Source organism: uncultured Friedmanniella sp. (assembly GCF_964244005.1).
Classification (GTDB): domain Bacteria; phylum Actinomycetota; class Actinomycetes; order Propionibacteriales; family Propionibacteriaceae; genus Microlunatus.
The window spans coordinates 1-114152 of the sequence record NZ_CAXTHG010000012.1 but is presented as its reverse complement, the minus strand read 5'-3'; the positions used below and the strand labels follow the sequence as shown (position 1 = coordinate 114152).

The 114152-nt window shown below is 71.0% G+C and carries 104 protein-coding genes and 1 pseudogene; 53 read left to right on the top strand and 52 right to left on the bottom strand.

Going from position 1 to position 114152, the window contains the following annotated elements; translation table 11 throughout:
• Positions 1–370: 370 nt before the first annotated feature.
• The 3 genes from ACFE76_RS09990 (at position 371) to ACFE76_RS09980 (ending at position 3753) form a co-directional block, all read left to right on the top strand.
• The gene (locus ACFE76_RS09990) at positions 371–583 is read left to right on the top strand and encodes a hypothetical protein (protein WP_375431600.1); all 213 of its coding nucleotides are present in this window, start codon (positions 371–373) and stop codon (positions 581–583) included.
• Positions 570–1841 carry a type II toxin-antitoxin system HipA family toxin gene (locus ACFE76_RS09985; RefSeq protein WP_375431599.1) on the top strand — a complete coding sequence of 424 codons (1272 nt, stop codon included), beginning with the start codon at positions 570–572 and terminating at the stop codon, positions 1839–1841. The genes ACFE76_RS09990 and ACFE76_RS09985 overlap by 14 nt, the downstream gene beginning before the upstream one ends.
• Before the next feature lie 340 nt (positions 1842–2181).
• The gene (locus tag ACFE76_RS09980) at positions 2182–3753 is read left to right on the top strand and encodes an FAD-dependent oxidoreductase (RefSeq protein WP_375431598.1); all 1572 of its coding nucleotides are present in this window, start codon (positions 2182–2184) and stop codon (positions 3751–3753) included.
• Positions 3754–3775: 22 nt separating this feature from the next.
• Here the strand turns inward: ACFE76_RS09980 and ACFE76_RS09975 are convergent, their stop codons facing one another.
• A complete protein-coding gene (locus ACFE76_RS09975; RefSeq protein ID WP_375431597.1) occupies positions 3776–5269 on the bottom strand; it encodes a phytoene desaturase family protein in 1494 nt (497 codons plus the stop codon).
• Positions 5266–5961, bottom strand: coding sequence for a carotenoid biosynthesis protein (locus tag ACFE76_RS09970; protein ID WP_375431596.1), 696 nt, complete (start codon positions 5959–5961; stop codon positions 5266–5268). Before ACFE76_RS09970 ends, ACFE76_RS09975 begins: the two co-directional genes overlap by 4 nt.
• A gap of 17 nt (positions 5962–5978) precedes the next feature.
• Between ACFE76_RS09970 and ACFE76_RS09965 the strand changes: the two are divergent.
• Positions 5979–6815, top strand: a pseudogene (locus ACFE76_RS09965) (prenyltransferase); the annotation flags it as partial.
• 176 nt (positions 6816–6991) lie between these two features.
• Here ACFE76_RS09965 and ACFE76_RS09960 read toward each other — a convergent pair.
• A complete protein-coding gene (locus ACFE76_RS09960) occupies positions 6992–7279 on the bottom strand; it encodes a DUF1330 domain-containing protein (protein ID WP_375431595.1) in 288 nt (95 codons plus the stop codon).
• Positions 7280–7723: 444 nt separating this feature from the next.
• Between ACFE76_RS09960 and ACFE76_RS09955 the strand changes: the two genes are divergently transcribed.
• Together ACFE76_RS09955 and ACFE76_RS09950 are read left to right on the top strand one after the other, a co-directional pair.
• Positions 7724–9127, top strand: coding sequence for a 3' terminal RNA ribose 2'-O-methyltransferase Hen1 (locus tag ACFE76_RS09955; RefSeq protein WP_375431594.1), 1404 nt, complete (start codon positions 7724–7726; stop codon positions 9125–9127).
• Positions 9124–11676: a polynucleotide kinase-phosphatase gene (locus tag ACFE76_RS09950; RefSeq protein WP_375431593.1), complete on the top strand. Its 2553-nt coding sequence runs from the start codon at positions 9124–9126 to the stop codon at positions 11674–11676. The genes ACFE76_RS09955 and ACFE76_RS09950 overlap by 4 nt, the downstream gene beginning before the upstream one ends.
• A 722-nt stretch (positions 11677–12398) precedes the next feature.
• On the opposite strand, the gene ACFE76_RS09945 is transcribed toward ACFE76_RS09950, so the two are convergent.
• Complete coding sequence (locus tag ACFE76_RS09945) at positions 12399–13910, bottom strand: hypothetical protein (protein ID WP_375431592.1); 1512 nt, start codon at positions 13908–13910, stop codon at positions 12399–12401.
• Positions 13911–14870: 960 nt separating this feature from the next.
• On the opposite strand from ACFE76_RS09945, the gene ACFE76_RS09940 reads away from it, so the two are divergent.
• The 8 genes from ACFE76_RS09940 (at position 14871) to ACFE76_RS09905 (ending at position 21165) form a co-directional block, all read left to right on the top strand.
• A complete protein-coding gene (locus ACFE76_RS09940; RefSeq protein ID WP_375431591.1) occupies positions 14871–15434 on the top strand; it encodes an RNA polymerase sigma factor in 564 nt (187 codons plus the stop codon).
• Positions 15431–16051 (top strand): hypothetical protein, encoded by a 621-nt coding sequence (locus ACFE76_RS09935; protein WP_375431590.1) that lies wholly within the window; start codon positions 15431–15433, stop codon positions 16049–16051. The genes ACFE76_RS09940 and ACFE76_RS09935 overlap by 4 nt, the downstream gene beginning before the upstream one ends.
• Positions 16045–16575 (top strand): hypothetical protein, encoded by a 531-nt coding sequence (locus tag ACFE76_RS09930; protein ID WP_375431589.1) that lies wholly within the window; start codon positions 16045–16047, stop codon positions 16573–16575. Before ACFE76_RS09935 ends, ACFE76_RS09930 begins: the two co-directional genes overlap by 7 nt.
• Positions 16576–16641: 66 nt before the next feature.
• A complete protein-coding gene (locus ACFE76_RS09925; protein WP_375431588.1) occupies positions 16642–16872 on the top strand; it encodes a hypothetical protein in 231 nt (76 codons plus the stop codon).
• A gap of 359 nt (positions 16873–17231) precedes the next feature.
• On the top strand, positions 17232–17513 hold the full coding sequence (locus ACFE76_RS09920) for an aminoglycoside phosphotransferase family protein (protein ID WP_375431587.1): 282 nt from the start codon (positions 17232–17234) through the stop codon (positions 17511–17513).
• Between the two features lie 203 nt (positions 17514–17716).
• Positions 17717–18907: an FAD-dependent monooxygenase gene (locus ACFE76_RS09915; RefSeq protein WP_375431586.1), complete on the top strand. Its 1191-nt coding sequence runs from the start codon at positions 17717–17719 to the stop codon at positions 18905–18907.
• 322 nt (positions 18908–19229) lie between these two features.
• Entirely contained in the window at positions 19230–20471 is a 1242-nt protein-coding gene (locus ACFE76_RS09910) for an MFS transporter (RefSeq protein ID WP_375431585.1), read from the top strand.
• Between the two features lie 103 nt (positions 20472–20574).
• Entirely contained in the window at positions 20575–21165 is a 591-nt protein-coding gene (locus ACFE76_RS09905; protein WP_375431584.1) for a hypothetical protein, read from the top strand.
• A gap of 397 nt (positions 21166–21562) precedes the next feature.
• Here ACFE76_RS09905 and ACFE76_RS09900 read toward each other — a convergent pair whose 3' ends face one another.
• Positions 21563–22768, bottom strand: a complete 1206-nt coding sequence (locus ACFE76_RS09900; protein WP_375431583.1) for a hypothetical protein — start codon at positions 22766–22768, stop codon at positions 21563–21565.
• A gap of 175 nt (positions 22769–22943) precedes the next feature.
• Here ACFE76_RS09900 and ACFE76_RS09895 point away from each other — a divergent pair, with 175 nt between their 5' ends.
• The 4 genes from ACFE76_RS09895 to ACFE76_RS09880 all read left to right on the top strand — a co-directional run bounded on the left by ACFE76_RS09895 (position 22944) and on the right by ACFE76_RS09880 (position 25368).
• Positions 22944–23378, top strand: a complete 435-nt coding sequence (locus ACFE76_RS09895) for a helix-turn-helix domain-containing protein (protein ID WP_375431582.1) — start codon at positions 22944–22946, stop codon at positions 23376–23378.
• Between the two features lie 10 nt (positions 23379–23388).
• Positions 23389–23811, top strand: coding sequence for a VOC family protein (locus tag ACFE76_RS09890; RefSeq protein WP_375431581.1), 423 nt, complete (start codon positions 23389–23391; stop codon positions 23809–23811).
• Positions 23812–24141: 330 nt separating this feature from the next.
• A complete protein-coding gene (locus ACFE76_RS09885) occupies positions 24142–24723 on the top strand; it encodes a hypothetical protein (protein WP_375431580.1) in 582 nt (193 codons plus the stop codon).
• A gap of 72 nt (positions 24724–24795) precedes the next feature.
• Positions 24796–25368, top strand: coding sequence for an AAA family ATPase (locus ACFE76_RS09880; protein WP_375431579.1), 573 nt, complete (start codon positions 24796–24798; stop codon positions 25366–25368).
• A gap of 19 nt (positions 25369–25387) precedes the next feature.
• Here the strand turns inward: ACFE76_RS09880 and ACFE76_RS09875 are convergent, their stop codons facing one another.
• Both ACFE76_RS09875 and ACFE76_RS09870 read right to left on the bottom strand, forming a co-directional pair.
• Positions 25388–25615, bottom strand: coding sequence for a hypothetical protein (locus ACFE76_RS09875; protein WP_375431578.1), 228 nt, complete (start codon positions 25613–25615; stop codon positions 25388–25390).
• Between the two features lie 398 nt (positions 25616–26013).
• Positions 26014–26166, bottom strand: a complete 153-nt coding sequence (locus tag ACFE76_RS09870; protein WP_375431577.1) for a hypothetical protein — start codon at positions 26164–26166, stop codon at positions 26014–26016.
• Between ACFE76_RS09870 and ACFE76_RS09865 the strand changes: the two genes are divergently transcribed.
• Positions 26159–26533, top strand: a complete 375-nt coding sequence (locus ACFE76_RS09865) for a hypothetical protein (protein ID WP_375431576.1) — start codon at positions 26159–26161, stop codon at positions 26531–26533. The two genes, ACFE76_RS09870 and ACFE76_RS09865, sit on opposite strands and share 8 nt — an antisense overlap.
• A gap of 182 nt (positions 26534–26715) precedes the next feature.
• Positions 26716–29823 carry a response regulator gene (locus ACFE76_RS09860; protein ID WP_375431575.1) on the top strand — a complete coding sequence of 1036 codons (3108 nt, stop codon included), beginning with the start codon at positions 26716–26718 and terminating at the stop codon, positions 29821–29823.
• A 24-nt stretch (positions 29824–29847) separates the two neighbouring features.
• Here ACFE76_RS09860 and ACFE76_RS09855 read toward each other — a convergent pair whose 3' ends face one another.
• Together ACFE76_RS09855 and ACFE76_RS09850 are read right to left on the bottom strand one after the other, a co-directional pair.
• Positions 29848–30228, bottom strand: a complete 381-nt coding sequence (locus tag ACFE76_RS09855; protein ID WP_375431574.1) for a PIN domain-containing protein — start codon at positions 30226–30228, stop codon at positions 29848–29850.
• On the bottom strand, positions 30225–30479 hold the full coding sequence (locus tag ACFE76_RS09850) for a type II toxin-antitoxin system Phd/YefM family antitoxin (RefSeq protein WP_375431573.1): 255 nt from the start codon (positions 30477–30479) through the stop codon (positions 30225–30227). Before ACFE76_RS09850 ends, ACFE76_RS09855 begins: the two co-directional genes overlap by 4 nt.
• Positions 30480–30565: 86 nt before the next feature.
• On the opposite strand from ACFE76_RS09850, the gene ACFE76_RS09845 reads away from it, so the two are divergent.
• Positions 30566–31807, top strand: coding sequence for an MFS transporter (locus ACFE76_RS09845; RefSeq protein ID WP_375431572.1), 1242 nt, complete (start codon positions 30566–30568; stop codon positions 31805–31807).
• Here ACFE76_RS09845 and ACFE76_RS09840 read toward each other — a convergent pair.
• Together ACFE76_RS09840 and ACFE76_RS09835 are read right to left on the bottom strand one after the other, a co-directional pair.
• Positions 31792–32640, bottom strand: coding sequence for an aldo/keto reductase (locus ACFE76_RS09840; protein ID WP_375431571.1), 849 nt, complete (start codon positions 32638–32640; stop codon positions 31792–31794). The genes ACFE76_RS09845 and ACFE76_RS09840 overlap by 16 nt on opposite strands.
• 294 nt (positions 32641–32934) lie before the next feature.
• A complete protein-coding gene (locus ACFE76_RS09835; protein ID WP_375431570.1) occupies positions 32935–33711 on the bottom strand; it encodes an endonuclease/exonuclease/phosphatase family protein in 777 nt (258 codons plus the stop codon).
• A gap of 363 nt (positions 33712–34074) precedes the next feature.
• Between ACFE76_RS09835 and ACFE76_RS09830 the strand changes: the two genes are divergently transcribed.
• The 9 genes from ACFE76_RS09830 (at position 34075) to ACFE76_RS09790 (ending at position 43780) form a co-directional block, all read left to right on the top strand.
• Positions 34075–34599 (top strand): MSMEG_0572/Sll0783 family nitrogen starvation response protein, encoded by a 525-nt coding sequence (locus ACFE76_RS09830; RefSeq protein WP_375431569.1) that lies wholly within the window; start codon positions 34075–34077, stop codon positions 34597–34599.
• Between the two features lie 25 nt (positions 34600–34624).
• Positions 34625–35677, top strand: a complete 1053-nt coding sequence (locus ACFE76_RS09825) for an MSMEG_0568 family radical SAM protein (RefSeq protein ID WP_375431568.1) — start codon at positions 34625–34627, stop codon at positions 35675–35677.
• Position 35678: 1 nt separating this feature from the next.
• Positions 35679–37103 (top strand): MSMEG_0567/sll0787 family protein, encoded by a 1425-nt coding sequence (locus ACFE76_RS09820; RefSeq protein WP_375431567.1) that lies wholly within the window; start codon positions 35679–35681, stop codon positions 37101–37103.
• Positions 37100–38017, top strand: coding sequence for a carbon-nitrogen hydrolase family protein (locus ACFE76_RS09815; RefSeq protein WP_375431566.1), 918 nt, complete (start codon positions 37100–37102; stop codon positions 38015–38017). Before ACFE76_RS09820 ends, ACFE76_RS09815 begins: the two co-directional genes overlap by 4 nt.
• Entirely contained in the window at positions 38010–38303 is a 294-nt protein-coding gene (locus ACFE76_RS09810) for an MSMEG_0570 family nitrogen starvation response protein (RefSeq protein ID WP_375431565.1), read from the top strand. Before ACFE76_RS09815 ends, ACFE76_RS09810 begins: the two co-directional genes overlap by 8 nt.
• Complete coding sequence (locus ACFE76_RS09805) at positions 38300–39604, top strand: MSMEG_0569 family flavin-dependent oxidoreductase (RefSeq protein ID WP_375431564.1); 1305 nt, start codon at positions 38300–38302, stop codon at positions 39602–39604. The genes ACFE76_RS09810 and ACFE76_RS09805 overlap by 4 nt, the downstream gene beginning before the upstream one ends.
• 94 nt (positions 39605–39698) lie before the next feature.
• A complete protein-coding gene (locus ACFE76_RS09800; protein ID WP_375431563.1) occupies positions 39699–40547 on the top strand; it encodes a carbon-nitrogen hydrolase family protein in 849 nt (282 codons plus the stop codon).
• On the top strand, positions 40544–41623 hold the full coding sequence (locus ACFE76_RS09795; RefSeq protein ID WP_375431562.1) for an MSMEG_0565 family glycosyltransferase: 1080 nt from the start codon (positions 40544–40546) through the stop codon (positions 41621–41623). Before ACFE76_RS09800 ends, ACFE76_RS09795 begins: the two co-directional genes overlap by 4 nt.
• Positions 41624–41800: 177 nt before the next feature.
• Positions 41801–43780: an amino acid transporter gene (locus ACFE76_RS09790; RefSeq protein ID WP_375431561.1), complete on the top strand. Its 1980-nt coding sequence runs from the start codon at positions 41801–41803 to the stop codon at positions 43778–43780.
• A gap of 555 nt (positions 43781–44335) precedes the next feature.
• On the opposite strand, the gene glgX is transcribed toward ACFE76_RS09790, so the two are convergent.
• The 3 genes from glgX to ACFE76_RS09775 all read right to left on the bottom strand — a co-directional run bounded on the left by glgX (position 44336) and on the right by ACFE76_RS09775 (position 49341).
• Positions 44336–46549: a glycogen debranching protein GlgX gene (glgX, locus tag ACFE76_RS09785; protein ID WP_375431560.1), complete on the bottom strand. Its 2214-nt coding sequence runs from the start codon at positions 46547–46549 to the stop codon at positions 44336–44338.
• Between the two features lie 328 nt (positions 46550–46877).
• Positions 46878–48503: a serine/threonine-protein kinase gene (locus ACFE76_RS09780; protein ID WP_375431559.1), complete on the bottom strand. Its 1626-nt coding sequence runs from the start codon at positions 48501–48503 to the stop codon at positions 46878–46880.
• Positions 48504–48561: 58 nt separating this feature from the next.
• On the bottom strand, positions 48562–49341 hold the full coding sequence (locus ACFE76_RS09775; protein WP_375431558.1) for an SDR family NAD(P)-dependent oxidoreductase: 780 nt from the start codon (positions 49339–49341) through the stop codon (positions 48562–48564).
• Between the two features lie 61 nt (positions 49342–49402).
• Between ACFE76_RS09775 and ACFE76_RS09770 the strand changes: the two genes are divergently transcribed.
• Both ACFE76_RS09770 and ACFE76_RS09765 read left to right on the top strand, forming a co-directional pair.
• Positions 49403–50719 carry a DNA polymerase IV gene (locus tag ACFE76_RS09770; RefSeq protein ID WP_375431557.1) on the top strand — a complete coding sequence of 439 codons (1317 nt, stop codon included), beginning with the start codon at positions 49403–49405 and terminating at the stop codon, positions 50717–50719.
• Positions 50720–50864: 145 nt separating this feature from the next.
• Positions 50865–51602 (top strand): hypothetical protein, encoded by a 738-nt coding sequence (locus ACFE76_RS09765; protein ID WP_375431556.1) that lies wholly within the window; start codon positions 50865–50867, stop codon positions 51600–51602.
• 21 nt (positions 51603–51623) lie between these two features.
• On the opposite strand, the gene ACFE76_RS09760 is transcribed toward ACFE76_RS09765, so the two are convergent.
• The 6 genes from ACFE76_RS09760 to ACFE76_RS09735 are packed head-to-tail and all read right to left on the bottom strand — an operon-like array spanning position 51624 to position 58222.
• A complete protein-coding gene (locus ACFE76_RS09760) occupies positions 51624–52352 on the bottom strand; it encodes a gamma-glutamyl-gamma-aminobutyrate hydrolase family protein (RefSeq protein ID WP_375431555.1) in 729 nt (242 codons plus the stop codon).
• A 23-nt stretch (positions 52353–52375) separates the two neighbouring features.
• Positions 52376–53143, bottom strand: a complete 768-nt coding sequence (locus tag ACFE76_RS09755; protein WP_375431554.1) for a 3-oxoacyl-ACP reductase — start codon at positions 53141–53143, stop codon at positions 52376–52378.
• Positions 53144–53192: 49 nt separating this feature from the next.
• Positions 53193–54557, bottom strand: coding sequence for an aldehyde dehydrogenase family protein (locus ACFE76_RS09750; RefSeq protein WP_375431553.1), 1365 nt, complete (start codon positions 54555–54557; stop codon positions 53193–53195).
• 1 nt (position 54558) lies between these two features.
• On the bottom strand, positions 54559–55920 hold the full coding sequence (locus ACFE76_RS09745) for a glutamine synthetase family protein (RefSeq protein WP_375431552.1): 1362 nt from the start codon (positions 55918–55920) through the stop codon (positions 54559–54561).
• Positions 55921–55951: 31 nt separating this feature from the next.
• Entirely contained in the window at positions 55952–56680 is a 729-nt protein-coding gene (locus tag ACFE76_RS09740) for a FadR/GntR family transcriptional regulator (protein WP_375431551.1), read from the bottom strand.
• A gap of 3 nt (positions 56681–56683) precedes the next feature.
• Positions 56684–58222: an amino acid permease gene (locus tag ACFE76_RS09735; RefSeq protein WP_375431550.1), complete on the bottom strand. Its 1539-nt coding sequence runs from the start codon at positions 58220–58222 to the stop codon at positions 56684–56686.
• 211 nt (positions 58223–58433) lie between these two features.
• Between ACFE76_RS09735 and ACFE76_RS09730 the strand changes: the two genes are divergently transcribed.
• A complete protein-coding gene (locus ACFE76_RS09730) occupies positions 58434–58727 on the top strand; it encodes a DUF503 domain-containing protein (RefSeq protein ID WP_375431606.1) in 294 nt (97 codons plus the stop codon).
• Here ACFE76_RS09730 and ACFE76_RS09725 read toward each other — a convergent pair.
• From ACFE76_RS09725 to ACFE76_RS09665, 13 genes are all read right to left on the bottom strand, one after another.
• Complete coding sequence (locus ACFE76_RS09725) at positions 58724–59164, bottom strand: DUF1707 domain-containing protein (protein ID WP_375431549.1); 441 nt, start codon at positions 59162–59164, stop codon at positions 58724–58726. The two genes, ACFE76_RS09730 and ACFE76_RS09725, sit on opposite strands and share 4 nt — an antisense overlap.
• A gap of 56 nt (positions 59165–59220) precedes the next feature.
• Positions 59221–59904 (bottom strand): nucleotidyl transferase AbiEii/AbiGii toxin family protein, encoded by a 684-nt coding sequence (locus ACFE76_RS09720; protein ID WP_375431548.1) that lies wholly within the window; start codon positions 59902–59904, stop codon positions 59221–59223.
• Positions 59905–59913: 9 nt separating this feature from the next.
• Positions 59914–60264 carry a transcriptional regulator gene (locus tag ACFE76_RS09715; protein ID WP_375431547.1) on the bottom strand — a complete coding sequence of 117 codons (351 nt, stop codon included), beginning with the start codon at positions 60262–60264 and terminating at the stop codon, positions 59914–59916.
• A gap of 85 nt (positions 60265–60349) precedes the next feature.
• Positions 60350–60484, bottom strand: a complete 135-nt coding sequence (locus ACFE76_RS09710; protein WP_375431546.1) for a hypothetical protein — start codon at positions 60482–60484, stop codon at positions 60350–60352.
• A gap of 51 nt (positions 60485–60535) precedes the next feature.
• Positions 60536–61345 (bottom strand): nitroreductase family protein, encoded by an 810-nt coding sequence (locus tag ACFE76_RS09705; protein WP_375431545.1) that lies wholly within the window; start codon positions 61343–61345, stop codon positions 60536–60538.
• Positions 61345–61677, bottom strand: coding sequence for a hypothetical protein (locus tag ACFE76_RS09700; protein ID WP_375431544.1), 333 nt, complete (start codon positions 61675–61677; stop codon positions 61345–61347). Before ACFE76_RS09700 ends, ACFE76_RS09705 begins: the two co-directional genes overlap by 1 nt.
• The gene (locus ACFE76_RS09695; protein WP_375431543.1) at positions 61670–62395 is read right to left on the bottom strand and encodes a class I SAM-dependent methyltransferase; all 726 of its coding nucleotides are present in this window, start codon (positions 62393–62395) and stop codon (positions 61670–61672) included. Before ACFE76_RS09695 ends, ACFE76_RS09700 begins: the two co-directional genes overlap by 8 nt.
• Positions 62392–63546 carry a type III polyketide synthase gene (locus tag ACFE76_RS09690; protein ID WP_375431542.1) on the bottom strand — a complete coding sequence of 385 codons (1155 nt, stop codon included), beginning with the start codon at positions 63544–63546 and terminating at the stop codon, positions 62392–62394. The genes ACFE76_RS09695 and ACFE76_RS09690 overlap by 4 nt, the downstream gene beginning before the upstream one ends.
• A 22-nt stretch (positions 63547–63568) precedes the next feature.
• Complete coding sequence (locus tag ACFE76_RS09685) at positions 63569–64411, bottom strand: DUF4261 domain-containing protein (protein ID WP_375431541.1); 843 nt, start codon at positions 64409–64411, stop codon at positions 63569–63571.
• Positions 64408–65253, bottom strand: a complete 846-nt coding sequence (locus ACFE76_RS09680) for an alpha/beta fold hydrolase (RefSeq protein WP_375431540.1) — start codon at positions 65251–65253, stop codon at positions 64408–64410. Before ACFE76_RS09680 ends, ACFE76_RS09685 begins: the two co-directional genes overlap by 4 nt.
• The gene (locus ACFE76_RS09675; protein ID WP_375431539.1) at positions 65250–65966 is read right to left on the bottom strand and encodes a DUF998 domain-containing protein; all 717 of its coding nucleotides are present in this window, start codon (positions 65964–65966) and stop codon (positions 65250–65252) included. The genes ACFE76_RS09680 and ACFE76_RS09675 overlap by 4 nt, the downstream gene beginning before the upstream one ends.
• Positions 65963–69442, bottom strand: coding sequence for a bifunctional lysylphosphatidylglycerol synthetase/lysine--tRNA ligase LysX (lysX, locus tag ACFE76_RS09670; protein WP_375431538.1), 3480 nt, complete (start codon positions 69440–69442; stop codon positions 65963–65965). The genes ACFE76_RS09675 and lysX overlap by 4 nt, the downstream gene beginning before the upstream one ends.
• A gap of 197 nt (positions 69443–69639) precedes the next feature.
• Positions 69640–71202, bottom strand: coding sequence for a hypothetical protein (locus tag ACFE76_RS09665; protein ID WP_375431537.1), 1563 nt, complete (start codon positions 71200–71202; stop codon positions 69640–69642).
• A gap of 111 nt (positions 71203–71313) precedes the next feature.
• Here ACFE76_RS09665 and ACFE76_RS09660 point away from each other — a divergent pair, with 111 nt between their 5' ends.
• Positions 71314–71586 (top strand): hypothetical protein, encoded by a 273-nt coding sequence (locus ACFE76_RS09660; RefSeq protein ID WP_375431536.1) that lies wholly within the window; start codon positions 71314–71316, stop codon positions 71584–71586.
• On the opposite strand, the gene ACFE76_RS09655 is transcribed toward ACFE76_RS09660, so the two are convergent.
• A complete protein-coding gene (locus tag ACFE76_RS09655) occupies positions 71562–72017 on the bottom strand; it encodes a ribose-5-phosphate isomerase (protein WP_375431535.1) in 456 nt (151 codons plus the stop codon). The two genes, ACFE76_RS09660 and ACFE76_RS09655, sit on opposite strands and share 25 nt — an antisense overlap.
• Before the next feature lie 76 nt (positions 72018–72093).
• Between ACFE76_RS09655 and pepN the strand changes: the two genes are divergently transcribed.
• Together pepN and ACFE76_RS09645 are read left to right on the top strand one after the other, a co-directional pair.
• Positions 72094–74700 (top strand): aminopeptidase N, encoded by a 2607-nt coding sequence (gene pepN / locus ACFE76_RS09650; RefSeq protein WP_375431534.1) that lies wholly within the window; start codon positions 72094–72096, stop codon positions 74698–74700.
• The gene (locus tag ACFE76_RS09645) at positions 74693–75538 is read left to right on the top strand and encodes a DNA-3-methyladenine glycosylase family protein (RefSeq protein ID WP_375431605.1); all 846 of its coding nucleotides are present in this window, start codon (positions 74693–74695) and stop codon (positions 75536–75538) included. Before pepN ends, ACFE76_RS09645 begins: the two co-directional genes overlap by 8 nt.
• A 258-nt stretch (positions 75539–75796) precedes the next feature.
• Here ACFE76_RS09645 and ACFE76_RS09640 read toward each other — a convergent pair whose 3' ends face one another.
• Entirely contained in the window at positions 75797–77125 is a 1329-nt protein-coding gene (locus ACFE76_RS09640) for an SWIM zinc finger family protein (protein WP_375431533.1), read from the bottom strand.
• Positions 77126–77172: 47 nt separating this feature from the next.
• On the opposite strand from ACFE76_RS09640, the gene ACFE76_RS09635 reads away from it, so the two are divergent.
• Positions 77173–80829, top strand: coding sequence for a DUF6493 family protein (locus tag ACFE76_RS09635; protein WP_375431532.1), 3657 nt, complete (start codon positions 77173–77175; stop codon positions 80827–80829).
• Positions 80830–80882: 53 nt separating this feature from the next.
• Here the strand turns inward: ACFE76_RS09635 and ACFE76_RS09630 are convergent, their stop codons facing one another.
• A complete protein-coding gene (locus ACFE76_RS09630; RefSeq protein WP_375431531.1) occupies positions 80883–81278 on the bottom strand; it encodes a DUF5130 family protein in 396 nt (131 codons plus the stop codon).
• Positions 81259–81585 carry a hypothetical protein gene (locus tag ACFE76_RS09625; RefSeq protein ID WP_375431530.1) on the bottom strand — a complete coding sequence of 109 codons (327 nt, stop codon included), beginning with the start codon at positions 81583–81585 and terminating at the stop codon, positions 81259–81261. Before ACFE76_RS09625 ends, ACFE76_RS09630 begins: the two co-directional genes overlap by 20 nt.
• A gap of 124 nt (positions 81586–81709) precedes the next feature.
• Between ACFE76_RS09625 and pyrR the strand changes: the two genes are divergently transcribed.
• The 4 genes from pyrR to ACFE76_RS09605 are packed head-to-tail and all read left to right on the top strand — an operon-like array spanning position 81710 to position 85329.
• Positions 81710–82252 carry a bifunctional pyr operon transcriptional regulator/uracil phosphoribosyltransferase PyrR gene (pyrR, locus tag ACFE76_RS09620; protein ID WP_375431604.1) on the top strand — a complete coding sequence of 181 codons (543 nt, stop codon included), beginning with the start codon at positions 81710–81712 and terminating at the stop codon, positions 82250–82252.
• Complete coding sequence (locus tag ACFE76_RS09615; RefSeq protein WP_375431529.1) at positions 82252–83205, top strand: aspartate carbamoyltransferase catalytic subunit; 954 nt, start codon at positions 82252–82254, stop codon at positions 83203–83205. The genes pyrR and ACFE76_RS09615 overlap by 1 nt, the downstream gene beginning before the upstream one ends.
• Positions 83205–84476 (top strand): dihydroorotase, encoded by a 1272-nt coding sequence (locus ACFE76_RS09610; RefSeq protein WP_375431528.1) that lies wholly within the window; start codon positions 83205–83207, stop codon positions 84474–84476. Before ACFE76_RS09615 ends, ACFE76_RS09610 begins: the two co-directional genes overlap by 1 nt.
• Positions 84477–84519: 43 nt before the next feature.
• The gene (locus tag ACFE76_RS09605; protein ID WP_375431527.1) at positions 84520–85329 is read left to right on the top strand and encodes a DNA-formamidopyrimidine glycosylase family protein; all 810 of its coding nucleotides are present in this window, start codon (positions 84520–84522) and stop codon (positions 85327–85329) included.
• 4 nt (positions 85330–85333) lie between these two features.
• Here the strand turns inward: ACFE76_RS09605 and ACFE76_RS09600 are convergent, their stop codons facing one another.
• A complete protein-coding gene (locus tag ACFE76_RS09600) occupies positions 85334–85843 on the bottom strand; it encodes a DUF4333 domain-containing protein (protein ID WP_375431526.1) in 510 nt (169 codons plus the stop codon).
• 150 nt (positions 85844–85993) lie between these two features.
• Between ACFE76_RS09600 and ACFE76_RS09595 the strand changes: the two genes are divergently transcribed.
• Complete coding sequence (locus ACFE76_RS09595) at positions 85994–86317, top strand: VOC family protein (protein ID WP_375431525.1); 324 nt, start codon at positions 85994–85996, stop codon at positions 86315–86317.
• A 19-nt stretch (positions 86318–86336) separates the two neighbouring features.
• On the opposite strand, the gene ACFE76_RS09590 is transcribed toward ACFE76_RS09595, so the two are convergent.
• The gene (locus ACFE76_RS09590) at positions 86337–87242 is read right to left on the bottom strand and encodes a DMT family transporter (RefSeq protein WP_375431524.1); all 906 of its coding nucleotides are present in this window, start codon (positions 87240–87242) and stop codon (positions 86337–86339) included.
• 86 nt (positions 87243–87328) lie between these two features.
• On the opposite strand from ACFE76_RS09590, the gene ACFE76_RS09585 reads away from it, so the two are divergent.
• Positions 87329–87958: a mechanosensitive ion channel family protein gene (locus ACFE76_RS09585; protein WP_375431523.1), complete on the top strand. Its 630-nt coding sequence runs from the start codon at positions 87329–87331 to the stop codon at positions 87956–87958.
• 7 nt (positions 87959–87965) lie between these two features.
• Here the strand turns inward: ACFE76_RS09585 and ACFE76_RS09580 are convergent, their stop codons facing one another.
• On the bottom strand, positions 87966–88397 hold the full coding sequence (locus ACFE76_RS09580) for an OsmC family peroxiredoxin (RefSeq protein ID WP_375431522.1): 432 nt from the start codon (positions 88395–88397) through the stop codon (positions 87966–87968).
• 75 nt (positions 88398–88472) lie between these two features.
• Here ACFE76_RS09580 and ACFE76_RS09575 point away from each other — a divergent pair, with 75 nt between their 5' ends.
• The gene (locus ACFE76_RS09575; protein WP_375431521.1) at positions 88473–88880 is read left to right on the top strand and encodes a globin; all 408 of its coding nucleotides are present in this window, start codon (positions 88473–88475) and stop codon (positions 88878–88880) included.
• Positions 88881–88887: 7 nt separating this feature from the next.
• Here the strand turns inward: ACFE76_RS09575 and ACFE76_RS09570 are convergent, their stop codons facing one another.
• From ACFE76_RS09570 to ACFE76_RS09545, 6 genes are all read right to left on the bottom strand, one after another.
• Positions 88888–89937: an NAD(P)-dependent alcohol dehydrogenase gene (locus ACFE76_RS09570; protein ID WP_375431520.1), complete on the bottom strand. Its 1050-nt coding sequence runs from the start codon at positions 89935–89937 to the stop codon at positions 88888–88890.
• Positions 89938–89946: 9 nt separating this feature from the next.
• A complete protein-coding gene (locus tag ACFE76_RS09565; RefSeq protein ID WP_375431519.1) occupies positions 89947–90786 on the bottom strand; it encodes an acyl-CoA thioesterase in 840 nt (279 codons plus the stop codon).
• A gap of 10 nt (positions 90787–90796) precedes the next feature.
• Entirely contained in the window at positions 90797–91525 is a 729-nt protein-coding gene (locus tag ACFE76_RS09560; protein ID WP_375431518.1) for a Type 1 glutamine amidotransferase-like domain-containing protein, read from the bottom strand.
• A 270-nt stretch (positions 91526–91795) separates the two neighbouring features.
• On the bottom strand, positions 91796–93607 hold the full coding sequence (locus ACFE76_RS09555) for an AMP-dependent synthetase/ligase (protein ID WP_375431517.1): 1812 nt from the start codon (positions 93605–93607) through the stop codon (positions 91796–91798).
• A gap of 78 nt (positions 93608–93685) precedes the next feature.
• A complete protein-coding gene (locus ACFE76_RS09550) occupies positions 93686–94909 on the bottom strand; it encodes an acetyl-CoA C-acetyltransferase (protein WP_375431516.1) in 1224 nt (407 codons plus the stop codon).
• Entirely contained in the window at positions 94909–96084 is a 1176-nt protein-coding gene (locus tag ACFE76_RS09545; protein ID WP_375431515.1) for an acyl-CoA dehydrogenase family protein, read from the bottom strand. Before ACFE76_RS09545 ends, ACFE76_RS09550 begins: the two co-directional genes overlap by 1 nt.
• An 89-nt stretch (positions 96085–96173) precedes the next feature.
• Here ACFE76_RS09545 and ACFE76_RS09540 point away from each other — a divergent pair, with 89 nt between their 5' ends.
• Positions 96174–96950 carry a hypothetical protein gene (locus tag ACFE76_RS09540; protein WP_375431514.1) on the top strand — a complete coding sequence of 259 codons (777 nt, stop codon included), beginning with the start codon at positions 96174–96176 and terminating at the stop codon, positions 96948–96950.
• Positions 96951–96964: 14 nt separating this feature from the next.
• Here ACFE76_RS09540 and ACFE76_RS09535 read toward each other — a convergent pair whose 3' ends face one another.
• The 3 genes from ACFE76_RS09535 to ACFE76_RS09525 form a co-directional block, all read right to left on the bottom strand.
• Positions 96965–98386 carry a DUF222 domain-containing protein gene (locus ACFE76_RS09535; RefSeq protein ID WP_375431513.1) on the bottom strand — a complete coding sequence of 474 codons (1422 nt, stop codon included), beginning with the start codon at positions 98384–98386 and terminating at the stop codon, positions 96965–96967.
• A gap of 186 nt (positions 98387–98572) precedes the next feature.
• Positions 98573–99961: an ADP-ribosylglycohydrolase family protein gene (locus tag ACFE76_RS09530; protein WP_375431512.1), complete on the bottom strand. Its 1389-nt coding sequence runs from the start codon at positions 99959–99961 to the stop codon at positions 98573–98575.
• A 52-nt stretch (positions 99962–100013) separates the two neighbouring features.
• The gene (locus tag ACFE76_RS09525; protein ID WP_375431511.1) at positions 100014–101015 is read right to left on the bottom strand and encodes a LacI family DNA-binding transcriptional regulator; all 1002 of its coding nucleotides are present in this window, start codon (positions 101013–101015) and stop codon (positions 100014–100016) included.
• Between the two features lie 193 nt (positions 101016–101208).
• Here ACFE76_RS09525 and ACFE76_RS09520 point away from each other — a divergent pair, with 193 nt between their 5' ends.
• On the top strand, positions 101209–101418 hold the full coding sequence (locus ACFE76_RS09520) for a hypothetical protein (protein WP_375431510.1): 210 nt from the start codon (positions 101209–101211) through the stop codon (positions 101416–101418).
• Between the two features lie 73 nt (positions 101419–101491).
• Here ACFE76_RS09520 and rfaE2 read toward each other — a convergent pair whose 3' ends face one another.
• On the bottom strand, positions 101492–103012 hold the full coding sequence (gene rfaE2 / locus ACFE76_RS09515; protein ID WP_375431509.1) for a D-glycero-beta-D-manno-heptose 1-phosphate adenylyltransferase: 1521 nt from the start codon (positions 103010–103012) through the stop codon (positions 101492–101494).
• A gap of 55 nt (positions 103013–103067) precedes the next feature.
• Between rfaE2 and ACFE76_RS09510 the strand changes: the two genes are divergently transcribed.
• Together ACFE76_RS09510 and ACFE76_RS09505 are read left to right on the top strand one after the other, a co-directional pair.
• On the top strand, positions 103068–104210 hold the full coding sequence (locus tag ACFE76_RS09510; protein ID WP_375431508.1) for a glycosyltransferase family 9 protein: 1143 nt from the start codon (positions 103068–103070) through the stop codon (positions 104208–104210).
• On the top strand, positions 104194–105135 hold the full coding sequence (locus ACFE76_RS09505; protein WP_375431507.1) for a glycosyltransferase family 9 protein: 942 nt from the start codon (positions 104194–104196) through the stop codon (positions 105133–105135). Before ACFE76_RS09510 ends, ACFE76_RS09505 begins: the two co-directional genes overlap by 17 nt.
• 6 nt (positions 105136–105141) lie before the next feature.
• Here ACFE76_RS09505 and ACFE76_RS09500 read toward each other — a convergent pair whose 3' ends face one another.
• Complete coding sequence (locus ACFE76_RS09500) at positions 105142–105690, bottom strand: YceI family protein (RefSeq protein WP_375431506.1); 549 nt, start codon at positions 105688–105690, stop codon at positions 105142–105144.
• 109 nt (positions 105691–105799) lie between these two features.
• On the opposite strand from ACFE76_RS09500, the gene ACFE76_RS09495 reads away from it, so the two are divergent.
• The 3 genes from ACFE76_RS09495 to ACFE76_RS09485 are packed head-to-tail and all read left to right on the top strand — an operon-like array spanning position 105800 to position 111389.
• The gene (locus ACFE76_RS09495; protein WP_375431505.1) at positions 105800–106267 is read left to right on the top strand and encodes a MarR family winged helix-turn-helix transcriptional regulator; all 468 of its coding nucleotides are present in this window, start codon (positions 105800–105802) and stop codon (positions 106265–106267) included.
• A 57-nt stretch (positions 106268–106324) separates the two neighbouring features.
• Positions 106325–109180, top strand: a complete 2856-nt coding sequence (locus tag ACFE76_RS09490) for an FAD-binding and (Fe-S)-binding domain-containing protein (RefSeq protein WP_375431504.1) — start codon at positions 106325–106327, stop codon at positions 109178–109180.
• Positions 109181–109238: 58 nt separating this feature from the next.
• On the top strand, positions 109239–111389 hold the full coding sequence (locus ACFE76_RS09485; RefSeq protein ID WP_375431503.1) for a CAP domain-containing protein: 2151 nt from the start codon (positions 109239–109241) through the stop codon (positions 111387–111389).
• Between the two features lie 28 nt (positions 111390–111417).
• Here the strand turns inward: ACFE76_RS09485 and ACFE76_RS09480 are convergent, their stop codons facing one another.
• The gene (locus ACFE76_RS09480) at positions 111418–112113 is read right to left on the bottom strand and encodes a dienelactone hydrolase family protein (protein ID WP_375431502.1); all 696 of its coding nucleotides are present in this window, start codon (positions 112111–112113) and stop codon (positions 111418–111420) included.
• Positions 112114–112213: 100 nt separating this feature from the next.
• On the opposite strand from ACFE76_RS09480, the gene ACFE76_RS09475 reads away from it, so the two are divergent.
• Positions 112214–112840 (top strand): YitT family protein, encoded by a 627-nt coding sequence (locus tag ACFE76_RS09475; RefSeq protein ID WP_375431501.1) that lies wholly within the window; start codon positions 112214–112216, stop codon positions 112838–112840.
• A 275-nt stretch (positions 112841–113115) separates the two neighbouring features.
• Complete coding sequence (locus tag ACFE76_RS09470) at positions 113116–113952, top strand: hypothetical protein (protein WP_375431500.1); 837 nt, start codon at positions 113116–113118, stop codon at positions 113950–113952.
• Positions 113953–114152 lie beyond the last annotated feature (200 nt).

Sequence of the window (114152 nt, the reverse complement as noted above, 5' to 3'; positions counted from 1 at the left end):
CTGGGGCGCCGCCCTCATGTCCTCGCGAGTAGCCCGCCGGACTTATAGATCATCCATTCGACGCGACTGCCAGCGGCTGCCAGCGCGAGCTTGGTGCGACTCCGGACCGTTCCATCCCGGTGGTCGTTCCCTGTCCGACGCGCAGCTTGAGGGGTGTCCAGGATTAGGCCTCTACTTGCCTACCGGACGCCTGCAATAGAACGTAGACATAGATCTATTGGATCCATCTTATTGGGGGTGCCCAGTGTCGAAGCGAGCGGTAGCGGTGTCCCGTGCGTCACGCGATGCGTTGGTCGTCCTGGGTGGGCAGATCAAGCGGGCCCGGATCGAGCGGCGGTGGTCCCAGACTGATCTCGCTGCCCGGATCGGAGTGGACTTCAAGACGCTGGCGGCGGAGAAGGGGTCTCCGAACGTGGCCATCGGGACCGTGTTCAACGCCGCGTTCACCGTCGGCGTTGACCTGTTCGGGCTCGACGGCGACGACCTGGCATTGGCACGACGTCGCGGCGAGGAGACGCTGGCACTACTGCCTAAGTACTCCCGCACCGTCGGTCGCAAGGACGAGAACGATGACGATTTCTGACGCGGCGGCTCGGTCGCGCTACGCGCCTACCAGAGCGTTTGTCTGGATCTGGCTCCCGGGCGCCGCAGAGCCCGTCGTGGCTGGGCAGCTCCTCGTAGACGATGGGCAGCACCGCTTTATCTACGGCCGCAGCTACCTGGACAACTCGGCGGCGATCAGCCTGTACGGCCCTGAACTCCCGTTGGTACCTGGGTGGCAGGACCCTCCCGAGGGGCTCCTGATGGCGGGTTGTCTTTGGGACGCGAGCCCTGACTCCTACGGTCAGCGCGTCATCGACGTCCGCCTCGCCGGTATGAGGTTCGGTGACGCTGCTGACCTCGCCGAGCCGAGTAAGCTGACCTACCTGCTGGAGTCTGGGTCCGACCGGATCGGCGCACTGGACTTTCAGGGCAGCGCCACCGAGTACGTGCCCCGGGCCGAAGAAGCAACCCTCGATGAGCTTCACGCTGTCGCGCAGTCGCTGGAACGCGGCGACCTGTCCGCAGCGCTGACGAATGCCTTCGTTGACGCAACAGCCGTCGGCGGAGCCCGGCCGAAGGTCCTCGTCCAGGACAACGACTCGTCGTGGATCGCGAAGCTGTCGACGTCAGTGGACCCATACCCCGTCGTCAAGGCGAAGGTGTCGCCATGGCGTTTAGCCAGCCTCGTGGGCCTCGAGGTGCCCAGGACTCAGGTGACCCGTTCACTGGGTCGCGACGTCCTGCTCGTCGAGCGCTTCGATCGACCCGGCCGCGGACGCCGTCGCATGATGGTCTCCGCGCTCACGATGCTCGGGTTTGGCGACTTCCTCGGCGCCAGGTACTCCTCCTACGTCGAGCTACTCGACGTTCTGCGGCGGAACGGACGCTACGGCGAGAAGGCCGGCCGGGAGATGTTCGAGCGCATCGTGTTCAACATCGCCATTGGCAACACCGACGACCACGCCCGCAACCATGCGGCCTTCTGGGACGGCGAACGGCTCGAGCTCACGCCCGCATACGACCTCTGCCCGCAGCTCCGGTCAGGAACCGAGGCTCGTCAAGCTATGGACATCACTGCTGACGGGAAACGCGACAGTCAGTTCGCCGTCTGCGTCGCCGCGGCAGCGTCCTACGGGCTGTCCAAGCAGGACGCGCGAGAGATCGTCGATCGGCAGGTGTCGATCATCCGCGAGAGCTGGAAGGGTGTCGCGGACGAAGTCGCGTTGACCGAAGATGAGCGCAACCTGCTGTGGGGGCGTCAGTTCCTCAACGACTACGCGTTCTACGGCTACCGCTGACCCTCGACGTTCAGGCTTTGACGGCGCGGCCCACCCGTCAGCGCTAGGGAAGACCGAGAGAGAAGATGGGCGCTGCCCTGCTCACGCTTGCACCCACGGCGGCAGCGTTGTCGAGTTCTCGATCCAGGGCTGCTCGGCCCGTGTGCGGCTCGGTGGATGGTGGCTCCAACTCGCACCGGGTACCTGCGGAGCCGCTGGCTATAGTCGAGCCGCCGCTCGAAGCCTTCGTCGGCAGAAGGAGTCGGTGACGGATGTCGAACCCCGCACTCGCGCTTGTCACGCCCATCGTCGTCGGTCTCACCACGTCGATGTCCGCGCACGTGACCAGCAGATCTAGCCGATGAAGCAGGCCTGGCTCCCTGGGCGTGACCACAAGGCTGTCCGCCACCCCGGCGACCCCGGCGCCCTACGCCCTTCCCCCAACCAGCCAGAGCCCTCTGCCCTCGTCCTCGGCGGCGGTATCGCGGGCCTCGCGGCAGCCGTCGCCCTCGCCGAGCGCGGCGTGAAAGTCACTCTCGTCGAGCGCGAAGCGCAGCTGGGCGGCCGCGTCCGCTCCTGGCCCGTCGCCCACGACACCGCCGGCGACACGCAGGTCACGATGAGCCGCGGCTTCCACGCCTTCTTCCGGCAGTACTACAACCTCCGCGCTCTGCTGCGTCGCGTGGACCCAGCCCTGGAGGGCCTGACGGCCGTCGAGGACTACCCGCTGGTCCTCGCGGGCGGCCACCGCGACTCCTTCGCCAGCGTCCCCAGGACACCGCCGCTCAACATGGCGGCCTTCGTCGCCCAGAGCCCCAGCTTCCGCGCGGCCGACCTAGCGACCATCGACAAGGAGGCGGTCTGGGAGCTGCTCGACGTCGACTTTCCCGCCACCTTCTCCGCCCACGACGGCGAGAGCGCCGCGGAGTTCCTCGACCGGCTCGGCTTCCCCAGCGCCGCCCGGCACTTGGCGCTGGAGGTTTTTGCCCGCAGCTTCTTCGCCTCTCCTGAGGAGTTCTCGGCCGGCGAGCTCGTCGGCATGTTCCACAGCTACTTCCTCGGCTCGTCTGAGGGCCTGCTCTTCGACGTCCCGGTCGACGACTACGACACCGTCTTCTGGGCGCCGCTCGGCCGCTACCTGGAGCGGCTCGGCGTCGAGGTCCGGACGGGTGAGTCCGTCCAGAGCCTCGACCCGAGAAGTGGGCACGAGCAGCTCGAGGTCACGACCGACACCGGCACCCTCACCGCCGACACGGTGGTCCTCGCGACCGACCTCCGCACCACCCGCCGCCTGGTCGAGGCGACTCACGACGGTCTGGAGGATCCCGACTGGCGGGGCCGGATCGCCGAGACGCAGAACGCCCCGCGGTTTGCCGTCTGGCGCCTGTGGCTCGACCGCCGCGTGGACGCCGAGCGGCCGGCCTTCCTCGGGACCAGCGGTTACGGCCCCATGGACAACATCACGGTGCTCGAGCGCTTCGAGGCCGGCGCCCGACGCTGGTCGGACGCGCACAACGCCTCCGTCGTCGAGGTGCACGCCTACGCGCTGCAGCCCGAGGACGGCGACGACGAGCAGGTCCGGCGCACCCTGCGGGCCGAGCTGGCCCGGGTCTACCCCGAAACCGCCGACGCGCAGGTGGTCGTCGATGAGTGGCTGGTGGAGGACGACTGCCCGCTGGTCGGCACCAGTCCGTGGCTGCGCCGCCCGGAGGTGGCGACGCCTGACCCACGGCTCGTGCTGGCCGGCGACGGCATCCGGTGCGACTACCCCGTGGCCCTGATGGAACGCGCGGCAACCACCGGCTTCCTGGCCGCCAACCAGCTGCTCGCCCTCTGGGGGCTCGCGGGCCACGACCTGTGGACCGTCCCGACGAGCACCCGGCAACCAGCCCTCCTGCGCGCCAAGACTCTGCTCAACCGCGTCAGCGCCTGAGACGCCGAGGGGCGCGAAGTCCTCAGACCGGCAGTGGCCCGCTGCTCGTGTCGCCGATGATCCGCTTGTACGCCAGCTCGGCCGAGATCAGGCAGATCGGCATCCCGATCCCCGGATTGGTGCTGGCGCCCACGTAGTAGAGGTTCGACAGCTTCTTGCTGATGTTGTTCGGCCGGAACGCCGTCTGCTTCATCGTGTGGGCCAGCCCCAGCGCCGAGCCGCCGTAGGCGTTGTAGTCGGCCGTGAAGTCCCGCGAGGTGTAGGTGCGCTCGAAGACGATCCGGGACTCGAGGTCGGGGACGTCGAAGTCAGCCGCCAGCAGGTCCAGCGCCTTGCGGCGGTAGGTGACGATGTCGGCGTCGGTCATGGACAGCCCCGGCGCGACCGGCACCAGCACGAACAGGTTCTCGTGGCCCTCGGGCGCCGTCGTCGGGTCGGTCCGGCTGGGCGCGCAGACGTAGTAGGACGGGTCGTCGGGCCAGGCCGGGTCGTCGAAGATCTGCCCGAAGCTGCGCTTCCAGTCCTGCCCGAAGGCGAGGTTGTGGTGCGTCAGGCTCGGCACCCGCCCCTCCAGCCCCAGGTAGAGGATGAACGCGCTCGGCGCCAGCGTCTTCTTCGCCCAGTAGCGGGCCGAGTAGGTCCGCGCCTCCTCAGGCAGCAGTGCGGTCTCGGTGTGCGCCATGTCCGCGTTGGAGATGACCAGGTCGGCCCGGAGCTCCTCCCCCGACGCCAGCCGCACGCCGGACGCCCGCCCGTGGTCGGTGAGAATCTGCGCCGCCGCCGCCTCGGTGCGGTAGGTGACGCCGTGCTTGGCGCCGATCGCTGCCAGCGCCCGGATGATCGAGTAGATGCCGCCCTGGGGGTAGAAGACGCCCATGTTGAAGTCGATGTGGCTCATGATGTTGTAGAGCGCCGGGGTGTTGTACGGCGAGGAGCCGAGGAAGACCAGCTGGTACTCGAGGATCTTCTGCACGGCGTCGGTGGAGAACGTGCGGCCGATGTACTTGTGCATGTTCTCGAAGACGTGCAGCTGCCGGCCCTGCACCGCGGTCTTGCGGTCGATGAAGTCGAAGAAGCTGTCGTGGTTGCGGTACATGAACTGGTCGATGGCGATGGCGTACTGCTCCGCCGAGCTCTCCAGGTAGTTCCGCAGCGCTTGGCCGCTGCCCGGCTCCAGGCGCTCGAAGGTCTCGACGTCACGGTCGAGGTCGGAGTACATGTCGACCTCGAGGTCGGTGCCGCGGAAGGCGATCCGGTACGAGGGGTCGAGCCGGTGCAGCTCCAGGTGGTCCTCGACGCGCTCGCCGAGCAGGGCGAAGAAGTGCTCGAAGACGTCCGGCATCAGGTACCAGGACGGCCCCATGTCGAAGCGGAAGCCGTCGGCCTCGAAGTAGTTGGCCCGGCCCCCGAGCAGCGCGTTCTTCTCCAGCACGGTGACCTCGTAACCGTGCTTGCCCAGCAGGGCCGCACTCCCCAGGCCCCCGATGCCGCCGCCGATGACCAGTGCTGTGCTCACGGGGCGCGACGATAGCCGGGCGACAAAGCCACGACGGTGACGACGCCGACGAGCGCCGCGAGCCACTGCCCGCTCCAGGCGTTGACCGCCGTCCAGAAGACCAGCACCAGCCACAGGTTACGGACGAGCAGGCCGGGCAGCGGCCGCGGCAGCCGGCGCAGCGCCAGCACCGCGATGCCGCCGGACACCACCCAGCCGAGGAAGTTCACCAGCGGGACCCCGTAGTAGCGGCCCGGGTCGTCCCAGGCCCAGAAGCCGAGGCTCACCGCGGCCGGATCGAGCACGAGGTCGCAGACGACGACGAGCACGACCGCCTGCCACGCCCGCCGGGTGCAGGCGAGGCTGCCGAGCAGCAGCGGCGTCCAGGCCAGCAGCACCGTCGGCGGCGCCAGCCCGAACATCGGCGGGCCCAGCAGCCCGCTGTAGGAGAACCGTCCGTACGGCACCCCGGTGGCGACGGCGACCGACTCGAAGACCAGGGCGTAGAGCCCCAGCCCGAGCAGCAGCGCGGCGCCCCGCCGGGCGCCCAGCCAACGAAGAGCGCCGGCGATCACCGGCGCCGAGAACAGCAGGATGGCCAGCGCGGAGACCCACCACCAGCGCGGCTGGAGCGGCGCTCGGACCAGCCCTCCGGCCGCAGCCACCAGCAGGGCGGCCAGCAGCCAGCGATGACGCCGGAAGGCTTTGTCCACGCCGCCTAGCATGGCGGTCGATGCGCCACCTGCTCCGGGTGTCTCGGCCCCGATTCTGGATGTACCTGCTCGGGCCCTACCTGGTGGCCCTCGCGGCGACGTCGCTCCGCCCACCCGTCGAGGTCTGGCTGCTGGGGCTGTACCTGACGCTGCCGGCCAACCTGCTGATCTACGGCGTCAACGACCTGTTCGACGTCGAGACCGACCGGCTGAACCCGAAGAAGCGCGACTACGAGAACCTGCTGCGCACCGAACAGCGCCGCAGCCTCGTCATCGCGATCCTGGTCCTGAACGTACCGTTCATCGTCCTGGTACCTTTCCTGCCCAACGCCTGGCCCTGGCTGCTGCTCTTCCTCATCACCGGGATCGGATATTCGGTGCCGCCGCTGCGGGCCAAGGGCCGGCCCGTCGTCGACGCGGCGTTTAACATCCTGTATATCGCCCCCGGCCTCGCCGCCTACGCCACCGTCAGCGGCAGCCAGCCCCCGCTGCCCGTGCTGGTCGCGGCCCTGCTGTGGTGCATGGCCATGCACGCCTACTCCGCCGTCCCCGACATCGCCGCCGACCGCGCCGCTGACGTCGCCACGGTCGCCACCCACTTCGGCCGGGTCCGGACCCTGCTGCTCTGCGGGCTCGCCTACGCGCTCGCCGCCGTGCTGGCCTTCCCCTCGGTCGGCCCCTTCGCGGTGCTGGGAGGGCTGGCCTACCTCGTCATGATCACCCTCTCCCTGCGCAGCCGTGGACCCGAGCAGCTGTTCGCGCTCTACAGCCGCTTCCCCGTGATCAACACCGCGTTGGGCGGGGCGCTCTTCGTGCTCACCGGGCTGCAGCAGTCCACCTGGCCCTTCGACTGACCCGGTGTCCGGGCGGCTGACTGACGGACCCCTCGCCCACTGAGCGCCACTCGTCAGGCTGCGGAGACACTGTTCAGCACCTGAGCAACGCAGGTGTCGAGCGGTTTCTCTGTCCTCCCGCGACGCTGCTGTCCGGCGGCGAACTCGGTCTGACCGGATGGTCACACCCCGATGAGCTAGAGCGCGGGCATGATTCGCATGTCGCGCCGGGCCCCGCCGTCGAGGGCGGCCAGGGCCTCCTGGTAGGCGGGGCTGTCGTGGGCGGCGCGGGCCGCCTCGACGGAGTCGAAGACGATCAGCACCGTGCGGGTGGACTCGCCGGCCTCGTACGTCTGCTCGGGCAGCCCGCGGGCGACGAACGTTCCGCCCGCCGCTTCCAGCGCGGGTCGAGCAAGCTGCGCGTACGCGTCGACCTTGCCCTGGTCGAAGACTTCCTGGTACACGCTGATCCAGTAGGCGGTCATGCGGCCATTCTGTACGACTGGCGCGGATGAGACACCGGTGGTGGCGGGGCGCGGCCCAGGATCGGTGTTCCTCGTCGGCAGGCGGGTTCCGCGTGCGCCACCGGCCGACGGTTGGGAGCCGACACCACCGACAGCGTCGCCGATCTGGTGCAGTCGACGTTCACCAGTGAGACCTACACCTTGAGCGGAAAGCCCTGGCGCAGGGTCCTCACCATCACCGCACCGTCCGACCTACTCCCGCTATCACGCTGGGCGAAACACGCAGGGACTCGTACGGCTAGCTTCGAGTGCCGCGGGTCCCGACTCTCGACAGGCTGAGGACGATAACCGTTCTGTCGTCGGTCGGCGCTCGGCGCACCCCGTGCGACGTTCTTGGTGGACTTCGGACGTGCCTACCGCCTTCGAGCCGGTCGAGAGGGCTTCAGGGGAGGCAGACTGGCCCTTGTGCTGCTGACCTTGTCGACGTCGATGCCCAACCCGGCCGACCTGGGGTTCCTGCTGCACAAGCATCCGGGGCGTGCTCAGTCGTTCGACCTCTCGACCGGAACCGTGCACGTGCTGTGGCCAGAAGTCACGGACGAGCAAAGCACGGTGGCGGTGCTGCTCGAGGTCGACCCGGTGGCCCTGGTCCGCGGCAGGAGCGGGCGCGGTGACTCGGGCTTCTCGCTGTCGCAGTACGTCAACGACCGGCCGTACGCGGCGTCGTCGATGTTGTCGGTGGCGTTGGGCAAGGTGTTTCGAACGGCGATGACTGGCCGCTGCGATGCGCGGCCCGAGCTGGCCGGCCAGGCGGTCCCGCTCAAGGTGCACGTACCTGCCCTGCCGACCCGTGGTGGCGCCGAGCTGGTGGAGCGGCTGTTCGCGCCGCTGGGCTGGTCGGTGACCACCACCGCCATCGCCTTGGACGATCAGGTGCCGTCGTGGGGGGCCTCTCCGTACGTCGACCTCCGGCTGTCGGGGGTGTTGACGGTCGCCGATGCGTTGACGCAGCTGTACGTGCTGATGCCGGTCCTCGACGACACCAAGCACTACTGGGTGAGCACCGACGAGGTGGACAAGCTGATGCGGGCCGGCGGGGCCTGGCTGGCTGCCCATCCCGAGCGGGAGCTGATCACGAGCCGCTACCTCGGCCACCACCGCACGCTGGTCCAGGACGCAGTCAGTCGGCTCGCCGAGGTCGACGACACCGAGGTGGAGACGCTTGCGGACGGGCCAGCCGAGGAGGTGGAGGAGCGGCCGGCCCCGCTGGTGCAGCTACGGAAGGCGGCGGTGATCGCCGCGCTGCGGTCCGAGGGCGCGGCCACGGTGGTCGACCTCGGATGCGGGGAGGGAGCGTTGCTGCGCGAGCTGGTCGCGGACCCGGCGTTCACCAAGGTCATCGGCGTGGACGTGTCACACCGGGCGCTGGAGATCGCGACCCGACGCCTGCACCTGGACCGGATGCCGGACTCCCAGCGTGCCCGCCTCGAGCTCCTGCAGTCCTCGGCGACCTACCGCGACGACCGTCTCGCCGGTCACGACGCGGTGGTCTTGATGGAGGTCATCGAACACGTCGACCTGCCGCGACTGCCAGCCCTGGAGCGGACGGTCTTCGCTCACGCCCAACCGACGTCGGTGCTGGTCACCACGCCGAACGTCGAGCACAACGTCCGCTACCCGTCCCTGCCGGGAGGCACCATGCGACACCGAGACCACCGGTTCGAGTGGACGCGGCAGGAGTTCCAGGAGTGGGCCGGCACGACGGCTGCGTCGTACGGGTACGCCGTCAGGTTCGAACCGGTCGGTGAGGACGACCCCGAGGTGGGGCCGCCCACCCAGCTGGCCGTGTTCCGGAAGGTGGCCGGATGACCGAGCTCGCCATCCCGGAGCTGTCGTTGGTCTGCCTGGTCGGGGCCAGCGGGTCGGGCAAGTCGACGTTCGGCCGGGAGCACTTCGCCCCGTTCGAGGTGCTGTCGAGCGACTTCTGTCGGGGACTCGTCGCGGGTGACGAGAACGACCAGTCCGCGACGGCGGCCGCGTTCGACGTCCTGCACTACATCACCGGCCGCCGGCTCGACGGGGGTCACCTCACCGTCGTCGACGCCACGAACGTCCAGCCTGAGGCGCGCCGCACGCTCGTCGAGCTCGCCCGCGCGCACGACGTGCTGCCGGTCGCCATCGTGCTCGACCTGCCCGAACGCGTCTGCCTCGACCGCAACGCCGCCCGTCCGGACCGCGGCTTCGCCGACTCGGTCGTGAAGCGGCAGCGCGACCAGCTGCGGCGCTCGCTCCGTCATCTCGGCAAGGAAGGGTTTCGCAAGGTCCACGTCCTGCACAGCGAGCAGGAGGTCGCCGACGCCGTCATCGTCCGCGAGCGGCTGCTGAACGACTTCCGCCACGAAGAGGGACCGTTCGACGTGATCGGTGACGTCCACGGCTGCCGGGCGGAGCTGGAGGCGCTGCTGACCGAGCTCGGCTACACGCTGCTCCGTGACGAGCAGGGCCGGCCGGTCGACGCGTCGCACCCGGGGCGGCGCAAGGCCACGTTCGTCGGCGACCTGGTCGACCGCGGGCCAGACACGCCGGGCGTGCTACGGCTGGTCATGGGCATGGTCGCGGCCGGACACGCGCTGTGCGTGCCGGGCAACCACGAGAGCAAGCTCGTCCGCGCGCTGCAGGGCCGCGATGTCCAGGTCAGCCACGGTCTGGAGACCACGCTGTCCCAGCTGGCTGGGGAGCCGCCCGAGTTCCGTGCCCAGGTGCAGCAGTTCTGCTACGACCTGATCTCGCACCTCGTCCTCGACGGCGGCCGGCTGGTCGTCGCGCACGCCGGTCTCAAGCAGGCGTATCACGGCCGTGCCTCGGCCCGCGTCCGCAGCTTCGCGCTGTACGGCGACACCACGGGCGAGACCGACGAGTTCGGACTGCCGGTCCGCTATCCGTGGGCTGAGGAGTACCGGGGTACGGCGATGGTCCTCTACGGCCACACGCCGACCCCGGTAGCGGAGTGGGTCAACAACACGATGTGCCTGGACACCGGGTGCGTGTTCGGCGGCAGCCTCACCGCGCTCCGCTACCCGGAGAAGGAGGTCGTCTCAGTCCCGGCCCAACAGGTCTGGTACGAACCGGCCAAGCCGTTCCCCGTCCACGCCGTAGCCCCGGCCACAACCCGTGAGCCCGACGAGCTGACCATCACCGACGTGCTGGGCAAGCGCGGCGTCGACACCCGACTGGCCGGCCGGGTCACGGTCCGGGAGGAGAACGCGGCCGGGGCCCTGGAGGTGATGAGCCGCTTCGCGCTCGAGCCGCGGTGGCTGCTCTACCTCCCGCCCACCATGGCCCCGACCGCCACCACCGCCGACGGGAACCTGCTCGAGCACCCCGACACCGCCTTCGACTTCTACCGTCGCGGCGGGATCGAGCAGGTGATCTGCGAGGAGAAGCACATGGGCTCCCGCGCCGTCGTCCTGCTCTGCCGCAGCGCCGCGGTCGCCGCCCAGCGGTTCGGGGCCGGCCACGGCGCGTCCGGAGCCGTCTACACCCGCACCGGGCGGCCGTTCTTCCCGGCCGGCCAGACCGAGCAGCTGCTGGAGCTGCTACGCCAAGTCGTCGACGGCACCGGCCTCTGGGCCGAGCTGGACAGCGACTGGCTGCTGCTCGACGCCGAGCTGCTGCCCTGGTCGGTGAAGGCCGAAGACCTGCTCCGTCACCAGTACGCCGCCGTCGGAGCAGCCGCGCGGGCCGCGCTGCCCGCTGCGGTCGGTGTGCTTGAGGCCGCGGCCGCCCGTGGGATCGACGTCACCGACCTGCTCGACCGGACCGTCTCCCGCGCGAGCAACGCGCGGGCGTTCACCGAGAGCTACCGCCGCTACATCTGGCCCACGTCCGGGTTGGACGGGGTCCAGCTGGCGCCGTTCCAGCTGCTGGCCACCGAGGGGCGCACCTGGACCGACCACGACCACGGCTGGCACCTCGCTCTCGCCGACCGCCTCGCCCAGGTCGCGCCTGCGCTCGTCCGCCCGACCCGCCGCGTCCTGGCTGACACCACCGACCCCACCTCGACCGCTGCAGCGGTGACCTGGTGGGAGGACCTCACCGGCGGAGGCGGTGAAGGCATGGTCGTCAAACCTTTCGCCAACCTCGTGCAGACCGGCCGCGGCTACGCCCAACCCGGCATCAAGGTGCGCGGCCGGGAGTACCTGCGGATCATCTACGGTCCCGACTACACCGAACCGGCCAACCTGGAACGGCTGCGCGACCGCAACCTCGGTCACAAGCGGTCCCTCGCCAGCCGCGAGTACGCCCTCGGGATCGAGTCACTCGAACGTGCGGTCCAGCGCGAACCGCTGTGGCGCATCCACGAACCGGTCTTCGCCGTCCTCGCCCTCGAGTCCGAACCCGTCGACCCCCGTCTCTGACGCGGCGGAAGCATCGTTGCTGCTGACCTCCGCTCCGCGTCTCGTGACACGAAGGCGAACACCAACTCGTCCACGACATCCGCGGCCGTAGTGGGCTCGGCCTACGGCACATGCGCCGCGATGCCAAGGGGTGCGTGATCCCGCTACCCCGGGTCGGTCCCGTTCGCCAGTCGGGCTTTCGCGTCGTTTCGTGACTACCGGTGGCGCCAACGCTCGCGACGGTCAGGTTTCGTCATGACAGACCGTCCGGACTGGCGTACAACTGAAGTCCCAGAGACGGAAGGGGTCCCAGCGCGATGTCGGAAGGCAGAGGCCGCGCAGGTGGCGGGCGTGGGTACAGGCTCAAGCGCCTGGGAACCTTCGCTGCCTGTGCGAGCGCAGTAGCGATCCTGGCCTTCGGCATCCCGTCAGCTCAGCAGGCGCAGTTGGCCCACAGGTGCGCCGGGCAGGGAGGGCAGCTGAAGCAATCCGTGGAGGCGCTTGAACCGGTGCTCGCCGCTCGCACCGTCTACACCTGCTACAGCCCCGGTGGCCAGGTTCTCCAGACCTGGTGAGTCGAGGAGAACTCGGCGATTCGGCCAGTCGACACGACGGTTCAGAAGGACAACCGTTGGAGCGCGCGACCAGTGCCAGCCCACGTAGGCGGACGGCTGTGGGCAGGTCTGTGCCTCGCCGCGCCGCCGCCCACTCGACATCGTGGCCGTGAAGGGCCAGCCGCTGGGTTAGTGATCGTCGTCGTGAATGTGGAGCAGGGTGGAGGCTCGATAGAACAGGTGCGGCGGGACGTGGGCTCGGGCCTCGCGGATGAGGGTGTCGCCGTCGCGCCAGACGGCCCCACCGATCTGGATGTGGGTGCCGTCAGCCGCGAAGACGGCGGCCTCGTGGTCGTCCTCGACGAGGACGCCAACGACGTTCGTCCAGTCGATGACCTTGGTTTCGCCTTCGAGCCGGCAGTGCAGCCCCTCGGCGGTGAGCCGCAGCTCGGCTTGCCGGGCGGCGGAACTGATGGCTCGGGCGAACAGCGGCGGCCGGAAGCGGCGGCCGTCCGGGAGGGGGTCGTTGTTGGTGGGTGCGCTGTGGTCCTCGCGGAGCCCGAGAGTGACCAAGTCGATCTCGGGGAGGTCGGGCACCGCGACCAGCAGGCTGGTCTCGAGCGGCTGGAGGTAGGCGCTTACCTGCTCGACCGTGAGTGTGCGGGTCACCTCGGCGTCGAACGGAGGTCGCGCAAAGCCAAGCAGGGCATCGATACCGGTGGTGTGGGCGGCTCCGACGAGGCCGTCGCGCCCGTACCGCCGTTGCACGACACGCTCGACGGCCAGACTCAGCTCGGCCGCCGAGGGCCCCCCGCGCAGCAGGGCGCGCAGCTCACCGACCAGGACGGTGACGGCGCGGACCAGATGCTCCTCGGGAGGGTCGGCCATCACGAACAGGTCGTGGCCGTCCGGTCCGTCCGCGTGGACGACGTTGTCGAAGACGTTGACCTCAACCACATAGCTCAGGCTGTCGCGGTGCCGCACGGTCTCCTGGATCCGCTGGTCGACCAGCTCGACGGCGACCTCGCTGAGGTGGGCCGGGTCGGTGGGCGGCAGCAGCAGGCTCGCCATGCAAGCAGGCCCGTCGACCCGCACGGCGGACGGCTCCGCGACGGGGCGGGGCGGCACCCGAACGTGTGTCGGTCGGCCACCCTCGCGCAGCGGTAGGGCCAAGTCGGGCGGTAACGGGCCGTCGACGAGGAGGAACGCGTTCCCAGCCGTGAACCACCGCGCCGCCGCCGCGACCAGCTGGTGAGCCTGCAGACCGTCAGGGCCAGGTCCTGGGACGGCCTGGTTACCGAGGTCGCGCAACCCGTACCGGCGGACCAGCAGCGGCTGGTGGGCTCCCTCGTCCTGGCCGAGCTCCGCAGCGATGATCGGAGCTTCTGCCGACAACCGATCCACCGGAGGCGCATTCAATCCCTGGCACAGCCGGACCAGATAGCCGGCCACGAGCACCGGGTCGCCGGCCACCACGAACTCGGTGTGGGAGTGGTCAACGTGAGCGTTGATCTCCAACGGGGTCAGCCGGAGCTCCCTCATCACCACGTGCTCCAACGCTTGCAGCACCCCCTGCTCGTGCAGCTGCTCGTCACGCGTGCCCGCCCCGAAGACGAGCTGAACGGCACACACCTCGTCGTCGGACGGGAGATGACGAACCTCGACGCCGTCGACGGAAAACGTGCGCAGCTCAGCCACCATGCCGTCACCCTGGCACACCTCACTCGGACCAGGTGTCCTCCTAGGTGCTGAGCGGGGGCAGTTGCACGCAGGTCACGTGGGCGGTGGTTCCGACGATGACGTGCTGCACCGGCGGCGCCGAGGGCCGAGTCGTGGAGCCGTCGCCTGTTGGCTCCACGTCTCGGCCTGCTCGCAGGCGTGGCGAAAGCGGTCCGACCCGTCGCTGCGGAGGAGGTCGCTGGTGGTCGCCAGCACGATGTCCGGCCGCTTCAACGCTCGAGCCATCGACCGGGCATCGGCGGCCGGAGGTCGGGAGGTCGGCCGATATCCCGCCCGACCCTGACGTCGCCGCGATGCTTACGGTTCGGGCCTCACCGGGTTGGAGCCGGATGAGGAGGCGTAGCTGTGGATCGAACAGGGTCGCCGTACCGATCTGGCGCCAGCAGGAGGCGCCCGCCGTCGATGGGGGGTCATTGCTACCTCGGAGCGACCGACACGTGGGAGACGTCAACGCCCAGCCAGCGTGGTACTCGTACAGGACAGAGCCGGCGACCGCCTCGACCTTAGTGCCGAGGTTCGACAGCGCGACTCGGCCGGCGAGCTCGACGCGGACGTTCACCCAGCCCTGACCCTGCGGGTGGTCGACGGGAACGGTGGACGTGACCGTACTGAGCCACAGCTCGCTTCTGACGCCGACGTTGACGCCCTGATCGGTCGTCAACTTCCCGGCCAGATCGACCTTGGCCGCGTCCGCAGGCGCTGAGGGTGCCATCGAGGTGCTCGGCGAGGAGACCATGGGCGAAGGCTGCGGTTCGAGCCGCCACGTAGGGAAGTACGGCACCTCGGAACAGCCCGCCAGCACCAGACGAGCGATCCTCGTGCTCGGGGTCGGAATCCGTCAGAATCAGCCGCCAAACCGGGGCCAAGATCAGATGACCAGACTCGTGCAACGCTTTGCCCATCGGAACCGTGGACGAGGGTATGGACCTGCCGAGCGACCTGGCCCCGATGACGGGCGCTGCCGCCTCGTCTGACGTGCCCGGGACGCTGACCACGGCCCGCCCGGTCGACTTTGATGCGTGGGTCGCGGTGGTGGGGTCGGACCTGATGCGGTTTGCCCACGCCACGGCCCGGGGTTTGGACCCGGCCGACCTGGTCCAGGACGCACTGGTCGCGGTGTTCATGCGCTGGTCGCGGCTGAGCAAGCCCGGGCAAGCCGATGCGTACGCCCGCCGGGTGATGGTGAACAGCCACATCTCGAGGTGGCGGAAGTGGGGCAAGCGGGTCAGCCCGGTCGCCGACCCCGCGGCAGCAGAGATTGTCCTTGGCCAGGAGGCGGCGGTCGATGAGGTGTTGGCCGCCCGGCAGCTGCTGGGCACGTTGCCCGTCACCCATCGGGCGGCGGTGTTCCTACGGTTCTACGACGACTTCAGCTACGCCCAGATCGCGGCGATTCTCGGCTGTCGGGAGTCAACGGCCCGCTCGTACGTGCACCGGGCCCTCACCCAGCTGAAGAGCAAACTCGACAAGGACACCGTGCGATGACTGACCAGGACGACGAGCAGCTCGGCCGCCTGTACCGGACCGCCATCAGTCAGCTCCCCGGCGGTCGACCGGACGCAACGTTGGCACGCGCGACGGCACGCACCCGGCAGCGGACCCGGCGCCGCGCCGCCGGCGGGATCGTGGCCGTGGTGACCGTGACGGTGCTGGTCGCGGTGACGTCACCGTGGTTCGAGGGAGCCGGGACGGTTGCCGTACCGGCCAGCGGCGGAGGGCCCGCCCCGTCCGTCTGTCCGGCCCTCCGACCCGGCACGAGCAACGCGACGGCCGACTATGTCGAGACCTTCCGCTGGAACGACCAGACCTACATCACGAGCAACAACCTCGCCGAGCCGCGCAAGGCCGGGAAGCTGGGGCGCCCCGTCACCACCGTGACCTGCAGCATCGCTGAGCTGACCGCCGACAACGGCAACCTGGTGGAGAACGGTCCTTGGCCCAACGGCACAGCCACCTTCCTGCCCACGGGGACTCAGGTGTACGCCATCCAGGGCGTCCCCACGCGCTGCGAGCTCGGTGTCCGAGACACGAGCAACACCGCGGACGGCTCGGTCAAGCTCTTTGTTGCGGTGCGCCAACCCGACTGGAAACCGCTGTGCTGACCACCACCCGGAGAGCTGTCGTCCTGGCGGTGAGCCTGACGATGCTGGCCACCGTCACCGCCGCGTGCTCACGCACCGTCGACGCGGAGCCGGCGGAACCCGCTGTCGTCAGGGCTGGTTGGCCGGGCTGTCGAGCAACCGGTGCCTTCGACGATGAGAATCACGCCGGTCCAACGACAACAGGCTCGATTCCCGCCGGTTTTCGGCCCACGACGGCCATTCTGTGCACCCAGAGCCACCAGCCCGAAGGCAAGCCGAAGCTGATGAATGTCGAACGCCGAGCAACCGAGCTCCAGCCCCTGCTGGACTACCTCGCACGACCGTCCCAGATATCAACACGACCCGACACGGTGGCTTGCCCGCTTGTGGGATGGAACCGACCCTGGCTTTTCCTGGTCGACGACACGAAACGCTGGATCACGCCCCAGCTACCGACCGACCCGTGTGGGTTTGCCCTGCAGCTGTTCGAGGACCCAGGCCCGCCCTACGAGAACCTCGACTACACCGACCGGGTCATCAGGTGAGCCGCCGGATTCCCACGCCTGGGTGGATACGTCCTGCGGGCGCACCGCCGCGGAAAGCGTTTGCTCATGCCTGAGTGGTCGTACCTGCTGGTCGTCGCGATCGCCGCCTCGTCCGCTACTGTGTCCTGGCTGCTGATGCGGAAGGGCCTCCTTCGGCGGTACTGGTGGGTCACGCTGCCGGCGGGCGCCGCCATCATCTACCTGGTCGGTCTCATGTTCTACGAATACTTGTCCGCAGACCTCGGGCAAGCTCGTCCCGGTTCGGATGCTGCCTCAACACGACCGTCTGAGGTGTGAGGGTCTTGGCGGCCGCCTTCCGGCCCGGCCGGCGTACCCGGTGGAGCTTGCGTGGACATCACCACTGGGCTTGGCTTCACGACGTGCTGCGATCCTTCGCTCGTTCATCATCATGATTGCTGTCCCTGAGACATTTCGTCAGATGCCTCGGTGGTGGGGCGACCGTCCGGGACGCGAGTGGCTCGAAACGCCGCCCGCGATGGTCGACGCCCAATGTCGCCGCTGGAACCTATAAACCTGACGGTGATCCCCTGCACGGAACTAACGCCTTGGTGGTTCCAGTCCGGCGTCACGCGCGAGCGAGACTGGCGGGCGCTTGAGGGACCAAACCACGGTCGCATCTCGACACGGCGATCCGCTTGGCTGAGGAGCTCGCCGTCTCGACGACATCAGAAGCGGCCGTTGACGGCGACCTTCACTGTGAACAGGTGCTGGCCGCTGGCCGAGCACCATGGCCGGTCGTCGATCCCGTACTGCTCCGCGACGATCCCGAGTACGACTTCGCTCGTGTCCTGTGGTCGCGGCTGGACGAGCTGCCCCAGGACTCAGACATTCCGGACGCCTTCAACCTGTTCGTCCGAGTTGCTGGGGTTCCGCATGAGCGCGCCCGCTCCTGGCTGGTGGTCCGATCGATGTCCTAATCTTTTGTGGGGGATCCCGCGGGGACTCACCTGGGACCCGCCCAAGTGCCGCCGGCTGCTCGTTCTATTCTGCTGAACGCTTGGGGCCTAGACTTCCGAACGGCGATGAGTTGGTGTCGCTCGGCCGGTCTAGTTCTCATGACATGGCTATCCGAACCGGCAGCGCCGGCCTTGGACACTCTGCGCCTGAAGCTGGGAGCGCGATGACAGAGACAAGAGTCCTGGTGCAAGGGGCGAGCATCGCGGGGCCGGCGCTGGCCCACTGGCTGCGCCGGTACGGGGCCGAGGTGACCGTCGTCGAGCAGTCGCCCGGCCTGCGTCCCGGCGGGCAGGCCGTGGATGCCCGCGGGGTGGCGAAGGAGGTCATCCGTCGGATGGGTCTCGAGTCGGCGGTGCGCGCGGCCTGCACCCACACCGCCGGTGCGTACCTGGTGGACGCCGACGGGAACGTCCTGGAGACGCACCGCGCCGATGACCACGGCGGGGACGGCTACATCGCGGAGATCGAGATCCTCCGCGGAGACCTGGCTCAGGTCCTGTACGACGACACCCGCGACACGGTCGAGTACGTCTTCGGCGACCGGATCGCCGACCTCACCCAGGACGCGGCCGGAGTCGACGTCACGTTCGCCAGCGGCGGCCGGCGGCGCTTCGACCTGGTGGTCGGCGCCGACGGGCTGCATTCGGCGCTACGCGCCATGGTCTTCGGACCGCGTGAGCGCTACGTCCGCCACCTCGGGCTCATGCTGGCCTACTACAGCGTGCCTAATGAGTTCGGACTGGACCGATGGCTGATCGACCACCAGGAGCCCGGGCGCTCCGCCGGTCTGCGGCCCATCCACGACGCCACCCGAGCGATCGCGATGTTCTCGTTCACCGCACCACAGTCCACCGTGCACCACCGCGACGTCGAAGCCCAGAAGAACCTGTTGCGCGAGCGGATGGCCGGCTTTGGCTGGATGACACAGCGCATCCTCGGGCATCTGGACGACACCCAGGACTTCTATCTCGACCAGGTCGCTCAGGTGGTGATGGATCGCTGGTCCAGCGGGCGGGTGGGGCTGCTCGGAGACGCGGCGTTCAGCGCCTCACCGATGTCGGGGGGAGGCACCGGGCTGGCCCTGGTCGGCGCGTACCTGCTGGCCGGCGAGCTGGCCGCCACGAACTGGGACCCCGATGCCGGATTCGCCGGCTTCGAGAAGCGGATGCGTTCCTACGTCGACGCCAACCAGGAGATCGGGCGGATGCACGTGGAAAGCCTCAGCGCCCCTGTGCCGGGGGCCGAGCCGAGCGCGGAACCCGACATGGACGCCTTCACCGCCCTCATCGAGCGCGCAGTGGGCGGCCCCGAACTTCCCGAGTACGACTACGCACCCACCCTCGCGAGCAGGTGAACCCAGCCACCTCCCCGTGCTATCCGTGGGTCCTCTTCGGCTCGCGGCTGCGGACCATCGTCCGGCGGCCTGGGCTCACCCGACACCTGGTGGGTGCTACTCCTCCAGGTGTTCGTCTGGGCATGACTGACCTACCCAGGCGGGTGGCTCGTACCGAACCTGGTCGATCGGTGGCGCGAGCAATCCGACCGTCCAGCTGACGTTGGCTAGGCGCCAGGCAGGCGCTGACCAGGACTTGGTGCTGAGCATTCGCGCCAGCAGTGCTAGAACTGCTTGCGTTAGCACTCTCACTAGGCGAGTGCTAACTGGAGGAGGAGCTCGGATGGCGACGTTGGCGCTCGGCGCACCGTACCGACGGCTGTGGTCGGCCACTCTGTTGTCCAACCTGGGCGACGGCATCCGAGCAGCGGCGTTCCCGCTCCTGGCCGTGACGCTGACCCACAGCCCCATCCTGATCGCCGGGGTGGCGGTGGCCACTCAGCTTCCTGGCCTGCTCCTGGGACTGACAGCTGGGTCGCTGGCTGACCGGTTCGATCGACGACGGCTCGTCGTCGTAGCCGATGCCGTCCGACTCGCCTTCCTGGTGGGGTTGGTCGGGCTGATCGTCAGCGGCTGGGTGACCATGACCGTCCTGTACGTCGTCGTGTTCGTGTCTGGTATCACCGACGTCGTTCGCGCCACGGCCGCCAGCACGCTCGTCCCGTCGCTCGTGTCTCGTGATCAACTCGACCGGGCCAACGGCCGGATGGTCACCGCCGAGATCGCCGGCAGCGAGTTCGTCGGACCACCGCTCGGCGGCTACCTCTTCGGCGTCGCTCTGGTGCTGCCGTTCGCCATCAACGGCGGAACGCTGGCTCTCGCCGTCGCCCTGGTCGCCAGCATCCCCGCGCTGGTCGAGACTACCGCCACGGCAGCCGGACCCGGAACGCCGGCCAGACGCGAGCGGTCGCGGATCAGCGGTGGGGTGCGGTGGCTTCGGCGGAACCGCAGCTTCTGGCCGGTACCCGCGACCAGTGTCGTCCTGGCCGTGACCGACAGCGCGTGGTTCACGCTCCTCGTGCTCTACGTCCACGACGTCCTGCACCTGCCCTTCGCCTGGTACGGGATCCTGCTGGCCGTGGGAGCCGTCGGTGGCCTGGCTGGCGGGTTCTTCGCCGCCACCCTCACCAGGAAGGTTGGAGCCAAGGCCACCACGCTCGTCTGCCTGGGCCTCACCGCCGCTGGTCAGCTGGCGTTGGGTACGACCAGCTCGGTGTTCGCCACCGCCGTCGTCATGGCCACCAGCAGCATGGCCTTCGCGATCTGGACGGTGCAGGTGCGCACCACCATCCAGCGCGCCGCCCCGGCACAGCTGTTGGGTCGAGTCATCAGCATCAACCGGGTTCTCATCACCGCGGGCTCGCTGATCGGGGCGAGCCTCGGTGGCGTCGCGGCCAGCGGTCTCGGCCTCCACGCGCCCTTCCTCCTCGGCCTGCCCATCCTGATCTTCGCCGGACTTTTCGTCGCCGCCAGTCGCACGACGCCTGATGCACCATCGACAGGGGCGAACGCGACAACCAGGTGACGGACGAGCCCGTCCGGGGGCTTCTGGTCGAGTGACTGGCGGTAGGTCGACACAAGCCCGCCACGAGCCGTTAGGTTGTCAGCGACGAACGGAGTGACTTTCTATGATCGGACCGGCCTTTCGTCCTGCTGGGCTTGCTGTGGCGGCGATCCTGCTGTCGGGATCAGGCCTGATCGGGTGTGGCAGCCAAATCGCCGAGCCAAGCGACCGGCCCAGCACGTCGGCCACTCACGAGCCGAGCAGGGCCGCGACGGGGTACGCCACCAGCTACTCGGTCGAAGAACAGCTCGACCAGGTCATCGCCGACATCGACCAAGGGCGCGAGGATGAGGACGTCCCCGGGCTCGCGGGCCTCGAGGTCGACGCGGACGCCCGCACCCTCGACGTGTACTGGGTCGGAGAACCACCTGAGCGGATCCGCCGAGCGATAGCCGCCCCACCCGCCGGCATCACCGTCAACCTGAGGCCCGCCGCCTACGACCTCAAGGCCATGGATGCTGCGACCGAGAAGGTCTTCACCAAGTATCAGCGCTACCTGTTCGACGCCAGCCCCAACGACGACGGCAGCGGCATCACCGTCGGATGGACGGCAGCCAACGCCAAGTTGGGGCCCAGCGCATCAGAGATGTCCGAGGTCGCCGGTTTGCCCGTCACCACCGAGATCGGCGAACCAGCCGAAGCAGTCGACGGGTGACGGCCCGGTCGGGATCGTCCCCGAGGTGGCTCTTCGACCACAGCACGACCGGGCGTACCAGCCGGTGCGATACACGCCAAGCACCCTAGGTAAGAAATCAGATCTCGGCGACAGTCGGGCGGTTCAGCTGGGTCACGTTCACGGCGGCCAACGAAGCACCGGCACCCAACATCTTTCACCGGACGAAGATGGTTCTTGCCCTACGTCGAGAAGGGCGGGCGAGCAGGAGGAGTTGCACCCCGCCCTTGGTTCCCACTTTCCCCAGGCGGAAGTCTTTCGCAGGGAGGTCCCGTAACTCTCCTCGGGTGATCACGCCCACGCTCTGTGCCAACCGTCTGGTCTGTGACGAGCTCGGAAACGTCGGGGCTTGGCCGTGGCTCAGCCGGCGCCAACCGGGTCAGAGGACATGCACGCCGTTGCCAGGAAGGTGTGCGGTCGGCACGGACGCCCGCGGCACGGGCGGGACTGCCGTGGTCGTTGCCGTCGTGCTGGGGACCCACGTGATGCCGAATCGACCGTTCTGTCCGACGACCTGCCCGTACACGTTAATCCCGCTCGCGATGATGTCGGTGCTCGACCCGGTCGCCAGATAGCGGGCGCTGGAGCCGTAGGGACCCCAGATCACCGGCCTGGAGTGGTTCGAGGTGTCCGACGTCAACGGGTACTCGTTGCCGATGATCTCGCCGCGGTCGTTGATCGCCACAGGGTCGGCGCGGACGCCCGGGACCGGCAGCCGCTGGGAGGTCCGGGTCTTGCTGCTCCACAGCATCGCGTGGTCGTCGGGGGTGCCCTGCTTCGAGGAGGTGCCCACGGCGTAGCCAGCCGAGTTGATGTCGCTGAACAGGGTCGTGTCGTCACCGGGCAGCGGCTTGATCGGCATGGCGTAGCGCTGCCTGGGGAACCAGACGATGTTGCGGTTGTAGCCGGTGTCCCAGCGCGCGACGAGGACGTAACCGGCGTTGTTGAGGCTGATGGCGACCGACGACATGCTGCCGATGGCGGTCCCGATGTCGGCACGGGTGGGTGCCGCGTCGGGGTGCAGCGTCCAGGTCACCGCGACGGTCGAGAGTCCGACGTCCTGATAGCCGGCGATCACCCCGCGGTCGTTCACGGCGTTCGCACCCGAGTCGATCTCCGTGCCACCGTCGACGCCGAGGTCGATCAGCTGGTCGCTACCTGCGGGAACGACGAAAGCGTGATCCGAGCCGTCCCCGAACGACGAGGTCCCGACGACGTCGCCGCGGATGTTGACGTCGGTGGCTACTGAGTAGTGGGAGTCGGAGGTGATGGGGCTGTAGTTGAGGTACCCGAACTTGCGGACGGTCGACGTGCGGGTGTCGAAGACCGCCGCCTCGGCCGGGTCCCGGGAGTTGAAGACATACCCGGCGACCAGTCCGGCGCCGTTCACCGGGTTGCCCCTGTCGCTGGGCGCGAAGAACTCTCCGGTCACCGCGTGCAGCACGGTGACCGCGTAGGCGGGTGGACTCGCGGCCTGGGCAGGTCGGGCGGGGAGCGCCACCGCCAGCAGTGCAGCCACCAGCAGGACGGCCAGCGCGGTGGCGGGGTACACGGCGGGCCGCATTTGCTGGCTAAGCGTCCTCATCTGCACAAACTAGACCCCTGCGCGCGGCACGACCATGGGTCAGATCGCGATGTGCCCCGGTGGAGTGGCGTCCTCGTCAACCCTCACCTGGCGGGCGTTGACGAGGGGGTCGTCGCTGGCCTCCGTCACGAGCCCACGGTACGACCCGCGCTGCCGCGGCCGCCAAGATGATCCGGTGAGCCGACCGAGCGAGGATTCCAACCGACGGATGCTGCGGGCTCGGGACGCGATGGACCGCAGCTACGCCGAACCGCTCGACGTCCCCACCCTGGCGCGACTGGCGCACGTCTCCGAGGCCCACTTCATCCGGACCTTCAAAGTCACCTTCGGCGAGACGCCCAACCGGTACCTGCAGCGGCGCCGGATCGAGCGCGCGATGTTTCTGCTCCGCAGCAGCGAGGAGACGGTCACCGACGTCTGCATGACGGTCGGTTTCTCCAGCGTGGGCACGTTCAGCCGTGTCTTCTCCGAGATCGTCGGAGAACCGCCCAGCGTCTACCGCAAGCGCGGCCCGCTAGCCCCGGTACCCAGCTGCTTCGCCATGGCCTGGTTACGCCCGGGAACGAACACCGCAGTATCGGAGAAGCCCACGTCCGCGACCGGCCTCTAGCGTGGACTCCATGTTGAACACCATCTCGATCTCGCAGATCTTCGTCCCCGACCAAGACGCCGCACTCGCCTTCTACGTCGACCAGCTCGGCTTCGAGGTCCAGACCGACATGCAGTTCGGCCCGATGCGTTTCCTGACCGTCGCGCTGCCCACCGACCCCGGCCACGCGGTCCTGCTGGAAAAGCCGGGCCCGCCTGGCCACAGCGAGGACATCGCTGCCCAGGTGCGCGACCTCATCTCCAAAGGCGCGGCCGGCGGACACCTCTTCTTCACCACCACAGACGCGCACCAGACCCACGCTGAGCTCAAGGAGCGCGGGGTGGAAGTGCCTGAGAAGCCGACCGTGCAGCCCTACGGCATCGACTTCGGCTTCCGCGACCCGTTCGGCAACCACATCCGCGTCGCCCAGATGACGCCCCCACCGTCTGCGTGACCGCCGGCCGGCGTCGGCCTGACCGCGGCGTCGGTTCGCTCCCGTGAGCAGCCCGACGGTGCCGACGCTGGCCGAACTTCTCGACGCGGGTCCTCTGCTCGCCCTCACCGACCACCGGGTGCGCCCCGAGACACCCACTCCCACGCCGTCACCAGCCTCGACGTCGGGAACGACAAGCTGCAGCACCTCACCGCAGCCGGTAATACGACACCGGGCGGGCAGACCCGGCGACGTCGCGTCGAGGCTACGCTCGCTCGAGTGACAGATGCGCTGGCCACGGACCTCACCTCCGAGGAAACGGTCCGTGGGGCTACCAAGCTCCTGCTTGTCGTGGCAGCGGTGGTAGCGGCCATCCTCCTGCTCATCGCCAGCGGCCCGACCGGACCCGCGGGCCTCGCCTGGTTTGCTCTGCCCCTCCTCGGGCTCGGCTCACTGTGCTGCTGGCTGGGCGTCGCCATCCACTCGGTCGTCCGCCGACGGCTGCCCGCGGGCCTCATCATCGCGCCGCTGATCGGCCTCGTGACCGCCGGACTGATCTACACCTCCACCCCCAGCAGAATCCGCTTCATCCTCGTGGACCGTCCGGCGTTCAACGCCGTGGTCGCGCGTGCGCCGGCTCCCGCGGTCACCATCCTCGATCGCGACCTCACCGAAGACGAGGCCAACGACACGTACGGCGACTTCCCCGGCCCCTGCCCCGCGCACATCGGGACCATCAGAGTTCGAGAATGCGCCTCCTTCAGCGCCGGCTACCTCTTCTACGACTCGGCTGGTTCGGGCTTCATCGACGACGGTGGCCTCGCCTACCTGCCGTCGGGCGCCCCCACCCACGACGTGGGCGACGGCTCCTTCGAGCACCCGCAGTTCCGCCACCTCTTCGGACCCTGGTACGCCTTCGCGTCCAGCTGGTGATCCAGGTGCGGATTCGGCTGCCGCAGTGTCTGATCATCACGACGGGAATCGGGCAGGGAGGCTGAGAGGACGATGGGAACGGACGAGCCTCAAGGAGCGACCGTCTACCTCATCGTCGGCCTGCCCGGAGCAGGGAAGACCACGCGGGCCAAAGAGCTGGAGGTCAGCGCATCGGCCCTCCGGCTCACCCCTGACGACTGGCAGATGGCGATCTTTCCGGGCGACGGCCCGACAGGCTGGCAGGCGGCCGAACGGGTGGACCAGCGGGACCGGATCGAAGGCCAGCTGGTGCAGGTCGGCTTCCGGGCCGCTGCGCTGGGCCTCAACGTCGTCCTCGACTTCGGCTTCTGGGGCCGGCACGAGCGGGCGGCGCTGCGGTGGATCGCGTCCTCGCGGGGCGTCCGCGCTGAGGTGATCTACCTACCGATCGAGGCTGAGGAGCAGCGCCGACGCACCACCAGCCGCTTCGAGGCCGAGCCGGGCCAGTTCCAGCTGAGCGACGCCGAGCTGAAGCAGTGGCAGCAGCAGTTCGAGGCGCCCGACTCCGACGAGCTGGCCGGCGCGGCGATCCCCCCGGTCCCACCGGGACACGCGACCTGGTCGCACTGGGCGTCCGAACGCTGGCCGTCCTTGCCGCTCCAGTAGCCAGAGCTGGCGCAGGTCGTCAGGTGGCTCGGCAGCGTACGGCGGCGTCCCGGAGTGGGCCGGTCACCCAGCCTTCGACCTCGGCCCGGGTGGTCAGCCGGATGACGTCGAGCTCAGGCCGCTCGGCCGTCAGCGCGACGACGCGCCCCGCGGTGGTGGCGTGCCTCGACCAGGCCCACCGCACGCGATGGTCGGGATCGGTGACGGTCGTCCACAACGGCGGCTCCACGTTACCGCCCCACAACACCTCACGACGGAGTCTCCGTCGCAAGGTGCGTCGTCCACCTGCTCCATCACCCGCCAGCGCCTCAGGTCCAACCAGACCACCAGGTCCGCTCGACCAGCGAGCAGCGTCCGTACCTGGCTGTCCTGCCCCTCCGTGACCCAGGCCGGGTTGGCGACCAGGCGGCGGACGTCGTCGGCGAAGGACGGTCGCGGTACCCAGCCCGGCCCGTGGAACAAGGCGTCGATCTCCACGCTGGGAGGTGCAGGAGCTCACCGATCCGCGCCGCCAGCGAGGTCTTCCCCGACCCGGAGGTGCCGGCCACCAGGATCCGTTGCGGGCACCCCGGCACAGGGTCGAGAGGACCGAGCAGCGGCATGCGGGCAAGCGGACGAAGGTTCAGCCGGCCGGGATCGTCCGCCTCAGGCGGGAGGGGCCAGGACCGGCAGCTCGGACGCAGCGTCGACGAACAGCTGGTGCAGCCAGCGGTGGCCGGGGTCGCCGTCGCGGGAGAGGTGCCACCACAAGGCTTCGAGCAGGTCAGGTGGCGTGCTCGGCAGCTCGAGGATGCGCATCGCGCCGGACGCGGCCAGGACGCGCGGACCGCTCCTGCAGGAGTCCGGCACGCTGAGTGCCGGCGAGCAGGAACGGCATCGCCCGGAAGCTCTCGACCACCGCGTCCGTCCGCCGGTTGATCCCGACCAGCGTCCGGTGCGTGTCGGCCGGGGTGCACTGCGTCGGCGCGTCGAAGGTGAGGACCCCGCGCAGGTGGACCAGGTCGCGGTCGAGAGCTTCTCGCCGTCCCGTTCCTGGTCGGCGGCCCGGACCGGGTGGCACTGCTGCAAGCTCGGCTGGTCGACCAGCTGCCCGCGGCCGCCGGCGTCCGCACCCTGTCCATGGGAGGTGGTGCCGGTGCGGGAGTCGTTCTGGTGGCTCAGCTGACTGCGCTCCGACCCTGCTCACCGTTGGCTTCGGCGGGTCCCTCGTGGACGCCGGCGCGCGGGGGGATCTCCTCCGGCTAGTTGAGCCGTCCCGGAGTGGAATGCTATACAGTTCCCACCATCGACCGGCTGACATGTTGGTTGATGCTCGACAAGGGTCCGGGGGCGAAAGGATCTTCCCCCGTGCTCACTCAGATTATGAACACCACGCTGTACCTGGGCCTCGCGGCCTCGTCGCTCTACCTGTGGTGGCGACGCCGCGACACCGCGTCGGCGTGGTTGGCCGGCGCGTGGAACATCCTCGGCGTGGCCGTGATCGTCGGGCTGGTCCTGCCGCAGGGCACCGGTCCCCGGCACGGCTTCGACGAGTGGCTGCTGAAGGTCGGCTGGGTGCTGCCGCTGCTGCTCTACCCCTACTGCCTGCTTCGCTTCGCCGGCTCGTTCGACCGTGGCCGTCTGGTCCGCCGGTACGCGGGAATCCAGACCATCATCGCCGCCGGTACCATGCTCGCCTTCCCCTACTGGCCCGGCAGTGACCAGCACCCCTGGTGGCTCTCGACCTGGACCGTGGTCTTCTTCCTGCAGTGGCTGGGGTTGTCGGTGCTCGCCGCGCTGCTGCTGTGGCGGGCCGGTCGGAGCGAGCCGGCCGTCACCCGGCGCCGGATGCAGCTGCTGAGCATCGGCGCGATCATCCTCTCCTCGGTCCTCCTGCTGCCCTTCGTCTTCACCGCAGGCTCCGACCTGCAGCAGGGCGTGAGCACGGCTCTAGCGTGGATCTCCGCCGGCTGCGTCCTCGGCGGACTGAACCCGCCGTCCTGGCTGCGGATGATCTGGCGGCGCACCGAGCAGGTCCGGACCTATGACCTCCAGCTCACCCTGATCCGCGCCGAGAGCCGGTCCGACGTGGCGGCGGCCGTCCTGCCCGTCCTCAAGGAGCTGCTCGGCTGCGAGGCGACCGCGATGCTGGAGAACGACGGCCGGATCGTCCTCGCCGAGGGTGCGCCCGAGGACGTCTCCGATCTGGTCGAAGCGGCACGGTCGCAGGAGCGGACCGGTGCCAGTGAGCCGGCCATCGTCCGTTTCGACCTCACCTCCGGAGTCCTCGTCGCGCAGACCGGTCGCTACGCCCCGGTGTTCGGCTCCGACGAGGTCCGGCTGTTCGAAAGCACCAGCCTGATGGTCGACAGCGCCCTGAACCGGATCGAGAGCCAGCACGAGCTGGCCCAGGCTCACGACCGGGCGCTGGAGGCATCGCGCCTCAAGTCGGAGTTCCTGGCCAACATGAGCCACGAGATCCGGACCCCCATCAACGGGGTTATCGGGCTCACCGAGCTGCTGTCGGTGACCGACCTCAACGAGGAGCAGCGGGCCTACAGCAGCACCATCCAGAGCTCAGCCGACGCTCTGCTCAGCGTCTTGAACGACATCTTGGACTTCTCCAAGATCGAGGCAGGCAAGCTCGACCTCAACCTCACCGACTTCGACGTCCGGGGCGCCATCGAGGACATCCTCGCGCTGCTCGCCGGCGCCGCCAACGGCAAGCACATCGAGCTGGCGATGTCGGTCGGTGACACCGTGCCGGAGGCGCTGCACGGCGACGTAGGCCGGGTCCGCCAGGTGCTGCTCAACCTGGCGGGCAACGCCGTCAAGTTCACCGAGACCGGCGAGGTCGTGCTGCGGGTGGCCGTGGCCATCACCGACCCCGACCCGGCCCACCCCGAGCTGGTCCGTTGCCGCTTCGAGGTGACCGACACCGGCTCGGGCATCGCCCCCGAAGCCGTGGCCGCGCTGTTCGACAGCTTCTCCCAGGCGGACGCCTCCTCCACCCGCAAGCACGGCGGAACGGGACTCGGACTCGCGATCTCCAAGCGCCTGGTGGAGCTGATGGGCGGCACGATCAACGTCGAGACCGAGCTGGGACACGGCAGCCGCTTCTGGTTCGACCTCGACCTCGCCCCCGCCTCGCCGGCCTGGGTGCCCGCACCTCCGCTCACCTCGCTACGCGGCCGGAGCGTGCTGGTCGTCGACGACAACGCCACCAACCGCACGATCATGGTCGAGACCGCGAAGTCCTGGCAGCTCGACGCGATCGCCGTGGCCGACGTCGACGCGGCCCTGGTCGAGCTGGAGCGCCGGCACGCCGACGGCCGCCACTTTGACCTGGCCTGGATCGACCACCAGATGCCGGGCCGCAACGGCACCGAGCTCGCCCGGGCGATGACCGCTGACGAACGGTTCCGCGGCACGGCCCGGGTGCTGCTCACCTCCAGCGGCGACCGCAGCGGGCTCGAGAGCGGCGAGCTGCACGCCCACCTCACCAAGCCCGTCCGGCCCTCGGTGCTGCTCGAGTGCAGCGTTCAGCTGCTCGCGCAGCTGGACGCCGGCACCCTCGTGACCTGGCAGGCGCCGGAGCACCCGGAGCCGGTCGTCGCGGAGCCGGCGCAGATCGCGGCGAGGGTGCTCGACGACCCGACGACGGCGCTCGACAAGACGGCTACGGCAGACGAGCGGCCGGACGACGTGCCGTGCGTCCTGGTCGCGGAGGACAACCCGGTCAGCCAGCAGGTCGCGCGCCGGATGCTGGAGTCGCTGGGCTACGCGGTCGACATCGCCGGGACCGGCAGCGAGGTGCTCGCCGCAGCCCGTCGGCGGCCGTACGGACTGGTGTTCATGGACTGCCAGATGCCGGAGATGGACGGCTACGAGGCGACTGCGGCGCTGCGCGAGCACGAGGGGAACGACCGGCACACCCCGGTCGTCGCGCTCACCGCCAGCGCCATGAAGGGTGATGCCGAACGCTGCCTGCAGGCCGGGATGGACGACTACCTGACCAAACCGGTCCGGATCGCGGACTTCCGGGCCGCCCTGAACCGTTGGCTGCGTTGGCCCGCCCACGGCTCGGCGGCCGCAGCGGAGCCGACCGGCGAGGCCGTCGACCTGACGGTGCTGAGAGCCTTGAGCGAGGACGACGAGCAGACCGCGGGGCTGGTCGGGCTCTTCCTCGACACCTCCGCCGCCCAGCTCGAGCAGATGCGCAGCACCGCCGCCGAGGACGAGGCCGACGCGCTCCGCCGGATCAGCCACGCGCTGCGGGGCGCGGCCCTGTCCATCGGGGCGTCCCGGCTCGCGGGGAGCTGCGAGGCGCTCGAGGCCGGCGATCTCGACGGGGCCGGCGCCGGCGCGGGGCTCGTCGGCGAGGTCGACGCCGAGTTCGACCGCGTCCGGAGCTTCCTGCTCGAGCAGTTCCCCAGAGCCGCCGAGCAGGTCAGCGTCGGCGCTGCCGCACGATGATGAAGCAGCCGGCTGGCTCATCGGTCAGACGGCAACAATCTCCACGAGGTGTTCCAGGCCGGCGAGGTCGCGCGCGTTGCGCGTGTAGAGCCGCGCGGCGTGCCGGTGTGCTGTGGCAGCGATGAGCAGATCCATGACTCGGCCTCGCGGCCGACGTCCGGCCTCGACCACCGCCGCCGCGAGCTGACCGTAGCTGACCGCCACCGATGCGTCGACCGGCAGCGCGGTGAATCGCCGCTGAAGCTCCGAGAGCCGGCGAAGCCGTTCGGCGCGAACCGACGCGTTGGTGGTGACCAGGACTCCGAAGTGGAGCTCGGCCAGAGCAGCAGCACTGATCGCGAGCTCACCCTCGAGCGGCGGCAGATCGGTGGCCAACAACACGCTGGTGTCCAATACCGCCCTCACGCTGGCGGCCTGTCCCAGGGGTTGACCACACTCTGGTCAAGCAGATCACGGTCCCGGAGCCAGTCCGGATCCTCCGGTCCGGCAAAGATGTCGGCGACGTCGTCCCACCGCTGCCACGGCTCCGGGCTGACGGGCACCAGTCGAGCCGCGAGTCGACCAGCGACCGTGATGTCGACGACCTCCCCCGCCTCGGCTCGGCGGACGATCTCAGAGGCGTTCTGACGCAGTTCTCGCAGACCTGTGGTAGTCATCAACCCACAGTAGCATTTGTGCTACCACTCAGGGCGACCAGTTTTCCTCTTGTTCCATGTGCGAGCCCGGTAGCGTCGGGCAGGACATGTCCTCCTTCCCCACTGCCGCCCCCGCCGCCCCTGTGACCCCGACCCCGGCGGTGCTCCGCGCCCAGCGCGCCACCTATGTGGCGTTCATCAGCAGCGGTTTCGGCTTCGCCAGCTGGGCGTCGCGGATCCCGTCGATCCGGGACTCGCTGAACGCCTCGCCCTCGACGCTCGGGCTGGTGCTGCTCTGCGTGGCGCTCGGCTCGCTGGTCGCGCTGCCGTTGGCCGGGGTGGTGGTCACCCGGTTCGGCACGGCGCGCGCGGTGGCGGCGATGGCGGTCTGCCTCGCGGTCGGGCTCGCGGTCGTGGGCATCGGCTACCCGCACGGCGTCTGGCCGGTCGTGGTAGGCCTGTTCCTCTTCGGCTTCGGCAACGGCACCTGGGACGTCGCGATGAACGTGGAGGGCGCCGCGGTCGAGCAGGGCCTGGGCCGTGCGGTGCTGCCGCGCTTCCACGCCGGCTGGAGCGTCGGGTCCGTCTTGGGCGCCCTCGGCGGCGCGGCCATGGTGGCCCTTGGTGTCCCGGTCACAGCCCACCTGCTGGCCGCCGCCGTGCTGGTGGCGGTCGTGGTGCCGATGGTCGTGCTGGGCGGGTTCCTGCCGGTGACGGTCCCGGCGGCCGTTGAGAGCGCTTCGACCACGGACAAGCCACGCCACCCGCTGCAGAGCTGGTGGGAACCGCGCACCCTGCTGATCGGCCTCTTCGTCCTCTGCATGGCCTTCACCGAGGGCACCGGCAACGACTGGCTCGCGGTCGCGGTACAGGACGGGTACGCCGCACCCCCGGTCGCCGGACCGCTGACGTTCGCGACCTTCCTGGCCGCCATGACCTGCGGCCGGTGGTTCGGACCCCAGCTGATCGACCGCTACGGCCGGGTGCGTGCGCTGCGGACCTCCGCCGGGATCGCGCTGTTCGGGCTGCTGCTGATCGTCTTCGGCGGCGTGTTGCCGCTGGCTGTGGCCGGCGCCCTGCTGCTGGGCGTCGGGACCGCGCTCGGCTTTCCCGTCGGGATGAGCGCGGCCGCCGACGACCCCCAGCGTGCGGCCGGCCGGGTCAGCGTGGTCGCCTCGATCGGCTATACCGCTTTCCTGGCGGGTCCCCCGCTGATCGGATTCCTCGGCGACCACGTCGGGGTGCTGCGCGCCCTGACCGTGACCGCCGCGCTGCTGGCCCTGGCCGTGCTGCTCGCCGGCAGGACCCGACCGTTGGTCGCCGAGGACGAGACTCAGGCCGGGACGTAGTCGAACGCGTCCGGGTTGGGGCCGGTACGCCCCTCCTCGCCCTTGTCGAGCGCTGTGATCGCCGTCAGGTCGGCGTCGGTGAGCTCGAAGTCGAAGAGCTCGAAGTTCTCCTTGATCCGCGACGGGGTCGTGGACTTGGGGAAGATGATGTCGCCCCGCTGGACGTGCCAGCGCAGCACCACCTGAGCCGGGGTCTTGCCGAGCCGGTCGGCGATGGTGGTGATCTCCGGGTCATGCAGGACGCCGCCCTGGGCGATCGGCGACCAGGCTTCGGTGGCGATGCCGTGGTCGGCCCCGTAGGCCCGGACCTCGGTGTTGTCGAGGTAGGGGTGGACCTCGACCTGGTTGACCGCCGGCACGACCTGGGTCTCCTGGGCCAGCCGGCGCAGGTGCGAGGGCTGGAAGTTGCTGACGCCGATCGAGCGCGCGCGGCCCTCGCGGTAGAACTCCTCGAGCGTCTGCCAGGTCGAGACGTAGTCGCCGTCGTACAGCGTCGGCAGCGGCCAGTGGATCAGGAAGAGGTCCACGTAGTCGAAGCCGAGGTCGGCGAGCGTCTGGTCGAACGCCCGGCGGGCGTCGTCGGGGCGGTGGAAGCCGTTGTTGAGCTTGCTGGTGACGAAGACGTCGCTGCGATCCAGGCCGGCGGCGCGGATGCCCTCACCGACCCCCTTCTCGTTGCCGTACATCTCAGCGGTGTCGATGTGCCGGTAGCCGATCTCGAGCGCCTGGCCGACCGCGTCCGCGGTCTCGGCCGGGTCGATCTGGAAGACGCCGAAGCCCAGCTGCGGGATGGTGTGACCGTTGTTGAGGGCGATCTCCGGGACTGTCGTCATGGTGCTCCTTCTAGCCGTTCTGGGGACGTGCGAGTTCACCCAGGCGAACAGGCACTCTGCCGAGACTAGTGGTCACCTCGGCCAGGTCACGACCGGGTCGCAGCCCCACGGCGACCCCACAGCAGCCTGCGAGGAGGGTGGCGTCGAACGGCGGCCGTAGCGAGCAGGTGCCCGGGTGCGTGCCGGGCAAGGCGCCGGAGGAGTCGGATAGCGGGGTTCTCTCCGCGACGACGGCAACGAAGCCCGGTGCGTGCCCGGGTGCCGCGCAGTAGGTCGGCGTTTGACACCACCCTCCTAGTGGTCATTTCCGCGCGGTCCGAGCTCTACGACCAGCGCCCGGTGGTCGGACAGTCCCAGGTCGGGAGCGTCGCTGCTGAGCACCGGCCCCAGTGGTCCGCGGGCCAGGATGTGGTCGATCTGGCGGGTCGGGCGCTGCATCGGGAAGGTCGGGTGCCGGGCGAGCGAGCGATAGCCGGTGACCCGGCTAGCGGCGGGCCCCACCATGTTGAGGTCGCCCATCACCACCACCGGGCCGGGCACGCCCGCGAGCCGGCGGCGGATCTGCCACAGCTGGCGCCGCCCCCACCCGGGCACGTAGGAGAGGTGGGTGTTCACGATCACGAGGGGTCCGTCCGGGGTCTCGAACCGACCGGTGACCATGGTGCGAGGCTCCTCGTGGACCACCACCACGCGGCGCTGGTCGGGGACGTAGAGCGGGAAGCGGAAGGCGATCCGCGGCAGCATTCCGACCTCGAACGAGAGCGCCGGAAAGCGCGAGATCAGCGCGACCCCGTACGCCGCGCCCGGCACGACGTCCGTCCCGGCCGCGGTCCAGGCGTTGCCTGGCGTCCCCAGCAGGGCCGGCGCAAAGCGTGAGCTGACCGCTCCCATCGCCTCCGCCGCCACCGCGGTCAGGTCGGCCAGGTTCGACCGGGGCTGGTCGCGGTCCACCTCCTGCAGGGCCAGCACGTCCGGGTCGAGCCGCCGGACCGCCTCAGCCAAGCGGCCCGGGTCGACCACACCGTCGCTCAGGCTGCGCCCGTGCAGGATGTTGAACGTCGCCAGCCTCATGAGAGGACGGTAGCGACCCGCGAGCACCGGCTGAGCAAACAACGTGCGACATGGTGCCGCGTACTCGCGGCACGATGTCGCACGCTGTTCGGACTCGGACGCTCTTTGCCCTCGCAACGTCATGTCGGACCAGCTCGGCACTGCTCCTGACGTGAGCCGCCGGACCCGGGATCGTTACGGCTCGTCACACGCGAGTGTTCCCGCTGTAACCAGCCTGACATCGAACCGGCCCAACAATGGAGGCACTGGATCGGGTCAAACCGACCACGCGTTCCACCGAGTTCTTCCGCCGCCGGACGCTGTCGCCCGGCGTGCTGCGCCGGCATCCGCCGCCACCCCACGCCTCTCCTCAGGAGCTCTGCCATGCCCCAGTACGACGAGACCATCACCGCCAACATCGCGACGTCGATCGCCGAGATCCCGCACCCCTCGCTGCCGAAGGGCAGCAGCATCTACGGCGGGACCAAGATCTTCCCCGACTACCAGGCGTCGGAGGGCCAGTCCTACCTCACGCTGGTGCACGGCATCGCCCACGAGTCCTCGGTCAGCTTCGTCGCCGTCCTGCAGGCCACCCGGGCGCTGCGCAAGGGCTTTGAGTCGGCGCTCTACTTCTACGGCCCGGGCTCGATCAACTGCCTGGCCACCCGCGGCTTCCCGACCACCGGCGACTCGGCCTTCCCCGGCGGGCAGAACCTCAACGACTCGATCGCCACCTTCATCGGCGAGGGCGGCACCGTCTTCTGCTGCCGCTTCGGCCTGGCCCTGCACGGCGGCCGCGAGGAGGACCTGATCGAGGGGGTCATCCCCTGCCACCCGCTCGACGTCCAGGACGCGGTCATCCACTACGCCAACAAGGGCGCGATCATCAACTCCACCTACATGGTCTGACGCGCGCGGCGCCGGGAGCGAGACCATGAGCGTGAGCACCCGGGTCGACCTCGCGATCCTCGGCGTCCGCGGCCGCCCCCCGGTCAGCCGGGTCGCGGGAGCCGGGCCCAGCGACGACGGCCACCTGCTGATCGACGGACTCAGTGCGGCCATCCCCGTCAACGACACCAGTCCGTACCTGCTGGAGCGCGACCGGATCACCCTGGACGGCGCCGACATCGGCCTGGAGGTGACCACCATCGGTCGGCCGCGCTTCTACGACCTGGCCACGGCCGAGGGCGTGCGCTACGAGCAGATCGCCCGGCTGCACGGCAGCAACGTGCTGGCCACGACGGTGGTGCAGACCTGCGTCCGCTACGCCGAGGACCAGCGCTGCCGGTTCTGCGCGATCGAGGCCTCGCTGGCCGCGGGCGCGACCGTCGCCGTCAAGCGGCCGGCCGAGATCGCGGAGGTCGCCGCCGCCGCGGTCGCCCTGGACGGGGTCACCTCGATGGTGATGACCACCGGCACCTCGGCCGCCAAGGACCGCGGCGCGACCCACCTGGCCCGGTGCGTCCGGGCCGTCAAGGCGGCCGTGCCGTGGCTGCCGATCCAGGTGCAGTGCGAGCCGCCCGGCGACCTGGCCACCCTCACCGAGCTGCACGAGGCGGGCGCGGAGTCGATCGGCATCCACGTCGAGTCCCTCGACGACGGCGTCCGGCGGCGCTGGATGCCGGGCAAGTCGAGCGTCTCGCTGGCCGAGTACCGCGCCGCCTGGACCGAGGCCGTCCGCGTCTTCGGCCGCAACCAGGTCTCGACCTACCTGCTGGTCGGCCTGGGCGAGGACCCCGACGAGCTCGTCGCCGGCGCCGAGGAGCTGATCACGATGGGCGTCTACCCGTTCGTGGTGCCGTTCCGTCCGCTGGCCGGCACCCTGGCGGTCGCCGACGGGGCCATCGCCCCCGACAGGTGCGTGGTCGAGGACGTCACCCGACGAGTGGCCCGGTCGCTGATCGCCGCCGGCATGACCTCGGCCGGTCAGCGCGCCGGCTGTGCTGCCTGCGGTGCCTGCAGCACGCTCAAGAACGCGGGGGCCTGAGGTGACGGCAACCGTCCCCGCTTTCGATGTGGAGGTCCTGACCAGAGCGCGTCCGGCGGCACTTCCCGCCGTCACCGTCCTCCGCGCCGAAACCCCCGCCGAGCACGCGGCGGCCCGGCGGCTCCGGCACGAGACGTTCGTCCTCGAGCAAGGCCTGTTCGCCCCAGACGACCGCGACGACACCGACGACGACGACCGAGCCGTCACGCTGCTCGCCCGCGACGCCGGCGGCGCCTGGCTGGGAACGGTCCGGCTGGCTCCTCAGCAGCTGGACGGAGCCACCGCGGGCCGCGACCTCGGCTGGTGGACCGGCAGCCGGCTGGCCGTGCGCTCCCGGACCCACGGTGTCGGTTCGGCCCTGGTCCGCGCGGCCTGCGCCCACGCCGAGTCCGAGGGCGTGCTGCGTTTCGACGCCCACGTCCAGCGGCAGCACGCCGCCCTGTTCGACCGCCTCGGCTGGCAAGTGCTGGCGGCGGAGACCCGCTACGGGCACCCGCACCTGCTGATGACCTGGCCGGTGGACCGGGTCACCCGCCTGGTCGCGCGCACGAAGGCCTCGCTGGGAGCGACCCTGGCGCGGTTCGCCGAGCACCCGGCTGGCCTCGGTGGCCAGGGCTTCCGCGGCGACGACGGCGCCCCCGTCCCCGGCAGCGACCTGGTGGCGGCGACCGACGCGATCGTCCCGTCGATGGTGGAGCGCGACCCCGAGTGGGCCGGCTGGTGCGCGGTGCTGGTCAACCTCAACGACCTCGCCGCGATGGGCGCCGAACCGGTCGGGCTGCTGGACAGCTTCGGCGCCCGCGACCAGTCCTTCGCCACCCGGATCGTGCACGGGCTCTCGGCCGCCAGCCGGGCGTGGCAGGTGCCGGTGCTCGGCGGCCACACCCAGCTCGGCGTACCTGCCTCGCTCTCGGTGACGGCGCTCGGCCGCACCCCTCGACCCGTCCCCGCCGGCGGCGGCCAACCCGGCCACCGGGTCAGCCTCACCGCCGACCTCGGTGGTGGCTGGCGGCGCGGCTACCGCGGCCTGCAGTGGGACTCCTCCAGCGACCGTACGACGGCTGAGCTGCACGAGCTCGGCTCCTTCGTCGCCCGCACCGGCCCCGCCGCGGCCAAGGACGTCAGCATGGCGGGCGTCGTCGGCACCCTCGGCATGCTGGCCGAGGCCAGCGGCTGCGGCGCGATCCTCGACGTCGCCGACGTGCCCGTACCCGCCCATGCCTCGATGGGTGACTGGCTCACCTGTTTTCCCGGCTTCGCCATGCTCACCGCCGACCGAGGCGACGCCGTACCCGCACCCGCGGGTCCCGCCGTCACCCGCGGTTGCGGCGAGCTGACCACCACCCCCGGGGTGTCGTTGCGCTGGCCGGACGGCCGCTGCACCGCCACCCTCTCCCCCGACGTCACAGGACTAGGACCCGCATGACCAGCTACACCTTCACCGCCGCCTCGGCCGAGTTCGGCCGCGACCTCGACGCCGCGTACGCGAGGATCGCCGGCCTGATCGACGACGCCCGCGCGGTCGGCACCGACATGCTCGTGCTGCCCGAGGCGTGCCTCGGCGGCTATCTGCCCAGTCTCGGCAGCGCGACCGACGACGAGGAGACCCGCGTCCGGCGATCGGCCAACCTGCCGCCCGCCCTCGAGCTGGACGGCCCCGAGCTCGGTCGGGTGGTCGCCCTGGCCGGGGACATGCTGGTGCTGCTCGGCATCCGCGAGGCCGCTGGGCCCATCACCTACAACACCGCGGTCGCCCTCACCGGCGACGGCGTGCTGGCCACCCACCGCAAGGTCCACCAGCCCCTCGGGGAGAACCTCTGCTACGCCGCGAGCGACTCGTTCGAGGCGTTCGACTCACCGGTCGGCCGGATCGGGATGCTGATCTGCTACGACAAGGCCTTCCCCGAAGCCTCCCGGACGCTCGCCCTGGACGGCGCCGAGGTCATCGCCGCGCTCTCGGCCTGGCCGGCCGCCCGGACGGCCACCGCAGCCAACCTGGAGGACGACCGCTGGAAGAAACGGTTCGACCTCTACGACCAGGCCCGCGCGCTCGACAACCAGGTGCTCTGGATCGCCTCCAACCAGGCCGGCACCTTCGGTTCGCTGCGCTTCGTCGGCAACGCCAAGATCGTCGGCCCCGGCGGCGACGTGCTGTCCGCGACCGGCGTCGGACCCGGCCTCGCCACCGCCACCGTCGACGTTCAGCGCGAGCTCGCCGGCACCCGCGGCGGCATGTACGCGCTGCGCGACCGTCGGCCGAGCGCCTACCGGCTCGAGCCTGTGCTCGGCGACTACGTCCCGAGCCCCCAGCCCTCCAGCACCGAGCCCTCCTATGCCTGAGATGACCTTCACCAGCCGGTGGCCCGACGGCCGGGTGCTGTCCAGCTATTCCCCTTCCCTGGTGGTCCACGACCACCTGACAGCGGGCGACTCCTATTCCGTGGCTGACTTCGTCCGCCGGACCACCAAGGCGCTGCAGACCGCGAGCGACCGGGTCCGGGCCCGCTACGGCTATCCGTGTCGCCGCGCGGCGGCCTCGCTGGCCGCGATCGAGGCCGTGGCCGCCAGCCAGCCGGGCGGCTCGGTCCGGGTCGAGCAGATGCGACCGGAACGAGCAGCGGCATGACCGCGGGAACGCTGACCGGCGAGCACGTCCCGGTCGTGGTCATCGGCGGCGGCCAGGCCGGGCTGTCGGCCAGCTGGCACCTCAGCCGCCAGGGCATCGAGCACGTCGTGCTCGAGCGCGGCACGGCGGCGCACGAGTGGTCCGACAGCCGCTGGGACAACTTCACCCTGGTCACCCCGAACTGGCAGTGCCGGCTGCCCGGCTACCCGTACGCCGGCGACGACCCGGACGGCTTCATGACCCGGGACCAGGTGGTCGACTACCTGGCCCGGTACGTCGCCCAGGTCCGGCCGCCGCTGCGCGAGCACGTCACCGTCACCGCCGTCCAGCAGACCCGCGAAGGCGGGTTCGTGGTCGAGACGACCGATGCCGAGGGCCCTTCGACAGGCTCAGGCAACAGAGGAGCGCTGAGCACCGACCGGGTCATCGTGGCGGTGGGCGGCTATCACGACCCGAAGATCCCCCGGCTCGCCGAACGGCTGCCTGTGGACCTCGTCCAGGTGCACTCCTCGCGCTACCGCAACGCCGAGGCGCTGCCTCCCGGCGCTGTGCTGGTGGTCGGCACCGGACAGTCCGGCGCGCAGATCGCGGAGGACCTGCACCTGGAGGGCCGGCAGGTGCACCTCGTGGTCGGCTCGGCGCCGCGCTGCGCCCGCTTCTACCGCGGCCGCGACTGCGTGGCCTGGCTGGAAGAGATGGGCACCTACGACGTGCCGGTCGAGAACCAGCCCGGCGGCCTGGCCGCCCGGGAGAAGACCAACCACTACATGACCGGACGCGACGGTGGCCGGGACATCGACCTGCGGGCGTTCGCGGTCGAGGGCATGCGGCTGTACGGCCGACTGGTCGGCGCCGAGGGCGGTCGGCTGCAGCTCGCCCCCACCCTGGAGGCGTCGCTGGACGCCGCGGACGCCGTCGCCGACTCGATCAAGGACGCCATCGACGCCCACATCCTCCGGAACGGCATCGACGCACCCACCGAGTCCCGGTACACACCGCTCTGGCGGCCGCCGACCGAGACCACCGAGCTCGACCTGGCGGCGGCCGGCGTCACGTCGGTCGTCTGGGCGGCCGGCTTCACCAGCAACTTCCGCTGGCTGCGGGTGCCCGTCTTCGACGGTGAGGGGGTGCCCTGCCACACCCGCGGGGTGACGGCGGTCGACGGCCTCTACTTCCTCGGACTGCCGTGGCTCTACACCTGGGGCTCGGGCCGGTTCGCCAGCGTGCAGCGCGACGCCGAGTTCGTCGTCGACCACCTGGTCGGGTCGCTACCGGTCCTCGCCGGTGCGTCCCTACCCTGAGGCATGCCTCGGCTCGTCTGTCGCGCCCCGCGCTCCGCGGTCCTGGGCTCCGCCCGATCTCGCTCGTTCGTCCCGGTTCCGAGAGGCTCCGCCCATGCCCGTCACCCGGATAGGAGCCGTTGCGGCCCACTTCGGCCGGGACGTGGGACGGACGATGGCCAAGCTCACCGGCATCGTGGAGAGCGCGCGCCGTGAGGGGACCGACCTGCTGGTGCTGCCGGGGGCCACGGTCGGCGGGTACATCCCGGACCTGCGGCACCCGGGCCTGGACGACCTGCCGCCCACGTTCGCCCTGGACTCCCCGATGGTGGCCGAGCTGGTCCGGCTGGCCCGGGAGATGACGCTGTGCGTCGGTTTCTGCGAGCTGGCTGACGGGCTCCGCTACAACGCGGCGGTCTGCGTCAGCGGCGAGGGCGTCCTCGGTCACCACCGCAAGGTGCACCAGCCGGCCGGGGAGCACTTCGCCTACGCCGCGGGCACCGAGTTCGCCGCCTTCGACACACCCGTCGGCCGGCTCGGCATGCTGATCGACTACGACAAGACGTTCCCGGAGTCCGTCCGCACGCTCGCCCTGGACGGCGCCCGGATCGTGGCCGCACTGTCGGCCTGGCCGGCCAGCATCACCGACCGAGCCGCCCGGATCACCGAGGACCGGCAGTCCCGGCTCTTCGACCTCTACGACGCCGCCCGCGCCGCGGAGAACCAGGTGGTGCTCGTCTCCTCCAACCAGACCGGCGTCTTCGGCGACCTGCGGTTCCTCGGCCAGGCCAAGGTGGTCGGCCCGGGCGGCGACGTGCTGGCCCGCACCTGGTCCAAGGGTGCGCTGGCCCGCGCCGACCTCGACGTGGCGGGCGAGATCGACCGGGCCCGGCGGGTGCTGCACCACCTGGTCGAGCGGCGGCCGACGGCGTACGGGCCGTCGGGCTGGGAGCCTGCCGGGTGAGGATCGCGCTGCTCACCTACTCGACCCGGCCGCGGGGCGGCGTGGTGCACACGCTCGCGCTGGCCGAAGCCCTCGCCGACCTCGGCGCGGACGTGACTGTGTGGACGCTCGGCCGTGGCGGGGACGCCGGCTTGTTCCGGCCGGTGGCGGCGGCGGTGACCCTTCGGGTGGTGGACTTTCCGCCGGTCGAGGCCGAGGAGGTGGGGGCGCGAATCCTGCGGTCGATCGCGGTGCTGCGCGCCGGTTTCAGGGCCGAGGCGGCCGGCTACGACGTGGTGCACGCCCAGGACTGCATCAGCGCCAACGCCGCCGGCCCGTGCGTCCGCACCGTCCACCACCTCGACACCTTCACCACCCCCGAGCTCGCCGCCTGCCACGAACGGGCGATCGTCGAGCCGTACGCGCACGTCTGCGTGTCCGCCGCCGTGGCGGCCGAGGTCGAGCAGGGCTGGGGCCTGCGGCCGACCGTGATCGGCAACGGAGTCGAGGCGGAGCGGTTCACCGCCGCCGCGACCGACTTCGCCGGCCAGGCGGCGTGGCGTCGGGAGCTCGGCGGTGAGTACCTGCTGGCCGTCGGCGGGATCGAGCCCCGCAAGGGCACGATCGACCTGCTCGAGGCGTACGCGCTCGCGCGTCGGGACGATCCGTACCTACGGCTGGTGATCGCGGGCGGTGAGACCCTCTTCGACTACCGCGGCTACCGGGAGGCCTTCGACGCCCGGGCCGCCGAGCTGGGCGTGACTCCGCAGATCCTCGGCCAGGTCGACCACGACCGGCTGCCCGCGCTGGTCGCCGGCTGTCGCGCGTTCGGCTTCGCCTCGACCAAGGAGGGCTTCGGCCTCGCCGCGATGGAGGCCCTCGCTGCGGGCGTTCCCGTGGTCGCCCGCGACCTGCCCGTGCTGCGCGAGGTCTTCGGACCCCACGTCCGCTACGGCCGCGACCCCGCCGGCCTCGCTGTCGCCCTAGGCACGGCCCTGCGCGAGGGGTCGCTGCCCGGCGGCGCCGGTTTTGCCGCCACCCACACCTGGCGCGCCGCCGCCGAGGCTCACCTGGCCCTGTACGCACGCCTCCACTGAAAAGCGACCCCCAGAAGGCCCATGCCGAGCCCTGAGGGGCGTGAACGAGGACGTCTTGGGGTCGCTTTTCAGGGCTCGACAGCCTTGACGCGATCTTGACGCTCGGGGCCGCCGGTCAGGCACCCCGCGCGACTACCGTCGACTGGTCAGATTCCCGCGCGACCCAGGAGCTCAGCCATGACCACGACCGCGCCGGAACGCGCCGGGACCGCGATCCCGACGGCAAAGCGACGGAGCACGCTGCGGTCCTGGCTGTTGGAAGGTCTGGCCGACCGCTCCCGCGGCCACCAAGGCCCGCACGCCCACCCCGAGGCGACGGAGAAAACCCACTCGTGGTGGCGGGTGATGTGCCTGACCGGCGTCGACTACTTCTCCACCCTCGGCTACCAGCCCGGCATCGCCGCGCTCGCCGCCGGCGCGGTCTCCCCGATCGCGACGATCGTGCTGGTCGCGCTGACCCTGCTCGGCGCGCTGCCGGTCTACCGCCGGGTGGCCGAGGAGAGCCCGCGGGGCGAAGGCTCGATCGCCATGCTCGAGCACCTGCTGTCCTTCTGGGGCGGCAAGCTCTTCGTGCTGGTGCTGCTCGGCTTCGCCGCGACCGACTTCATCATCACCATGACCCTCTCAGCGGCCGACGCCACCGCACACCTGGTCGAGAACCCGCACCTCACCGACCTGCTCGAGGGCCACCACGTGCTGGTCACGCTGGTGCTGCTGGCCCTGCTCGGCGGTATCTTCCTCAAAGGCTTCAACGAGGCCATCGGCATCGCCGTCGGCCTGGTGGCGGTCTACCTCGCCCTCAACGTCGTCGTCATCGGCGTCGGCATCGCCCGCCTGATCGCCGAACCCTCGCACTTGGCCGACTGGCAGACCGCACTGACGACGGCCCACTCCAACCCGATCATGATCGTGGTCGTCGCCCTCGTGGTGTTCCCCAAGCTGGCGCTCGGCCTGTCCGGCTTCGAGACGGGCGTGGCCGTGATGCCGCACATCAACGGCGCGCCGGATGACGACCCGGTCAAGCCGGCGGTACGCATCCGCGGCGCCAAGCGACTGCTCACCGCGGCGGCGCTCACCATGAGCGTCTTCCTGGTCTCCAGCAGCATCGTCACGACTCTGCTCATCCCGGCCGCAGAGTTCCAGCCCGGAGGCTCAGCCAACGGACGCGCGCTCGCCTTCCTCGCCCACGAATACCTGGGGAACATCTTCGGCAGCGTCTACGACGCCGCCACCATCGCCATCCTCTGGTTCGCCGGCGCCTCGGCGATGGCCGGTCTGCTCAACCTGATCCCGCGCTACCTCCCCCGCTACGGGATGGCCCCGCACTGGACCAAGGCCGTCCGGCCGCTGGTGCTGATCCTGATCGCCGCGGCGTTCATCATCACCGTCATCTTCGACGCCGACGTCGACGCCCAGGGCGGTGCGTACGCGACGGGGGTACTGGTGCTGATCACGTCCGCCTCGATCGCGGTCACGCTCGCAGCCCGCCGGGCGGGGCAGCGTGTCCAGACCGTCGCGTTCGCGGTGATCTCGGTGATCTTCGTCTACACGACCGGCGCGAACGTCGTGGAACGGCCGGACGGGGTCAAGATCGCCGCCGTGTTCATCGCCGCGATCCTCGCCGTCTCGCTGATCTCACGGCTCTCGCGCGCCTTCGAGCTCCGCGTCGACGAGGTGCTGCTCGACCCGACGGCGGAGCGGTTCATCCGCGACTGCGCCCGCCGGACGGTCCGGCTCATCTCCAACGAACCCGACCTGCGCGACCGTGACGAGTACAGCGAGAAGCTGCGCCAGGTGATCCGCGACAACGACCTCAGCGACGATTCCGACGTCATCTTCGTCGAGATCACCGTGGGGGACGCGTCGGACTTCGCGACCACCCTCGACGTCCGGGGTGAGGTCCGGCACGGCCGCTACCGGGTGCTGACCGCCACCAGCTCGACCGTGCCGAACGCGCTCGCCGGCCTGCTGCTCGACATCAGCGACCGGACCGGACGCAAGCCCCACATCTACTTCGAGTGGACCGAAGGCAACCCACTGGCCAACCTGACCCGCTTCCTGCTCTTCGGCAGCGGCGAGGTCGCCCCGGTCACCCGGGAGGTCCTGCGCCAGGCCGAGCCCGACCGCGACCGCCGGCCCCACGTCCACGTGGGCTGAGCGGGCACGGGTCCGAACTGGCAGTGCCGTCCGTGCTCAGGCCCAGCCGGAGCAGGACCTGAGCACTTCGGTGACGCTCGCGTCCAGGTCCGCTTTCCGGGCGAGGGTCTCCCCTTGCCACTTAATGCCGCGAGCCCTAGATGTAGGCGCCTGCTTCTTCGTGATCATTCCTGAAGTCGGCGAACTTCGCCTCAGCCGTCAGCCCGGTCGCCTCCGTCCCGGTCTGTCCTGGACCGTCGGTTCGTCTCGTGTGGACGATGACGCTGACACCAGCTGACACCAGCTGACACCAGCTGACAAAAAGGAAACCAAGCCAAGAATCCACAGCGGGGCTGCGAAACTTTGGCGATCGTGACGTTGGTCACTAGTATTGACGCGCCGCCGACGATGAGGAGCCAGACCACACGTCTGCTCATGAGCCGCTCCTGTGGTTGCCCCGCTCATATTCAGGGGCTATTCAGGAAGTTATCGTCGCCGGAGGGGGCTGACTGCGCATGCCTCAGGGCGAAGCCCGTTCCCCTGAGCTTGGCTCGTCCAAGCTCAGGGAACGAGCGGTCAGTGCTTGCCGGTGGGCGGGTGCTCGGACTTCTTGGCCGTCCGGGGTGCGGCCTTGATGGCCCGCTTCTCAGCCGCCGCCCGCTCCTCGGCCGGCACGACGGTGGTCGAGAGCACCAACATTGAGTGCGCCGGTACGACGTGGTCGGTCGTGGCGTCCCACGTGTCGTCCCCGACCGGACCGGTGGCTCCGGTCGCCGTGTCGAGCTGGACCCGCCAGTTGTCGCCGAACCCGACCGCGGGCGTCCGGAAGCTGATGTCCTCCGACGAGGCGTTGAACATCAGCAGGAAGTGGTCGTCGGTCACCCGACGGCCCATGCTGTCGGACTCCGGGATGGCGTCGCCGTTGAGGAACACCATCAAGCTCTGGGCGTAGCCGTTGCTCCAGTCGGCACTGGTCATCAGGGTGCCGTCGTTCTTGAGCCACTCGATGTCGCCCACCTCGCTCTGGCCGCCGTGCTGGGCCCCGCCGCCGAAGAAGCGGCGGCGGCGCAGCACCGGGTGGGCCTTGCGCAGCGCGATGGCGGCCGAGGCAAAGGCCAACAGGTCCTGCTGGTCGGACTTGAGGTCCCAGTCGATCCAGGCGAGCTCATTGTCCTGGGCGTAGACGTTGTTGTTGCCCCGCTGGGTACGGCCGAGCTCGTCTCCGTGCGCGAGCATCGGGACGCCCTGGCTGACCATCATCGTGGTGATGAAGTTCCGCTGCTGCCGCAGCCGCAGGGCGAGCACCTGGGGGTCGTCGCTGTCGCCCTCGACACCGCAGTTCCAGGAACGGTTGTGGCTCTCGCCGTCGTTGCCGCCCTCGCCGTTGGCGTCGTTGTGCTTCTCGTTGTAGGACACCAGGTCGCGGAGCGTGAACCCGTCGTGCGCCACCACGAAGTTGATCGAGGCGGTAGGGCGGCGGTTGGAGTGGTTGTAGAGGTCGCTCGACCCGGTGATCCGGGAGGCGAACTCGCCGAGGGCGGCGGGCTCACCGCGCCAGTAGTCGCGGACGGTGTCGCGGTACTTGCCGTTCCACTCCGTCCACAGCGGCGGGAAGTTACCAACCTGATAGCCGCCGTCGCCGAGGTCCCACGGCTCGGCGATCAGCTTGACCTGGCTGATCACCGGGTCCTGCTGGATGATGTCGAAGAACGCGCTCAGCTTGTCGACCTCGTGGAACTGCCGGGCCAAGGTGGCGGCCAGGTCGAAGCGGAACCCGTCGACGTGCATCTCGGTCACCCAGTAGCGCAGCGAGTCCATGATCAGCTGCAGCACGTGCGGGCTGCGCATCAGCAGGCTGTTACCGGTACCGGTGGTGTCGTAGTAGTGGCTCTTGTCCTCGTCCACCAGCCGGTAGTAGTTGCCGTTGTCGATCCCCCGGAAGGCGATCGTCGGGCCCTTCTCGTTGCCCTCGGCGGTGTGGTTGTAGACCACGTCGAGGATGACCTCGATGTTCGCCGCGTGCAGCGCCTTGACCATGGCCTTGAACTCGGTGGTCTGGGCGCCGAGGACGGTGGAGTTGGCGTAGCCGTTATGCGGAGCCAGGAAGCCGATCGTGTTGTAGCCCCAGTAGTTGCTCAAGCCCTGGTCGACCAGGTGGGAGTCGTTGACGAACTGGTGCACGGGCAGCAGCTCGACCGCGGTCACCCCCAGCGAGGTCAGGTAGTCGATGATCACGGGGTGGCCCATCGCCGCGTACGTGCCGCGCACGTCGTCGGGGATGTCCGGGTGGGTCATGGTCAGACCCTTGACGTGCACCTCGTAGAACACGGTCTCGTGGTACTCGTGCCGCGGCGGCCGGTCGTGGCCCCAGTCGAAGAACGGGTTGGTGACCACTGCGAGCATGGTGTGGCCGAGCGAGTCGTCGGTGTTGAAGGCGTCCGCGTCGTCGAAGCGGTAGGAGAAGAGCGACTCGTCGCCGTCGATCTGGCCGTCGATCGCCTTCGCGTACGGGTCGAGCAGCAGCTTGGCCGGGTTGCAGCGGTGACCCTGCTTCGGGTCGTACGGCCCGTGCACGCGGTAGCCGTAGCGGATGCCGGGCTGCACGTTGGCCACGTAGCCGTGCCAGACGGAGCCGTCGACCTCGACCAGCTCGATCCGGGTCTCGTTCAGCTCGTCGTCGACGAGGCAGAGCTCGACCCGCTCGGCCACCTCGGAGAAGAGCGCGAAGTTGACCCCGGTGCCGTCATAGGTCGCGCCCAGCGGATAGGGCTTTCCGGGCCAGATGTCCATGTGGATCCTCGATATCGTGTTGAGCAAGTCAGCGTTGGTGCGCGCAACCGCAGCCAGTCGTCCGACAAATACCCGGTTGAACAGGTGCTCAACCTAGGGGATAGGTCGTGTGAGGGCCGGCAGCGGTCTCTCGGACACCGTAGACGGCGCCGGTGACAGCGGCGGCACCAGCAGCCCTGGAGAAGGGGCTGGTGGGAGCGCCCCGGCTCATCGCCCCCACCAACCCCTTGGCTGCCCGGCGTCCGGCCCGCCGGATCCGGGCGTGGATCAGTATGGGTCGGGCACCTCAAGATTTGCTTTGGTCGCCGAGCCGGGCCGGCCGGGCCGCTCAGCCGCCGCTGATCAGCGCTGACCGGTCGATCTTGAGCACGCCGCCGTCGGCGACGAGGGTGAACGAGCGTCGCTCTGACAGGGTGCTTCCGTCGGTGCGCACGTAGCTGATCGTCGCCTCCGCCTTGTCAGGTGCGGTCCCGCTCGCCTTGGTGGCCGTGACGCTGCTGAACTGGCCCCAGAACCGGTCGTACGCCGCGCGGCCTCCGCTCGAACGCTGGTAGCGGCCGGTCAGCTTGGCCCAGCCGCCGCCGGTGTCCTTGGGCAGCAGCGCGTAGTAGTCGGTGACCGCCGAGGCCAGCTGCGACTCGGTCGCCCCCGTCGATGCTGTCGCCGACGGCGTGAGCGTCGGGGTCGGGGCCGGACTGGACGCGGTCGGGGACGGCGGCGACTCCGACGACTCCGACGGCTCTGAGGACTCGGACTCGGACTCCGATGCGCTCGTTGACGGCGCTGAGGTCTCGGGGGCGGCCGCAGAGGCCGACGCCGGTGGCACGGCCGTCCCGGAGCCGTCCCGGTCACTCAGCGCGAACGCGGTGATCCCGGCCAGCAGCACCAGGACGGCCAGCACCGCGACGACGACCCGGCCACGCCGCCGCGGCGATCCGGCGGGGTCCTGCGGGGCGGGTGGCCGGGCCGGTGGAGCGGGCGGGGCGACCGGGACGGCCCGGAGAGCAGTCTGGTCCGCCGCAGCCTCGACGGGGAGGACCGGCGTCGCCGCCGTCGGGGCGACCGTGGGAACCACTGCTGCGGCGGGCGGCACGGGCAGCAACCGGGTGGGAGCGGCCGCACCCCCGCCGGCCAGCGCGGTCCGGATCGCACTCAGCTCGGCCGCGACGCTCGGCATGCTCGGCCGGGCGGCGGGGTCGACCGCCAGCATCCGTAGCAGCAGCGGCGCCATCGGCCCGCTTCGCCGGGGCGGCGCGAACTCGCCCTTCGCCACCAGGTGCAGCAGGGCGATCGCGTTGGGGTCGTTGCCGAACGGCGGGCTGCCCTCGAGCGCGGCGTAGAGAGTGGCGCCGAGGGAGTAGACGTCGGTGCTGGCGTCGGAGCTCGCGCCGCGGGCGACCTCGGGCGCGAGGTAGGCCGGCGTCCCGTGCACCATCCCGGCGACGGTCAGGGTGGCGTCACCGAGCACCCGCGAGATGCCGAAGTCGCTCAGCATCGCCGACCCGTCCTCGGCGACCAGGATGTTACCGGGCTTCACGTCGCGGTGCACGATCCCGAGCTGGTGGGCGGCGGCCAGTGCGGAGGCGACCTCGGCCCCGAGCCGGGCGGCCTCGTCGAGCTCCAGCGGCCCGCCCTCGCGCAGCACGGTCGAGAGCGGCACGGACGGGAGATACTGCATGACCAGGCACGGCCGGCCCTCGTGCTCGACGACGTCGAAGACGGCCACGGCGTGCGGGTGGTGCAGCCGGGCGGTGATCCGGGCTTCGCGCATCGCCCGTTGGGTGGCGAGCTCGGCCTCCTCGGCGTCGAGCCCGAGCGGCGGCCGCAACAGCTTGACCGCGACCGGCCGGTGCAGCCGCTCGTCCTCCGCACGCCAGACCACGCCCATCCCGCCCGAGCCGACCTGCTCGACCAGCCGGTAGCGGTCGGCGATCAGCACCTGCGGCTGCTGCACCCGAGTCCCCCGTCCGTCGGCTCACTGACCGCCAGAGCCTACGGCACCTCAGGTTCAGTCAGCCGACGTGCGCCTGGCCCGTGGAAGCGCTCGTCCCGCCGTCCACCGCCAGGATCGCCCCGGTGATGTAGGCCGCGTCCGGGCTGGCCAGGAACAGCACGGCGGGCGCGATGTCGTCGGGGACGGCCGGTCGGCCGAGGGCGATCCGGTTGACCAGCGGCGCCAGTGAGGCTTCGTCGTCGGCCACGCCGGCGTTGATCTCGGTACGGGTGAACGCGGGAGCGACGGCGTTCAGCCGGACGCCCTTGGGGCCGTAGTCGAGCGCCAGCGACTGGATGAAGTTCATCACGGCTGCCTTGGTGGCGTTGTAGAACGACTGTCCCCAGTCCCCGCGCAGTCCCGAGACCGAGCCGACGGCGACCAGGTTGCCGCCCGAGCGCTCCAGCTCGGGCAGCGCGGCCTGGGCGAGCTGGACGAACGCGTCGACGTTGGTCCGGCGCAGCTGCTCCCACTCCGCCGTCGTCACCTCGGTGAACGGTGAGTTGATGTAGCCGGCGGCGTTGTTCACGAACACGTCGAGAGCACCGAACCGGTCCACCACCTGCGGCACGATCCCCGCCGCCTGGTCGGGGTCGGCGATGTCCGCGCCGATGGCGAGCACCCGTTCGGAGTCGTAGCCCTCGAGGGTCTCGGCCAGCTTGGCGGTCCGGCGGCCGACCACGGCCACCGAGGCGCCGGAGTCGAGGAAGGCGCGGGCGATGGCCTGGCCGATCCCGCTGCCGGCGCCGGTGACGAGGACAGCCTTGCCGTCAAAGCTGTAGCGGTTGTGCAGAGTCATGGCCCTGGCAACCGCCGTCGGCCCGACGGCATTCCGCCGCGGAGCACGCAGAATGGGAGCCGTGCGTCCGGAGCCGAGTGTGCTGCACCTCGACCTCGACGCGTTCTTCGCCTCCGTCGAGCAGCGGGACAAGCCCTCGCTGCGGGGCAAGCCCGTGGTGGTGGGCGGCGTGGGCGCCCGCGGTGTGGTGGCGACCGCGTCGTACGAGGCCCGGGTCTTCGGGGTGCGTTCGGCGATGGCGGCCGGGGAGGCGCGCCGCCGCTGCCCGCACGCGGCGTTCCTCGCCGGCCGGTTCGGCGCCTACCGCGAGGCCAGCGCGCAGGTGATGGGCCGGCTGCGGGCACTGTCCCCGCTGGTGGAGCCGCTGTCGCTGGACGAGGCGTTCGTCGACCTGCGGGCGACCGACCCGGTGCCGGGCTTCGACGCGGCCTCGCTGCAGGGGGTGGTCGACCGGCTGCGGGCCGACGTCAGCGCGGTGACCGGCGGGCTCACCGCCTCGGTCGGAGTCGCGAGCTCGAAGTTCATGGCCAAGATCGCCAGCGAGCTGGCCAAACCGGACGGCAGCCGGATCGTGCCGGCCGGGACCGAGGTCGAGCTGCTGCAGCCGATGCGGGTCGGGGTGATCCCCGGCGTCGGTCCGGTCACGGGCGACAAGCTGCAGCGGATCGGCATCCACCGGGTCGGCGACCTGCAGGCGGCCGACGTGGACGAGCTGGCGCAGGTGGTCGGCCGCAACCACGCCGCCGCGCTGGTCGCACTGGCCTGGGCCCGCGACGACCGGCCCGTCGAGCCCGAGCGGGAGGCGAAGTCCATCTCGGTGGAGGACACGTTCGAGACCGACCTGGTCTCCCGCGACGAGCTGGGCGTCATCCTGCGCCGTGACGCGCGGCAGGTGGCCGACCGGCTGAGCGCGGCGGGACTGTTCGCCCGGACGGTGACGATCAAGGTGCGCCGGCACGACTTCTCCACCCTGACCCGGTCCCGGACGCTGCTGAGCGCCACGGACCGGGTGGAGGTGATCAGCTCGGTCGCCGGCTCACTGCTCGAGGCGCTGGACCTCACCAACGGCGTCCGGCTGCTCGGCGTCGGCGTCGCCGGGCTCACCGACGTGCTGCAGGAGGAGCTGTTCGCCGACGACGATGATCTTGTGTTGAGAAACCCCTCGACTACGCAAGGTTTCTCGACACAAGAATCGGAACCCCCGCCCGAGGAGCCTCAGTGGCGACCCGGAGCCGACGTCGAGCACGACGAGCACGGACGCGGCTGGGTCTGGGGGTCGGGCCTGGGCCGGGTGACCGTCCGTTTCGAGACCCGCGACACCGGTCCCGGCCCGGTCGCCACCTTCCGGTCGGACGATCCGGCGCTTCGGCTCTGCTGAGCGGACGCCAGCTGCGGAGCGACGCTACCGTGGTGCTGTGGACCGGGACGAGGCGCTGCGCATGCGCGGAGCGCAGGCCATCGGCACCATTCCGCCGGACGCCGGCCCAGGGCAGATGCCGCTGAGAGGTCGAGAGAGTGCGGTTGTGAGCAGAGCCAATCCTGTCGACACGGCCCGTGCTCTGGTTGCTGAGTACTATCCGAAAGCACAGCAAGCGTGGCTGTCCCGATCGGTCGTGCTCGGTGGTGCGACCAGCACCTCCGACCTCGACATCGCCGTGCTCCTGAACGAGACGGAGGCTCACCGGACGTCCCTGGTCTATCGCGACTGGCCGGCAGAGGTCTTCGTGCACAACCGGGCGTCCCTGCGGTGGTTCGTCGCCCAGGACGTCGCCCGTAGGCGCCCGACGATGGCCCGCATGGTTGCCCACGGGGTGGCCCTTCTGCCCGGCGGCGAAGGAGAAGCCCTGCAGGCGGAGTGCTCGTCCGTCCTGGCTGCCGGCCCGGCCCGGCTCGCCGGTACCGAGCTCACCATGGCCCGGTACACGCTGACCGACCTGCTCGACGATCTGGTCGGAGGGGCCGATCCGGAGCTGCTGGACGCGATTGCTGTCGACACCTGGCGTAGCGCCGCCGAGCTGCACCTCGCCGCCAACCGGGCCTGGAGCGGCACCGGCAAGTGGCTGATCCGAGAGCTGCGGCAGCTGGACGAAACCACGGAAGACGACGTCACCGGCCGGCTCCGGGCAGGACTTCATGCCGCCCTCTCAGGGGAGGCGGAGCAGCTCGTAGTCGCGGCGGACGAGATCCTCGACCAGGTGGGCGGACGCCTCTGGGCCGGACTTTCCCTGGCGGCACCGCCGGCAGCGAGTGTCGCGCCCTGATCAGCGTCGGTCACTGAGCGGTCAGGCCGCAGAGGCCAGCCGACGCGAAGCCGCCTCGACCAGGCCGCGGAAGAGGCCGTAGTCGTCGCCGTGCTCGGGGTGCCACTGGACGCCCAGCCAGAACGGGCGGTCCGGGTCTTCGACCGCCTCGAGGGTGCCGTCGGTGGCGTGACCGGTCGCCACCAGACCCGGGTGCGAGGCCACCGCCTGGTGGTGGTGGCAGTTGACCTGCATCTCGTCCCCGACCAGGGACCGGACCAGCGACTCCGGGCTCGTGGTGACCGAGACCCAGCCGAAGGAGTCGCCGCCCGGGGAGTGCTCGTCGTGGCCGACCACGTCGGGCAGGTGCTGCTCTAGCGAGCCGCCGGCGTGCACGGCCATCACCTGCATGCCGCGGCAGATACCCAGCACCGGCACCCCGAGCGCCGCCGCCCGCGCCAGCAGCGCCAGCTCCCACGCGTCCCGCTCGCGCCGGGGCGGCTGGGTCTGCGGATGGGCCGGGGAGCCGTAGCGGGCCGGTTCGACGTCGGAGCCGCCGGTGATGATCAGTCCGTCCAGCCGGTCCACCACCGCCGCGGCCTCGTCGTCCTGCGGCGGCATCAGCACCGCGATGCCGCCGGCCGCCTCGACCGACCGGGCGTAGAGGGAGTTGAGCAGGTCGGTCTGGGTGTGCCAGACCCCCCACGCCGCCTGCTCGCGGTAGGCGCTGAGTCCGATGAGAGGCAGGGGGCCGGTCAGAGGTCGCGTCACGGGTCCATTGTCGCCAAGCCGGATCACAGCGGCGTGACGTAGGCGCCGCTGATGCCGCCGTCGACCAGGAAGGTGTTTGCGGTGATGAAGCTCGACTCGTCCGAGGCGAGGAACAGCACGGCGTTGGCGATCTCGCTCGGCTCGGCGAACCGGCCGAGCGGCACGTGCACCAGCCGTCGCGCGGCCCGTTCCGGGTCGGAGGCGAAGAGCTCGCGCAGCAGCGGCGTGTTCACCGGCCCGGGGCAGAGCGCGTTCACCCGGACCCCCTGCCGGGCGAACTGAACCCCCAGCTCACGGCTCATCGACAGCACCCCGCCCTTGGACGCGGAGTAGGAGATCTGGGAGGTGGCCGCACCCATCACGGCCACGAACGACGCGGTGTTGATGATCGAGCCACGCTCCTGCTCCAGCATGTAGGGCAGCGCAGCCTTGCAGCACAGGTAGACACTCGTCAGGTTCACCTCCTGCACCCGCCGCCACGCCGCCAGGTCGGTGGTGAGGATCGAGTCGTCCTCGGGCGGGGAGATGCCTGCGTTGTTGAAGGCGATGTCGACCGACCCGTACGCCTGCTTGGCCGTGGCGAACAGGGCCGACACATCGTCGGGGTCGGTGACGTCGGTCCGCCGGTACGTGCCGTTGACCGCCGTCGCCACCTCCGGTCCGCGGGCGTCGTCCACGTCGCCGATCACCACGTGGGCCCCCTCTGCGGCCAGCCGGTGCACGCTGGCCAGCCCGATGCCGGAGCACCCGCCCGTTACTACGGCCACCCGGCCCTCGACCCGTCCGGTCATCATCGTCTCCTCGTGTTGATCTTGGTCATGTTGATCTTGGTCATGTTGATCATGAAGCGTCGCTGAAGAACACGTTCTTCTCCTCGGTGAACGCGTGCGGCGCGTCAGGCCCCAGCTCGCGGCCCAGCCCCGACTGCTTGTAGCCGCCGAACGGCGTCCAGTAACGGACCGAGGAGTGGGAGTTGACGCTGAGGTTGCCGGCCTCGACGGCTCGGGACACCCGCAGGGCCCGGCCCAGGTCGTTGGTGAAGATCGAGCCCGAGAGCCCGTAGTCGGAGTCGTTGGCCAGCGCGACGGCCTCCGCCTCGTCGGCGAACGGCAGCACGGCCACCACCGGCCCGAACACCTCCTCGCACCAGATCCGCTGGTCGGTCCCGGTGGCCAGCACCACCGACGGCGGCACCCAGAAGCCGGGACCGTCCGGCGCCGAGCCGGCGAAGGCGACGTCGACCTCGTCGAGGTAGCCCTGGACGCGTGACCGCTGTCGGGCCGAGATCAGCGGACCCATCTCGGCGTCCTCCCGAGCCGGGTCGGCCACCACCATCGCCTCAACCGCGGTCTGCAGCCGCTCGAGGAACTCCTCGAGCACCGACTCCTGCACCAACAACCGGGAGCGGGCGCAGCAGTCCTGGCCGGCGTTGTCGAAGACCGCCGACGGTGCGCTGGCCGCCGCCCGGGCCAGGTCGGCATCGGCGAACACGATGTTCGCGCTCTTGCCGCCGAGCTCGAGGGTGCAGCGCTTGACCTGCTCGGCACAGCCGGCGAGCACCCGCTTGCCGACGGCGGTCGAGCCGGTGAAGCAGACCTTGCGGACCAGCGGGTGGGTGACGAACCGATCCCCCACCACCGGACCCTCGCCGGGCAGCACGGTGAACACGCCCTCGGCCAGCCCGGCCTCGCGGCCCAGCTCGGCGAGCCGGATGGCGGTCAGCGGCGTCAGCTCGGCCGGTTTGAGCACCACCGTGTTGCCCGCCGCCAGGGCCGGCGCGAAACCCCAGGCAGCGATGGGCATCGGGAAGTTCCAGGGCACGATGATGCCCACCACGCCCAAGGGTTCGTGGAAGGTGACGTCGATCCCGCCGGCGACCGGGATCTGCTTACCGGACAGGCGTTCGGGCGTCGCCGAGTAGTAGTTGAGCAGGTCCCGCACGTTGCCGGCTTCCCAGCGGGCGTTGCCGACGGTGTGCCCGGAGTTGCGCACCTCGAGCTCGGCCAGCTCGTCGGTGGCCTCCTCCACCAGGGTGGCGAACCGGCGCAGCAGTCGGGCCCGCTCGCCGGGGGGGACCGCCCGCCAGGCCGGGGCGGCCGCGGCGGCGGCCTCGACGGCGGCGTCCGTACGGGCCAGGTCAGCCATCTCGACCTCGGCCACCACTTGCTCGGTGGCCGGGTTGACCACGGCGTAGGTGCTGCTCATCTCACATCCTCTCGAAGCCGCGCCGCAGCTCCCAGTCGGTGACTGCGGCGTCGAACGCCGTCAGCTCGATGTCGGCGGCGTGGGTGTAGTGCTCGACGACCTCGTCGCCGAAGACCTCCCGGGCCACGGCCGAGGCTGAGAAGACGTCGCGGGCCTCCCGCAGCGTCCGTGGCACGGTCGGCAGCCCAGAGGTGTGGGCGTTGCCGATCATCTCCGCCGGCAGCTCCAGCTCGTGCTCGATCCCGTACAGACCACCCGCCACCATCGCGGCCAGGGCCAGGTACGGGTTGACGTCGCCGCCCGGCACCCGGTTCTCCACCCGCGCGCCGGCGCCGTGACCCACCACGCGCAACGCGCAGGTGCGGTTGTCCGAGCCCCACGCGATCGTGGTCGGTGCGAACGAGCCAGCCGCGAAACGCTTGTAGGAGTTGACGTTCGGGGCGTACAGCAACGTGAACTCGTGCATCGTCGCCAGCAGCCCGGCGAGGAAGTGGTCGTACAGTGCAGTCCTGCCCCCGTCGGCGTCGAACACCGTCTCGCCGTCGGCACCGCGCAGGGACAGGTGGATGTGGCACGAGTTTCCCTCCCGCTGGTCGTACTTGGCCAGGAAGGTGATCGCCTTGCCCATGCTGTGGGCGATCTCCTTGGCCGCGGTCTTGTAGACGGCGTGGTTGTCCGCAGTGATCATGGCTTCGGCGAAGAGGAAGCCGATCTCCTGCTGGCCGAGGTTGCACTCGCCCTTGGCGCTCTCGACGTCCATCCCCGCGCCGTACATGGCGTTGCGGATCGTGCGCAGCAACGGCTCGACTCGGGTGGTGCCCAGGATCGAGTAGTCGCCGTTGTAGGGCAGCACCGGGGCCAGGTCGCGGTAGCCCGACGCCCACGCCGCTTCGAAGGAGGTGTCGAAGGCCAGGAACTCCAGCTCGGTGCCGGCCTGGGCGACGTAGCCGAGCTCGGCGGCCCGGGCGAGCTGGGTGGCCAGGATGGTCCGCGGCGACTGCGGTACGGGTGAGTGGTCGAGCTGCACCAGGTCGCACTGGACCATCGCCGTCCCCGGTAGGTGCGGCAGCAGCCGGAGCGTGTCCAGGTCGAGGGCGAACTCGAGGTCGCCGTAACCCGACTCCCACGACGACATGGCGTAGCCGTCGACGGTGTTCATGTCGATGTCGACGGCCAGCAGGTAGTTACAGCCCTCGGTGCCCTGCCCGAGCACGTGCTCGACGAAGTACGCGCCGTGCATCCGCTTGCCCTGCAGCCGCCCCTGCATGTCGGTGAACGCGACCACCACGGTGTCGATCTCGCCCTCGCTGACCCTTCGGCGAAGGTCGTGCGCGCTCAGGTGTCGGTCGTTGCGCAGTGTCATCGTCTCTCCTCGTCCCTACCAGTTGGTCTGCTCACCCGAGCAGGCCCCGCAGCAGCGCGGCGGTGTCGTCGCAGTGCCGTTCCATCGCCCGAGCCGCGCGGGCGGCCCGCCCCTCGAGCACCGCCGCGACGATCGCGGCGTGCTGAGCGCCCGAGTGCTCAACGTCGACCGGCAGCACCGGGATGGAGATCAGCATGTCGTACAGCCCCGCCTGGACGGCCATCACCGCCTCCACCAGCCGCGGCGACTCGGTCAGGGCGGCAATCGCGAGGTGCAGCCGGGAGTCCGCCTGCCGGTGAGCGGCCGCGGAGCCCGCGGTCTCCATCTCGTGCAACGAACCGGCCAGGAGGTCGCGCTGAGCGCCGGTCAGCGGCCGGCTGGCGGCTACCTGACAGGCGCCGGGCTCGACCACCCGCCGGAACACCAGCACGTCCATCAGCTCGGCCCGCCGACCGGCGAGCGCGCCGGTCCCCGACTCGCCCGGGGTTGGCGGCGCCGAAGAGACCACGGTCCCGCCGCCCCGGCCGCGGGTCGTGACGACCATCCCGGCCGCGCGCAGCCCCACCATCGCCTCTCGCAGCGTCGCCCGGGACACCCCCATCGCGGCGGCCAGCTCGCGCTCGGGCGGCAGCGTCGTGCCGTACGCGTAGACACCCAGCCGAATCGCCGTCGCCAACCGCTCGACACAGTCCTCGAAGGCGTGCCGGCTGCGGCCCGAGCTCAGGACCGCCTGGTCCAGGACTTCCTGCGGCTGCTGCACCACTCAGCCTTCCAGCACCTCTTCCGCTTCTTTGCTGGTGGCGTGAGCGGGGTCGCCGCCCATGAAGCTATGCCGCCCGCCGACGAACCAGGAGACTCCTGCGAAGGCCAGCACCACCAGCACCGCGATCGGGGCGTAGTTGAACGTCGAGACCGTCACCGGAGCGAGCGGGGGCAGCACGAACAGCACGCAGATGATCACCACCCAGACCACCGCCACCCAGCCGACGACCGCGCTGAAGCGACCGAGGTTCCACGGCCCGTTCTCGAAGTCCGGGTTGAGCCGGCGCAGCAGCACCGGGATGACGTAGGCGATGTAGAGCCCGATGACCGCGATCGAGGTGACCGCGAAGTAGGCGGTGCTGCTGACCAGGGCCGGCGCGGCCAGAATGACCGACAGGGTCACGCACAGCCAGATCGAGTTGGTCGGCGTCCCGGTCCGCGGGTTGACCGTCGACCAGATCTGCGAGCCCGGCAGCGCCCGGTCGCGGGAGAAGGCGTACGACATCCGGGAGTTCGCGGTGACCGAGGCCATGCCGCAGAAGAACTGCGCGACGCAGACGATGAACAGCAGGAACTTGGCGGTGGTGGGGCTGCCGAGGGAGTCCAGGAAGATCTGCGCCGGCGGCAGGCCGGTGTCGGACTCCGACAGCGTGGCCAGCCCGGCCTCGCTCTTGTCCGTGATGGCGGCGGTGATCGAGTAGAGCAGGATGAAGCCGCCGATCACCGACACCGCGACGCTGGTGACGATGCCGCGAGGCGCGGCCCGGGAGGCGTCGAGGGTCTCCTCGGCGACGTGGGCGGAGGCGTCGTAACCGGTGTAGGTGTACTGGGCCATCAGCAGGCCCAGCAGGAACACGTACACCGCGCTCGTCCAGCCGGTCTCGTTGTGGAAGCCGGTCAGGGTCCAGGAGACCGACTGGTGCTTTTCCGGCAGGATCCACAGCGCCCCGACGATGATCAGCGTGCCGCCGACGTGCCACCAGGCCGAGACGTTGGACAGCAGGCTGACCAGGTTGACGCCGAAGGTGTTCAGCAGGCCGTGCACCACGATGATGCCCATGAACAGGCCGAAGGTCAGCGTGGGCGTCGGCTCGACGCTCCAGACCAGGTTCATGAACGCCATCCAGGTGGTGGCGCAGCCGAAGTCGATGGCCGCGGTGACCGCGACCTCGCCGAGGAAGTTGAACCAGCCGGTGAACCACGCCCACTCGCGCCGGTTGCGGCGGGCCAGCCGACCGGCCCAGAAGTAGAGCCCGCCGGCGGTCGGGTAGCGCGAGCAGACCTCGGCCATCGCGGCGGCCACGGCCAGCACCAGGACCCCGACGAGCAGCCAGCCGAGGACCAGCGTCGACGGACCGCCGGAGCGCAGCGCGATGCCGTAGGAGGTGATGCAGCCGGCGAGGATCGAGATGATCGAGAACGAGACGGCGAAGTTGGAGAACCCGGACATGCCGCGGTGCAGCTCCTGGGTGTACCCGAGGTCGGCGAGCGCCTGGGAGTCGGCGTCCAGCGGCGGGCTGATGGGGTTCGAAGCGCTCACGACGGGTCTCCGACCGGCAGGGGTCAGCGGTGGCGCCCAGTCTGTCGGCAGCGCCAGCGCCCGTCAATGGTCTGACCTCGAACCAATTTCGAGCCGTGCGACCCGCCGGCCTTCGTGCGCCCCGGGCGCCGGGCGCATGAGGGCCGGCCGGGCGCATGAGGGTCGTCACGGCTACGCGCCGCCAAGCCGCAGGTACGATCGCGCGGTGGCGATGTGGGTGGGGTCGTTGGAGCTGGACCTGCTGCTCGGAGACGTGCACTCGCTCAAGGAGAAGCGTTCGTTGGTCCGGCCGTTGGTGGCCGAGCTGCGGCGGAAGTTCGAGGTCAGCGTGGCCGAGGTCGACCACCTCGACCTGCACCGGCGCGCCAGCATCGGCGTCGCCTTGGTCAGCAGCGACCAGCGCCACCTCACCGAGGTGCTGGACGCCGTCGAACGTTTTGCCGCCTACCGCCCCGAGCTCGAGCTGCTGTCCGCGCGCCGCCAGCTGCGGACGAGCGAGGACTAGTGGTCCCGGCCGCCGCGGGCAAGCAGGGCGCCGGCGAGGCCGCAGACCTCGCCGAACAGCCACATCAGCAGCCACTTCGCTACCTCGTCGCTGCCGCCGCTGAGGTTGGTGGCGACCCAGAACGTGAAGACCCCGACGAGACCCGTGAAGAGCCCGGTCACGGCCACGTCACGGACGCTCAGGGAGACAACCAGCGTCGCCGACCGCGGCGGCCCCGGCGCAGGCGAGGGGAGTCCGACCAGGTCGGCCGTCAGCTCGGCGAGGTCCGGCTGCGTCTGCGCCCGCAGCGCGCGCTCCACGCGGAGGTCGAACTCGTCCTCGCCGAGCCGGCCGGCGACCATCTCCTGGGTCAGCCGGTCCACGCACGCGTTCCGCTCGGCGTCCCCGATCCGGGGACCCAGGTGTGTGGCTCCGGCGCGGGACTGCAGCTCGCTCATGCTTGGGATGCTGGCAGGCAATGCCCGAGGAGTGGAAGCGACACTCCGGGCCTCTGCTAGGTGGTCGGATTTGCCGCGTCGTTGGCGCGCGGTGTGCGCAGGCTAGCGGCCCACTCGAGGCACCGAGTCTTGATGTCCTCCAGCTGCTCTTCGGTAACGCCGTAGCGGGCAACGTCTGCGAGGGTGATCCCGCGCGCGCTGGCAAGTCGCCAGGCGAACATCTCGACGTCAAAGCCAGCATCGCGCTCAGCCGCAGCCGCGACCAGCTCGTCATCGCTGAACCGACCGGAAGCGCGGACCGCATCGACATCGAAGTAGTCGCGAGGCTCACCTCGGCTGTACAACGCGCCGACCTTGCTGCCGACCGCATCGGCGAGGCTCAGAACTGGGCCTACGTCCATCACCACAGGGTCTTCTTGCCGCCAGTCCACGCCCAGGTCGACGTCGAGATGGAGCCCGTCGCCGGTGGCGAGGTGCAGGCGGGCGAACTGCGGCGCTTGGCGCGTTTGCTCCACATCGAAGCCATCCGCCCTCAGGTCAGCAACCACCTGGTCAACGGCCACAGCGAAAGCCGCCACATCCTGACTAGCGGTGAAGAGGTCGACGTCCTCGGTCGGGCGGTCGATGATCCCGTGTTCGCGGATCGCCCCGGAACCTGCCAGCGCAAAGCCCACGACGCCGGCCAGGGCGATCTTCGTGACTCGCCGCTGCGCGGCCACTTCGTGGTCCAGAGCGCGCACCCGACGACTTCAGCCGACCAAGACTGGTCGCAGCTCCGGGAAGTGAGACTCCCACAGCTCGCGGACCCTGAACGGCAACATCAGCTCCGGCCATGCCGCAACCAGCCGGTCGCAGTGGATGACACGAACCAGGTCCTCGACCGTCCCCTCATTCAGCACCGCTCGGTACGCCAAGCCAAGTCCACCGGGCTCGTCCAGGTCGACCCGACCTCCCCCAGGCGCCCAGAGCACGGAATGAGACAGCTCGACCACACCGCCGACGGGCCCCTGCAGCTGATCCAGGCTGTCGACCACGGCGTACGGCTTGATGTCGCGGAAGTGGACGCGACCGTCCGGCGGTATATGTGACTGAACGGCCATCACGCGCCTCCTCTCCGACTCAGCGGAAACGCCACAAGTGGGACAAGCCACCGTAACCGTAGCTGTGGACGGCCGGGACCGGCAGCTACGACTCGTCCACCTCGAGCCTGATCTCGTTCCGACCCGGTCGCAGGCCGACGCACGTACGCGCGGCCCGGTTGAGGACCACGTCCGGCTCGAGGTCGAAACCTGGTCGGGCGCGGTCAACCGCCGACGTCATCCGCCTCCTCCTGTCGCCTCGGATCTGGTGGCGTGTCGCGGCGGTGCGTCACTAGTGCAGCGGCTGTTCCAGGTCGTCCCAGCCCTGCTGCGGCGAGGCGCAGGAGTCGCGGAAGACGTACTGGGAGACGAGCTTGCGCTGGTGGCTCGACCAGTCGATGGCCGGCCGGCGCTGCTCGGGCGGCAGGTAGCCCAGCCGGTAGACCGCCATCAGGTCGAGCTCCGGCGGCACGTCGAAGAGCCGCTCGATCCGCGCCCACTGGCTCGGCACCTCCATCGGGAAGGAGATGAACTGGATGCCCATGCCGAGCTCGACGGTGGTCAGCCAGACGTTCTCCATCGCCGCGCCCATGCTGAACACGGAGTAGAACGACGACAGCACCTCGGGCCGGTACTCGGCCCGGTCGAGCAGCACCGCGATCAGCAGCGGCGACCCGGCGACGAGCTTGCGGTTCTCCTCGCCGAGGGTCTGCGGGACCCGCAGCACGTTCATCATCTTCTGGCCCCGGCGCGTGAACACCGACTGGGTGAAGGGCCGCAGCGGTGCCGGCAGCCGGTCGAAGAGCATCCCGTCCCGACGGCTCTCCATCTCGGCAGCGCTGAACCGGAAATAGCGCTTGTACCGCTCGAAGAAGGTGCCGTTGCTCATCGCCTCGGTCATGCTCTGGCCGCTGATCTCGGCGATCTCGTCGATCACCGCGCGGTTCTCGGTGACCACGAACCGCCAGGGCTGGCTGTTGAGCTGGGACGGCGCCCGGCCGGCGACCTCCATCAGCAGCCGCTGGTGCTCCGCAGAGACCGGGTCGGGCAAGAAGTGTCCGTTGGTGGTCTTGCGCCGACGAACGACGTCGAGGAACTCCATCAGACCTGCTGCCGGTCGGCGACCAGGGCGGCCGCGTAGAAGGGAGCGGCCGCCGCCGCAACGAGGGCGTGCCGCGGCAGCCGACTGCCGGCGTAGGGGACCACCGCCAGCGGGACGGCCGCGGGCAGCAGCAACCAGCCGGACCGGCGCCGGCCGTACGCCGCAGCTCCGAGCGCGAGCCCGGTCAGCGTGGCGGTCACGACGTACAGGGCGTGGTGTACCCAACGGGCGCGGCCGGTGACGACGACGCCCGTCGCCACCCCGGTCCCGAGAGCGCACGAGGCCAGGTAGCTCACCGCGGCCACCCGCAGCAGGGGTGTGCCGTCAGCCATGGGCCACCCCGGTGGACCAGCTCAGCAGCAGCCGGAACGGCTCCTGCCGCTGGACCCGCCACCCGATCGGCACCACCGCGGCCAGCTCGGCCGGGGCGTAGCTGCGCCGGATCGACAGCAACCCGTCGGTGAACAGGAACGAGTCGGCGGCCGCGGGCCAGGAGGTCGCCGCCCAGACCGCGTACGCCGTCCGGCTACGGCGCAGGTCGCTGTGCAGCGCGAGCCGGTCGGTCAACCGTTCGGTGTCGGCCAGCACGCCCGCGAGCTCGGCGGCGGTGAGGTGGTGCAGCAGGTGGTTGGAGGTGAGGATGTCGTAGCGCTCGCCCTGGGCGACCAGGTCGGCGCTGCCGGCCAGCCGGAACCGGACACCGGGCGTTGGCGGCCGCTCGCTGACGAAGGCGTACGCCCGCGGGTCGGGGTCGACCGCCACCACGTCGAGCCGCAGCCCGTCGGCCCGCGCCCAGCGGGACAGCGCCAGTGCGAGGTCGCCACCGCCGCAGCCGAGGTCGAGCAGCGTGCTGGTGCGGTGCCGGGAGAGCAGCGGGCGGACCCGCTGCCGGTAGGTCCGGTGCCAGCTCGCGACCAGCCGGTTGACCAGCGCGAACCGGCCGTAGGTGCGGCGCAGAGCCACCAGGTCGCAGTCGGGGTCGTCCATCAGCTCGACGACGGCGGTCTCGCGGTGCCGCAGGTCCGGGCCCGCCGCGAGGGTGGCGGTCACGACGCGGTCCGCAGGGTGAGCAGGGCGCTCTCGACGCTGACGCCCGGCCCGAACGCGAGGGCGCCGACCCGTTGTGGGACCGGCCCGGCCGCAGCGAACAGCTCGCGCAGCACGAAGAGCACGGTGGCGCTCGACATGTTGCCGTAGCGGCGCAGCACCTCCCGGGACGGGCCGAGCTGGTCCTCGCTCAGCCCGAGGGCGGACTGGACCCGGTCGAGGATGCTCCGGCCGCCGGGGTGGACCGCCCAGAGGTCGATCTCGGCGACGCCGCGACCCTCGCGGCCGTCGCCGACCAGCGGCTTGAGGGCCTGGGGCAGGTGCGCCTCGACCAGCCGTGGGATTCGGCTGCTCAACACCATGTCGAAGCCGTGGTCGCCGATCGTCCAGGCCATGTCGTCGGTGCCCTCGACGATCAGGGTGGAGGAGAAGGCGTCCAGGTCGAGCAGCGGAGTGCCGGTCGGCGCGGGCCGGGCGGTGACCACGGCGGCCGCTCCCCCGTCGGCGAAGAGCGAGGAGCTGAGGATGGTGTCGGTGTCGTCGCCGGTGTGCAGGTGCAGCGTGCAGAGCTCGACGGTCACGACGAGGACGACCGCGTCGGGGTCGGCGCGGCAGACGTCGGCGGCCGCCCGCAGCGCCGGGAAGGCGGCGTAGCAGCCCAGGAAGCCGAGGTGCGACCGCAACGTGGTCGGCGCGAGCCCGAGGCCCCGGACGATCTCGATGTCGGGGCCGGGGGCGTAGAAACCGGTGCAGGACACCGTGATGACGTGGCTGACGTCGGTCGCGTCGATCCCCGGGGCGGCCTCGACGGCCTGGCGGGCCGCGGCCACGAAGAGCGGTCCGGCCGTCCGGCGGTAGAGGTCGTTGCGGGCCCCGGTGGCCGGCGAGCGCAGCTGACCGGTTCCGGGCTCGAGGAACTGACCGCCCCCGGCGGTCCCGCCGCCGGCGAGCTCGGCCAGGACGGTGTGCCGAGTCTCGATGGCCGCGGCGTCGAAGACCGACGTGATCCGCCGGACCCCCAGGCCGCTCCGGCCCGGCTGACGCGCGAACAGGTCGCGGATGTCGGCCTGGTCGAGCACGGTCTCGGGCACGACGGTAGCGATCGACCGGATGCTGGCGGCCCCTCCCCCAGTCTCCACATTCCCCTTGGGCACGCCCCTACTGTGCCCCCCGGGCTCAACCACTGCTGACCGCACGGTCGCGCTGACCGGCGGCGTACGGGTCGCCGAGGTCGACGTCGATGACGAGCCGGCCGGGGTCGAGCAGCGACGCCTCGCGGTGGCAGGGGTAGCGGCCCTCGCCGTCGGTGCCCGAGATGGTGTTGCCGTCCTCGATCACGTCACCGGCTTCGAACAGGTAGACCCCGGTGGCGAAGAGCAGCTCAGCGATCTCGCCGGGCTCGCGGTCGCGGAAGTGGCACTGGACGTCGGGCAGGTCGAAGACGTGCAGCCCGAGAGTGTCCATCGCCAGCGCCTGGGCGTCGTGCGCATCGGTGTACATCCGGACGTTGATCACCCCGTCGACGTCGCCGGCCCCAAAGGCGGATGGGTCGCTGACGCACATGCTGTGACCCCAGTGGATCGCGGCGGGCGCAGTGGCCCCGATCAGCGCCTCGACGACGCGGCCGAGGGCGGTCACCCGCTCGGTCGGGCTGCGACCTTCGACGAGCATCTCGGTCACCAGCACGCTGGCCCGGCAGCCGGCGACGGCGGCCTCGGCCTCGGGCCAGCTCCAGGTCTGGCTGACGTCGGGCAGCGTCTTGCCGTCGTGCCCGAGCGGCGACCCGGCGACGACCGCGGTCACGAGCGGCGGCAGGCCTGCCTCGGTCTCCGAGGGCGGCGCCTCCGGCGCGGGGACCGGGTGCGGCACGGTGAACGAGCCGTGCTGCGCCTCGGCCTCGGCCGACACCTCGCGCAGCGCGGACAGCAGCGCCGGGTCGTCCAGGTCGGGGGCCTCGGCATACCAGAGCTCGGCGACCAGGGTCAGCGCCTGTCCTGAGTCCGAACGGGTCAGTTTCACGAGACCTCCTTCTCCCCTACCGGGGCGACAGTCCGGACGGCGTCGGCCACGGACGCGGGACAGTCCAGCATCATCAGGTGCCGAGAATCTTCTACCACCACCTGGTCGGCGCCCAGCAGGTCGGCCAGTCGTCGCTGGTCGCCCACCCAGGACGGGCCGCCGTCGCCGGCCGCGGTCAGCACCACCGTCGGTGTCCCGGGCCACGGGTCCTGGGCCCGGACCTGGTCGAGGTCGCGCAGCTGGTCGGCGTACGCGCCGTTCTCGGCCAGCACGCTCGCGGCGGCGTCGGGCTCACCGAGGATCGCGACGCCGGGCATCGGGCTCCAGATCCGCAGCCGGCTCTGCAGCGCCACCACGACCCGACCGGCCAGCCGGCCCAGCACCCGGAACGGTTCCGGCCGGAGCAGTCGGCGGACGACACGGGCGGCGGCGAGCCAGAACATGCGCAGACCGCGGTCCCGGACGCCGGCCGGCCGCAGGTCCCACTCGACGCTGCCGTCGACCACCACCAGACCCCGGACCAGGTCCGGGTGGAGCCGGGTGAACGCCTCGGCGTGCGGTCCGGCCATCGAGTGCGCCACCAGCACGACGGGGCTGCCGATCCGGTCCGCGAGCGCGGCCAGGGTGTCGACCTCCTCGGCCAGGGTGGGAAGCCGCCCGGGCCAGGGCGAGCCGAGACCGGGCCGGTCGAGCCGGGTGACCGCCCGTCCCGGCAGCAGCTCGACCACGGGCTGCCACAACGGCGACGGCACCCCGCAGCCGCCGACCAGCACCACCGTCAGGCCGTGGCCGGCCCGCGTGGTCAGCCGGACGTCGCGGCCGGCCAGCCGGATGACGGTCACCGGGCGACCGGACGTTCGAGCGGCCGCGGCGGCGTCCCGGCCGACGCCGGCGGGGGCGGCTGCACCAGGTCAAAGCCCACGACCGCGAACCAGAGCGAGGCGACCAGCACCATCACGACCTGCGGGTAGCCGAGGCCGGGCAGGCCCGCAACCAGCAGCACCATCATGATCAGCAGCGCCACCACCTCGACGAGGGCCAGCGCCAACACCACCCGCCGGACGTGGCGACCCCGACCCGGACGCGGCGGCGCGAGCAACAGGGCGAGGTAGGCCGCGACCATCGAGACCACGATCCCGGTCTGCGCTCCGACGCTGGTGTAGGTGTGGGCGTAGTGGATCAGCGAGAGCCGGCCGGTCTCCTCCGCCACCCGGCAGGCCTCGCTCAGGGTCGGCGAGCAGTCCATCGAGAAGAACGCGTCCAGGCCGGTCGAGACGGCGAACAGCAGCAGGCCGAGCCAGGCCACCACCTCCCACCGGCTGCTGGCCTGCCGAAGCCGGTGCCACGTGACGGCGCGCCACACGAGCGCGAGGACCAGCAGCGCGGTGGTCAGGTCGCCGCCGCGGAAGAAGAAGCTGTACGGCTGGTTGGAGGCCGAGAACTCCGACAGGTAGCCGTCGAAGATCCGGGCGCGACCGTTGACCTCCCAGAAGGCCCAGGAGTTGTAGGTCAGGACGGTGAGGAGCCCCACGACCGGCCAGGCATACCGCCTCACCGCGCTCCCCTGGGCCGGACGAGTGGAAACGCGATCGTCTCCCGGATCGAGGCTTGCGTCAGCAGCATCACCAGCCGGTCCATCCCCATCCCGAGGCCGCCCGAGGGCGGCATCGCGTGCTCCAGCGCGACGAGGAAGTCCTCGTCGAGCTCCATCGCCTCGGGGTCACCACCCGCAGCCAGCATGGACTGGGCGGTCAAACGGGCCCGCTGCTCCACCGGGTCGACGAGCTCGGAGTACGCCGTCCCGATCTCGGCTCCGAAGGCCACCAGGTCCCAGCGCTCGGCCAACCGGTCGTCGTGGCGGTGTGGTCGGGTCAGCGGTGACACCTCAGCCGGGAAGTCGGTGTAGAAGGTCGGCCGGACCGTGCATCGCTCGACCAGGTGCTCGTAGAGCTCGAGCACCACGTCGCCACGGCTCGACCTCGGGTCGAGGTCGAGCTGCAGCCGACGGGCCAGCGCGGCCAGCTCGGCCAGCGCCGTGTCGGGCGTGACCGGCACCCCGGCCGCGGCGGCGATCGCGTCGTGCACCGTCACCACCGGCCACGGCTCGCCCAGGTCCACGTCGTGAACGTGGCCCTCGAGGTCGGTCCCACGGACCACCGGGGTGCCGGCGACGGCCCGGGCGGCGGTGGTGATCAGCTGCTGGGCGACCGTGCGCATGGTCGTGTAGTCCCCGTACGCCTCGTAGGCCTCGAGCATCGTGAACTCAGGGTTGTGGGTGGCGTCGGCGCCCTCGTTGCGGAAGTTGCGACCGATCTCGAACAGCCGGTCGACGCCACCGACCATCAACCGCTTGAGGTAGAGCTCGGGGGCGATCCGCAGGTAGAGGTCGAGGTCGTAGGCGTTGATGTGGGTACGGAACGGGCGTGCGTTGGCCCCGCCGTGCACGGTCTGCAGGATCGGCGTCTCGACCTCGAGGTACCCGAGCCCGTGCAGGGTGTCGCGGACAGCCCGGATCGCCGCGGAGCGCGCCACCAGACGGTGCCGGGCGACGGAGCTGACGGCGAGGTCGAGGTAGCGCTGACGAACCCGGACCTCGGGGTCGCGGATGCCGCCGTCGCGCGCCACCGCAGCCAGGTCGGGCAGTGGCCGCAACGCCTTGGCGGTGAGCAGCCAGCCGGTGACCTCCAGTGACAGCTCGCCGCTGCGGGAGAGAACCATCACCCCCTCGGCCCCGATGTGGTCACCGCGGCCGATCACCTGGCGCAGCTCGGCGAGCGCGGCGGCCCCGGTGGTCTCCCTGGTCAGCATCAGCTGAGCCGGCCCGCTCCAGTCCTGGATGGAGACGAAGACGACCCCGCCCAGGTCGCGGACGGCGAGCACCCGACCGGCGACCGACGCCGGCATCCCGAGCCGAAGCTCCGCCGCCCTCCGGCTGGGCCGGAAGGACGGCGGGTACGGGTCGATCCCCCGCGCCAGCAGGCCGCTGCGGATCGCCGTCCGCTGCTGGACCTGCTCGGGCACCCGCCGTCCGGGCGTCGGCTCGGGCGTCATGGGCGCGGTACCGACGGCGGCGGTGGACGGCGTACCGCTGGCGAGCGAGCGGACGTCGCTCAGCCGCGGCCGGAGGAAGGTCGGCAGGTCGATGAAGCCCTCGGCCACTCCCGACGCTGCCCCGACCAGCGCGATGTCGCGGGTCTCGTCGAAGCAGAGAAAGCGCGGCTGCCACTCGGGGTGGTACTTCACGTTGGAGCGGTAGAGCGACTCGATCTGCCACCAGCGCGAGGCGACCAGCAGCAGCCGCCGCCACAGCCGCACCACCGGGCCGGCCCCGATCCGGGCCCCCTCCTCGAACGCCGAGCGGAAGACGGCGAAGTTCAGCGAGACCCGGTGCACCCCGAGCTCACGCCCCGCCGCCATCAGCGCGCAGACCATCAGCTCGGTGACCCCGTTGTCGGCTTGCGGCGACCGGCGCATCACGTCGAGGGAGAAGCCGTCGCTGCCCCACGGCACGAACGAGAGCAGCCCGGCCACCTCGCCGGCGCCGCCGGCTCGTGAGTCGGTGACTGCTGAGTCGGCGGCCAGCCGGTCGGCCGGGAAGAGGGCTTCGACCATCAGGCAGTCGGCGTCGGCCGGGTCGCCGAGCCGGCCGAGGGCCATCGAGAAGCCGCGTTCGGTCTCGGTGTCGCGCCAGGCGTCCACGAGCGCGACCAGCTGGCCCATCTCCTCGGCATTGATGTCGCCGTGCCGACGGATCCGGGTGCCATAGCCCATTCGCTCCAGCCGATGCACCGCCTGCCGCACCGCACGCAGCTCGCGGCTCTCGAGCAGGAAGTCCCGGGTGAACAGCACGGCCTCGTCGCCGAGCCGGATCACGCGCAGGCCGGCGCGCGCGTACGCGGTGGCACCGGCTTCGCTGGCCCCGATCACCGCCGGCGTCCAGCCGTAGGTCTGCGCCAGGTCCTGCCACGCGCTGATGGCGCCGGGCCAGTGGTCGGGTGGACCGAGCGGGTCGCTGCTGGCCAGGCAGACGCCGAGGTCGACGCGGTAGGTCACTGCGGAGCGTCCGTTGGGGGCGAAGATCACCGACTTGTCACGGCGGGTGGCGAAGTAGGCGAGCGAGTCCGACCCGGACTCCGCGACCAGCGCGCGCACCCGTGGCTCGTCCTCGGCCGACATCAGCGCCGCCCGCCGCTGCGACCGCATCAAGGCGATCAGCGCGGCCAGCAGGCTGAGTCCGGCGAGCACGCCCACCACCGTGTTGATCCAGCTCGGTGGGGCGTTCACCAGCGGCGCATCGACGTCGTTGTCGCTGCCGAAGAGCACGGTGATGAAGCGGCGCAGGATCCAGGCGGAGCGGCCGCGAGGCCCGGCGAGCTGGTTGGGGAAGACCGAGACCAGGGCCAGCGCAACTCCGAAGCTGACGACCAGACCGACGAGCAAGGTGAGCAGGGCCTTGCGGATGCTGCCCGGAGGGCGGCGAGCGCTGAACTCGGCGCGGTAGACCACCAGGCAGATCATCAGGAAGCCCAGCACCGGCAGGTTGAACGCGAACCGCGCGAGCAGCGGCAGCGACGCGTAGTCGACCTGGCGGCTGAGCGCGCCGGCGAACAGACCGGCGACGGCGATCAGGTCACCGGCCAGGGAGATCCCCACCAGGACCAACGACACCACCCACGCCGTCTGCTTGCGCCGGGCCAGGGAGCCGCCGAGGATCGCCAGCAGCACGGCGTAGCCGAGGGTGCCGCCGTCCACCGGCAGCACGACCGTCGAGTACGCGTCGACCACCACGCCGGTCCAGACCACGCCCGGCAGCAGCGCCTGCAGGGTCAGCACGATCGCGCCCACGAAGAAGAGCCGGGACACCACGTACGGCAGCTTGGGCAGCCGCCGCTCGGGCCGCTCGATCCGGCGGGCACGGGGTGCGGGCGGCGACTCGGGGGCAAGTCCGGGCACCGCCGGGACGGCCCCGCTCGATACCGGTGACTCGCTGGGGGCGGTCGAGGGGGGTGAGGTGCTCGCCGTGCTGCTCACGCTCCCACTGTTGCAGATCCAGCTCGACGCCAGGACTTGTCCACAGGCCTCTTTCTACGAACTCCCGCCAAGCGGGCGACGTTCCCGCGGGCGATCTGACCGCGCGGCACGTTCCCGCGCCCCCAAACTGCTCCCGCGCCCCGTACAGCGGGCGCAGGAGCGGCGAAGGGGCGCAGGAGCGGCAACCCCGTGGCCGATCAGCCCTCGTCCGAGCGCGAAGCCAGCACGAGCCAGCCGTGCGCCGGGCCGACCCGGGTGCCGGTCGAGCGGACGAGCACCTCGGCCTGGGCGCGCCGGGCGAGCTCGTGGGCGCTGGCCCCCCACCGGTGGCCGAGCTCGACGCTGACGGCCTCGGGCAGCAGGGCCAGGACGGCCGCCAGGTGTGCGAGCTCGTCGGCGGGCAGCGGGGGTACGGCCCGGCCGCGCAGCCCGGCGCCCACCCAGCTGCCCAGCGCAGCGGCTCGGGCCAGCAGGGGCGCCGGTGCCGGACCCGGCTGCGGCATGGTCACCACCTCGAGCTCGAGCAGGGCCGCTTGCTCACGCCGCGGGACGGCCGCCGGATCGATCGCCGCCCCGGCGACGAGGACGCGCAGGTGGTCCACGACGGGGGCGATCGAGCGGCCGAGAAGCAGCCGGGCCAGGCAGACCTGGGTGGCGGCGATGCCCAGCCCGGGTTCGGGCTGTTGCGTCGACAGCACGCCACGGGTGGCCCAGTTCAGCGGTTCGGGGTCGTTGGTCCGGGTGTGCTCACCGCAGAGGAACGCGATGGTCTTCGGGTCGAACGGGCCGATCTCGGGCAGCCGGCTGCCGTACAGGTCGAGCCCGTCCTCGGCGGAGAACTGGTGCTCCCAGTGCTCCATCCCCAGCGCCAGCGCGCGCTGCACCACCAGCGCCGCGTCGACGTCGGCGAACCGGACGACCCGGGCGCCGGTCCGCGGACCGACCACGAGCTCGAGGGCGGCGTCGCCGAGCACCGTCTCCAAGATGTCGCCGACCCCCAGCTCGTAGGCGGTCACTCCGCGCGCCGAACGCGCCTCCACCCGGTAGCGGCCGGGTGCGGCGGCGGTCAGCTCGACGGTGTCTCGCACCGTCTCGGCGTGCAGCTCGGCATCGAGGACGAGCGCCTCGTCGTCGTCGGCGGTGAGGGTGACGACCTCGTCGAGGGTCACGTCGAGCCGTCGGGGTACACCCGGAGACTGCCGCCGTTCGAAGTCCCGCGGAGCGTCGTAGGCGTCCCACTGCCACTGCTCGACGTAGCGCCCCCGCGGCTCCAGCAGCACCGGCCCGAGGTGCAAGCCGTCAGCGTCGATGCGGTGTACCGAGCCGAGCCGGAGAACCCCGCCGAGCAGCGGCCCGGCGCCGTCTGGGGCCAGGACGGCCAGGCTGCCCGCTGCGCCAGCGGCCACCGCCCAGGCCGGTCGGTCCGGCGGCCACCGCCAGGTCAGCAGCACCTCCTCCAGCGTCACGGTGGATGCTCCGGCGTTGCTGAGGGTCACCCGGACGCTCCAGCCGGCGGCAAAGCTGTGCCGGACGACGAGCCGCAGGTCGCCGCTGCGGCGGACGACCTCGACCTCGTCGGTGTCCAGGCCCACGTCAGCCGCCGACCAGTCGACCGGGGCGCCGCCGGTGGTCGCCACCACCTGGCCCGCCGAGGTGAGACAGCTGGCCGTCGGGTCGCTGTCGTGACGGACGGCGGTGACGGTTCCGGCCTCGTCGAAGACCACCTCGAGCGGGCCCCACCGGAACACCGACGCCGTCATCGATCCCTCCTGAGCTGACCTCGGTCACGCTTGAGTTTCGGTTGCCGGGATCGGGGCGGTCGCGGGTCTACCGGTGGTCGTTTCCGGGAGTTGACCACTAACGTGGGCGCCATGAGTGGTGCGTCAGCACCGGGGACCCGCTCCCCGGGACCGCACGGCGGGGGCACGTACGCGGGACAACCGCAGCAGTCACGGGACCTCTGGCCCCGCGACTTCGGGCGGGACGGGGTCTCGGGTCTGGTGACACCCGACCGTGCTCTTCGGGCGCGGGACGTGTCGCGTGCCGACGTCGCGGACGAGGAGCTGGCCTCCGACGTGCTCGCCGAGCTGTTGGCGCGCGTCGACGGACGCCGAACCGGTCAAGCCCCGCGGCGCCGTTCGTAGTCCGCGAGCAGCGCGATCCGGCGGGCGTGCCGTTCCTCGCCGCTGAACGGGGTGGCCAGGAAGACCCGGACCAACGCCAACGCCTCCTCCTCGGTGTGCATCCGGGCGCCGATCGAGATCACGTTCGCGTCGTTGTGCTGGCGGGCCAGGGTCGCGGTGTCGACGTCGTACGCGAGCGCCGCCCTCGTACCAGTCACCTTGTTGGCCGCGATCTGCTCGCCGTTGCCCGAGCCGCCGATGACGATGGCCAGCGAACCGGGGTCGGCCACCGCCCCCGCGGCCGCCGGGATGCAGTAGACGGGGTAGTCGTCCTCGGCGTCGTAAGCCGCGGGCCCGTGGTCCACGACGTCGTGGCCGTCAGCGACCAGGGCCGTCACGAGGTAGTTCTTGAGGTCGAAGCCGGCATGGTCGGTGCCGATGTGTACGCGCATGGCAGCAGTGTGGCAGAGGCCACTGACCGCGCCCCGGAGGAGCAGCACTGTCACCACCCCGTGACAGGATCGGTCCATGTTTCCCGACAACCTGACGCGTGCGGAAGCCACTCACCGGTCAGGCCTGCTCAGCACCGCCCGCTACCACCTAGAAATCGACCTCTCCGGCCGCGACGTGGCCGAGCCGACCACGCTCTTCCTCTCGACCTCCACGATCAGCTTCACCGGGCACGACACCGGTCAGACGCACGTCGACCTGATCGCGGAGTCGGTCCGCAGCGCCACCCTCGACGGGCAGCCGCTCGACCCGGCGACGTTCGACGGCGCCCGGCTGCCGCTGGCGGTGACCCCCGGTCAGCACGAGCTGACCGTGGTCGCGGTCTGCCGGTACAGCCGCAGCGGCGAGGGGCTGCACCGCTTCGTCGACCCGGTCGACGACCGGACGTACCTCTACACCCAGTTCGAGGTCGCCGACGCGCGTCGGATGTTCGCGAACTTCGAGCAGCCCGACCTGAAGGCCCGGTTCACGGTGTCGGTGGTGGCGCCCGAGGACTGGCAGGTGGTCTCCAACGGCACGCTGCTGGCCCGCGACGCGGTGGCTGAGGGCCTGGTCCGCGCCCGGTTCAGCGAGACCGAGCTGGTCTCGACCTACCTGACCGCCCTGGTCGCCGGAGACTACGCGCGGGTCGACTCGAGCTACGTCGCCCAGGCCGGGGAGCTGGCGATGGCGCTCTACTGCCGCCAGTCGCTGGTGCAGGACCTCGACGCCGAGGAGATCCTGACGATCACCACCAACGGCTTCGCCGTCTTCGAGGGCCATTTCGGCTTCCCCTACCCCTTCGGCAAGTACGACCAGGTCTTCGTCCCCGAGTACAACGCCGGCGCGATGGAGAACATCGGCTGCGTCGTCTTCCGGGACGAGTACATCTTCCGCAGCCGGGTCACCGCCGCCTCGCGGTCGCGGCGCCAGGACACGATCCTGCACGAGCTCTCGCACATGTGGTTCGGGGACCTGGTGACGATGCGCTGGTGGGACGATCTGTGGCTGAAGGAGTCCTTCGCCACCTGGGCGTCGAACTTCGCGGTCAGCGAGCAGTCCGACGACCAGCCGGCCGTCTGGGCCCGCTTCCTCAGCGGCTTCAAGACCAACGCCTACCGCGCCGACCAGCTGCCCTCGACCCACCCGGTGGCCGCCGACATGGTCGACCTCGAGGCGGTCGAGTCGAACTTCGACTCGATCACCTACGCCAAGGGCGGGTCGGTGCTGGTCCAGCTCGTCGGCTACGTCGGCCGGGACGCGTTCCTCGCCGGCGTGAAGACGTACTTCGCCCGGCACGCCTTCGGCAACACCTCGCTGGCCGACCTGCTCGCGGCGCTGCAGGAAGCGTCCAGCCGCGACCTGTCCGCCTGGTCGGCCCAGTGGCTCGAGGCCGCCGGGGTCAACACGCTGACCCTCGAGCTCGAGGACGCCGACGGCCAGGTGACCCGGGCCGCGGTCCGTCAGAGCGCGCAGCCCAGCTGGCCGACCCTGCGCGACCACCGGGTCCGGCTCGGGGTCTACGCGCTGACCGCCGGGGTCCTGGAGCGTACGGACGTGGTCGAGGTCGACGTGAGCGGTGAGCTGACCGAGGTCGAGGCCCTGGTCGGCCGCGACCGGCCCGACCTGGTGCTGGTCAACGACGACGACCTCACCTACGCCAAGACCCGGCTCGACCCGCAGTCGCAGCGGACGGCTCTGGCCGCGCTGCCCGGGCTGCCCAACCCGTTGTCGCGGGCTGTGCTGTGGCAGGCGATGTGGGACGGCTGCCGCGACGCACTGCTGCCGGCGGACGCCTTCGTCGACCTGGTGCTGCGAGGGGTCGGCCGTGAGGGCGACGCGACGACCGTCGGCCTGCTGCTCGCCCAGGCCGCGACGGCCGTCGCCAGCTACACGCCGCTGGCCAGCCGCGCCGCGACTGCGACCTCCTGGCAGCAGGGGCTGCTCGCGCAGCTGGGCGCCGCGACTGCCGGCTCGGACGAGCAGCTGTCCCTGGCCCGCGCCCTGGTGGCGTCGGCCCGCGACGACGGTCCCGCCGAGGTCGTTGCCGGCTGGCTGGCCGGACAGGACGTGCCGGACGGACTTCGCGTCGACCAGGACCTGCGCTGGGCCATCGTCGGCCGCCTCGCCGCGCTCGGCCGGCTCGACGAGGCCGCGATCGCGGCCGAGGAGTCAGCGGACGGGTCGGTGACCGGCCAGGAACGCGCGGCCGGTGCCCGGGCCGCACGACCGACCGCGGCGGCGAAGGCCGAGGCGTGGCAGTTGGCCGCCGACGGCGACGACATCCCCAACTCCCAGCAGAGCGCCATCTGCCTCAGCTTCTGGCAGCGCGGCCAGGACGAGGTGCTGGCGCCCTACATCGACCGGTACTTCTCGCTGGTGGAGGACATCTCGGCCTCTCGCGGTGTCTGGGCGACCAAGGGAATCTCGTTGCGCAAGAGCGCGCTGCGCAACCTGTTCCCTTGGCCGACCGACCAGCAAGACTTCCTCGACCGACTGGACATCTGGCTCGCCCGGACCGAGGTCGGCAGCTCCGCGCTCCGGACGGTGCTGGAACGACGCGACGAGACCCTCCGGGCCCTCGCCTGCCAGGCGGTCGCGCCGCACCTCCTCGGGCCGCACCTCCTGGGGGCGACCGCTGGTTGAGGTCGAGGTCGTCCGCCCGTTCGCCGGGGCGGCGCTGCTGGACTTCCTGCACCGACACGCTGTGACCGGCGTCGAGAGTGGCGGGGTCGAGCAGGGGACATCCCGGTACGCGCGGACGCTCCGGCTGCCGCACGGCCCCGGGGTGGTGCGGCTCGCGTGGGACGGACGGCGGCTGACCGCCGAGCTGCAGGTCGATCCCCAGGACCGGCCCGAAGCGCTGGACCGCGTCCGGCACCTGGTGGACGCGGACGCCGACGTAGCCGCCGTCGACGCCCGTCTCGGAGCGGACCCCGACCTGGGCGACCTGGTCCGGGCCACCCCGGGGCTGCGGGTCCCGGGCGTGCTGGAGCCGGCCGAGATGGTCTTCCGGACCGTCATCGGTCAGCAGATCTCGCTGGCCTCGGCCCGGACCTGCGCCGCGACCATCACCGCCCGGCACGGCGACGCCGTTGCAACCGGGGACGCGGCACTGACCCTGCTCTTCCCCACCGCTGAGGCCCTCGCGGCGGTCGACCCGACGACGTTGCCGATGCCGCGGTCGCGCGGCCGGACCATCGTCGTCCTCGCTGAACGGCTGGCTGAAGGTCGGATCGACCTCGCCGACCCCGACCCGATAGCCGTCCGTGCGGCCCTGCTGGACTGCCCGGGGATCGGTCCCTGGACCGCGGACTACGTGCTGATGCGCGTCTGTCACGCGCCGGACGTCCTGCTCAGCACCGATCTGGTGCTCGCCCGCGAGCTGGTCGCCCGCAGAATCGTGGACCCCGCCGCCTGGTCGCCCTACCGCTCGTACGCGGCCCTGCACCTGTGGCACGCCTTCCTCAACCGTCCCGCCTAACCCGAGCTCCAGGCGTTGAGCAGGTGGGCGCCGGCGGCGCTCGAACAGCAACTGCTGGGGAAGCGACAAACATCGGGCGGCCAGACCACGGTCCACGCACAGAGTGTGAGTGAGCGTCCCGTAGTCGGGACACAAACTCACAGTCTGTCGGGCTCAGGGCTTTCGCTGAAGACATGACGAGTGCCGGGCCGACGGCGCTTGATGGTAGCCGAGGTGGGCGGGCTCCGACGTCTGGTGCGGATGACCGCCAAAACGGTCTCAGCGGCGGGCGGCCGTGAGGTGGACCGCGAGCGCGTGCTTGCACGGGCCGCGATTCGTGCCGTTCTGGGCGTACCAGGGGCAGGTGCAGCCGAAGCCGTCCGTGGTCTGCCGCACGAGGTGCACACTGCTGCCGCTGCTCACCTCGGTGACCGCTCCCTTCGGCTGGAGGGCGCCTGCCGCCACCAGCCGACGTGCGTCGGCAAGGCGAGGGTGCATGGACTCCAACAGCTCGCGGTCCCAGGGCAGCTCGCGGGTGAAGTAGGCGCCCTCTGCGGCGTCGTAGCCGACTCGGCCCGCGGCGGCCAGCTGGGCCAGCGCGACGAGGACGCGACGGCGGTCGAGCCCGGAGTCGCGCGCGAGCCGGTCCACGTCGAGCACGGGGTCGTAGGACAGCAAGGCGGTGAGCAGCAGCGCGTCGTCGACGGCGTGCGGGTCGGCAAGGTCGAAGAGCAGGCCGCCCTCACCGGAGAAGCCACGCATCGCCGCCGCGCTGAGGGTCAGCGAGAACCGCCCGTCGGGCAGGTCGAGCTGCCACAGCGACACCCCGGGCCCGGGCGTCGCCGGTCCGTACACCGACAGGCGGTCGGCGTACGCCAGCATCGGTTCGAGCACCCGGAGGCGCGCGGGGCCACCGAGCGGTACGGCGCCCGCGGCGGCCGAGGAGGTGAGCCGGAGGCCGTCGCGCGCGCGTACCACGTAGAGCATCGAGCGACCGTTCGAGCTGGCCGGCAGGTTCCGCAGGAATCGACGGGCTTCGGCGGTGCTCAGCTCAAACCGCCGGACCAGGCCGACCGAAGCCGCCTGCGCCTCGGCGAAGCCTCGCACCCAGCGGGTCGGCAACGGCACCTTGCGCTCGACGATGCTGGTCCGCATCGTCGTCACCGTGACGTCGGTCCCCACCTTCAGGTGCAACGGGCCTTCGGAGCGGACCTCGGCTAGAGCCTCGCGGACCGGCGAGTTGAGGTCGACGTTGGTGGTCCCGGTCCGCAGCGGCGCCCCGTCCATACCCCCCGGCAGTACGTCATAGCGGGCGGCGACGCCGCAGCACGCCGAAAAGCTCTCGAAACGCAGCCGGTCGGTGTTGGCGGTGACGACGGGGTCAGCGGCGGCGACGATGGCCGCCACCATGCTGGGCGGGAGATAGAAACGGGAGCGCGCGACCGACGCCACCAGCAGCAGGGCGGCCGCCGCCTGGGCGGGATGGGTGAGGAAGTTGTCGACCATCAGCGCGGGCGCAGCGCTTTCGCTGACCAGCAGGACATTGGTCCCCAATGCGTCGGTGGTCGCCGCCGAGGGGGCACGGTACGTCAGCACCGTCTCGCTCATTCGACGACTCTAACCCGCGACGGCCGTAGGGGTGTCAGAATGCCGCGGTGACCGGTGCCGAGCTCGAGTGGTCGTCGCTGGCAGCGCTGCCGCCGGCACTGGTCGGCGGGCTCGTCGTGGAGTACGGCGAGCGGGCCCGCACCAGCACGGAGGACGAGAGCTGGCGCCGGGGCTCGTCGACCATTCGAGCCGTAGGCGATGCGCTGGCGGCTGCTGCGACCGGTGCTACGCCCGCTCAGCCGACGTTGGCGATGCCCGGCTGGTTCGGGGACGTGGTGATCGCCCAGCTGCGTGCGCCGCGCGCGGTCCTTGTTCGGTCCGCCCAGTCGATCCGCGCCCTCGAACGGCTGGGCCTGATCCAGCTCGAGCACTCCACCGACTACGCCCTGGCGATGCTGCACCTGTCTGACGACTGGGTGCGCTCGGGTGACGTGACGGAGGACCTGCTCGTGCAGGTCGAACGCGACCCTGCGCTGGTGGACCGGATCGTGCACCGGCTCGCCGCGGACGAGTGCGAGCGTGGGATCAGCCCGCAGGACGACCGGCCGTTCCGGGGGAGCTGGCAACAGCCTCTGGCCGCCGCCGTGGTCTCCGACGAGCGGGCACGGGGGCTCGCGGTGGCCGCATGTCTCGGCGGTCTGGCCGGCGAGCCGACCGCCGACCTGACGGCGTGGTACGTCGCCATGCTCGACGCCCTCGCGGTTACCACCGAGGAGCTCGCCGTCCACCAGCCTGCGGTCCGCCGCCTGCTGACCACTGCGTCGCCAACGGTGGTGACGTACGGCGTCCGCCGGCTGCTGCAGCTCGACCGGGCCCAGCTGCTCGACGACGACGCGACCGCTACGGCTTTGCAGCCGGCCGTCACGATCCGTTCCAGGACGACGGCCCGGCTTGCAGTCCGGCTACTCGCCGCCATCGCTGACCGCTCACCGACATCCGAGGTGGTTGCGGCTGCCATGGCGGCACTCGGGCATATCGACGCGGAGGTGCAGCGGCAGGCTGGCCGGGTGCTGCTGGCCCGCGGTCCGGACGGTATTCCGGCTGGAGAGTTCGCGGCCCTCGAGCCCAGCGTCCAGCACGAGCTCAGTGCTTTGCTCGAGCAGGCCGCGGTCCGGCCCGCGGTGCGACCGACGTCATCCCTTCACCACCACCACAAGCCCAGCCGGACGCGGACCCGGACGCCCAGCGATCTTGCCGCCGTGCCGCCCGCCGTACTGGGCGGACTCCTGGTCGAGCACGGCGAGCGCGCCAGGTCCCGGATCTTCGAGGAGCGCTGGGAGAAGGACGCCGCACTCTCCTGGGCGGTTGCCGACGCCGTGCGGGACGCGCTCGACGACAAGGAGCCACACACTCCCACGACCCGGATGCCCACCTGGCTGGCGCCCGCGCTGCGGCACAGGCTCGCCGACCTCGAGTTCTTCACCCGGAAGAACTTCTTCGACGTGCGGGTGGTCGAGCGCGCCGGGCTGGTCGACCTGGAGCACGACGACCAGTACGTCACCGCGATGATCTGGGGCTTGGCCGCCTCCTGGACTCACGAGAGCCGCGCGGTAGGTCAGCCCGAGCAGTGGTTCGCCGGCGATCCGGAGCTGCTGGACCGTACGTTCTGGCGGATCTTCGAGGTCCCCGGCAACGGGTCGATCAGCCTGTTCCAGACCGACCAGTACTCCTCGGGCGCCTGGCAGCGGGCCGTCCTCGTCATGATCGAGGACGGCCGGATCGACCGAGAACGGGTCGTCGACGCGGCGCTCTCCGCCCTCGGTGGTGAGTGGCCGGGATACCGGCTGCAGTGGTTCGGGCACCTGCTCGAGGCGCTGGAGATCTCGGTCGCCGAGCTGGCGGCACGCCAGCCGGCTCTCCGCCGGCTGCTGCGGTCGACCGAGTCGGCCGCGATCACCCCCGCCCTGCGCTGGCTCGCGCTCCTTGGACGCGCCGGGCTGCTCGACGACCGCGAAACGGCCGCCGAGCTGGGGCCGGTGATGACCGCACGCACCAAGACCCACGCTCTGAACGGGCTCGCCGTGCTCAAGGCGATCCACCAGCGCACGCCCGACGCCGAGGTCGTCGTCCGCGCTCGCGAAGCCTTGGCCCATCCGCACGCCGACGTGCAGCGCGCGGCTGCTGCCCTGCTCAGTCGCGCCGGAGCCGACCAGCAGCTGACCGCGGCTGCGGGCGTGCTCGATGCGGTGGTCCGGCGCGAGCTCGGTCTGGGCGGTCCGTCCGCTGGACCAGCCGCCCCGCCGGCGACTGGGCTCGAGCTTCCATCGCTCCTACCAGTGACTACGACCGACCTGCTCGAGCGGCTGGCCGCGCTGATGGAAGACGCGAGCGACCCGTTGGAGCTCGAGCTGGTCCTCGACCAGCTGGCGCGGACCGACAACCCAGCGCTCCTGACCCCGCTGCTGAAGCGTGCCAGCGCGATCGTGGATCGCGGCCACGGCGGCGACTGGCAGGGAGACACGTGGCTCGGCGGCCAGGTGGCGCGCCTGGTCACCGTCGCGTGCGGACAACCGCTGCCGGTGAGCCGGCCGAAGGGGCCTGTCCTCGCCTTCCTGGTGGACCGGCTCGGCGAGGTGGAGCAGATCCTCGAACGGCGCGCCGGGCCAGGACCGCTGGTCGCCACCCCGGACGTGGCGGCCGGCTGGGTGAGCGCCGAAGCTCTGGTACGCCGCCTTCGTGCCGGCAGCCCGCACCGACGGCCGGCGGACCTGGTCGCCGGGTTCCTCCGACTGCATCCCGAGAGTCGGCGCGAGGCCCTGGCCGACGCAGACCTGCCGGGCGAGCTCGGCCAGGCCTTACGACATGCGCTTGGAGACGACCAAGCGACCACCGCCGACGTCAAGGACGTCGACCTCTGGGTGGCGGCGTCCCGCGCCCGCGCCCCGCTGGCTGACGACCCGGTGCTGATCGGCGCCGGGCTGTACGAGGCCGGGGAGGGTATCGGGCTGGACTTTGCCGTCACGGCGCTCCGCCACCGCGAGGTTCGGGGAGTGCTGGGGATGGTGACGTGGGATGAAGAGTCCTGGGAGACCGAGGTCGTGCTCGCCCACGCCTCGCGTCGATCCCGAGGCGACCGAGTACGGCGACCCACCGCGCTCCCGGCACACCGCCTGGGCGAGCTCGAACACGTCGACGCAGCCTGGCACGCCTGGGCGGCCACCGTCTGGCCGCACGACGCCGAGCACTTCAGCGACCACGCGCTCCAGCCCATGCTGGGCAGCGCTCAGTGGAGTGTTGGCAGCGGTGACGCCGCGCACGTGCTCCGCGCCCTCGGCCGACACCCCGGCCGCTTCGGTCCACTGGCCGCGTCCGTCCTCGCGCTCGGGCTGACTGCGGGACGACTGGAGGACCGGGTCCTGGCCGCCGACGTGTTCCTGCACCTCTTGGGCGGCGCGCTGCCGGCCCCGCAGCTCGCCGACGCGATGTCGGCGATGGCCGGACCGAGCAAGGCCACCCGCTGGGCCGAGAGCCTCCGTAACGCCGCCTCCGGTGGGGGCGGAACCGCAGTGGTCGAGGTGCTCACGCACCTGGTGCCGCAGCTGCCGTCCAGCCACCACGGCCTGTACGCGCTGCTGGACCTGCTGCATCAGGAACAGCTGAGGCTGGGCGGTCCTGTGGACGACCCGGCTCTACGCACCTGGCTGGCCGAGCTGCGCGGCAGCAGCAGGAGCGCCCGCTCCGCCCGAGCCCTCCTTGCCCTCTGAGCTGTCAGACCCTCACGAGGCTCAAGCCCCCTGAGGTTCTGACAACTCGGGCGTCAGCGGCGGGCGGCGTGCAGGGTCTTGGGCTTGCGGGCGGACTGGCCGAGCTGCTGGACGCCGGTGGCGAGGCCACCGACGATGTCGCCGGCGGCGAAGGAGGTCTGCATCGAGGCGGCGGCGAGCCGGCAGTCGAAGTCGTCGAGGACGCGACGAGTCCCGGCGCCGGTGACGATCTCCAGGGCTTGCAGGGCGGGGTCGCACATCACCAGCACGGATCGGTCGGGGTCGGGCAGGCCTGCGTGCAGGCGTTCGGCGTAGAGGCGCGCGTCGTCCTCGGAGAGGCCGACGAAGATCGAGAACCTCAGGCCGGAGAAGCGTTCGGCTACGGCGACCGCACGCTCGAGCCGGAGGTGGTCGGTGGGGGTCAGCGGCTCACCAGCGGGCACCGGCACCCCCGGTGCTCTCGGTCGGTCCGTCCTGGCCGGAGGCGACGCCGGCGCTCACGGCGTCGTGGCCCGCCTCGATCGCCTCCCGGCTGCCGGGGTCCTGGGTGGCCGGTTCGATCCGACGGCCGTTCACCCAGACCGGCTGGTTGGCCACCGCGGGCACGCCCATGTTGCCCTTCGTCGCATGGTGCACCCGGGCGATCACCGCGACCAGCGCGATCACGACCAGCGGCAACCCGACCAGCAGCCCGAGCACGTGCAGCGCCGGCGGGTCGGGCGCCGCGGGCCAGCCGGGCAAAGTCTCGAGAGGCATTAGCATGCTCGTGAGCTCGTTCACCCCTCCACCGTAGCGGGAGGGGCGCCGCACCAGCGGACGAGCCAGCCGGAAGGGGTCAGCGGAGTTGTCAGAGCCCGGGACGGCGACCTCCCGCCTCGTGATGGACGCCGACCAGATCACCCGGACGTGCGCACGGATGGCCCACCAGGTGCTCGAGGGGAACCGTGGAGCCGCAGGCCTCGTGGTCCTCGGCATCCCCACCCGGGGCGTCACGCTGGCCGAGCGCCTCGCCGCCGCGATGACCGAGGTCGAGGGGGTCGCGATCCCCGTCGGCGCGCTGGACATCACGCTCTACCGCGACGACCTGCGCCGCCACCCCACCCGCGCCGTCGGCCGCAGTCGACTGCCCACCAGCGTGGACGACGCGGTGGTCGTGCTGGTCGACGACGTGCTGTTCTCCGGCCGTACGGTCCGCGCGGCGCTCGACGCACTCGGCGACCTCGGCCGCCCCCGCGCCGTCCGGCTGGCGGTGCTGGTCGACCGCGGCCATCGCGAGCTGCCGATCCGCGCCGACCACGTCGGCAAGAACATCCCGACCCGTACGGATGAACGGGTCAGCGTCCGGCTGACCGAGGTGGACGGGGTGGACGAGGTCACCATCGCCCCCGGCGACCCCGGTGGTCCGACGGAGGTGGCCCGCTGATGCGGCACCTGCTGTCCGCCGCCGACCTCGGCAGAGGCGAGACCACGCAGATCCTCGACCTGGCCGAGGAGATGGCCCAGGTTCAGGCCCGTCCGGTGAAGAAGCTGCCCGCCCTGCGTGGCCGGACCGTGGTCAACCTCTTCTTCGAGGACTCGACCCGTACCCGGTCCTCGTTCGAGCTGGCCGGCAAGTGGCTGTCGGCCGACGTGATCAACGTCAGCGCCAAAGGTTCGTCGGTCTCCAAGGGCGAGTCGCTCCGGGACACCGTGCTGACCGTCGCGGCGATGGGGGTCGACGCGCTGGTCATCCGGCACCACGCCTCCGGCGCCCCCGCGCAGGCCAGCCAGTGGGTGGACGCGCACGTGATCAACGCCGGCGACGGCACCCACGAGCACCCCACCCAGGCCCTGCTCGACGCGTTCACGCTGCGCCGCCACTTCCGGGTCACCGAACCCGACCGGACCACCTTCGACGGCAAGGTCGTCGTGATCGCCGGGGACGTCACCCACTCCCGGGTCGCGCGCAGCAACGTGCTGCTGCTGCGGACGCTTGGCGCCGAGGTGGTGCTGGTCGCGCCGCCCACGCTGATGCCCTCGGGTGTCGACAGCTGGCCGGTCGCCACGAGCTCGGACTTCGACGAGGTGCTGCCCGAGGCCGACGCCGTGATGATGCTGCGGGTGCAGCGCGAGCGGATGTCGGGCGGCTACTTCCCGACCCCGCGCGAGTACACCGTCGGCTACGGCCTGACCCGCGAACGCCTCGGCCGGCTCAAGCCGGGCGCGGCGATCTGCCACCCCGGGCCGATGAACCGCGGGCTGGAGATCTCCGCCGACGCCGCCGACGCGGCCAACTCGCTGATCCTCGACCAGGTCGCCGCTGGGGTGGCGGTACGGATGAGCGTGCTGTACGAGCTGCTCGGCGGCGAGGACAGCCCGGCTCGAGGAGAGAACTGATGTCCGACGTGCTGGTCACCGGCGCCGACCTGCTCAGCGCCGGTCGTGGCGATCTGCTGCTGCGCGACGGGCGCTTCGCCGACCCCGCGACCGCGGCCGCCGACACCGAGCGGCTCGACGCCAGCGGACTGGTCGCGCTGCCCGGGCTCGTCGACCTGCACACCCACCTGCGCGAGCCGGGCCGCGAGGACGCCGAGACGGTCTCGACCGGTACGGCCGCGGCGGCGCAGGGCGGCTTCACCGCCGTGCTGGCGATGGCCAACACCCGGCCCGTCACCGACACCGGCGAAGCGGCCGCCCACCTGGTCGAGCTCGGCCGCCGCGAGGGCTACGCCGAGGTCGTACCGGTCGGCGCGGTGAGCAAGGGTCTGGACGGTGAGGAGCTGGCTGAGCTCGGCCTGATGCACCGCTCCGCAGGAGTGAACGTCTTCTCCGATGACGGCCACTGCGTCGCCGACGCGCGCCTGATGCGGCGGGCGCTGGAGTACGTCCGGGCGTTCGACGGGGTGATCGCCCAGCACGCGCAGGACCCGCGGCTGGCCGGCCCCGACGCCTGCTGCCACGAGGGCGAGCTGTCCGGCCGGCTCGGTCTGCCCGGCTGGCCCGCGGCCGCGGAGTCGACCATCGTGGCCCGCGACGTGCAGCTGGCCCGGCTGACCGGGTCGCGGGTACACGTCTGCCACGTCTCCACCGCCGAGACCGTCGAGGTGCTGCGCTGGGCCAAGGCCCGCGGGATCCGGGTCACCGCCGAGGTCGCGCCGCACCACCTGCTGCTCACCACCGCCGAGGTCGGCGGCTACGACCCGACGTACAAGGTCAACCCGCCGCTGCGGCCCGACGAGCACGTCGCTGCGCTACGCGAGGCGCTCGCCGAGGGGACCATCGACGCCGTCGCCACCGACCACGCCCCGCACGCCCGGCACGACAAGGAGCACGCCTTCGCCGAAGCCGCGTTCGGGATGCTCGGCCTCGAGACCGCGCTCGCGGTGGTGGTCGAGACTATGGTGCTACCGGGACGGCTGAGCTGGGGCGAGGTGGCGCAGCGGATGTCCGTGGTTCCAGCGCAGATCGCCCGGCTGACCGGGCAGGGCCGTCCGCTCGCGGTGGGCGAACCCGCCAACCTGACCCTGGTCGACCCGACCGCGCGCCAGGTCGTCGACCGGGACGCCTCCGCCTCGCTCTCCCGGAACAACCCCTGGCACGGGCGCGACCTACCCGACCCAGTCGTGGCGACCTTCTGGGCGGGTCGGGCGACGTACCGCCGGCCGTGACCCCTCTCCCCCGACCGCTTGTGCCGCTCGGCAGACTGACCGGGTGCCCGAAGGTGACAGCGTCTACCTGGTCGCCCGACGTCTCTCTCCCGTCCTGACCGGACGGACGCTGACCCGGGGCGAGCTGCGTGTGCCGGCGCACGCCACCGACGACCTCGCCGGCCATACCGTCCTCGAGTTGGACACCCACGGCAAGCACCTGCTGACCCGGTTCGACTCGGGCCTGAGCCTGCACACCCACCTCAAGATGGACGGTTCCTGGTCGATCACCGGGCCGGGCAAACGGCTGCCGCGAAACCTGCTGCCTGAGGTCCGGGTGCTGATGGAGACCGACCGCGGCTCCACGGTGTACGGGGTCTCGATGCCGGTGGTCCAGCTCGTCCGGACCGCTGAGGAGTCCGAGGTCGTCGGCCACCTCGGGCCGGATCCGTTGCGCGCCGACTGGAACGCCGACCAGGCCGCCGCCAACCTCGCCGCCCAGCCCGGACGTCCGCTCGCCGCGGCGCTGCTCGACCAGCGGAACCTCGCCGGGCTGGGGAACCTCTGGGTGAACGAGCTCTGCTTCCTGCGCGGCCACAGCCCGTGGACGCCGGCCGGCGAGACCGACCTCAAGGCCGTGGTCGCGCTCGCCGCGCGGACGCTGCGGCACTCCGCACTCGTGCCCGGCGCCTACCAGGTCACGACGGGGAACAACCGGCGCGGCCAGGACCACTGGGTGGCCGGCCGCTCGGGTCAGCCGTGCCGGCGCTGCGGCACCGTGATCGAGGTCGCCGCCGAGGTGCCCGGGGACCCGAACCGACGGCGGACCTGGTGGTGCCCACGCTGCCAGCCCGGCCCGGGGCCGGACCGCTGAGGCTCTAGATGAGGTCGAGGGTGAACGTGCCGTCGGCGTCCTCAAAGAGCACGACCACGGCCCACGGGTCGCCGTCGATGGTGGCGTGGCAGACCGTGACGACGCCCTGGGCGACGGACGGGGTCGCCGGGCAGGTCAGCTGGGTGACGTTGCCGCCGTCCTCGAGGATGACTTGGCTGACCGCGCTCTGCAGGGTGCCGCCGGCCAGGTCGTTCGTGGGCGCGGAGTCGAGCCGGCCGGTCAACGGAGCGTTCCAGCCGCTGCCCCCACCCTCGCCGGGACCGAGTCCCGCACCACCCACGAGCACGACCACCAGCGCGACCACCGCCACCAGCAGCGCTGTTCCGGCGAGGATCAGCGCGGCCAGCGAAGCGTGCGAGGGTCGGGGGGTTGGGGCCGGCATCGGCGGCGTGGGCGGGCCGGGCGACCAGCCGTACCCAGTGGAAGGTGCGGGCGGGACCGGTGGGCGTCCGTACGCCTGCACGCGTCCCGGCTCGTACTGGTAACCCGACATGACGTGTCCTTCCCGAGGGCTCAGCGTGCGGTCGCCGTGCTACGTCGGAACCGAGGACGTGCGACGGTGGGAGCGTAATCGGGTAGCACCCGCTGATCGGGTGGTCGATGCAGTTTCGTTACGGCTCAGGTGAAAGGCGGTGAATGATCGGTGTTCGGACGGCCGCACCACGTCGTGCTCGATGCCCCCGACCCGGCCGGCCTGGCCGCCTTCTCCTCCGCGCGGCTGGCGCTGCCGGTGACGTTCGGTACACCGGACGGGGTGGTCGTGGCGGCCGACGACCAGAGCTCGGGCTGGCGTCCGAGCTCGCGGCAGACCGCCGCAGTGGCCCGATCCCGCGTATCCCCAACAGATGCACGTCGCGTCATCGTCGAGGACCCGGCCCAAGCGAGTGCTGCCGTGCTCGCCCTGGGTGCGCGTCTGCTCGATCCAACCCGACTGGTCAGACGCTCAGGGTGCTCGGGCACCGCCTAAGTCTGACAACTCGGCATCCTCAGGGGAGGGCGACCGGCCGTGACGGGCGGCGGGCGATGGCCACCCCGACCAGGGACAGGACCCCACCGAGCATGGCGAGCAGGGCGGGAACCTCACCCAGCAGCAGCCAGCCGAGCGTGATGGCGATGGGTGGGACGGCGTAGGTGGTCACGCCCAGCTGTCCGGCGGTGGTCCGGCTCAGAGCGAAGGCCCAGGTCGAGAAGGCGAGCGCCGTCGGCACGACGCCGAGGTAGACCACGCCGAGCACCGATCGGGTCGGCGCGGCGGCGACCTCGTGCAGCAGCTGACCGGCGAACGGCAGCGTCACCACCGTACCGACCAGGCAGGCCAGCCAGGTGACCTGCAGACCGGGAACCCGACGCAGCACCACCTTCTGCGCCACCATGGCGACCGAGTAGACGACCGCGCTCAGCAGCACGAGCAGCACGCCCGCGACGTCGGCGTCCCCGGTACTGGTCGCAGATCCGAACGCGCCAGAGGCGACCCCGATCACCAGCGTCCCGGCGAAGGCGACCAGCCCGCCGATCACCAGCATCGGCGGGAACCCCTCCGCCAGCACCAGCCCGGCCAGCGCCCCGATCAGGATGGGCGCCACCTGGATCAGCATCGCGGCAGTCCCGGCGTCGACGTGCCGCTCGCCTGCGTTCAACGCCAGGTTGTAGACCCCGAACCAAGCGACTCCGATCAGCGCGACCAGGGCCCACTCGCGTCGACCGAGCCGCACCCGGCGGCGGCCGACCATCGAGAGGGTCAGCACCACGCTGCCGACAAGCAGCCGGCCGAGGGTCAGCGACCCCGGCGAGAAGTGCGGGCCGACGTAGCGGATGACCACGAACGCCGACGCCCACGCCAGCACGGTGATCCCGACCGCGACCAACAGGCGCCAGTCTCTGGGGCTGCTCACCGGCTCACTCTGCGGGCTCGCGCGACGGCACGCCATTCGGTTCTCGGGCCGAGGGCCCCAGCCGGCCCGATATTAGGGTGGAGGCCATGCCTGACTGGTTCCCCTCCAACCTCACCGAGACCGCACTGTTCGTGCCGCTGCGGATCGCGTTCCTGCTGGTGGTGGCAGTCGTCGCCCGAGCGGTCACGCACCGCCTGATCAGCCGGGCCGTACGCCAGGCGGTGGGCCGTTCGCCGCACTCGCGCTTCCGCGCGGCGCAGGCGTTCATGGACGCGACCGGACTGCCGACCGACCGCCGCGAGGCGCGGATCGCCGCGCTGGGCTCGCTGGCCCGCAGCGCCTTGACCTTCCTGATCGTGCTGGTCACCGCGTTGATGGTGTTGGGCGAGCTCGGCTTCGACGTCACCACCATCGTGGCCGGCACCTCCGTCGTGGCGGTGACAGTGGCGTTCGGGCTGCAGAACGTCGTCAAGGACCTGGTCTCCGGCGTCTTCATGCTGATCGAGGACCAGCTGGGGGTCGGCGACTGGGTCGACCTCGACCAGGCGTCCGGTCGGGTCGAGGCCATCGGCCTGCGGGTCTCGTCGCTACGGGACGACGCCGGCACGGTCTGGTACGTCAGGAACGGCGAAGTCATCCGGGTCGGCAACTTCTCCCAGGGCGGCGCTGGGCGCCCGCCGATCACCGAGACCGAACCGGCACCCAGCGCCAGCTAGCTCGAGGTCAGGCCTCAGCCAGCGACGCCTTGAGCGTGATCGTCGTGCCGGTGAGCGCCTGTGACACCGGGCAGTTGGCCTTCGCGTCCTGAGCTGCTTCCTCGAACTCGAGCGGGGTCAGACCGGGGACCACGCCGGTGACCGTCAGCGTGATGCCGGTGATGCCCTCGCCGGCCTGGAAGGTGACGTCAGCCTTGGTGTCGATCGAGGTCGGTGGGTTGCCGGCCTGGGCGAGACCGTGGGAGAGCGCCATCGAGAAACAGGTGGAGTGGGCGGCCGCGATCAGCTCCTCGGGGCTGGTCTTGCCGTCGGACTCGTTGGCGCGGGAGGCCCAGCTGACCTCGAAGCTGCCGGCGCCGGAGGTGATGAGCTCGACCTCGCCCTGGCCCTCCATCAACGAACCTTCCCAGTGGGCCTCCGCGGTGCGAACCGTTGCCATGTCTTCTCCTTGCGTGGTGCTGGATGTGGGATCGGGTGTGCGCGACCTACTCTGCCAGAGGGCAGAATGGAGCCGATGACCGAGCCAGCACCCCTGCAGACCTTCTACGACGCCGTCGGCGGACGCGACACCTTCGTGGCTCTCGTCCGGCGCTTCTACGAGGGCGTCGCGACCGATCCGCCGCTGCGGGCCCTCTACCCGGAAGAGGACCTGGCCGACGCCGAGACCCGCTTCCGGATGTTCCTCGAGCAGTACTGGGGCGGTCCGACCACCTACAGCGAGCAGCGCGGACACCCCCGGCTGCGGATGCGGCACATGCCGTTCGAGGTCACCCTCGACATGCGCGACCGCTGGCTGCACCACATGCGGGACGCCGTCAACTCCCTCGACCACCTCACGCCGGCGCAGGCGAACGAGCTGTGGAGCTATCTCGAGCGCGCCGCCCACTCGATGGTCAACTCACCGACCGGCCTGCAGCTCTAGGGGCTCCTCAGATCCGCTTCGTCCCCGGGTAGACCATGGGCTTGAGGCTGTGCGGGTCGGTCCGGGAGGCGCTCAGCGCCTCGGTCACCTGCTCCAAGCCGAAGCGACCGGTGACCAGCGAGTCGAGGTCGACCGAGCCCGACGCGGCCAGCGCGATCGCACCCGGGTAGCAGTTGGCGTAGCGGAACACCCCCGTCACCACCAGCTCGCGGATCTGGATCGTCGCCACCGGCAGCATCATGTCCGGGGCGCCGAGACCGACCATCACGATCCGGGCGGCGGGCGCGGCGACAGCGAAGGCGCCCTGAACGGCCGGGGTGGCGCCGCTGCACTCCAGGATCACGTTGACCGGGTCGATCTGTTCGACCAGCGGACCGGCCGCGGCGTTCACAGTCTGGGTCGCGCCGCGCTGCCGCGCCACCTCCAGCCGGTGGTCGTTGGTGTCGCTGACCCCGACCCAGGCGGCCCCGCGCGCCCGTGCCACGTCGGCGCACAGCAGACCGACCGGCCCGGCACCGGTCACCAGCACCCGGTCGCCGGGCTCGATCGCGGCCTTGTGGGCGGCCCAGACCGCGACCGACAGCGGCTCGATCAACGCAGCGGCCTCATCCGACATGCTGTCCGGCACGGGATGGGCGCGGACCGAGTCGAGGACGACGTAGTGGGCGAACGCGCCGTCCACCGGCGGGGTAGCGAAGAAGACGACCTCCGGACACAGGTTGTAGCGACCGGCCAGGCACTGCTGGCAGCGCCCGCAGGTCTCCTGGGGCTCCATCGCGACCCGCTGCCCGACCGTACGGTCGGTGACGGCCTCGCCGAGCGCCCGGATCGTCCCGGACGCCTCGTGGCCGAGGACGAGCGGCTCCCGGACCACGAAGTCGGCGATCCGACCGTGCTCGAAATAGTGCACGTCCGATCCGCAGATTCCTACGGCCGCCACCTCGACCAACACCTGGTGGGGCCCAGGTCTCGGCACCGCCGCCGGGCGGACCTCGACCTCCCGCTCCTTCAGCAGCACGGCTCGGGTCTGGTCACTCGGCGTTGAGTTCGTGGTCACGGCGGCAGCCTAACCGGCACCACAGACAGTGTCAGGAGCCCACCGGGACAGGGCCGCGCGCTGGTCCGGCGTCAGCGGAGCGGTGCCGACCACGACCGTACGCGCGGTGGCGTAGACGCTCGCGTCGGCGGGGTCGCCGAGCTCCGCCGCGAGGGTGAACGAGCGCCGGCCCAGCGCGCTGACGCTCGTCCGGACCTCGTACGGGGCGATCCGGAAGTCCAGCGGCCGCCGGTACTCCAGGTCCTGCCGGGCCACCAGCCAGACGTCTTCCGGCTGCCAGCCGAGCGTCGCGCGCATCACCGCGATCCGCGCCTCCTGGACGTAGTCGTAGAACTTGACGTTGTTGACGTGACCGTAGGAGTCGAGGTCGGACCAGCGCACCACCAGCGGATAGCGGTGCGCCGGTTCGGTGACGGGTAGCCGCGCCAGCGGCCGCAGCGGCGTCGCGGTGTCCATCGCGCCGGTCAGGCAGCCGCGTTCGACCTCGGTCAGCCGCCGCAACCTGCCCGCGGCGAGGTCGTACGGGGTGGCGGTGGTCCGGGCCCGGGCGGCCAGCACGTCGCCGTCGTAGACCTCGTAGCCGACGGCGAACCGGCTCGCCCCGACCTGGTCCACCCACAGCTCGAGCCGTAGCGGCCGCTCGGAGAAGGTGACGGGCGCGAGGTACTCGACCTGATGGCTGGCCACCAGCACGCCGGTCTCGAGCAGCTGGCCCATCTCCGGCGGACCCCCGAGGAGGAAGTCGACCCGGCCCTCCTGCAGGTAGTCCAGGAAGGCCGAGTTGTTGATGTGACCCTGGGCGTCCATGTCGCCCCAGCGCATCGGGCAGAGGTAGTGGTGCCGCGTCACGCCCGGCATCCTAGAGCCGGCGGGTCTCCAGCCGCGTCTCGACCGCACTGCCGTCCCCGGCCGCCTCCACCCGGTACGCCGCCTTGCCGTCCTCCTCGGTGACCGCCTCGACGAACTCGGTGCCGCGGTATTGGACCCCGACCCCGTCGTCGGTCGCGTAGCCGGTGGGCAGCACGCCGCGGCCGACCAGGGACTGGAAGAGCGGCCGGCGCTGCTCCTCGGAGTCGTAGTGCACCCCGTTGGAGAACGGCACCAGCGCCAAACCGTCGGTGATCGGGCGCAGGTCGGGCCCGTAGGAGTCGGTGGTCCCGCCGACGTGCCAGCAGATCGAGCCGGCCGAGATGCCGGTGAGCACCACCCCCGACTGCCACGCCGTCCGCAGCGCGGCGTCGTAGCCGTGCAGCCGCCACATCGCCAGCAAGCCGGCGACGCTGCCGCCGAGCACCCAGACCACGTCCTGCTCCAGCAGGAAGGCCGTCGGGTCCTCGACGTTGGGCATCGGGAAGGACGTCAGGTGGGAGGCGTGCAGCCCCCGGACCTGCGCGGCTTCGTGCAGCGCACCCAGCGCGCCCGGGTCATCGCCGGCGGCGGTGGCGAGGAAGCAGATCCGGGGAGCCCGGCCGGTGACGCCGGCGAGCTCGATCGCGTGCTCGGTGAGCGGGCCCAGCTCGAACCGGGTCCGGCGGCCGGGAACCAGGCCGCCCGACGTGGCCAGGATGGTCGGGGCGTCGGCGCTCACGGCCACACTCTAGGCCGCGGTCACGGCAGGTGCTGCTGCAGGAAGGCGCGCTCAGCGGGCGCGACGCTGCGCCAGAAGCCCTCGTCATGGGCGCCCGGCTGGGAACCGCCTGGACGGTGCCGAAGTGCTTGGTCACGCCGGAGAGCTCCACCGCGGGGAGCGTGGAAGTGGTCATGGCTCCACCGTGGTGGGCGCGAGGACCCCGGTTCCTCGCCCGCGCGTCACGACCTGGGGGCGACAGACGTCAGGCCGAGCGCAGGACCCCGCCCGTCAGACGACGTCGTACATGCCCGCCAGCAGGTGGTCGTACTTCTTCTCCACGGCCCTACGGCGCACCTTGAGGCTGGGCGTGACCTCGCCCTCCTCCACGCTGAGGTCGCTGGGCAGGATCTCGAACTTCTTGATCGTCTCCCAGCGCTCGAGCTTGGCGTTGGCGACGACGACGCAGCCGTCGAGCAGCTGCCGGACCTCCGGTACGGCAGCAAGATCATCTCCGGGGCTCCTGTCCACCCCGTGCTGGTCGGCCCACTCCTCCACCGCCTCGGTGTCGAGAGTGAGCAGAGCGGTGATGTACTTCCGACCCTCGCCGTGCACCAGCACCTGGCTGACGTACGGGCAGGCGGCCTTGAGCGTCCCCTCGACCTTCTGCGGGGCCACGTACTTGCCGCCGGAGGTCTTGATCAAGTCCTTCTTGCGGTCGGTGATCCGTAGATAACCATGATCATCCAGCTCGCCGATGTCGCCGGTGGAGAACCAGCCGTCGCCGTCGATCACCTCGGTGGTCGCCTCCGGCATGTGGTGGTAGCCCCGCATCACGGCACCGCCCTTGATCAAGATCTCGCCGTCGGGAGCGATCTTGACCTGCGTCCCCGGCATCGGCGGCCCCACCGTGCCGAAACGTACGGCCCGCGGGTTGTTCACGCACGTCGCCGCCCCGGTCTCGGTCAGACCGTAGCCTTCCAAGATCAACAACCCGGCGGCGTAGAACCACTCCTGGACCTCACGGTTGAGCGCCGCGGAGCCGGACACGAAGAACCGGATCCGGCCGCCCATCCGTTGTTTGATCTTGCTGAACACCAGCCGGTCGGCCAACGCGTACTGGACGGCGAGCGCCCCGGTCGGCTTGCCGCCCGCGAGCCGGATCGGGCTGGTCCGGCGACCGACGGCGAAGGCCCAGTCGAAGATCCGGCCTTTCACCCCGGACGCGGCCGACGTCATCACCTTGGCGCGGACCTTCTCGAAGATCCGCGGGGCCCCGGCCATGAACGTGGGCTGGACGACGCCCAAGTTGTCCACGATCTTGTCGATGTTGCCGTCGACGGCGGTGGCGAAGCCGATCCGCAGCTGCGCGGCCAGCAGGACCTTGCCGAACACGTGGCTGAGCGGCAGCCACAGGTACTGCAGGTCGTCGCGGGCGATGATGTCGAACTCCTCGATCGCCGCGCCCAGATAGGTCCAGTTGTCCTGCACGAGGCGGACACCCTTGGGCTGGCCCGTCGTGCCGGAGGTGTAGATCAGGGTCGCCAGCTGCTCCGGTCCGGTCCCGGCGATGGCGTCGTCCACCGCTGACGGCTGGCCGGCGAGGTGAGCCCGGCCCCGCTCGGCGAGCTCGGCCCAGCTGATCACCCGGTCGTGCGCGACGGCACCGGTGAGCTGGACGACCACGGTCAGGCCCGGCAGGTCGTCCAGGTGGTCGAGCACCTTCGAGACCTGCACCTCGTCCTCAGCGAAGACCACCTTCGACTCGGAGTCACTGAGGATGTAGGCGACGTCCTCGTGCTGGGTGCTGGGATAGACGGTCGTGGTGGCCGCGCCGGCGCACATCACCGCCAAATCGGCGAGGATCCACTCGACGCGGGTGTTGGACGCGATGGCGACACGGTCCTCGGGCCCGATACCCAACGCCAGCAGTCCCGCCGCCAGCTCGAACGCCTGATCCTTGGTCTGGTCCCACGTCAGGGAGACCCAGCGGTCGCCGTCGAGATAGCGGAGGGCCTCACGACCACCGGAAGCGGCGACCTGGGTCAGCAGCATGGCCGCCACGGATCTGTGCCTCGAGGTCAGCAGCGACGACTCAGTCATGACCGCAGCGTAACCAACCTCGGAGGGCGGTGTTGGACCAAGACCACCCTCCTCAGGTCCCGCCGTGCGCAACGCACCTCAGCTGAGCCGCTCCAGGATGATCGCCATCCCCTGACCACCGCCGACGCACATCGTCTCGAGCCCCACCTGGGCGTCGCGTTGCCGCATCGCGTTCAGCAGTGTGGTCATGATGCGCGCGCCCGTCGAACCGAACGGGTGACCCAGCGCGATGGCCCCGCCATGCACGTTCAGCCGGTCCTCGTCGAGGCCCAGCTCGCGGACGGAAGCGATCACCTGGACCGCGAACGCCTCGTTGATCTCGACCAGATCGAGGTCGGCGATGCTCATCCCGGCCCGGTCGAGCGCCCGGCGGCTGGCCTCGACCGGCCCCAACCCCATGATCTCCGGGCTGAGCGCGCTGACCCCGGTGGCGACGATCCGGGCCAACGGCGTCAGGCCCAGCTCGGCGGCGCGCCGGTCGCTCATGACCACCACGGCCGCGGCCCCGTCGTTGAGCGGGCAGCAGTTGCCGGCGGTCACCGTGCCGGCGGGTCGGAACACCGGTCGCAGCCCGGAGATGCCGGCGAGTGTGGTGCCGGCGCGCGGTCCGTCGTCAAGGGTGACAATCCGGCCGTCGGGCAGGTGGACCGGAGCGATTTCGGCGTCGAAAGCGCCGCTGGCGATCGCGGCCTCCGCCCGGTTCTGCGAGCGGACGCCGAACTCGTCCTGCTCGCGACGGGTGATGCCGGTCAGGGTGGCGACGTTCTCGGCGGTCTGGCCCATCGCGATGTAGACGTCGGGCAGCTCACCGTCCAGCTGCGGGTCGTGCCACAGCGCGTTGGTCTGCGACGTCCCCAGCGTCCGCGCCTCGGCAGCGGCGAAGCCCGGATGGTGGCTGCCCGGGGCGTCCACCCCGGCGGAGCCGAAGTTCTGGTAGCGGGAGACGCACTCCACCCCGGCGGAGACGAAGGCGTCACCCTCGCCGGCCCGGATGGCGTGGAAGGCCATCCGCGCCGTCTGCACGCTGGAGGCGCAGAAGCGGTTGACCGTCGCGGCCGGGACGCCGTCCAGACCCAGCAGGACGGCCACCCGCCGAGCCATGTTCCCGCCGTGCTCGTCCCGCGGTTCGGCGCAGCCGAGATAGAGGTCGTCGAGGTCGCTGGGGTCGAACGCCGGCACCTGCCCCAAAGCGGCAGCGATCACCCCGGCGGCGAGGTCGTCGGGACGCATCTCCGCGAGGCTGCCCTTGAACGCCCGACCGATCGGAGTCCGGGCCGCGGCGACGATGACGGCTTCAGGCATCAATGGGCACGGGTCTGGACAGGCTGGCCGCCGAGCCCGAGGTCGCGGCCGATCAGCTCCTTCATGATCTCGTTCGTGCCGGCCCAGATCTGGGAGACGCGGGCGTCGCTCCAGGCGCGGGCCACCCGGTACTCGTTCATGTAGCCGTAGCCGCCCCACAGCTGGACACAGGCGTCGAGGATCTCGTTCTGCACCTCGGCGGCCCACCACTTCGCCTTCGCGGCGTCGACCGGGGTCAGCGTCTGGTGCACCTGCTCCATCACGCACGCGTCGACGAACGCCTGGGTGACCTCAGCCTTGGTCACCAGCTCGGCCAGGGTGAACTTGTTGGCCTGGAACGCGCCGATCGGCTGCCCGAAAGCCTGCCGCTCCTTCACGTAGGCGATGGTCTCGTCGAGGATCTGGCGGGCGTGGGAGATGTTGTTGACGGCGGCGCCGATCCGTTCGACCACGAGCCGCTGCATCATGTAGCCGAAGCCAGCGTCCACGTCGCCGATGACCTGCTCGTCGCCGACCCGTACGTCGGAGAAGAAGAGCTCGGCGGTGTCGGACTCGGGCTGGCCGACCTTGTCGAGCTTGCGGCCCCGCTCGAAGCCGGGCATCCCGGCCTCGACCGCGAAGAGGGTGATGCCGCGGGCGCCCTTCTCAGGGCTGGTCCGGGCGGCGACGATGACCAGGTCGGCGGAGTAGCCGTTGGTGATGAAGGTCTTGGAGCCGTTGATCACCCACTGGTCGCCGTCGCGGACAGCAGTGGTCTTCAGCGCTGCTAGGTCCGAGCCGCCGGACGGCTCCGTCATGGCGATCGCGGTCAGCAGCTCGCCGGTGCAGAACTTCGGCAGCCAGCGCGCCTTCTGCTCGGTGGTGCAAAGGTCGACCAGGTACGGCGCGACGCAGTCGGCGTGGATCCCGACGCAGGAGGAGTAGGCGAAGGCCAGCTTGGACAGCTCTTCGGCCAGCACCAGCATGAACCGCGGGTCCTCCACGCCCGAGCCGCCGTACTCCTCGGGCACGTTGAGCCCGAGGAAGCCCTGACGGCCCAGGTCGAGCCACATCTGCCGACCGAACTCGTGGTTGGCGATGTGCTTTTCCTGGTCCGGCCGCAGCGACCGCTCGACGAACGTCCGACAGCTCGCCCGGAACGCCTCGTGGTCCTCGTCGAAGATGGTGCGCCTCATCGCGGCCTCCAGGGGGTTGTAGTTACTCACCGGTAACTGAGGTCAGCGTACTCTCGAAACCCGATCCGACCGGTGAATTGGCGTACCCCATGCAGTTGCTGGAGCACGTGCTGCTCGATGAGAGCGACAGCCTGGAGTGCTACGAGGCCCTCGACCGAGCCGACGACGACGAGCGGCTGCAGCTGCTGGCGCTAGCGGACCACCCGGACCCGCAGGTCCGCCGGGCCATGGTGTCGCTCCTGCCCCATGCGTTTGCCGAGCCACCGCAAGCCGTGCTGGAGGTCGCGATCCAGCTGACCACCGACATGGCGACCAAGGTCCGCGACTGGGCTTGCTTCGTCCTGGCTGAGCAGTGGCGTGAGGTCGACACGCCGGCGCTGCGGAAGGCGCTCGCAGCCCGGCTGGATGACCTCGACCGTGACACGAGGTGCGAAGCCCTGCTAGGACTGGCGTACCGCCACGACCCGCGCGCATTCCCCCGGGTGCGCGCGGCGCTGTCCCGCCCCAGCGGTGACCTCTGGCGTCTGGAGCTGGTGGCCGCGGGCGCTCTGGGTGACCCGCGGCTGCACCCGTTCGTCCTGCGGCACCTCGACGGGTGGGACGAGGAGGACAGCCTCGTCACCGACGCCGTCCGTCGGCTGACCGACCCGGCCGGGCCGGGCGCTGACTTGTTCCGCGGCGTCGCCGAGCTGTATCAGGCAAGGGCTCACGGGGGTCCCGAGTCTCGTGGGCTCAAGGCCTGGACGCTGATGTTGAAGCTGCTCGACCTCGCTCCCAATCGAACCCGAGAGTTCTACGACGCCGTCAAGCTACGACTGCAGGGCGATGAAGCCGCCCTTCACCAGCTGCGGGACCTGATCGACTGACCGAACACACACTGCTACAGGTCGGTGTCAACAAGCAGCCACGGCTGCGGTTTGCGGCTGATCGGTTGTTGCTGGAGGCGGGTGTGGAGCAGGGGTCGTTGTTGGCGGTCGACCCACTTCGGGGGGGTCCATGCCGGGAGCCGGTCCCGGTTCATCGCGACCGACCAGCCGCGTTGCTCGAACTGGTGGTGGTGCCACCGGCACAACAGGGTCAGGTTGTCGAGGTCGGTGTGGCCGCCGTCGACCCAGGGGACGATGTGGTGCCGTTCGCACAGCTGGGGGGCCCGGTCGCAGGAGGGGAAGGAGCAGCCGCCGTCGCGGGCGATCAACGCCCAGGTCTGTGCGGTGGTGGCGATCCGTCGGTTCCGGCCTTGGGCTTCGACCGCACCGGCGTCGGTGAGCACGGTCGGGATGACGTCAGCCTGTTCGGCCAGGTCGAGTATCTCGGCGGCGGTGAGCGGGTTCCCGGCGGCGGTGTAGCCGACGCCGGTCCGCTCACGGAGGCTCTGCTCGGTGATGGTGACGATCACGGTGGCCGGCGTGCCGCCGCTGGCGGGCAGTTCCCCGGCCCGGAGCAGCTGGTCGCAGACGTCTTCCAGCGCGTCGTGCATCCGCTGCCCGTGGCTGCGTTCGTCTCGGCCGTCGGCCAGCCCGGCCGGGTTCAGCTGCCCGTCCGGGTCGGGAACAGTCTCGGTGCGGGGTTTCGCCAGCGGTTCCAGGACGGCCGCGAGCTTCGCGCCGGCGACGCCGGTGAGCCGGAACTCCCCGACCCAGCCGCCGTCGGGCCGGCACCGCATGCTCAGGTGCCGGCGGTCGCGCACCAGCTGCACGTCGGGCAGGGTGCCGTCGGGGTTGATGGCCTCGACCACCCGGGCGGCGAGCCGGCTCAGCTCTTTCGGCTCGAACGTTTCCGCACCCTGGGTGAGGATCGCCTCGCCGGCGTCGATGTCGGCCCGGTCGTAGCCGGCCCGGTCGACCTGGGCCAACGCTCGGACGATCACCTGCACCTGTTCAGGGGACACGTCGCCGTTGCGTTGCGCCGCCGCCAGCACCGGACGGACCGGTTCCAGCTGTTCACCGGTCATCGCCGTCCGCGGCCCGACCGCCTCGGCTGCTCGGACCCGCCGGTGCGCTTCCGACGCGGACAGCCGCAGCACGCTCACCAACATCTGGGCGAGGTTCGGCTGGGCCAGTTCAGCCGCTGTCCCGTGGGTGTCGGCGACGGTCAGGGCCAGGTGGTCGACCACCGCCATCTGGTTCCGGTGCCGTTCCCACTGTTGCAGGAAGTCGACCATCCCCCTCGCGTTCAGGGTCCCGAGATCACCCTCGTCCAATACCGCGATCAGCTCGGACAGGTCCGCATCCAAACGGGTCAGCAGGGCATGGGCACGGCTGAGCGGCTGCTCATCAACGTGCTGCTGACCCTCCGGAACCATGCCTGATTCTATTCGAATACATGGATTATTGCAACGGTTCCAGTGAGCTGAACCGTGCGAACCGCCGACGGCACTGATCAAGGTGAAGTCCTGCGAAGATCCTGCTGGAAATCGACGAGCGTCACTCCTACCAGCAGCAGATCGCTGAACCCTTGTGCGCCGCCGCCCGGGTCCGAAATTCTTAACTCAATGAGTTATTTGCCCCTTGGTGCGCAGCCCGCCGGTGGCGAGGACGTACGTGCGGGCAGCGAGGTCACTGATCCGGGAGTTGTCGAAGCCGAACAGCGCGGATCGGGTCCGGTCGTGCAGCGGCTCGATCAGCTGGGCCGGCAGTCCGGCGGTGCCGGCGAGGATCCCGGCGACGGAGCCGACCGTGGCGCCGTTGGAGTCGGTGTCCCAGCCGCTCATCACGGTCTTGCCGAGCGCGGACATGTAGTCGCCCTCGCCCCACAGCAGACCGGCCACCACGACGGCCGCGTTGTTGATCGTGTGCACCCACGAGTAGTGGCCGTACGAGAGGCGGATCTGTTCCAGCGCAGCCTCCCAGCTGAGCCCGTCGGCGTGCAGAGCCAAGACGTGCTCGATGGCCTCGGCCAGCCGCGACCGCGGCGGCACCACACCCAGAGCGACCGTGATCGCCTCCCGGGCCGAAGCCGCCGTGAAGGCAGCCGACACCAGCGCTGCCGCCCACATTTCGCCGTAGATGCCGTTGCCGACGTGGGACAGGGCGGCGTCCTGGTAGGAGAGCTCGGCAGCGGCCCACGGGTCTCCCGGGAGGACGTAGCCGAAGACGTCGCCGCGGATCTGCGCGCCGATCCACTCCCGGTACGGGTTGCGGTGGGTCGCGGTCGCCGGCGGGGTCAGCCCGAGGGTGAGGTTGATGTAGGCCGCCCGTTCGGCGGTGTAGACCTGCTGCAACGGGAAGAGCATCGTCCACGCCTGGCCCACGAGCTCGGGCCGTAGTGAGGTCCCGTGCTGCTCGAGCAGGTGCAGGGCGAGGATCGGATAGTCGATGTCGTCGTCGCGAGCCGACCCGTCCACGTTGCCCAAGGTGGTGTCCGGCCAGTTCTCCCGCAGCTCGAAACCGGCCGGCATGGGGTCGAGCACCGGGAAGTAGTTGGTCAGCGGGTAGGCGTTGCCGAGCTCCAGGTAGTCGCGGATCCGTTCGACGGTCCAGTGCCGGCCCCATTCGACGGGCTTGCCCACGTTGCAGCCGGCGATCCGCCCCAGCCAGGCCGCGTGTATCTGGTCTTCCAGGTGGGCAGCCGGGCTTGACGACGGGCGTGGCACGGCGAGCAGGCTCGCCTGGATCTCCTCCAGGCTGTCGGGCTCCTCGTAGGACCAGTCAGGACGGCGCTCGAGGGTGGCCATCGAGTCCACCAGGGCCAGCACCGCGGCTCGGTCCGCAGGGTCGGTCGCGTTGGCCTCGCCGATGACGCCGTCGACGTCATAGCCGCTCTCCTGGCGTTGCAGGATCTCGTCGTGCAGCAGGTCGCGAGGGTTCAGCGGGTCGTAGCCGTACTGCAGGTAAGCCCCGACCAGCGCGGGCGGGGCGGTACGGGTGTAGTGGGTCATGCGAGGCATCTCCTGGTGGTGGATGGACGGGACGAGAGAGGGGCGGCGACGCTCAGGCCGACTCGCGCACGACGAGCCGGGTGGGCAGGGCGTGGCGGACGGCGGGCAGGTCGTGATCGGACTGCATCCGGGCGAGCAGGGCGGCAGCGCAGGCGGCACCGACGGCCGTCGCCGGGTTGATGACGGTGGTGAGACGCGGGGTGACGAGGTCGGCGGTCTCGATGTCGTCGAAGCCGACGATGGCGACGTCCTGCGGGACGACCAGCCCGGCAGCACGCGCTGCGTCCATCGCCCCGATCGCGATCAGGTCGTTGGCGCAGACGATCGCCTCGGGCACGTCGTCCTCGGCGAACCAGCGGGCACAGGTGTGCTCGCCACCGTCGCGGGTGTACGCGGCGCGCCGGATCCACCGCTCCTCGACGGTGAGCCCGGAACCGGCCATCGCCGTCCGGAAGGCGGCGAGCCGGCTGTCACCGGGCCCGAGGTGCTCGGGCCCGCTCACGAAGCCGATGCGCCGGTACCCGCGACCGTGCAGGTGTCCGACGGCTTCGGTGATGCCCACCCCGTCGTCGGAGGTGACGGTGTCGACCCGGGGGTCACCGGCGTCGTTGCCCGTCATCACCAAGGCGGTGGACGGCCCCACGATGTCGTAGATCTCGGTGGCGCAGAGAGCCATCGGCTGCATGATGATCCCGTCCACGCTGCGGGCGAGCATCTCGTGCAGGAAGCTCGACTCGACGTCTGGATCACCGTCGGTGTTGCCGATCAGGGGCAGGTAGCGGTGAGCGGTGAGCCCGTCGTGGACCGCACGGGCGACCGCCGGGTAGTACGGGTTGGTGATGTCGGCGATCAGCAGACCCACGGTACGGGTCTGTTGGTTGCGCAGCCCCTGAGCCAGCATGCTCGGCCGGTAGTTCAGGCGTTCGATCGACGCCAGCACCTTGGCCCGGGTGGCATTCGACACCGCGCGCTTGCCGCTGAGCGCGTGCGAGACCGTGGTCACGCTCACGCCGGCGTCGGCTGCTACTTCGACGATGCTGATCTTCGGAGTCACGTCCGTCTCTTGGCAAAACGTTTTGCTTCTGGAACGCCTCTGACCATGCCCGCCCCTCCGGGGGCGTGTCAAGGGTGCGGTCGGCGAGGTCACCCCGAGCGACGCGTACACGTTCACGTACGGCGTCGACCTCCTCGACGCCACCCCGGACCGGGCCCGCGCGGACGCCGAGCTCGACCGGCTCGCCGCACCGGTGCCGGCCGACGGCCGGATCAACGTCGCGGGAGCCGCCGAGGGCGAGGAGATCGATCCCCTGGCGATCGCCCCCTGGTCCGGACATGCCGGCGCCCGGCTCTTCACCCCTGCGGTACTGGACCGTGGCCTCGACGCGCTCGAGGCCGGCCAGCAGGCCGACGGCGGCCGGGACTTCAGCCGGGCGAAGTGGAACCCGGCCGCGGCGTAGGAGTGGCGCGGGGCCGTCACTGTCGACGCCGTGAGGACCCTCTGGGCGTACGGCCGGCTGGGAGCCGAGCTGCTCAGCCCTCGATACCCGGGTCCGGCTGACCGCGGCGGGCACGGATCCGGCCGACGACCTCGGTGGTGGACTGGCTCGGCACGTAGTCGAGGATGCGCACCTCGCCGCCGTAGCTGCGGACGACCTCGGCCTCGACCAGCTGGTCGGGGGTGTAGTCGCCGCCCTTGGCGTAGACGTCGGGGCGAAGCCGCTCCAGCAGCGGGACGGCGGTGTCGGTGTCGAAGACGGTGACGTAGGTGACGCAGCTCAGGGCGGCCAGCACGCCGGCACGGTCGTCGGCGGAGTTGATCGGACGTTCCGGCCCCTTGAGCCGGCGGACCGACCGGTCGCTGTTGACTGCCACCACCAAGACGTCGCCGAGCTGGGCCGCCTGGCTCAGGTAGGTGGTGTGACCCCGGTGCAGCACGTCGAAGCAGCCGTTGGTCAGCACGATCCGCCGACCCGCCGCCCGCTCGGCCGCCACCCGCCGCAGCAGCGTCTCCTCCGCCAGCGCCGCATCGCCGACCGCGAGGTGCTCGACGAGCTCGTCGGTCGAGCAGACCGAGGTGCCGAACCGCTGCACCACCACGTCGGCGGCGGCCTGAGCCAGCGAGGCCGCGACCGGCAGCGACACCCCGCCCGCCCGCGCCAGGGTCAGCGCGGCGACGAAGGTGTCGCCGGCGCCTGCCGCCTGCTTTTCCGCCCGCGGCCAGGCCGGGGTCCGGTGCGGCTCGTTCACGACCTCCTCGCCGGGGCCGAACAGGACGCTGCCGTCCCGGTCGAGGGTGACTAGCACCGCGTCCGCTCCGGCGCGACGGCGCAGCTCGGGCGCCGCGGCCGTCAGCTCGCGCAGCCGGCTGCCGTCGGTCGGGACCGGACGGCCCAGCAGCCGGAAGGCCTCCTCCGCGTTCGGCGTGGTCACGTCCGGCCGCAGCCGCGCCCACGGCGCCCCGTCGTGGGCGTCCACGACGACCAGCGGCGGCCGGGACTCGCGCCCGAACGCCGCCTCGACCGGGCCGAGCAGCAGACCTGAGCCGTAGTCGCAGACCACCAGCGCCTCGACCTCGACCAGGGCCTTGACCGCCGCCGTGGTCAGCTCCTCCTCCAGGGCCGGGGTCAGCACGGTCCGTCGGACGTCGTCGATGCGCACCAGCATCTGGTCGTCGCTGACCACCCGCGTCTTGGTCACGGTGGCGACGTCGGCGGAGCTCAGCAGGCCCGAGATCTCCACCCCCGCCTCGATCAGCAGCTCGCGCAGCACGCGGCCCGCCTCGTCTGCGCCGACCACCCCGACCAGGCGGACGTCGGCGCCCAAGGCGGCCAGGTTCATCGCGGTGTTGGCGGCCCCGCCCGGGACGTCGGAGCGGCGCTGCACCTCGACCACCGGCGCCGGCGCCTCGCGGGAGAGCCGGTTGCTGCTGCCGACCCACCAGCGGTCGAGCATCACGTCGCCGACGACGACCACCCGCGGGGCGAGGTGCCGCAGGGCCAGCACCAGGTCGGGTGTCACCGCCTCGGCCCCGGTCCTGCGAGAGATGTCCATGCTCGATTCGTACCCACTTCTCCCCGACCCGAGCGCGATGGGCCAGAATCCGGCCGTGGGCGACGAGCGGGGCTGGGTCGGCAGGGCGGCACCCCGGTTTGCCGACGTCCGACGGATCGCCGTCCTGCGGGGCAGCGGCATCGGCGACCTGGTCCAGTCCCTGCCGGCGGCCGAGGCCTTGGCGGCGGCCTATCCGGGCGCGGAGCTGACTCTGCTCGGGACACCGGCGCACGTGGACCTGCTGACCGGGCGACCCTCGCCGTTCGGAGTGCTGGCGGCCTTGCCGGTCGCGCCCGGTATCCGTACCGGCGGCCCGGAGGACCCCGCCGCGACGGCGGCGTTCGTCGACCGGATGCGGGGCCGCGACTTCGACCTCGCCGTCCAGCTGCACGGCGGCGGGCGCAGCTCCAACCCGTTCCTGCTCTCACTCGGCGCCCGCCACACGGTCGGCAGCCGGACGGCGGACGCGACGCCGCTGGAGCGCAGCCGACCGTACCTCTACTACCAGCACGAGGTGCTGCGCGGGCTGGAGGTGGTGGCCCTGGCTGGGGCGATGCCGGTCTCGCTCGAGCCGCGGCTGGCACTCCGACCCGAGGAGCGGGCTCGGCGGGCGAGCCGACGGCCGGACGAGCCGGTCGTGGTGGTGCATCCGGGGGCCACCGACCCACGACGTCAGTGGCTGCCCGGCGCCTTCGCCCAGGTGATGGACGGGCTGACCGAGCGCGGCGTGCGCGTGGTGGTGGTCGGCAGCGCCGAGGACGTACCGGTGGCGGAGGCGATCCTGGCCGCGCAGCGCCGACCGTCCGGGCTGGCGTCGTCGGTGGCCGGCCAGCAGCCCCTGTCCGGCCTGGTCGAGCAGCTGCTGGGGGCCGACGTGGTGGTGGCGTGCGACTCCGGCCCGCGGCACGTGGCGGCGGCGTTGGGTGTCCGTACGGTCGGGGTCTACTGGGTGGGCAACCTCGTCAACGCCGGCCCGCTCGGCCGCAGCCGGCACCGGGTGCAAGTCAGCTTCACCAGCGCGTGCGCGGTGTGCGGGGCCGACCTCACCCAGGTGGGCTGGACCGCCGAACGCTGCGCCCACGACCCCTCGATCGTGGCCGACGTCGACCCCGCCCGGGTACTGGCCGACGTGCTCGAGCTGCTCGCCGACGCGCGAGCCGAGCGGACGGCAGGAGGGCCCGATGGAACGGCTGGGTGAGCGGGACGGCCGGCCCGAGATCCTGGTGCTGCGCGCGCTCGGCCTCGGCGACCTGCTGGTCAGCGTCCCAGCGCTGCGCGGCATCCGGCGCGCCCGGCCCGACGCGCGGGTGGTGGTGGCGATGCCGACCTGGCTCGAACCCGTCGTCGCGCTGGTCGACGCCGTCGACGTCTTGCTGCCGACGGCCGGGCTCGACCAGGCGTTGGCCGTCGAGCCCGGCCGGGTCGAGGTCGCGGTCGACCTGCACGGGAACGGGCCGGAGAGCCGGGGCCGGTGCGAGGCGGTGCAACCGGCGCGGTTGGTCGGGTTCGGCGCGCCGGGCTGGAACGGTCCGCCGTGGCCCGAAGGGGGTCTCGAGCGGGTCCGGTGGGCCGACCTGATGACCTGGCACGGGATGCCGGCCGACCCGGACGACCTGGCGATCGACCGGCCGGCGCAGCCCAGCCGCGCGCCCGGCTGCGTGGTCGTGCACGTCGGAGCCGCCTACGGCTCCCGGGCCTGGCCGGTGGCGAGCTTTGCCGCGGTGGCTCGACGGCTGACGAGCCAGAACGACGCGGTGCTGGTGACCGGCGGGGGCGCCGACCGGAAACGGGCCGAGCAGACCGCAGCCCTGGCCGGGCTGCCTCCATCGGCGGTGCTGGCCGGCCGGCTCGCGCTCGGCGACTTCGCGGCCCTGGTCGCCGAGGCCGGGCTGGTGGTGACTGCCGACACCGGCGCCGGTCACCTCGCGTCGGCGTACCGTCGGCCCTCGGTCGTGATCTTTGGTCCGGCCCCGCCGGAACAGTGGGGCCCGCCGCCCGGGCCACACGTCGCCCTCACTCACGCCGAGCTGCGGCGCGGCGACGCCTTCACCGACGAGCCCGACCCGGCCCTGCTGGCGGTCAGTCCCGAAGAGGTGCTGACCGCCGCCGCGACCGTCCGCTGACCGGAGTCAGCTGAGGATGGCTTCGATCTCCAGGTTGATGGCGATCTTGTCGCCGATCAGCAGCTTGCCGCCCTCGAGCGGGACGTTGAAGTCGACGCCGTAGTCCTTGCGGCTGATCGAGGTGGTCGCCTCGGCGCCGAGCCGGGTGTTGCCGTAGGCGTCGGTGTCCACGCCCAGGAACTCGGTGGCGAGCTCGACGGGGTGGGTGTGGCCGTTGATGGTGAGCGTGCCGTCGATGATGTGGCCGTCGCCGGACTCGCGGACGCCGGTGCTGGTGAAGACGAGCTCCTGGCCGGCCTCGGGGTCGAAGAAGTCGGCGGACTGCAGGTGACCGTCGCGCTGCGCGTTGTTGGTGTTGATCGAGGAGCTGGTGATGGTGACCGAGACCGACGAGCCGAGGAGGTCCTCGGTGGTGGTGATCTGGCCCGAGAAGTCGGTGAAGGTGCCCCGCACCTTGGACATCAGGTGACGCACCGTGAAACCCACGTTGGAGTGGGCGGGGTCGATGGTCCAGGTGCCGGCCTTCAGGCCGGATGCGACGGTTTCCTGCGTCATTCAAGTGCTCCTTGGTACGGACCGGGTGCGGCCTCATGGTTGAGAGTTCAACGTCAGCCCAGATTAAGGACAGAAAGTTGAATAGTCAATGAGTGGCTACGATAGTTCTATGACTGTTCGCACTGCCCCGACGGCACCCTGGCTCACCGCTGAGCAGCAGCAGGTCTGGCGGGCCTACCTGGTGGGCAGCGCCCGGCTGATCGGCCGGCTCGACGCCGACCTGCGTTGCTTCGGGCTCGACCTGCCCGAGTACGAGATCCTGGTGACCCTCTCGGAGGCGCCCGACCGGCGGGTCCGGATGTCCGAGCTCGCCGACGCCGTGCACCAGTCCCGATCTCGCCTGACGCACACGGTCACCCGGATGGAGGCTGCCGGCCTCGTCGGCCGGGCCAGCTGTCCTGCCGACCGGCGGGGCGTCTGGGCCCACCTCACCGACACCGGCTTCGACCTGCTGCAGCGGGCTGCTCCCGCGCACGTCGAGAGCGTCCGGCGGCACTTCGTCGAGGTGATGAGCGAGGACGACTACGCGGCCGTCGGTCGCGGGTTCGCTGCCGTCAGCCAGGCCACGTCGGACTGATCCCCGGCACGGACTCGGTCGGGCCACTCGGTCGGGCCAACTAGCATCGAGGCGATCATGACGACTGCCGCCACCGCTCCCCCACCGGCTCTCGCGCTGCCCGAGGTCGGCGACCTGCGGGCCGAGCTGCGGCGCCGAGGCGTCGAGCACACCCTCGACGCGACGACGCTCACCCGGGCGCTCTACTCCTCCGACGCCTCGCTCTACCGGGTGCTGCCGCAGGCGGTCGCCCACCCCCGCTCGGTGGAGGAGGCCGCCGCCGTGGTGGAAGCGGCCCGCAGCGTGGCGATGCCGGTGACCACCCGCGGCGCCGGGACGTCGTGCGCCGGCAACGCGGTCGGTCCGGGTCTGGTCCTGGACACCGCCCGCCATCTGACCGCGATCACCGCGCTCGACCCCGAGGAGCGGACGGCCACGGTCGAGCCCGGCGTGGTCCAGTCCGACCTGCAGGCCGCCGCCCGGCCGTACGGGCTCCGCTTCGGACCCGACCCCTCTACCCACAACCGCTGCACCATCGGCGGCATGATCGGCAACAACGCCTGCGGTCCGCGGGCCCTCGGCTACGGCCGGACGGCCGACAACGTGGTGGCTCTCGACGTGCTCACCGGCCGTGGCGAACGGCTGCGGCTGGACGCCCGAGTGCCGCAGGAGGACTCGACCAGCCTCGCGACGCTGCGACGGATCGTGGCCGCTGACCTCGGCACGATCCGGACCGAGTTCGGCCGCTTCAGTCGTCAGGTCTCCGGCTACAGTCTCGAGCACCTGCTGCCGGAGCGGGGCTTCGACGTTGCCCGCTTCTTCGCCGGCACCGAGGGCACCCTCGGGGTGATCCTGGGAGCCCAAGTACGGCTGGTCGCCGACAGCCCGTACAAGCTGATGATCGCGCTCGGCTACCCCTCCATGGCCGACGCCGGCGACGCGGCCCCGGCCGTGCTGCGGCACTCCCCCACCGCGGCGGAGGGTCTGGACCGCCGGATCGTCGAGGTCGTCCGCCGGACCCACGGCGATGCGGCCGTGCCGCCACTGCCCCGCGGCGACGGCTGGATGTTCGTCGAGATAGTCGGTGACGACCCGCTCGAGGTGCGGCAGCGGGCGATGAGGGTGCTGGCTGACGGCCAGGCCCTGGACGGCTTCGTCGTCGACGACCCACGGGCCGCGATGGCGCTGTGGAAGATCCGGGAGGACGGCGCCGGCCTGGCCGGGGTCAGCCTGGCCGCCCCGGCCTATCCCGGTTGGGAGGACGCCGCGGTGCCGCCGGAGCATCTCGGGGCCTACCTGCGGGACTTCGACGCGTTGCTGGCGAGCCACGGGCTGGACGGGCTGCCGTACGGCCACTTCGGCGACGGCTGCGTCCACGTCCGGATCGACTTCCCGCTCACCACCGCCGGCGGCGACACCGTGCACCGCGCGTTCATCCAGCAGGCGGCCGGCCTCGTCGCCCGCTACGGCGGCTCGATGTCGGGTGAGCACGGCGACGGGCGCGCCCGCTCGTCCCTGCTGCCCACCATGTACTCCCCCGCGGCGATCCGGTTGTTCGGCGAGGTCAAGGCCGCCTTTGACCCCGACGACCTGCTGAACCCCGGCGTGCTGGTCGACCCCCGCCCCTACACCGCCGACCTGCGGGCGCTGCAGATCGTCGGCCGGGTGGACCACTTCGCCACCGCGGTCCACCACTGTTCCGGCGTGGGCAAGTGCCTGGCCAACACCACCCCGGGACTGGGCGTCATGTGCCCGTCGTACCAGGCCACCCGCGAGGAAAAGGACTCCACCCGCGGCCGGGCCCGGGTGCTGCAGGAGATGATCAACGGCGAGGTGGTCACCGGCGGCTGGAAGGACCCCGCCGTCCACGAAGCGCTCGACCTTTGCCTGTCCTGCAAGGGATGTGCCCGCGACTGCCCCACGGGCATCGACATGGCCGCGTACAAGTCGCAGGTGATCGACCACACCTACCGCGGCAAGCTGCGGCCGCGCAGCCACTACGCCTTGGGCTGGTTGCCCCGCTGGGGGCGGATGATCACCCGACTCCGCGGTGTGTCGACCTTGATCAACTTCTCGACAGGCACACCGGGACTACGGAACGTGGTGCGCTGGAGTGCCGGCGTCGACCAGCGCCGATCCCTGCCCCGCTTCGCATCCCGGTCGGCTCGGCGCCGGGTGAGCGTCCCCTCGGCGGCCGGAAGGCCTGTGGTGCTGTGGGTCGACTCCTTCTCCGACTGCTTCGAGGGCGCGGGGGTCGAGGCGGCGGTCGAGGTGCTCGCCGGCGCCGGCTACGCTCCCCAGCTGCTGGAGCGGGACGCCTGCTGCGGGCTGACCTGGATCAGCACCGGCCAGCGCGACGGCGCCCGGCGCCAGCTGCGGAACGCCCTCGACGTGCTGCACCCGCACGTGGCCGCCGGTACGCCGGTCGTCGGGCTCGAGCCGTCCTGTCTGGCCGTCTGGCGCAGCGACGCCGCCGAGCTGCTGCCGGAGGACCCCCGGGTCGCCGACCTGGCCGCGGGGATCCTGACCCTCGCCGAGCTGCTGCAGCGGACTGACGGCTGGCGGCCGCCGGACCTCAGCGGCGTCGAGCTCGTGGCCCAGCCCCACTGCCATCACGCCTCGGTGATCGGCTGGGCCGCAGACGCCGCCCTGCTCACGGCGTCGGGGGCCACGGTGACCACCGTCGGTGGCTGCTGCGGGCTCGCGGGCAACTTCGGCGTCGAGCTCGGGCACTACGACGTGTCGGTCGCTGTGGCGGAGCACGACCTGCTGCCGGCGGTCCGGGCGCGGCCGGATGCGGTGGTGCTCGCCGACGGCTTCTCCTGCCGGACCCAGCTGGCCGAGCTGGCGGGCCGGCCGGCCGTCACGCTGGCCGAGCTGCTGCGAGGCTCCTCGGTCGCGACGGCAGGTGCCCGGGACGAAAGTCCCGAATAGTCCCGAGTCCGCCCGAAGGGATCCCGGAAAGGTCCCCACGGCTGAAATAATTTTGGTCATGGCCACCCCCCGAGCCATCCCGGTCGGCGCACGCACCGTCGCGGGGTGCCTGGCTCCCCTGCTCGTGCTCTTGCTGCTGCCTCCCGCCGGGGCTGCGGCCCAGCCACGTACGCCGACGAGCGGCCCACCGGCGGCCCGGACATCGGCCGCAGTGCTGACCGGACCGCTGGACACGAACGACCGGTCAACGGTGGCGTCGGCCTACACCAACGTCTACCTGCCGGCCGCGGCGGTCACCGCACCGGACCCCGCGGCCGACGCCCTCTCCCGCTGCGCCGCCGGGACGACGCCGGCCGGCCTGCAGGACGCCACCCTCACCCTCGTCAACTACGTCCGCCGGATGAGTGGGGTCGAACCCGTCACCTTCGATCCGGGCTACTCCGCCGCCGCCCAGCAGGCCGCGCTGATGATGTACGCGAACACCGCCGTCAGCTCCCGACCACCGTCTACGTGGCGGTGCTGGACCGACGCGGGGGCCGACGGCGCTGCCAGCTCCAACCTCAGCGGCTCCTCGAGCGGCGCCGCGGTCGTGCGGCAGTACATGGACGACGCGGGCGACGGCAACGTCGGGGTGGTGCGCCGTACGCGGCTCCAGCGACCCACCGTGCGGAGCATGGGCAGCGGTACCGTCGGCTCCTACAACGCGCTGTGGGTCACCACCACCCGCGGCGTGGCGGACACCCCGAGCTACACCACCTGGCCCTCCAGCGGGTACTTCCCTGCCCCGCTGGAACCGGCCGGGCGTTGGTCCGTGGCGCCGTGGGACGTCGACGTGGACCTGAGGCGGGCGACGGTCGCGGTGACCGGACCCGACGGTCGGCCGCTGGCCGTCACGACCCACCCGGTCGGGACCGCCCAGCGGGGCCAGCCCGGACGGCCCCTCGTCTTCGAGGTCGGGACGCTTCCCGTCCCTACGGGCGGTCGCGCCGACACGTACACCGTCACCGTCTCGGGCATCCTGAACGCCTGGGGCGACACCCTCGACGACTACCAGTACCAGGTGTTGCTCTTCGACCCGGCGGCGGACGCACCGCCGCCGCCGGTCCAGATCGCCCCGGTCAGCCCGCCGGCCGTGACCGGGCTCGCCCGGATCGGTGAGGTGCTGAGCGTGACAGCGCCCACCTGGTCGCCGTCGGGTGTGACCACGACGTACGCGTGGCTGCGCGACGGGGTCCCGGTCAGCGACGCGACCGGCCCGACCTACACCCTCACCGCGGACGACGCTGGCGCCCGGATGAGCGTCCGCGCCACGGGCACCAAGACCGGGGCCACGACCGGTGTGAGCGTGTCCGCCGCCACGGCCGTGGTGGACCTCCTGCCGGCCACGCTCAGCCTGACCGGCAGCTCACCCGACCCCGGCCGGGCCCGGATCGACATCGCGGTGACCGCGCCAGGGGCGCCGAGCATCGGTGGCACCGTCGACGTCTACGAAGGCGGCTACGCCGTCGCCACCGCGCTGCCCGTCGTCGCTGGCGCGGCGGTCTTCGACGACGACGGTCTGACCCCGGGTGACCACACCTACCGGGTCGTCTACCGTGGTGACCCCTCGGTCGCGACCGCCACCGGTACGACGACGGTCGCCGTGGCCGACGCGCTCGACCCCGGGCTGACCGTCAGCGCCAGCTCGGCGGCGGTCGGCGCCCTCGACCTGGCCGTGGACGTCCGCGCCGCCGGCCAGCCCGCCGCCGGTGGCACGGTCGACGTCTCCGAAGGGGCAAAGACGCTACGGTCGGGGATCGCCGTCAGCGCAGGGACGGCGCGCTACCAGGCCACCAAGGTCACCCCGGGCCGGCACACCTATCTGGTCCGGTACAGCGGCACGAACCGGGTCAAGGCCTCGAGCACGACGATCACCACCACCGTCAAGGCCAAGGTCAAGCCGGTGCTCACGCTCAAGGGATCGTCAACGAGCAAAGGCAAGCTGACGCTGACGATCGCGATCACCGCCCCAGGCCAGACCAGTGTCGGTGGCACGGTCAGGATCACCGAGGGTACGAAGGTCCGGAAGTCCTCGATCACGATCGTCAAGGGTCGTGCCCGGTGGTCGGCGACCAAGATCAAGAAGGGCAAGCACCGCTACACCGTCAGCTATCGCGGCACGTCCCAGATCGCCACCGGGTCGGCGAAGCGGACGGTGAAGATCCGCTAGAACCGAGGCTGGGCCAGCCACGGGTGGGTCAGCCGAGCTGGGCGTGCAGGAACTCCAGCGTTCGCGTCCAGGCGAGCTCGGCGCTGTCGGCGTCGTAGGTTCCGAGGTGGTCCTCGGGGTTGGCGAACGAGTGCCCGGCCGGGTAGTAGAAGTACTCCACCTCAACCCCAGCCTCCTCGCGGATCTGGCCCTCCTGGGCGTGCGCGGCGTCGACCGGGTACATCTGGTCGGTCTCGCCGTAGTGGCCCTGGACGGGCGCCGTGATCGCGGCGTAGGAGCCGGGCAGGTGTCCGATGCCGTAGTAGGGCACGACCGCGCCGATACCGTCGGGACGCTGGGTGGCCAGCAGCAGGACGAAGCCACCGCCCATGCAGTAGCCGACCGCGCCGACCTTGGCGGAGGTGACCGACTCCTGCTCGAGCAGGTAGTCGACAGCGCCGGCGAGCGCTGCGGCAGCGGCCTCCTCCGAGAGTGACCCGGCCAGCTGGCCCGCCTCCTCGACGCCGTGGGTGACCCGGCCGCCGTACAGGTCGGGAGCGAGGGCGACAAAACCTTCTGCGGCGAACCGGTCGACGACAGAGACCATGTGGTCGTCCAGCCCCCACCACTCCTGGATGACGATCAGCCCGGGGCCGCGGCCGCTCGGCGGCAGCTGCAGGTAGCCGCTGATCGTCGTGCCGTCGCGGTCGAACTTCACGTTCTGGCGGGGGGCGAGGTCACTCATGCTGGGTAGTTCTCCGATTCGTCGGGGGCGGGCACTTGAACAAGGGGTCTGCGGCGTAGAGCCCGAACCTAGCCGTCCAGTCAACCGGTAGGGTCACCCGGTGACCCGCACCCCTGCCGCCGGACGCAGCCGCTGGTCCGACCGTCCGGTGCTGCGCAGCGTCCGCCTGCTTGTCGGCCTGGTCCTCTTCGGCCTCGCTCTGGCGCTGCTCGTGCAGGCCAACCTCGGCCTCGACCCGTGGACGGTGTTCACCCAAGGCCTGGCGTCGCGTTCCGGGCTCACCCTCGGTCAGGTGACCGTGGTGATCTCGCTGGGGATCCTGCTGCTGTGGATCCCGCTGCGACAGCGGCCGGGGCTCGGCACCATCGCCAACGCGTTCGTCGTCGGCCCCGTGCTCGACCTCGGCGTCGCCTTGCTCCCCGAGCCGACCTCTCTGGTCCTGCGGGCCCTGTTCGTCGTCCTGGCCCTGGTGACCGTCGCCGTCGGCACCGGCCTCTACGTGGGCGTTGGCTGGGGCCCCGGTCCGCGCGACGGGCTGATGACCGGCCTGGTCGCCCTCGGCCTGCCGGTCTACGCTGCCCGAACCCTGATCGAGGGCACGGTCCTGCTGATCGGCTGGCTGCTCGGTGGCACCGTCGGCGTCGCCACGGTGGTCTTCGCTCTTGCTGTCGGACCGCTGGTGGGTCGCGCACTCCCGCGGCTGGCGCTGCCGCCGACCATGCCCTGAGCTAGGTCGGGTGCTCGGTCTTCGCGAGCGGTAGCAGAGTGCTCATTCTGAGCCTCTCAGCGGCGGCCAGTCTCCGACGGCACCAGGCAGGCGTGGAACTGCGGCTTCACCCGCTACTACGACGCCGAGACCGCAGCCGTCTGGGCCAAGGTGTTCACCCGATGAGAGCCGCATCGGTCGTCTCGCCGGACGCTGCAACGTTTCGGGTCGATACTTCCAAGGTGAGGCGACCCATCCCGTTCCGTCGTGCGCGGGTTGCCGGCCGCGTCCTGGTGGTGGTCAGCCTCGCGGCGGCCGGTTCGTCGTGCGCGTCACCAGAGGACAACCGCACCGTCGAGCCGGCGGCCGGACACAGCTGGAACCAGACCCACCGGATCGATCTGCCCGCCGGCTGGACCGTCACGGCGCGCAATGTCGGCCCGACGGACGAGTCGACGTCGTTGAGCGGTCCCCGTTCGACGGGATGCCTGGTCTCGACCTCACCCGTTGAGCCCAAGCACTATTGGGGAGAACGTCCCGAGACCGTTTCCGTGCAGGGTCAGCGAGCGTCCTTCGGCGAGCGGGATCCAGACTACGGACCGTACTCCGCCCAGGTGGTCTGGGACGCTGGCGACCGCTGGTTCGACGTGGGCTGCGATCTCGACAAGGCCGGCATCCTCGGCATCGCGGAGAGGGTGCACGTCGAACCGAACCCCGTGCTGGTGCCGTACCGGTTGACGTCAGTCCCCGACGGCGTGCGCATGACGCAGCTGATCGAGTGGATCGACGGTGACACCACCCGTGTCTCCGCGCAGTTCGAGCTGGCCTCCGCGACGAGGCCGCTGAGCATGGAGGTTTCCAACCAGGCGAAGGAATCGATCGGTCCGGGATCGGTCGAGACCCAGACGATCAACGGGCGCGAGGTGGAGGTGCGTCCGGCTTCGCAGACCCTCTGCCTCGCGACGACGTCGGAGCCGATCTGCGTTTCGGGGCCTGGGGACGAGCCCGCTGTCGACTGGTCGTCCCCGGACGCACGTCGGGTGGCCGAGGAGACAGCCGCTGCGCTGGTCCCGGTGGCGGACAGCAAGGATCAGGCGAGCTGGTACGACGCAGACGTCGCTTTCCCGTCCTGATCGGTGAAGCTGACCGATGTGTTCCGCCCCATCTCGGCTGTCGCCTGTCTGGGACCCTCCAGATGGGCGGGCGCCACCGATACCCATCCCCCTGCCGCGCAGCCCACAAGCAATTGGGCGCCTACGCCGGTAGGGATGGTCGCGCATACCGGCTCTTCATAATCTGGGGTGTAGTTGGGGTCGGAACCCGCCGGTTTCGA

Bases quoted from the DNA above. Each gene is read 5' to 3' on its own strand.
- ACFE76_RS09985 (WP_375431599.1), top strand. From the start codon at position 570: ATGACGATTTCTGACGCGGCGGCTCGGTCGCGCTACGCGCCTACCAGA.
- ACFE76_RS09980 (WP_375431598.1), top strand. From the start codon at position 2,182: ATGAAGCAGGCCTGGCTCCCTGGGCGTGACCACAAGGCTGTCCGCCAC.
- ACFE76_RS09960 (WP_375431595.1), bottom strand. From the start codon at position 7,279: ATGACCGCCTACTGGATCAGCGTGTACCAGGAAGTCTTCGACCAGGGC.
- ACFE76_RS09950 (WP_375431593.1), top strand. From the start codon at position 9,124: ATGACCGAGCTCGCCATCCCGGAGCTGTCGTTGGTCTGCCTGGTCGGG.
- ACFE76_RS09945 (WP_375431592.1), bottom strand. From the start codon at position 13,910: ATGGTGGCTGAGCTGCGCACGTTTTCCGTCGACGGCGTCGAGGTTCGT.
- ACFE76_RS09940 (WP_375431591.1), top strand. From the start codon at position 14,871: ATGGACCTGCCGAGCGACCTGGCCCCGATGACGGGCGCTGCCGCCTCG.
- ACFE76_RS09935 (WP_375431590.1), top strand. From the start codon at position 15,431: ATGACTGACCAGGACGACGAGCAGCTCGGCCGCCTGTACCGGACCGCC.
- ACFE76_RS09925 (WP_375431588.1), top strand. From the start codon at position 16,642: ATGCCTGAGTGGTCGTACCTGCTGGTCGTCGCGATCGCCGCCTCGTCC.
- ACFE76_RS09915 (WP_375431586.1), top strand. From the start codon at position 17,717: ATGACAGAGACAAGAGTCCTGGTGCAAGGGGCGAGCATCGCGGGGCCG.
- ACFE76_RS09910 (WP_375431585.1), top strand. From the start codon at position 19,230: ATGGCGACGTTGGCGCTCGGCGCACCGTACCGACGGCTGTGGTCGGCC.
- ACFE76_RS09905 (WP_375431584.1), top strand. From the start codon at position 20,575: ATGATCGGACCGGCCTTTCGTCCTGCTGGGCTTGCTGTGGCGGCGATC.
- ACFE76_RS09900 (WP_375431583.1), bottom strand. From the start codon at position 22,768: ATGAGGACGCTTAGCCAGCAAATGCGGCCCGCCGTGTACCCCGCCACC.
- ACFE76_RS09890 (WP_375431581.1), top strand. From the start codon at position 23,389: ATGTTGAACACCATCTCGATCTCGCAGATCTTCGTCCCCGACCAAGAC.
- ACFE76_RS09880 (WP_375431579.1), top strand. From the start codon at position 24,796: ATGGGAACGGACGAGCCTCAAGGAGCGACCGTCTACCTCATCGTCGGC.
- ACFE76_RS09865 (WP_375431576.1), top strand. From the start codon at position 26,159: ATGCGCATCGCGCCGGACGCGGCCAGGACGCGCGGACCGCTCCTGCAG.
- ACFE76_RS09870 (WP_375431577.1), bottom strand. From the start codon at position 26,166: ATGCGCATCCTCGAGCTGCCGAGCACGCCACCTGACCTGCTCGAAGCC.
- ACFE76_RS09850 (WP_375431573.1), bottom strand. From the start codon at position 30,479: ATGACTACCACAGGTCTGCGAGAACTGCGTCAGAACGCCTCTGAGATC.
- ACFE76_RS09845 (WP_375431572.1), top strand. From the start codon at position 30,566: ATGTCCTCCTTCCCCACTGCCGCCCCCGCCGCCCCTGTGACCCCGACC.
- ACFE76_RS09840 (WP_375431571.1), bottom strand. From the start codon at position 32,640: ATGACGACAGTCCCGGAGATCGCCCTCAACAACGGTCACACCATCCCG.
- ACFE76_RS09835 (WP_375431570.1), bottom strand. From the start codon at position 33,711: ATGAGGCTGGCGACGTTCAACATCCTGCACGGGCGCAGCCTGAGCGAC.
- ACFE76_RS09830 (WP_375431569.1), top strand. From the start codon at position 34,075: ATGCCCCAGTACGACGAGACCATCACCGCCAACATCGCGACGTCGATC.
- ACFE76_RS09825 (WP_375431568.1), top strand. From the start codon at position 34,625: ATGAGCGTGAGCACCCGGGTCGACCTCGCGATCCTCGGCGTCCGCGGC.
- ACFE76_RS09815 (WP_375431566.1), top strand. From the start codon at position 37,100: ATGACCAGCTACACCTTCACCGCCGCCTCGGCCGAGTTCGGCCGCGAC.
- ACFE76_RS09810 (WP_375431565.1), top strand. From the start codon at position 38,010: ATGCCTGAGATGACCTTCACCAGCCGGTGGCCCGACGGCCGGGTGCTG.
- ACFE76_RS09805 (WP_375431564.1), top strand. From the start codon at position 38,300: ATGACCGCGGGAACGCTGACCGGCGAGCACGTCCCGGTCGTGGTCATC.
- ACFE76_RS09800 (WP_375431563.1), top strand. From the start codon at position 39,699: ATGCCCGTCACCCGGATAGGAGCCGTTGCGGCCCACTTCGGCCGGGAC.
- ACFE76_RS09790 (WP_375431561.1), top strand. From the start codon at position 41,801: ATGACCACGACCGCGCCGGAACGCGCCGGGACCGCGATCCCGACGGCA.
- glgX (WP_375431560.1), bottom strand. From the start codon at position 46,549: ATGGACATCTGGCCCGGAAAGCCCTATCCGCTGGGCGCGACCTATGAC.
- ACFE76_RS09775 (WP_375431558.1), bottom strand. From the start codon at position 49,341: ATGACTCTGCACAACCGCTACAGCTTTGACGGCAAGGCTGTCCTCGTC.
- ACFE76_RS09755 (WP_375431554.1), bottom strand. From the start codon at position 53,143: ATGACCGGACGGGTCGAGGGCCGGGTGGCCGTAGTAACGGGCGGGTGC.
- ACFE76_RS09750 (WP_375431553.1), bottom strand. From the start codon at position 54,557: ATGAGCAGCACCTACGCCGTGGTCAACCCGGCCACCGAGCAAGTGGTG.
- ACFE76_RS09745 (WP_375431552.1), bottom strand. From the start codon at position 55,920: ATGACACTGCGCAACGACCGACACCTGAGCGCGCACGACCTTCGCCGA.
- ACFE76_RS09730 (WP_375431606.1), top strand. From the start codon at position 58,434: ATGTGGGTGGGGTCGTTGGAGCTGGACCTGCTGCTCGGAGACGTGCAC.
- ACFE76_RS09725 (WP_375431549.1), bottom strand. From the start codon at position 59,164: ATGAGCGAGCTGCAGTCCCGCGCCGGAGCCACACACCTGGGTCCCCGG.
- ACFE76_RS09715 (WP_375431547.1), bottom strand. From the start codon at position 60,264: ATGGCCGTTCAGTCACATATACCGCCGGACGGTCGCGTCCACTTCCGC.
- ACFE76_RS09710 (WP_375431546.1), bottom strand. From the start codon at position 60,484: ATGACGTCGGCGGTTGACCGCGCCCGACCAGGTTTCGACCTCGAGCCG.
- ACFE76_RS09705 (WP_375431545.1), bottom strand. From the start codon at position 61,345: ATGGAGTTCCTCGACGTCGTTCGTCGGCGCAAGACCACCAACGGACAC.
- ACFE76_RS09700 (WP_375431544.1), bottom strand. From the start codon at position 61,677: ATGGCTGACGGCACACCCCTGCTGCGGGTGGCCGCGGTGAGCTACCTG.
- ACFE76_RS09665 (WP_375431537.1), bottom strand. From the start codon at position 71,202: ATGACGGCGTCGGTGTTCCGGTGGGGCCCGCTCGAGGTGGTCTTCGAC.
- ACFE76_RS09660 (WP_375431536.1), top strand. From the start codon at position 71,314: ATGAGTGGTGCGTCAGCACCGGGGACCCGCTCCCCGGGACCGCACGGC.
- ACFE76_RS09655 (WP_375431535.1), bottom strand. From the start codon at position 72,017: ATGCGCGTACACATCGGCACCGACCATGCCGGCTTCGACCTCAAGAAC.
- pepN (WP_375431534.1), top strand. From the start codon at position 72,094: ATGTTTCCCGACAACCTGACGCGTGCGGAAGCCACTCACCGGTCAGGC.
- ACFE76_RS09640 (WP_375431533.1), bottom strand. From the start codon at position 77,125: ATGAGCGAGACGGTGCTGACGTACCGTGCCCCCTCGGCGGCGACCACC.
- ACFE76_RS09625 (WP_375431530.1), bottom strand. From the start codon at position 81,585: ATGCCTCTCGAGACTTTGCCCGGCTGGCCCGCGGCGCCCGACCCGCCG.
- pyrR (WP_375431604.1), top strand. From the start codon at position 81,710: ATGGACGCCGACCAGATCACCCGGACGTGCGCACGGATGGCCCACCAG.
- ACFE76_RS09615 (WP_375431529.1), top strand. From the start codon at position 82,252: ATGCGGCACCTGCTGTCCGCCGCCGACCTCGGCAGAGGCGAGACCACG.
- ACFE76_RS09610 (WP_375431528.1), top strand. From the start codon at position 83,205: ATGTCCGACGTGCTGGTCACCGGCGCCGACCTGCTCAGCGCCGGTCGT.
- ACFE76_RS09600 (WP_375431526.1), bottom strand. From the start codon at position 85,843: ATGTCGGGTTACCAGTACGAGCCGGGACGCGTGCAGGCGTACGGACGC.
- ACFE76_RS09585 (WP_375431523.1), top strand. From the start codon at position 87,329: ATGCCTGACTGGTTCCCCTCCAACCTCACCGAGACCGCACTGTTCGTG.
- ACFE76_RS09580 (WP_375431522.1), bottom strand. From the start codon at position 88,397: ATGGCAACGGTTCGCACCGCGGAGGCCCACTGGGAAGGTTCGTTGATG.
- ACFE76_RS09575 (WP_375431521.1), top strand. From the start codon at position 88,473: ATGACCGAGCCAGCACCCCTGCAGACCTTCTACGACGCCGTCGGCGGA.
- ACFE76_RS09555 (WP_375431517.1), bottom strand. From the start codon at position 93,607: ATGACTGAGTCGTCGCTGCTGACCTCGAGGCACAGATCCGTGGCGGCC.
- ACFE76_RS09550 (WP_375431516.1), bottom strand. From the start codon at position 94,909: ATGCCTGAAGCCGTCATCGTCGCCGCGGCCCGGACTCCGATCGGTCGG.
- ACFE76_RS09545 (WP_375431515.1), bottom strand. From the start codon at position 96,084: ATGAGGCGCACCATCTTCGACGAGGACCACGAGGCGTTCCGGGCGAGC.
- ACFE76_RS09540 (WP_375431514.1), top strand. From the start codon at position 96,174: ATGCAGTTGCTGGAGCACGTGCTGCTCGATGAGAGCGACAGCCTGGAG.
- ACFE76_RS09535 (WP_375431513.1), bottom strand. From the start codon at position 98,386: ATGGTTCCGGAGGGTCAGCAGCACGTTGATGAGCAGCCGCTCAGCCGT.
- ACFE76_RS09530 (WP_375431512.1), bottom strand. From the start codon at position 99,961: ATGACCCACTACACCCGTACCGCCCCGCCCGCGCTGGTCGGGGCTTAC.
- rfaE2 (WP_375431509.1), bottom strand. From the start codon at position 103,012: ATGGACATCTCTCGCAGGACCGGGGCCGAGGCGGTGACACCCGACCTG.
- ACFE76_RS09505 (WP_375431507.1), top strand. From the start codon at position 104,194: ATGGAACGGCTGGGTGAGCGGGACGGCCGGCCCGAGATCCTGGTGCTG.
- ACFE76_RS09500 (WP_375431506.1), bottom strand. From the start codon at position 105,690: ATGACGCAGGAAACCGTCGCATCCGGCCTGAAGGCCGGCACCTGGACC.
- ACFE76_RS09495 (WP_375431505.1), top strand. From the start codon at position 105,800: ATGACTGTTCGCACTGCCCCGACGGCACCCTGGCTCACCGCTGAGCAG.
- ACFE76_RS09490 (WP_375431504.1), top strand. From the start codon at position 106,325: ATGACGACTGCCGCCACCGCTCCCCCACCGGCTCTCGCGCTGCCCGAG.
- ACFE76_RS09485 (WP_375431503.1), top strand. From the start codon at position 109,239: ATGGCCACCCCCCGAGCCATCCCGGTCGGCGCACGCACCGTCGCGGGG.
- ACFE76_RS09480 (WP_375431502.1), bottom strand. From the start codon at position 112,113: ATGAGTGACCTCGCCCCCCGCCAGAACGTGAAGTTCGACCGCGACGGC.